This is a genomic window from Arthrobacter melezitosi (assembly GCF_054511055.1).
The window spans coordinates 1-105,062 of the sequence record NZ_JBTNDJ010000010.1; the positions used below are offsets into that span (position 1 = coordinate 1).

General features: G+C 71.2%; 82 protein-coding genes and 1 pseudogene. 26 read left to right on the top strand and 57 right to left on the bottom strand.

Translation table 11 applies throughout. The annotated features are described in order from the left end of the window. Positions 1-207: 207 nt before the first annotated feature. Positions 208-1,524, bottom strand: coding sequence for a class I SAM-dependent RNA methyltransferase (locus tag ACX80W_RS11470; protein WP_459283504.1), 1,317 nt, complete (start codon positions 1,522-1,524; stop codon positions 208-210). Between the two features lie 10 nt (positions 1,525-1,534). Then, positions 1,535-3,505: an APC family permease gene (locus ACX80W_RS11475; protein WP_459283356.1), complete on the bottom strand. Its 1,971-nt coding sequence runs from the start codon at positions 3,503-3,505 to the stop codon at positions 1,535-1,537. A 205-nt stretch (positions 3,506-3,710) separates the two neighbouring features. Here ACX80W_RS11475 and ACX80W_RS11480 point away from each other — a divergent pair, with 205 nt between their 5' ends. Next, on the top strand, positions 3,711-4,385 hold the full coding sequence (locus ACX80W_RS11480) for a potassium channel family protein (protein WP_459283358.1): 675 nt from the start codon (positions 3,711-3,713) through the stop codon (positions 4,383-4,385). Beyond that, positions 4,382-5,071, top strand: a complete 690-nt coding sequence (locus tag ACX80W_RS11485) for a potassium channel family protein (RefSeq protein ID WP_459283360.1) — start codon at positions 4,382-4,384, stop codon at positions 5,069-5,071. The genes ACX80W_RS11480 and ACX80W_RS11485 overlap by 4 nt, the downstream gene beginning before the upstream one ends. Here the strand turns inward: ACX80W_RS11485 and ACX80W_RS11490 are convergent. From ACX80W_RS11490 to dut, 4 genes are all read right to left on the bottom strand, one after another. Beyond that, positions 5,056-5,772, bottom strand: a complete 717-nt coding sequence (locus ACX80W_RS11490) for a DUF3159 domain-containing protein (RefSeq protein WP_459283362.1) — start codon at positions 5,770-5,772, stop codon at positions 5,056-5,058. The genes ACX80W_RS11485 and ACX80W_RS11490 overlap by 16 nt on opposite strands. Then, entirely contained in the window at positions 5,773-6,093 is a 321-nt protein-coding gene (locus tag ACX80W_RS11495; protein WP_459283364.1) for a hypothetical protein, read from the bottom strand. Then, the gene (locus ACX80W_RS11500; protein WP_459283366.1) at positions 6,086-6,838 is read right to left on the bottom strand and encodes a DUF3710 domain-containing protein; all 753 of its coding nucleotides are present in this window, start codon (positions 6,836-6,838) and stop codon (positions 6,086-6,088) included. Before ACX80W_RS11500 ends, ACX80W_RS11495 begins: the two co-directional genes overlap by 8 nt. Positions 6,839-6,917: 79 nt before the next feature. Next, a complete protein-coding gene (dut, locus tag ACX80W_RS11505; RefSeq protein WP_459283367.1) occupies positions 6,918-7,412 on the bottom strand; it encodes a dUTP diphosphatase in 495 nt (164 codons plus the stop codon). Between the two features lie 269 nt (positions 7,413-7,681). On the opposite strand from dut, the gene ACX80W_RS11510 reads away from it, so the two are divergent. Continuing rightward, complete coding sequence (locus ACX80W_RS11510; RefSeq protein WP_459283369.1) at positions 7,682-8,146, top strand: DUF3093 domain-containing protein; 465 nt, start codon at positions 7,682-7,684, stop codon at positions 8,144-8,146. A 6-nt stretch (positions 8,147-8,152) separates the two neighbouring features. Here the strand turns inward: ACX80W_RS11510 and ACX80W_RS11515 are convergent, their stop codons facing one another. Continuing rightward, complete coding sequence (locus ACX80W_RS11515) at positions 8,153-8,452, bottom strand: DUF4193 domain-containing protein (RefSeq protein ID WP_459283370.1); 300 nt, start codon at positions 8,450-8,452, stop codon at positions 8,153-8,155. A gap of 320 nt (positions 8,453-8,772) precedes the next feature. Here ACX80W_RS11515 and sepH point away from each other — a divergent pair, with 320 nt between their 5' ends. Continuing rightward, complete coding sequence (sepH, locus tag ACX80W_RS11520; RefSeq protein WP_459283372.1) at positions 8,773-10,047, top strand: septation protein SepH; 1,275 nt, start codon at positions 8,773-8,775, stop codon at positions 10,045-10,047. Between the two features lie 149 nt (positions 10,048-10,196). Here sepH and ACX80W_RS11525 read toward each other — a convergent pair whose 3' ends face one another. The 4 genes from ACX80W_RS11525 to ACX80W_RS11540 all read right to left on the bottom strand — a co-directional run bounded on the left by ACX80W_RS11525 (position 10,197) and on the right by ACX80W_RS11540 (position 15,612). Beyond that, on the bottom strand, positions 10,197-10,907 hold the full coding sequence (locus ACX80W_RS11525; protein ID WP_459283374.1) for a thymidine kinase: 711 nt from the start codon (positions 10,905-10,907) through the stop codon (positions 10,197-10,199). Next, positions 10,900-12,132 (bottom strand): alkaline phosphatase family protein, encoded by a 1,233-nt coding sequence (locus ACX80W_RS11530; RefSeq protein WP_459283376.1) that lies wholly within the window; start codon positions 12,130-12,132, stop codon positions 10,900-10,902. Before ACX80W_RS11530 ends, ACX80W_RS11525 begins: the two co-directional genes overlap by 8 nt. Before the next feature lie 6 nt (positions 12,133-12,138). Then, a complete protein-coding gene (locus ACX80W_RS11535; RefSeq protein ID WP_459283378.1) occupies positions 12,139-12,816 on the bottom strand; it encodes a DUF5998 family protein in 678 nt (225 codons plus the stop codon). A gap of 66 nt (positions 12,817-12,882) precedes the next feature. Next, positions 12,883-15,612, bottom strand: a complete 2,730-nt coding sequence (locus ACX80W_RS11540; RefSeq protein WP_459283380.1) for a bifunctional acetate--CoA ligase family protein/GNAT family N-acetyltransferase — start codon at positions 15,610-15,612, stop codon at positions 12,883-12,885. 97 nt (positions 15,613-15,709) lie between these two features. Between ACX80W_RS11540 and ACX80W_RS11545 the strand changes: the two genes are divergently transcribed. Further along, positions 15,710-18,250, top strand: a complete 2,541-nt coding sequence (locus tag ACX80W_RS11545; RefSeq protein WP_459283383.1) for a DNA gyrase/topoisomerase IV subunit A — start codon at positions 15,710-15,712, stop codon at positions 18,248-18,250. Positions 18,251-18,649: 399 nt separating this feature from the next. On the opposite strand, the gene ACX80W_RS11550 is transcribed toward ACX80W_RS11545, so the two are convergent. From ACX80W_RS11550 to ACX80W_RS11565, 4 genes are read right to left on the bottom strand one after another with little or no spacing between them, the layout of a single operon-like run. Further along, positions 18,650-19,633 carry a GNAT family N-acetyltransferase gene (locus tag ACX80W_RS11550; RefSeq protein WP_459283385.1) on the bottom strand — a complete coding sequence of 328 codons (984 nt, stop codon included), beginning with the start codon at positions 19,631-19,633 and terminating at the stop codon, positions 18,650-18,652. Further along, positions 19,620-23,180, bottom strand: coding sequence for a thiol reductant ABC exporter subunit CydC (gene cydC / locus ACX80W_RS11555; protein WP_459283387.1), 3,561 nt, complete (start codon positions 23,178-23,180; stop codon positions 19,620-19,622). The genes ACX80W_RS11550 and cydC overlap by 14 nt, the downstream gene beginning before the upstream one ends. Next, positions 23,177-24,199: a cytochrome d ubiquinol oxidase subunit II gene (gene cydB, locus ACX80W_RS11560; RefSeq protein ID WP_459283389.1), complete on the bottom strand. Its 1,023-nt coding sequence runs from the start codon at positions 24,197-24,199 to the stop codon at positions 23,177-23,179. The genes cydC and cydB overlap by 4 nt, the downstream gene beginning before the upstream one ends. Before the next feature lie 42 nt (positions 24,200-24,241). Next, positions 24,242-25,831 (bottom strand): cytochrome ubiquinol oxidase subunit I, encoded by a 1,590-nt coding sequence (locus ACX80W_RS11565; RefSeq protein WP_459283391.1) that lies wholly within the window; start codon positions 25,829-25,831, stop codon positions 24,242-24,244. A gap of 214 nt (positions 25,832-26,045) precedes the next feature. Here ACX80W_RS11565 and ACX80W_RS11570 point away from each other — a divergent pair, with 214 nt between their 5' ends. Together ACX80W_RS11570 and ACX80W_RS11575 are read left to right on the top strand one after the other, a co-directional pair. Beyond that, the gene (locus ACX80W_RS11570; RefSeq protein WP_459283393.1) at positions 26,046-26,414 is read left to right on the top strand and encodes a BlaI/MecI/CopY family transcriptional regulator; all 369 of its coding nucleotides are present in this window, start codon (positions 26,046-26,048) and stop codon (positions 26,412-26,414) included. Positions 26,415-26,420: 6 nt separating this feature from the next. Then, the gene (locus ACX80W_RS11575) at positions 26,421-27,398 is read left to right on the top strand and encodes a M56 family metallopeptidase (protein WP_459283395.1); all 978 of its coding nucleotides are present in this window, start codon (positions 26,421-26,423) and stop codon (positions 27,396-27,398) included. 160 nt (positions 27,399-27,558) lie between these two features. On the opposite strand, the gene ACX80W_RS11580 is transcribed toward ACX80W_RS11575, so the two are convergent. Further along, positions 27,559-29,667, bottom strand: coding sequence for a DNA gyrase/topoisomerase IV subunit B (locus ACX80W_RS11580; RefSeq protein WP_459283397.1), 2,109 nt, complete (start codon positions 29,665-29,667; stop codon positions 27,559-27,561). 259 nt (positions 29,668-29,926) lie between these two features. Between ACX80W_RS11580 and ACX80W_RS11585 the strand changes: the two genes are divergently transcribed. Next, positions 29,927-30,148 (top strand): DUF7455 domain-containing protein, encoded by a 222-nt coding sequence (locus ACX80W_RS11585; protein WP_459283398.1) that lies wholly within the window; start codon positions 29,927-29,929, stop codon positions 30,146-30,148. Between the two features lie 144 nt (positions 30,149-30,292). Here the strand turns inward: ACX80W_RS11585 and ACX80W_RS11590 are convergent, their stop codons facing one another. Beyond that, positions 30,293-31,516 (bottom strand): RNA polymerase sigma factor, encoded by a 1,224-nt coding sequence (locus tag ACX80W_RS11590; protein ID WP_459283400.1) that lies wholly within the window; start codon positions 31,514-31,516, stop codon positions 30,293-30,295. Between the two features lie 271 nt (positions 31,517-31,787). Then, positions 31,788-33,083, bottom strand: a complete 1,296-nt coding sequence (locus ACX80W_RS11595) for a DUF4192 domain-containing protein (RefSeq protein WP_459283402.1) — start codon at positions 33,081-33,083, stop codon at positions 31,788-31,790. A 227-nt stretch (positions 33,084-33,310) separates the two neighbouring features. Here ACX80W_RS11595 and ACX80W_RS11600 point away from each other — a divergent pair, with 227 nt between their 5' ends. Then, positions 33,311-34,618: an MFS transporter gene (locus ACX80W_RS11600; RefSeq protein WP_459283505.1), complete on the top strand. Its 1,308-nt coding sequence runs from the start codon at positions 33,311-33,313 to the stop codon at positions 34,616-34,618. A gap of 10 nt (positions 34,619-34,628) precedes the next feature. Here ACX80W_RS11600 and ACX80W_RS11605 read toward each other — a convergent pair whose 3' ends face one another. The 5 genes from ACX80W_RS11605 to ACX80W_RS11625 all read right to left on the bottom strand — a co-directional run bounded on the left by ACX80W_RS11605 (position 34,629) and on the right by ACX80W_RS11625 (position 39,792). After that, positions 34,629-35,744, bottom strand: coding sequence for a winged helix DNA-binding domain-containing protein (locus ACX80W_RS11605; RefSeq protein WP_459283404.1), 1,116 nt, complete (start codon positions 35,742-35,744; stop codon positions 34,629-34,631). An 8-nt stretch (positions 35,745-35,752) separates the two neighbouring features. Continuing rightward, positions 35,753-37,504: an ABC transporter ATP-binding protein gene (locus tag ACX80W_RS11610; protein ID WP_459283406.1), complete on the bottom strand. Its 1,752-nt coding sequence runs from the start codon at positions 37,502-37,504 to the stop codon at positions 35,753-35,755. Next, complete coding sequence (locus tag ACX80W_RS11615) at positions 37,501-37,722, bottom strand: RNA polymerase subunit sigma-70 (RefSeq protein WP_459283408.1); 222 nt, start codon at positions 37,720-37,722, stop codon at positions 37,501-37,503. Before ACX80W_RS11615 ends, ACX80W_RS11610 begins: the two co-directional genes overlap by 4 nt. A 110-nt stretch (positions 37,723-37,832) precedes the next feature. Further along, positions 37,833-38,615: an SDR family oxidoreductase gene (locus ACX80W_RS11620; protein WP_459283410.1), complete on the bottom strand. Its 783-nt coding sequence runs from the start codon at positions 38,613-38,615 to the stop codon at positions 37,833-37,835. 190 nt (positions 38,616-38,805) lie between these two features. Further along, positions 38,806-39,792 (bottom strand): proteasome assembly chaperone family protein, encoded by a 987-nt coding sequence (locus ACX80W_RS11625; RefSeq protein WP_459283412.1) that lies wholly within the window; start codon positions 39,790-39,792, stop codon positions 38,806-38,808. 333 nt (positions 39,793-40,125) lie between these two features. Between ACX80W_RS11625 and ACX80W_RS11630 the strand changes: the two genes are divergently transcribed. The 3 genes from ACX80W_RS11630 to sucB all read left to right on the top strand — a co-directional run bounded on the left by ACX80W_RS11630 (position 40,126) and on the right by sucB (position 45,203). Continuing rightward, positions 40,126-41,673 (top strand): leucyl aminopeptidase, encoded by a 1,548-nt coding sequence (locus tag ACX80W_RS11630; protein WP_459283413.1) that lies wholly within the window; start codon positions 40,126-40,128, stop codon positions 41,671-41,673. Positions 41,674-41,868: 195 nt separating this feature from the next. Next, the gene (gene lpdA / locus ACX80W_RS11635; protein ID WP_459283415.1) at positions 41,869-43,251 is read left to right on the top strand and encodes a dihydrolipoyl dehydrogenase; all 1,383 of its coding nucleotides are present in this window, start codon (positions 41,869-41,871) and stop codon (positions 43,249-43,251) included. A 149-nt stretch (positions 43,252-43,400) separates the two neighbouring features. After that, a complete protein-coding gene (sucB, locus tag ACX80W_RS11640) occupies positions 43,401-45,203 on the top strand; it encodes a 2-oxoglutarate dehydrogenase, E2 component, dihydrolipoamide succinyltransferase (protein ID WP_459283417.1) in 1,803 nt (600 codons plus the stop codon). A gap of 177 nt (positions 45,204-45,380) precedes the next feature. Here sucB and ACX80W_RS11645 read toward each other — a convergent pair whose 3' ends face one another. Then, entirely contained in the window at positions 45,381-48,848 is a 3,468-nt protein-coding gene (locus ACX80W_RS11645; RefSeq protein WP_459283419.1) for a S41 family peptidase, read from the bottom strand. An 84-nt stretch (positions 48,849-48,932) separates the two neighbouring features. On the opposite strand from ACX80W_RS11645, the gene ACX80W_RS11650 reads away from it, so the two are divergent. Next, positions 48,933-49,826 (top strand): TIGR01777 family oxidoreductase, encoded by an 894-nt coding sequence (locus ACX80W_RS11650; protein WP_459283421.1) that lies wholly within the window; start codon positions 48,933-48,935, stop codon positions 49,824-49,826. A gap of 1 nt (position 49,827) precedes the next feature. Here the strand turns inward: ACX80W_RS11650 and ACX80W_RS11655 are convergent, their stop codons facing one another. After that, a complete protein-coding gene (locus ACX80W_RS11655) occupies positions 49,828-51,978 on the bottom strand; it encodes a serine/threonine-protein kinase (protein ID WP_459283423.1) in 2,151 nt (716 codons plus the stop codon). 118 nt (positions 51,979-52,096) lie between these two features. Between ACX80W_RS11655 and lipB the strand changes: the two genes are divergently transcribed. The 3 genes from lipB to ACX80W_RS11670 all read left to right on the top strand — a co-directional run bounded on the left by lipB (position 52,097) and on the right by ACX80W_RS11670 (position 54,658). Next, the gene (gene lipB / locus ACX80W_RS11660) at positions 52,097-52,819 is read left to right on the top strand and encodes a lipoyl(octanoyl) transferase LipB (protein ID WP_459283425.1); all 723 of its coding nucleotides are present in this window, start codon (positions 52,097-52,099) and stop codon (positions 52,817-52,819) included. After that, a complete protein-coding gene (gene lipA / locus ACX80W_RS11665) occupies positions 52,816-53,817 on the top strand; it encodes a lipoyl synthase (RefSeq protein WP_459283427.1) in 1,002 nt (333 codons plus the stop codon). The genes lipB and lipA overlap by 4 nt, the downstream gene beginning before the upstream one ends. 88 nt (positions 53,818-53,905) lie before the next feature. Continuing rightward, entirely contained in the window at positions 53,906-54,658 is a 753-nt protein-coding gene (locus tag ACX80W_RS11670; protein ID WP_459283429.1) for a DUF4191 domain-containing protein, read from the top strand. Positions 54,659-54,836: 178 nt separating this feature from the next. Here the strand turns inward: ACX80W_RS11670 and ACX80W_RS11675 are convergent, their stop codons facing one another. Beyond that, entirely contained in the window at positions 54,837-55,274 is a 438-nt protein-coding gene (locus tag ACX80W_RS11675) for an RDD family protein (RefSeq protein ID WP_459283431.1), read from the bottom strand. A 294-nt stretch (positions 55,275-55,568) separates the two neighbouring features. On the opposite strand from ACX80W_RS11675, the gene glnA reads away from it, so the two are divergent. The 3 genes from glnA to ACX80W_RS11690 all read left to right on the top strand — a co-directional run bounded on the left by glnA (position 55,569) and on the right by ACX80W_RS11690 (position 60,117). Then, positions 55,569-56,993, top strand: coding sequence for a type I glutamate--ammonia ligase (gene glnA, locus ACX80W_RS11680; protein ID WP_459283433.1), 1,425 nt, complete (start codon positions 55,569-55,571; stop codon positions 56,991-56,993). 369 nt (positions 56,994-57,362) lie between these two features. After that, positions 57,363-57,575: a hypothetical protein gene (locus tag ACX80W_RS11685; RefSeq protein WP_459283435.1), complete on the top strand. Its 213-nt coding sequence runs from the start codon at positions 57,363-57,365 to the stop codon at positions 57,573-57,575. A gap of 394 nt (positions 57,576-57,969) precedes the next feature. After that, the gene (locus tag ACX80W_RS11690) at positions 57,970-60,117 is read left to right on the top strand and encodes an acyltransferase family protein (protein ID WP_459283437.1); all 2,148 of its coding nucleotides are present in this window, start codon (positions 57,970-57,972) and stop codon (positions 60,115-60,117) included. 111 nt (positions 60,118-60,228) lie between these two features. Here ACX80W_RS11690 and ACX80W_RS11695 read toward each other — a convergent pair whose 3' ends face one another. From ACX80W_RS11695 to ACX80W_RS11705, 3 genes are all read right to left on the bottom strand, one after another. Further along, positions 60,229-61,431, bottom strand: coding sequence for a hypothetical protein (locus ACX80W_RS11695; protein WP_459283439.1), 1,203 nt, complete (start codon positions 61,429-61,431; stop codon positions 60,229-60,231). Positions 61,432-61,808: 377 nt separating this feature from the next. Then, positions 61,809-64,817: a bifunctional [glutamine synthetase] adenylyltransferase/[glutamine synthetase]-adenylyl-L-tyrosine phosphorylase gene (locus ACX80W_RS11700; protein WP_459283441.1), complete on the bottom strand. Its 3,009-nt coding sequence runs from the start codon at positions 64,815-64,817 to the stop codon at positions 61,809-61,811. A 27-nt stretch (positions 64,818-64,844) separates the two neighbouring features. Next, on the bottom strand, positions 64,845-66,185 hold the full coding sequence (locus ACX80W_RS11705; protein WP_459283443.1) for a glutamine synthetase family protein: 1,341 nt from the start codon (positions 66,183-66,185) through the stop codon (positions 64,845-64,847). 220 nt (positions 66,186-66,405) lie between these two features. Between ACX80W_RS11705 and panB the strand changes: the two genes are divergently transcribed. Continuing rightward, entirely contained in the window at positions 66,406-67,278 is an 873-nt protein-coding gene (panB, locus tag ACX80W_RS11710) for a 3-methyl-2-oxobutanoate hydroxymethyltransferase (RefSeq protein WP_459283445.1), read from the top strand. Between the two features lie 15 nt (positions 67,279-67,293). On the opposite strand, the gene ACX80W_RS11715 is transcribed toward panB, so the two are convergent. Then, on the bottom strand, positions 67,294-67,458 hold the full coding sequence (locus ACX80W_RS11715) for an SPOR domain-containing protein (protein WP_459283447.1): 165 nt from the start codon (positions 67,456-67,458) through the stop codon (positions 67,294-67,296). Positions 67,459-67,588: 130 nt separating this feature from the next. On the opposite strand from ACX80W_RS11715, the gene map reads away from it, so the two are divergent. Further along, positions 67,589-68,467 carry a type I methionyl aminopeptidase gene (gene map / locus ACX80W_RS11720; protein WP_459283449.1) on the top strand — a complete coding sequence of 293 codons (879 nt, stop codon included), beginning with the start codon at positions 67,589-67,591 and terminating at the stop codon, positions 68,465-68,467. Positions 68,468-68,562: 95 nt separating this feature from the next. Then, positions 68,563-69,357 (top strand): annotated as a pseudogene (gene ppgK / locus ACX80W_RS11725) (polyphosphate--glucose phosphotransferase); the annotation flags it as partial. Between the two features lie 211 nt (positions 69,358-69,568). Here the strand turns inward: ppgK and nrdR are convergent. The 3 genes from nrdR to ACX80W_RS11740 form a co-directional block, all read right to left on the bottom strand. After that, positions 69,569-70,066, bottom strand: a complete 498-nt coding sequence (gene nrdR / locus ACX80W_RS11730; protein WP_459283451.1) for a transcriptional regulator NrdR — start codon at positions 70,064-70,066, stop codon at positions 69,569-69,571. 116 nt (positions 70,067-70,182) lie between these two features. Continuing rightward, positions 70,183-71,544 carry a histidinol dehydrogenase gene (hisD, locus tag ACX80W_RS11735; RefSeq protein WP_459283453.1) on the bottom strand — a complete coding sequence of 454 codons (1,362 nt, stop codon included), beginning with the start codon at positions 71,542-71,544 and terminating at the stop codon, positions 70,183-70,185. Between the two features lie 38 nt (positions 71,545-71,582). Continuing rightward, a complete protein-coding gene (locus ACX80W_RS11740) occupies positions 71,583-72,107 on the bottom strand; it encodes a hypothetical protein (protein ID WP_459283455.1) in 525 nt (174 codons plus the stop codon). A gap of 132 nt (positions 72,108-72,239) precedes the next feature. On the opposite strand from ACX80W_RS11740, the gene ACX80W_RS11745 reads away from it, so the two are divergent. After that, positions 72,240-72,758 (top strand): flavin reductase family protein, encoded by a 519-nt coding sequence (locus tag ACX80W_RS11745; RefSeq protein WP_459283457.1) that lies wholly within the window; start codon positions 72,240-72,242, stop codon positions 72,756-72,758. Positions 72,759-72,781: 23 nt separating this feature from the next. On the opposite strand, the gene dnaE is transcribed toward ACX80W_RS11745, so the two are convergent. The 23 genes from dnaE to dinB all read right to left on the bottom strand — a co-directional run bounded on the left by dnaE (position 72,782) and on the right by dinB (position 99,794). Continuing rightward, entirely contained in the window at positions 72,782-76,321 is a 3,540-nt protein-coding gene (dnaE, locus tag ACX80W_RS11750; protein ID WP_459283459.1) for a DNA polymerase III subunit alpha, read from the bottom strand. A gap of 60 nt (positions 76,322-76,381) precedes the next feature. Further along, positions 76,382-77,332 (bottom strand): RluA family pseudouridine synthase, encoded by a 951-nt coding sequence (locus ACX80W_RS11755; protein ID WP_459283461.1) that lies wholly within the window; start codon positions 77,330-77,332, stop codon positions 76,382-76,384. Beyond that, complete coding sequence (lspA, locus tag ACX80W_RS11760) at positions 77,329-77,970, bottom strand: signal peptidase II (RefSeq protein WP_459283463.1); 642 nt, start codon at positions 77,968-77,970, stop codon at positions 77,329-77,331. Before lspA ends, ACX80W_RS11755 begins: the two co-directional genes overlap by 4 nt. 179 nt (positions 77,971-78,149) lie before the next feature. Beyond that, the gene (locus tag ACX80W_RS11765; protein WP_459283465.1) at positions 78,150-78,785 is read right to left on the bottom strand and encodes a DivIVA domain-containing protein; all 636 of its coding nucleotides are present in this window, start codon (positions 78,783-78,785) and stop codon (positions 78,150-78,152) included. Between the two features lie 140 nt (positions 78,786-78,925). Beyond that, positions 78,926-79,219 carry a YggT family protein gene (locus ACX80W_RS11770; RefSeq protein ID WP_459283467.1) on the bottom strand — a complete coding sequence of 98 codons (294 nt, stop codon included), beginning with the start codon at positions 79,217-79,219 and terminating at the stop codon, positions 78,926-78,928. 58 nt (positions 79,220-79,277) lie between these two features. Next, positions 79,278-79,793 (bottom strand): cell division protein SepF, encoded by a 516-nt coding sequence (locus ACX80W_RS11775; protein WP_459283469.1) that lies wholly within the window; start codon positions 79,791-79,793, stop codon positions 79,278-79,280. A gap of 92 nt (positions 79,794-79,885) precedes the next feature. Next, entirely contained in the window at positions 79,886-80,644 is a 759-nt protein-coding gene (locus ACX80W_RS11780; protein ID WP_459283470.1) for a YggS family pyridoxal phosphate-dependent enzyme, read from the bottom strand. Beyond that, positions 80,641-81,369, bottom strand: a complete 729-nt coding sequence (locus tag ACX80W_RS11785) for a purine nucleoside phosphorylase YfiH/LACC1 family protein (RefSeq protein WP_459283472.1) — start codon at positions 81,367-81,369, stop codon at positions 80,641-80,643. The genes ACX80W_RS11780 and ACX80W_RS11785 overlap by 4 nt, the downstream gene beginning before the upstream one ends. Positions 81,370-81,385: 16 nt before the next feature. Then, complete coding sequence (gene ftsZ, locus ACX80W_RS11790; protein WP_459283474.1) at positions 81,386-82,576, bottom strand: cell division protein FtsZ; 1,191 nt, start codon at positions 82,574-82,576, stop codon at positions 81,386-81,388. 206 nt (positions 82,577-82,782) lie between these two features. Beyond that, entirely contained in the window at positions 82,783-83,622 is an 840-nt protein-coding gene (locus tag ACX80W_RS11795) for a cell division protein FtsQ/DivIB (RefSeq protein ID WP_459283476.1), read from the bottom strand. Continuing rightward, positions 83,612-84,970, bottom strand: a complete 1,359-nt coding sequence (gene murC / locus ACX80W_RS11800) for a UDP-N-acetylmuramate--L-alanine ligase (protein ID WP_459283508.1) — start codon at positions 84,968-84,970, stop codon at positions 83,612-83,614. Before murC ends, ACX80W_RS11795 begins: the two co-directional genes overlap by 11 nt. Positions 84,971-85,059: 89 nt before the next feature. Next, entirely contained in the window at positions 85,060-86,169 is a 1,110-nt protein-coding gene (murG, locus tag ACX80W_RS11805) for an undecaprenyldiphospho-muramoylpentapeptide beta-N-acetylglucosaminyltransferase (RefSeq protein ID WP_459283478.1), read from the bottom strand. Continuing rightward, positions 86,166-87,485 (bottom strand): putative lipid II flippase FtsW, encoded by a 1,320-nt coding sequence (gene ftsW / locus ACX80W_RS11810; protein WP_459283480.1) that lies wholly within the window; start codon positions 87,483-87,485, stop codon positions 86,166-86,168. Before ftsW ends, murG begins: the two co-directional genes overlap by 4 nt. Continuing rightward, positions 87,486-89,039, bottom strand: coding sequence for a UDP-N-acetylmuramoyl-L-alanine--D-glutamate ligase (murD, locus tag ACX80W_RS11815; RefSeq protein ID WP_459283482.1), 1,554 nt, complete (start codon positions 89,037-89,039; stop codon positions 87,486-87,488). 5 nt (positions 89,040-89,044) lie between these two features. Further along, positions 89,045-90,145 carry a phospho-N-acetylmuramoyl-pentapeptide-transferase gene (mraY, locus tag ACX80W_RS11820; protein WP_459283484.1) on the bottom strand — a complete coding sequence of 367 codons (1,101 nt, stop codon included), beginning with the start codon at positions 90,143-90,145 and terminating at the stop codon, positions 89,045-89,047. After that, complete coding sequence (locus ACX80W_RS11825) at positions 90,142-91,686, bottom strand: UDP-N-acetylmuramoyl-tripeptide--D-alanyl-D-alanine ligase (protein WP_459283486.1); 1,545 nt, start codon at positions 91,684-91,686, stop codon at positions 90,142-90,144. Before ACX80W_RS11825 ends, mraY begins: the two co-directional genes overlap by 4 nt. A 6-nt stretch (positions 91,687-91,692) precedes the next feature. After that, entirely contained in the window at positions 91,693-93,315 is a 1,623-nt protein-coding gene (locus ACX80W_RS11830) for a UDP-N-acetylmuramoyl-L-alanyl-D-glutamate--2,6-diaminopimelate ligase (RefSeq protein WP_459283510.1), read from the bottom strand. Between the two features lie 57 nt (positions 93,316-93,372). Beyond that, positions 93,373-95,163, bottom strand: a complete 1,791-nt coding sequence (locus ACX80W_RS11835) for a peptidoglycan D,D-transpeptidase FtsI family protein (RefSeq protein WP_459283488.1) — start codon at positions 95,161-95,163, stop codon at positions 93,373-93,375. An 81-nt stretch (positions 95,164-95,244) separates the two neighbouring features. Then, positions 95,245-95,988, bottom strand: a complete 744-nt coding sequence (gene ftsL, locus ACX80W_RS11840; RefSeq protein ID WP_459283490.1) for a cell division protein FtsL — start codon at positions 95,986-95,988, stop codon at positions 95,245-95,247. Beyond that, positions 95,985-96,986, bottom strand: coding sequence for a 16S rRNA (cytosine(1402)-N(4))-methyltransferase RsmH (rsmH, locus tag ACX80W_RS11845; RefSeq protein WP_459283492.1), 1,002 nt, complete (start codon positions 96,984-96,986; stop codon positions 95,985-95,987). Before rsmH ends, ftsL begins: the two co-directional genes overlap by 4 nt. 282 nt (positions 96,987-97,268) lie before the next feature. Then, a complete protein-coding gene (gene mraZ, locus ACX80W_RS11850) occupies positions 97,269-97,700 on the bottom strand; it encodes a division/cell wall cluster transcriptional repressor MraZ (RefSeq protein ID WP_133404868.1) in 432 nt (143 codons plus the stop codon). A gap of 349 nt (positions 97,701-98,049) precedes the next feature. Further along, entirely contained in the window at positions 98,050-98,427 is a 378-nt protein-coding gene (locus ACX80W_RS11855; RefSeq protein WP_459283494.1) for an SCO2097 family morphological protein, read from the bottom strand. Between the two features lie 182 nt (positions 98,428-98,609). Then, positions 98,610-99,794, bottom strand: a complete 1,185-nt coding sequence (gene dinB / locus ACX80W_RS11860) for a DNA polymerase IV (RefSeq protein WP_459283511.1) — start codon at positions 99,792-99,794, stop codon at positions 98,610-98,612. A 184-nt stretch (positions 99,795-99,978) separates the two neighbouring features. Here dinB and ACX80W_RS11865 point away from each other — a divergent pair, with 184 nt between their 5' ends. After that, positions 99,979-101,103 (top strand): polyprenyl synthetase family protein, encoded by a 1,125-nt coding sequence (locus ACX80W_RS11865; protein WP_459283496.1) that lies wholly within the window; start codon positions 99,979-99,981, stop codon positions 101,101-101,103. Positions 101,104-101,155: 52 nt separating this feature from the next. On the opposite strand, the gene ACX80W_RS11870 is transcribed toward ACX80W_RS11865, so the two are convergent. Next, positions 101,156-101,509 (bottom strand): Rv2175c family DNA-binding protein, encoded by a 354-nt coding sequence (locus ACX80W_RS11870; protein WP_459283498.1) that lies wholly within the window; start codon positions 101,507-101,509, stop codon positions 101,156-101,158. A gap of 264 nt (positions 101,510-101,773) precedes the next feature. Here ACX80W_RS11870 and ACX80W_RS11875 point away from each other — a divergent pair, with 264 nt between their 5' ends. Together ACX80W_RS11875 and ACX80W_RS11880 are read left to right on the top strand one after the other, a co-directional pair. Beyond that, positions 101,774-103,330 carry a LysM peptidoglycan-binding domain-containing protein gene (locus ACX80W_RS11875; RefSeq protein ID WP_459283500.1) on the top strand — a complete coding sequence of 519 codons (1,557 nt, stop codon included), beginning with the start codon at positions 101,774-101,776 and terminating at the stop codon, positions 103,328-103,330. A gap of 67 nt (positions 103,331-103,397) precedes the next feature. Continuing rightward, on the top strand, positions 103,398-105,062 hold a 1,665-nt coding region (locus ACX80W_RS11880; protein WP_459283502.1), incomplete at its 3' end, for a protein kinase domain-containing protein.

Here is a 105,062-nt window from a genome sequence, read left to right on the forward strand (position 1 = left end):
CTCCAACAACACCTTCAGGCTGAACGGCAGCCGCTCAGACCCCTGAACCGCCCCCAACCGGAAAATCTCATACGAGGTCCCGGAAACCTCCAGGACGCCCCTCGAGCCAAAGCTGTTGGCAGTGCCCATGGCCGAGTCCTTCCACCGATGGAGTCCGGGGCGGGGTCCGCGCCCGGAACCGATGCCTCAGAGTCTAGCCGCGGCTCCTCAGGACGCACCCGCCGGCGGGGAAAGCAGCGCGAAGGATTCCATGTGGTGCGTGTTCGGGTACAGGTCGAAGACCCGCAGCGCATCGAGGGTCCAGCCCCGGGCCTGGAAGAGGCCGAGGTCGCGGGCGAAGGAGGCCGGGTCGCAGGAGACGTAGCCGACCCGCCGGGGGGCGGCGTCAATGATCTGGCCCACGACCTTCTTCCCGGCACCGGCCCGCGGCGGGTCGAGGAGGACCACGTCGAGCCGGCGGTCGTGGCCGTGCAGCACCCTGTCCACGCGGCCCTGCACGATGTTCACCTGGTCCTGGCCGTGGAGGTTCCGGCGGGCGTCCCGGCTCGTGCCGGCCGAGCCTTCGACCGAGAGCACCGAGCCGGTGGCGCCCACGGCGGCGGCGAGCGGCACGGTGAACAGCCCGGCGCCGGCGTAGAGGTCCGCGACGTGCTCGCCCTCGGCGACCTGCAGCCCCTCCAGCACCGCACCGGTCAGCACGCCGGGCCCCGAGCGGTGGATCTGCCAGAACCCCGCACCGGTGACCCGGTAGGGGTGCGGGCCCACCTGCTCCTGCAGCCAGGTCCGGCCCTTGATCCGGTGCAGGGCGCCCGTGTCGGGGTCCAGGACCGCCACGGAGGCCCCGGAGACCTGCGCCGCGATGGCCCCGGCCCGGCGGGCCGGCGTGCCCGGTGACGGGACCAGCAGCACGAGGGGGTCCCCGCCGCCGGAGCCGACGGCGACGTCGACGCGCTGCATGCCGCTGAAGTCAAGGCTCCACAACTGCAGGGCGGTCACGGCGTCGACCGCCAGCGGCATGGCCGAGACCGGGACGAGCGTGTCCGAGCGGTGCACGTGCATCGCGAGGCGCCCGTTCTGCGTCACGGCGAAGGCCACGCGGGTGCGCCAGCCGAGCCCGTCGGGGGCTTCCCCGGGGGCGGCCTCAACCTCCACCTCCCGCTCGGTGCGGGCGATCCGGGTGAGCTGCTCGGCGAAGATCTGCGCCTTGACGCGGCGCTGTTCCTCGAGCCGGATGTGGCCGAATTCCGCGCCGCCAACCGGCGCGGTGCCGTGCGCGGCGGCCGCGAGCGCGTCCGCCTGCGGCCATGGGTGGGCGACGCGGTGGGGTGAGGCCTCGAGGACCTCCACGGTGTCGCCGCGCCAGAAACTGGCGTCAGGGTCCTGCTCGGTGAGCCGGACCCGGACCCTCTCCCCCTGCAGGGCGTGGCGCACGAACACGACCCGCCCCTCGTGCCGGGCCACGGTGTGCCCGCCGTGGGCGGGGCGGTCGATGGTCAGGTCGACCGTCCGGGTTTCCATGGTCATTTCGTTCACTTCAGATCTTCGATTCCTGGTCGGTCCGGGCGGATGCCAGCTGCCACGGGACGCTGGCCACCATGACGCCGGGGACGAAGTGGAGGCGGGCCTTGATCCGCAGGGCTGTCTGGTTGTGCACGAGCTGCTCCCACCACCTGCCCACCACATACTCCGGGATGTACACCACGACCAGGTCGCGCGGGGAGTCCCTGCGGATGCTGGAGATGTAGTCGAGGATCGGGGTGATGGTGTCCCGGTACGGGGCGGCGAGGACGGTGATCGGGGCGGGCAGCTCAAGGCGTTCCCAGTCCTCCAGCGTACGCCGGGTCTGCTCCGGGTCCACATCCACGATGACGGCCTCAAGCCTCGAGGGCCGGGAGGCGCGGGCAAAGGCCAGCGCGCGGAGCACCGGCTTGCGCACGTGCGAGACCAGCAGGACAGCGTGGACCCGCGCCGGCAGGGCGCGCAGGTTGTCGGCGTCGTCGATCGCCAGCTCGGACGCGACGCCGTCGTAGTGGCTCTTGATGCTGCGCATGACCGCGAACAGCACCGCCATGGCGAGCACGGCGATCCACGCGCCGAATTCGAACTTGGTGACGAGGATCACGGCGAGGACGGCGGCGGTCAGCAGGAATCCGGCGGTGTTGATCGCGCGGGACTTGCGCATCCGCCACCGCTCCTGCCGGTCCACGGTGCTGCGCAGGTCGCGCGACCAGTGCCGGATCAGCCCGAGCTGGCTGGCGGTGAAGGAGACGAACACCCCGACGATGTAGAGCTGCACCAGCTGGGTGACGTCGGCGCGGAAGAGCATGATCAGGGCGGCCGCCCCCAGACCGAGGGCGAGGATGCCGTTGCTGAAGGTCAGCCGGTCCCCGCGGGTCCTGAGCTGGCGCGGCAGGTACCCGTCGCCGGCGAGCCGCGAGGCGAGGAGGGGGAAGCCGTTGAACGCGGCGTGGCCGGCCAGGAGGAGCACGAGGACCGTGGCGGCCACGACCAGGAAGAACGGAAGCGTCGCATCGTTGAAGACCACCGCGGCCAGCTGGCTGAGCACCGGGCTTTGGACGTAGTCCTCCCCGGCCGGCCGGCCGTCGATGAGCAGCTGGTTGGCGGGGTCGAGCACCACGTGGACCTTCGCGGCGTTGGCCAGGTAGATCACCCCGGCCATCATCAGCGACGCCACGGCCGCCAGGACCACCAGGGTGGTGGCCGCATTGCGTGCCCGGGGCGCCTCGAAGCTTGGCACATTGGCGGCCGGGGCCTCGATGCCGGTCAGGGCCGCCGCGCCGGCGGAGAACGCGCGCAGGATCAGCAGGGCGCCGCCCAGCCCCACCAGCCCGGCGTCGAACGCGGCGTCGGGCACGATGTCGAAGCCCGCGCTCGGGGCCTCGCGGAGGGTTCCGGAGGCGCTCTGGATCACGCCCACGGCGCACATGCCGAGGACCAGCGCGGTGAACAGGTAGGTGGGGATGCCGGTGAGGCGGGGCCCGCGCGTGACCCCGCGGAGGTTCAGCAGCACGAGTCCGGCCACCGCGGCGATGGCGATCCCGGTGCGCATCGGCGCGGCGGCCGGGGCAAGCTCGACCGCGTACTGGGCGGCCGCCGAGACGGACACGGCGACGGTCAGCACGTAGTCGACCATCAGCGCCGAGGCGACGACGGCGCCGGCCTGCCCACCGAAGTTCCGGCGGGCGATCTCGTAGTCTCCTCCACCGGTCGGGTAGGCGCGCAGGGCCTGGCGGTAGGAGGCGATGACCACGAGCAGGACGGCGATCACGGCAAGGCCCACCCAGGGGGCGAGCACCACCGCGGCCACGCCGGCGAGGGCAAGCGTCAGGATGATCTCGTCGGGCGCGTAGGCCACCGAGGACAGCGCGTTCGCTGAGAAGGCGGGCAGGGCCCACCGCAGGGGCAGGGTCTGGCGCCTGCGCATGTCACTGCGGAAAGGCTTGCCCACCAGCACCCGCTTGGCGGCCCCGAGAAAAGTCAGCACGGCCCCCAGACTAGCGCGTTTGCGCCCCCCGGAAGCCATTAGGCTGGAGACCTACGGCAGCGGGTGCTGCGGTCCGCGGCTCCTTCGGCCGCCGCCTAAGCACCGGCCGCCGAGCGCCTCCGGACGAGAACCGGACAACGACCGGAGCGAGCCGGTAACCAGCCCGGAAACCACCCGGGCGCAGCAGGAGACAGGGGTGCCCTCGATGGCTCATTTTGTGATCATGGGATGCGGCAGGGTGGGCGTCAGCCTGGCCCACACCCTCGACGAGTCCGGCCACAGCGTGGCCATCATCGACCAGGACGACCGTGCGTTCCGCCGCCTGCGGTCCTCCTTCGGCGGCCGGAAGGTCACCGGGGTCGGATTCGACCGGGACACCCTCAAGCACGCCGACATCGAAAACGCCTATGCCTTCGCGGCGGTCTCCAGCGGGGACAACTCGAACATCCTGGCCACCCGGGTGGCCCGGGAGACCTTCCACGTCCGCCACGTGGTGGCGAGGATCTACGATCCGGGGCGCGCCGAGATCTACCAGCGCCTGGGCATCCCCACGGTGGCCGCCGTGCGCTGGAGCGCCGATCAGGTGCTGCGGCGGATCCTGCCCGAACAGAGCATCGACGGGGACTTCCGGGAGACCTCCGGGCGGCTGATCCTCGGCGAACTGTCCCTGAACGACGCCTGGCTCGGCCGTCCGCTCAAGGACATCGAGGCCGTCAGCGGAGTGCGCATCGCCTACCTGACCCGGTTCGGTGAGGGCATGCTCCCCACGGACGAGACAAGCTACCAGCAGGGCGACATCGTGCACGCCATGATGGAGACCACCGCCACGGACGAGATAGGGCGGATCCTCGCAAGTCCCCCCAAGGAGAATGCCGAATGAGAGTTGTCATTGCCGGGGCAGGAAGCGTCGGGTCCTCGATCGCCCGCGAACTGCTGTCGAACAACCATGAGATCCTCCTGATCGATGAGAAGCCCGAGGTGATCGGACGCAGCGGGCTCAAGGGCGCCAAATGGCTCATCGGTGACGCCTGCGAGCTCACGACGCTCAAGGATGCCCGGCTGGACGAGGCCGACGTCGTCGTTTCCGCCACGGGCGACGACAAGGTCAACCTCGTGGTGTCGCTGCTGGCCAAGAGTGAGTTCGGTGTGGGCCGCACCGTGGGCCGGGTGAACAATCCGAAGAATGACTGGATGTTCGACGACTCGTGGGGCGTCGACGTGGCGGTGAACACCCCGCGGCTGATGACCGCCCTCGTGGAGGAGGCGGTGGAGATCGGCGACCTCGTGCGCCTGCTCACGCTGCAGACCGGGGTGTCCTCCATCCTGGAGTTCACCGTTCCGCAGGGCTCACCGCTGATCGGGCAGCCCCTGAGCTCGGTGGTGCTCCCGATGGACTGCGTGGTGGTGGCGATCCTGCGCGACGACGCGCCGATCACCCCCAGCCCCGACGACACGGTGGAGGAAGGCGATGAACTGTTCTTCCTCGCCTCGGTCGCGGTCGAGAACGAACTGCGCAGCGCCCTCACGGCGCGCAGCCGGCCGGAGGCGGATCAGGCCTCGGCCTGATCGTCCTGGGGCGCCGCGGGCCGGGACACCAGCCAGGCCAGCCACAGCCCCAGGGCGTACAGCGGCAGCCCCATCGCGACGCGCAGCGTCCCCAGCGCCGCGACATTGCCCATCAGGTACAGCGGCAGCTGCACGGCCAGGCGCAGGGCGAGCACTGAGATGATGATCCACGTCGCCAGCGAGTAGGCCCGCACGCGCAGGGGGTCCTTCCGCCATTCGGTGCCCTCGGACCGGATGAAGCCGAACAGGACGCCCGCGATCGGCCAGCGCACGGCGATGGAGAGGGCCATGGCGGCGATGTACGCGGCGTTGATGTAGAAGCCGGGCAGGAAGAAGTCTTCGGCGTTGCCGGTCCGCAGGGCGACGATGGCGCAGAACGCCACCCCGATGAGTCCCGAGAGCGCCTGGGTGAGCGGCCGGCGGGAGACGAGCCGGACCACCGAGAAGGCCGCGGCGGCGGCGAGGGCGGCAATCAGGGACACCATCAGGTCGCGGGTGATCGTGAACAGCACGGTGAAGACGAGCCCCGGCACGATGCTCTCGGAGAGTCCCTGCACCCCGCCCACGGAGGAGAGGACGTCGATACCGCCGTGTGCCGTGCGCCTGACCCCCGCCCGCGCCGCGTACTGGGACGCCAGGTCCTCCGGCCGCGGCCGGTCCTGGGCGTCGCCGTGCTGGTCCTGCTTGGGGTTCGGGTTCATTCAGGGCTCCTCCGGCCGTCCGATGATTTCATAGCGCGGGTTGTAAACGGTCAGCATGCCTTCGACCTGGCTCGCCATGCCCTCGAAGGCCAGTTCGACGCCAGCCTCGATGCCGCGCACTTCGCGCTGGCCCATCCACACGAGGCGGACCCGAGTCCCGGGCAGGGGCCCGGCGTCGACCCGGACGATGGCGGCAAACCGGGGCGCCGCGTTTTTCGGCTGGTAGGTGACGGAGTCGATCAGCCCGCGGCCGTGCAGCCGGCCGCGCCGCCCGCCGGACGGCCCGCGGCCCGGGAACCCGGGCCGGCCGGTGTCAGCCAATCTCGGTGATCTCGGGGCCGCGCTGCGGCGCGGTGAGCCCGGGCCGGCCCGGCGCGGCGGGGTTGGGGGTGGGCGAGGCGTCCTTGGGCAGGCGCAGCGGCAGCAGCTCGCGCGGGGGAAGCGGGTGGTCCCCGCGCACCACGACGACATTGCGGAACAGGCGCTCCACCGGCGCCGCCGCCTCTCCATTGAGGGCCGCCGGTCCGCCGAAGACGCCGCGCAGGAACCAGCGCGGTCCGTCCACGCCCACGAAGCGGGCCACGCGGACGCCGGCCGTACCGTCGGGCAGCGGGGCGGGCAGCTGGGCGATCAGCTCGGTGCCGAAGGTGCCCTCGCGTTCCTGCACCGTGCCGCCCTGGGATCCCACCGAAAGGCCGATCTGCTGCCGGATCTCATCCCAGACGCCCTCAGAGCGGGGCGCGGCGAAGGCCTGGAGCTGCAGGGTCGACCCACCGAGGTCGAGGGTCACGGCGATGACGCGCTTGGTGCGTTCCTCGACCTCGAGGCGCAGCTGGAGACCTTCGGCCGCACCGATCTTCAGCGCTCCGAGGTCGATGTATCCCTCGGTCGAATCCTTCTCGGCCGAGTCGAAGGGTCCGAGTTCACGGCGCTGTGCCTCGGCCGTCGCCTCGGCGGGCGCCGCCTCCCCGGCCTCGGGCCCGCCGGACTCCCCGGCGGCCTCGGCGCCCGAGGGCTCCGCCCGGCCGTCGTCCTGCTTCTTCTTCTTCAGGCGCCCAAAAACCATTTGTGGGTTCCTCTCCTCGATCGATCGACGTGGTGTTCGGTTCCGGCCGGATACGCGGCCGGTCTGCATGGTGGGCGGCTCAGCCGCCGGTGGCGGGATTGTGCGCCTCGGGAACCGGCGCGAAGCCGCCGGTCGAGCCGAAGCCGCCGGCACCCCGCACCGAATCCGGAAGCGCCGAAACCTGGACGAAGGATGCCTGCTCGACCCGCTGGATCACCAGCTGCGCCACCCGGTCCCCGCGGGCCAGGTGCACCGTCTCGGAACGGTCCGTGTTCAGCAGGATGACCTGGATCTCGCCGCGGTAGCCGGCGTCGATGGTGCCGGGGGCGTTGACGACCGACAACCCGTGCTTGGCCGCCAGGCCGGAGCGGGGGTGGACAAAGCCTGCGAACCCGGCCGGCAGGGCGATCGCCACGCCGGTGGGCACCAGCCGGCGCTCCCCCGGTGCGAGCGAGACATCGATGCGGCAGCGCAGGTCCGCGCCGGCGTCGCCCGGCCGGGCATAGGCGGGCGGTTCGAGGGCGTCGTCGAGCATCACGATCTGCACCTGCAGGTCCTGCTGCGGTTCTGGCACGGGCTTCTCCAACCTCTGGTGTGCACCGGTGCCGGCGGGGCCGGCAGCGGTGGGACGTTCGGTAATTCTGAACTGGTACTGCCTGGTGATGGCGGTGGTCTCGGGTGCGGTCCCGCGGGCGGGCTCCGCGGTGGGCAGGGGCGGGCCGCCCCGGGTGTTGCTCCTCCGCCTCCACTGCTGCCCCAGCACACCACTTTAGCGCCTCCGACGGGAGCCGCGGCCGAGGCGCCGGGATGAAACCCTTCGGCAAAAGGTGTAAGTGTTAGAGCATGTCGAAAGCCGCAGAAGGGTCCGTGCAGGACACTGTCATCTATTCCGAGCGGCTGTGGCCCTCACCGTGGATCTGGCTGCTGGTGGTGGGCGCCGCCGGGGCGTCGATCGTGACCTTTGCCCCCATCGATGTGACCGTCGGATTCGCGGCGGCAGGGGTGGTCGCGGTGGTCCTGGCAACCCTGCTCATCCTCTCCACCCCCCGGATCGTGGTGACGCCCTCCACCCTGACCGTGGGAAGGGCGACGATCGAGCGCCGCTACCTGGGCGCCGTGTCCATCCACACCGGTGCGGAGGCCACCGACCAGCGCGGGCCCGCCCTGAACGGCCTTGCCTACCTGTGCATCCGGGGATGGATCTCCCCCGTGGTGCGGATCGAGATCACCGATCCTGAGGACCGCACCCCGTACTGGCTCACCTCGACCCGCAGGCCCACGCAGCTCGCCGCGGCCCTCGAGAGCTGAACCGGCTCAGCCTTCGCAGTCGGTGCAGAACCGCAGGCCGTCCTTCTCGCGCGCGACCTGGGAGCGGTGGCGGACCAGGAAGCACGAGGAACAGGTGAATTCGTCGGCCTGCGCCGGCAGGATCTGCACGGTCAGCTCCTCGGCCGAAAGGTCGGCGCCGGGAAGCTCGAAGGAATCCGCCGCCTCGGTCTCGTCCTCGTCGACCACCGGGGACTGCACGGCGGCGGTCTTGGTCCGAAGTTCCGCGAGGGGCCCGGCGGCGGTCTCTTCATCGGTGGTGCTCGACGCGTCGTAGTCGGTCGCCATAGTCGTTTCTTCACGCTCCGGTCGTAGGGCAGCAGCTGGACCCGCCGGTGGTACCGGGCCCGGCATGCGGGATATTTCCAAGTGCATTCTGCCTCATCGGGGCGGGCCGGCAGCCGCTTCGGCGGCCCGGCCGTGTCGGCCCGGGTGGCCCGCCGGGGCGCCGGTGCCCGCAGCCGCGGCGGGCTCCGGGTGCTCCGCGTCCTGCGCACCCGGTCCGCGGCCCTGCCCCAAAGAACGCGCCACACCCGAGGGTGTAGTAGGAATGAGGGTCATTCAATGGCAGAGTTTCGACTAGTAATTACTGTCGGCTGGAGGATTTAATGCAGGAGCTGCGCCTGGTTGGTGTGGATGGCGATCATCTGCTGTTAAGCGGCGACGGAGGAGCGACGTTTCGTCTGCCGATCGACGAAGCCCTGAGAGCGGCCGCCTCCCGGCAGTCGACGCGGGTCGCGCCTGCCGCTCCGCCCACCCCGCCCGGCCGGACCGGCCCCTCGATCCACCTGACCCCGCGGGACATCCAGGCGAGGATCCGCAGCGGCGCCACGGCGCAGGGAATCGCCGAGGAATCCGGACTCGACCTCGCCCACGTCCTGCGCTACGAGGGCCCGGTACGCGCCGAGCGCGACTACATGGCCTACCTGGCCCAGCGCGTCGAGGTGGCCGCGCCGCTGCCCTCCCACGACGGCTACCGCTCCGCCTTCGGCGAGAATGCGGCCCAGCTCGGGGAGATGGTCGCGTTCCGGCTCGAGGCGTACGGAGTCGACGCCGCGAACATCGAATGGGATTCCTGGCGGCGCACCGACGGCGCCTGGAACGTCGTCGCCCGGTTCACCCTCCCGGAGAGTTCGGCGGTGAACGTCGGTGAGGAACCTCCCGCACAGTGGACCTTCAACCCCTCCCGCAAGACCGTCGTGAACGCGAACCGGTGGGCGCAGCTGCTCAGCGAACTCGAACCGCTTGACGGTCCGCTCCCCAACCGCCGGCTCAGCGCCGTCGCGGACCGGGTGTTCGACTTCGAGGCCGAAAAGGCCGAGGAGCCCCCGGCCGAATCGAACGACGACTCCGACGGCCTGCTCGATGTGCTGCGCTCGCGTCGCGGACAGCGGCTCGGCGCCGACGAGGAGAGCGATGACTCCCTCGCCGAGCTGCTGGCCAAGGGCAGCATCCCCGCGGCCCACCCCCGCGACGGCTTCGAGCCTGAGGAGGGCTCGCTCCCACCGGGGCTGAGCCTGGCTCCCCCGCTGGCCGAGGACGGCGAGGACCATTCGGCCACCCATCACGCCGACGGCTCGCCCCGGCTCTACCACGGCGTGAGCACCGAGACCCGTGAGATCAGCATCTTCGCGGTGCCGGTCCGTTCCGACAACGAGCGCAGCGCCCCCGATGCCGCCGCACGCGGCCGGGAGTCCGGCGACGGCGCAGGGGCCCGGGAGACAGGCTCCGAGCAGCACCGCGGGCAGTCCGGCGACCGCGGCAGGGACGCCGGCGGCGAGGCTCCGGCCAAGGCGGAGGAACCGGCGGACCGGCGGATCAAGCCCAAGCGCTCCAGCGTCCCAAGCTGGGACCAGATCGTCTTCGGCACCAAGGGCGACTGACCCGCGGGCGCAGCCCGCCCGAGCCTCCCCACAGTCTTCCCCGCGGCGCTGCCTGCCCATACCGGCGCCTGAATCCGCCCGGTGTCCCGGAGGGCATCCGCGGTGCCCGGACGGCGGCGCGGCCGGAACGCGGGGCCCGGCGCGGCCGGCTAGAGCCGTGCCGGTTCCGACTCCGGGGCCGGTTCGAAGGGCAGCGGCAGCTCGTTGCCGACCAGCGCGTTCGAGGCCCGCGACGTCTGCCGGCGCATGTGGTGCCTGCGGCACAGGGTCTCATACTCGGTGACCGGCTCGGACCGGGGAGGTGTCCCGGCGTCGCCGGGGTCCGCCGGCGCTTCGACATCCCCGACGACCATCTGGTCCCCCTCGACCGCCATCACGCCGTTGACGATGCGGGCGTTGTGGGTGGCGCGCCTGCCGCACCAGCACAGGGCCTCGACCTGCAGCACCTGGATGCGGTCCGCCAGCTCCACGAGGCGCTGGGAGCCCGGGAACAGCCGGGTGCGGAAATCGGAGGTGATGCCAAAGGCGAAGACGTCGATGTCCATGTCGTCGGCGATGCGCGCCAGCTGGTCGATCTGCCCGGCGGTGTAGAACTGCGCTTCGTCGCAGATGAGGTAGTCCACCCGCGCCCCCTGCGTCAGCCGGCCGGTCACCTCGCTCCAGAAATCCGTTTCGGGGTGCACCTCGACCGCGCGGGTCCGAAGCCCCAGGCGGCTCGAGATCATCGACTCACCGGCCCGGTCATGGCAGCTGAACAGCACGCCCTTCCGGCCGCGGGCGCGGTGGTTGTGCTCCATCTGCAGGGCAAGGGTCGACTTGCCGGAGTCCATCGTTCCGCAGAAAAACAGAAGTTCAGCCATGGTTCGGCCTTTCGGGGGTGGTCTTCGTCCCGCGCCCGGCGGGACCCTTTCGTGCGGTTTCCGGCCGGCGCAGCGTCAGCAGCGGCACCTCGCGCTCGGCCCGCGTCATCGACCCGTGCTGGCCGATGACCTCGAGGGCGGAGGCTGGGGTCCGCCGGGTGTCGAAGAGGGCGATCGGACCGCGGGCGGCCACCAGCAGGTCACCGATCCGCGGCAGCACCGAGGGGTCGACGGCGGCGCCGAACAGGCCCGCCTCCACCGCCTCCCGGCGGGTCAGGATCCAGGCCTGCCGCCCGAAGGCCTCCTGCCAGGCCGCCCGCAGCCGCTCTCCGCCGGCGGCGTCGAGCCCCGGCTCGAAGTACAGGTGGACCATCCGCGGCTCGCCGGCGGTGTGCGCCACGCCGTCCACCAGGGCCGGCTGCGCCGAGTAGTCGAAGCGCTGGCCCTCGGCGACGTCGACCATCCCGTGGTCGGCGGTCAGCAACAGCAGCGTGTCCGCCGGCACCCTGCGGGCCAGGGATTTCATCGCCGAGTCGAGGTCCTCCAGCCGGTCCGTCCAGTCGGTGGAGGCGCTGCCGTGGCGGTGGCCGGCCTTGTCCAGGTCGTTGAGGTAGAAGTACATGAGCATCGCCTCGGCTCCGGAGAGCTGCTCGGAGGCGGTGCGGACCCGTGCCTGCAGCGTGCCCGCCCCGGCGAAACTTCCCCCGCGCAGCGCCGCGCGCGTCATGGGCGAGTCGGCGAAGCGGGGCTGGCTGACGGTGACCACCGGGAGTTCGCGGGCCGCCCGTTCGAACACCGTGGGATGGGGCTGCCAGGCGAGCGGGTCGACGCCGCCGTCCCAGTTGCCGAGCATGTTCACCACCTTGCCCTGCGCCGGGTCGAGCACGTCGTACCCGACCATGCCGTGCCTCCCCGGTGGCAGGCCGGTTCCCAGGCTGGCCAGGGACGCCGCCGTGGTGGAGGGGAACGCCGACCCCAGGGTGCGGGCCCTGTCGAGGTGGGTGCGCAGGAACGGGGCGTGGCCGCCGCGCTGCTTCAGCAGGGACAGACCCAGCCCGTCGACCATCACCACGCAGACGCGCCGTGCCGCGGGGAGGCCGAGGGCGTTGCCGAATCCGTCGAGTCCAAGGGCCGCGGCGGCACTCGTCAGGACCTCCCCGACGGTGCCGGTGCCGTAGGCGGGGGGCGCCGGGAGGGGCTCGAGATGGGTGGAAAGGTCCGTCACGGCCCGCTACCGCCCGTGGGGGGCCCGGGTGAACCGTCCGGCGAAGCCGGGCTGGCGGCGTCCGGGCCGGTCGGAGGTCAGGACGGCGCCGCCTCCGACGGGGCTGGCCGTGTTCACCTTGCGCAGGGCGCGCGCGAAGGACTTGGCGTTCTGGACCGCCTGCACGCCATCGGCCTCGGCGCTGACGCGCAGCACGATGTCCTCCTGGGCGATGGTGCCGGTGTAGCCGTGGTCGGCGTCGCACTGCGGATCGCCGCAGGAGGCCGGGCCCATGTCGAGGCGCTGCCCGCCGGACCAGGCGATGGCCAGGGTCATCTCGCGTGCGGGGTCGGAGGGCTTGTAGTCCTGGGGCTGGGCGTAGAGGTAGCTCAGGACCACGGAGCGGATCTGACTGACGGGAACGGACTCGGTGGAGATCTGGGCGGTGACCTGCTCGCCGGCGTCGTCAAGCTGCTGGTCGTCGACGTGGGTGATGACCAGCATGTCCTCGGTGAGGACCAGGACGGTGATGTGGCGGTGCACCTCGGTGCGCTCGAAGTGGGTCTCCAGGTGCACAACGTGGGAGAGCGGCTCGCGGCCGTCGAGCGCATCGTGGACCACATCGGCGACCAGCCGTGGATAGAATCCTGCGCGCTCAAGGGAGGAATCGAGGTCACGACGCTGCGGGGAGAGCGAAAGGGTCATGCTCCCAGTTTCCCCTACCCGCGTCCGCTCTGCCTAACCGCCTCGGGGAGGCGCGGACGGGGCGGGTCAGTCGCGCATGGCCCGGCGGGCGCTGTCCGTGCGCTGCCGCGGGTTGCCGACATCGATCGTCGCGCTGAGGATCGCCAGGCCCGAGGTGGCCACCAGGACGGGGTTGAATTCAAGCAGGGCGATCTCGGGGTGGCGGTCCTTCAGGAGGGCCACCCGCGCCACGAGGTCCTCGACGGCGGCGATGTCGGCCGGCGGCAGGCCCTGATAGCCGAACAGCTTCCGCGAGGCCCGCGGCGCACGCACCAGGTCGGCGACATCGACGCTGGTCAGGGGTGGAACGCTGTGGCCCCAGTCGTCGAGCAGGTTGACGGCGTCGCCGGCGAGGCCGAAGGACAGCACCGGGCCCAGGAGGGGGTCCTCGATGGCCCGCAGGACGCAGGCCTGCCCGGCCGGCGCCATCGGCTGCACCTCCATGCCGAAGCTGCCGAACGGTGCGAGGGCCTTCTCCATTGAGAGGATATTGGCCCGCAGCGCCTTAGCGTCCGCGATGTCGAGGCGCACCCCGCCGAGGTCCAGCCGGTGCCGCAGGTGTTCCTCGGTGGTCTTCAGCGCCACCGGCCAGCCGAGCCGGTCGGCGGCCTTCACCGCGTCGTCGGCGGAGTCGAACCCGGCCGAGGGCAGCACGCCGATCCCGTAGTGGCCCAGGATGGCGGCGGTCTCCTCGGCGCTCAGGCGCGTCAGGCCGACGCCGCTGACCCGGCCGAGGATCTCCTCGAGCTGCGCGGCGGCCGCGTCGTCGTCCGTGCCGGGGATGTCCGTGAACTCCCCGTGGTCCCGTGCGCGCCAGCGGGTGTAGGCGACGACGGCGCCCAGGGCCGCCACCGCCGCTCCGGGGCTCGCGAAGGCCGGCAGCGCGCGCTGCAGTCCGGCCCCCGGCCTGGCCCCGTCCGCCGCGGGAGCCCCACCCGGCGCCGGGGCGGCCTCCACCAGGCCGTCGAGCTGCCGGCGCGGGTCGAGCACGCCCGTGAAGGAGGCCACCACGGGCTTGCCGGCGGCCTCCCCGCACGCCTGCAGCGTGTTGGCGAGGGTTTCGGCGGGCAGGCCCTGGGCCGGGAGGGTGGTGACGATCGCCGCATGCACGTCCTCCCGCGCGAGGGCCCCGGCCACCGCGGCCTCGAGGGCCGGCAGGGCGACCGACTGGCCCGCGTCGAGGTCGAGGTCGGCCACGACGGCGGCCACCGTCATCCCCTGGGCGGCCACGGCGTCGGCGAGCACCTTCCCCAGGGCGGCGGAGTTGGAGAAGACGGCGACGCCGGGCCCGGCCGGCAGCGGCTGGGATGCGACGATCGAGGCCACGTCCATGAGCTGCTCGGTGGTCTCCACCCGGATGACCCCGGACTGGCGCAGCATCGCGTCGAGGGCGGCCGGCGGGGCCTGGCTGGTGCGCACGGCGTGCCCCGGCGGCAGCTGCAGGCCCGTTCCGGGCGACTTGGCGACGATCACCGGCTTGGTCTTCGCCAGGCGCCGGGCGATGCGGGAGAACTTGCGCGGATTGCCGATCGTCTCGAGGTAGAGCGCCACCGCCGACGTGTCGGCGTCGTCCTCCCAGTACTGCATGGCGTCGTTGCCTGAGACGTCGGCCCGGTTTCCGGCGGAGATGACCGAGGACACCCCGAGCCCGCGGCGGGCGGCGGCCGAGTACAGCAGGACCCCGAGCCCGGCGGACTGGCTGAACAGGGCAAGGCTCCCCCGCCGCGGCAGGTCCGGCGCCATCGAGGCGTTCAGGCGGACCGCCGGGTCGGTGTTGACGATGCCCAGCGAGGCCGGGCCCACCACCCGCATGCCCTGCGCCCGCGCCCGCGCCACCAGGGCGCGCTGCCGGGCGAGGCCCTCCGCGCCGTCCTCGGCGTAGCCCGAGGTGGCCACCAGCAGGCCGCGCACTCCGGCGGCGGCGCACTCGTCGACCACCGCATCCACCGTCCCGTACGGCACGGCGATGACGGCGAGTTCGACCGGGCCGGGGACCTCACGCACCGAGGCGTAGGAGATCCTGCCGCCCAGTTCGAAGGCCTCCGGGTTCACCGCGTACACGGTGCCGGTGAAGCCGCCCTCGGTGATGTGCTCGAGCAGGGCGTAGCCGATGGAGCCCCAGCGGCGGCTCGCGCCGATCACGGCGACCGAGGAGGGGGTCATCAGCCCCGCCACGCTGCGCGCCTCGGCCCGGTGCTCCCGGGCCTCCATGACCGCCCGCGACTTCCGGGTGGCGTCGATGTCGAAGCGGAGCATGACGACGCCGTCGTCGAAGTGGCGCTCGACCTCGTAGCCAGCCTCCGCGAAGACGGTGATCATCTTGCGGTTCTCCGGAAGGACCTCGGCGGAGAAGCGCCGGATGCCGTTCTCCCGGGCGGCGGCGGCGAGGTGTTCGAGCAGGATCGAGCCCACGCCGCGGCCCTGGTAGGAGTCCGAGACGTTGAAGGCGACCTCCGCCTCCGTGGGGTCGTCCATCCGGTCGTAGCGGCCGATCCCGATGATGTCGGCGCCGCGGGTGATGACGAAGGCCACCCGGTCGTGGTGATCGACCTCCGTGAAGCGCTTGAGCTCCTTGGCGCTGAGCGTGGCCTTGTAGGTGAAGAACCTCAGGTAGATCGAGTTCTGCGACTGGCGCCCGTGGAAGGCCGCGACGGCGTCCGCATCCGAGGGCGCGATGGGCCTCAGGTGCCCGGTCCCGCCGTCGCGCAGCACGACATCGGCCTCCCAATATTCGGGGTAATGTCCGTCGGCCACCATAGACTCAGCGTAGTGGGCAACGTCCGCGCGCGTCAGCAGCGTGTCCGGGCCCGCGTCCGAACCGCCCCCAGATCCAAGTTGAGGAACCCCCACCGCTATGGCCAGGCGCCAAAAAACAGCTCCGCCCGACGACTTCACCGAGAACATCATCGACATCGACGTCGAGTCCGAGATGCAGGACTCGTTCCTCGAGTACGCCTATTCGGTGATCTACTCGCGCGCGCTCCCCGACGCCCGCGACGGGCTGAAGCCGGTGCAGCGGCGCATCCTGTACATGATGACCGACATGGGCCTGCGCCCGGACCGCGGCCACGTGAAGTCCGCGCGCGTCGTCGGCGAGGTCATGGGCAAGCTCCACCCGCACGGCGACGCCGCGATCTACGACGCGATGGTCCGGATGGCCCAGGACTTCTCGCTGCGCCTTCCCCTGATCGACGGCCACGGCAACTTCGGCTCCCTCGACGACGGCCCCGCCGCCCCCCGGTACACCGAGGCCCGGCTGGCCGCACCGGCACTGAGCCTGACGGACCACCTCGACGAGGACGTCGTCGACTTCGTGCCGAACTACGACAACCAGCTGATGCAGCCGGAGGTCCTTCCCGCGGCGTTCCCGAACCTGCTCGTCAACGGCGCCAGCGGCATCGCCGTCGGCATGGCCACCAACATGGCCCCGCACAACCTGGGCGAGGTCATCGCCGCCGCCCGCCACCTCATCGCCCACCCCGACGCCGGGCTCGAGGACCTCATGCGCTTCATCCCCGGGCCCGACCTGCCCAGCGGCGGCAAGATCGTGGGCCTCTCGGGGGTCCGCGACGCGTACGCCACCGGGCGCGGGTCGTTCAAGACCCGGGCGAAGGTGGAGATCGAACAGCTCTCGGCCCGCCGCACCGGCCTCGTGGTCACCGAACTCCCCTACACCGTGGGCCCGGAAAAGGTCATCGAGCGGATCAAGGACGCCGTGACGTCCAAGAAGCTCCAGGGCATCTCCGACATCGTCGACCTGACCGACCGGATGCACGGGCTGCGCCTCGTGATCGAGCTGAAGAACGGCTTCAACCCCAACGCCGTCCTGGCCCAGCTCTACCGGCACACCCCGATGGAGGATTCGTTCGGGATCAACAATGTGGCCCTCGTCGACGGCCAGCCCCGCACCCTGGGGCTGCTCGAACTGCTCTCCGTGTACGTCGACCACCGGATCCTCGTCGTCCGCCGGCGCACCGCCTACCGGCTGGCCCGGAAGAAGGACCGCCTGCACCTGGTGGAGGGCCTGCTGATCGCCATCGTCGACATCGACGAGGTCATCCAGATCATCCGGTCCTCCGACGAGGCCGCCGCCGCCCGCGAGCGCCTGATGTCGATCTACGACCTCTCGGAGGTCCAGGCGAACCACATCCTCGAGCTGCGGCTGCGCCAGCTCACCAAGTACTCCCGCATCGAACTCGAGAAGGAACAGGACCAGCTGCGCCGCGACATCGAGGAGCTCGAGCGGATCCTGGGCTCCGAGGAGGTGCTGCGCACCCTCGTCTCGGACGAGCTCGGCGCGATCTCGGAGAAGTTCGCCACGCCCCGCCGCACCGTGCTGCTGGAGTCGGAGGCGGCCGCCCCCCTGAAGGGCTCGGTCCTGCCGGACACCGCAGGCAAGGGTGCCAAGGCGGTGCTGCCGCTGGAGATTTCCGATGACCCGTGCTGGGCGGTGCTGTCCGCCTCCGGCCAGATCGCCCGGACCGCCGACCGGGAGCCGCTGGCGGACGGCCAGCGGATCAAGCACGATGCCTTCCGCTCCATCGTGCCCACCACGGCGCGGGCCGAGATCGCGGCGGTGACCTCCAGCGGACGCATGATCCGCCTGCAGGTCATGGACATGCCTGCCCTTCCCCCCAGCGCCGGCGTGCCCAACCTTACCGGCGGCGTGCCCGCGAAGGAGTTCATCACCCTGGAGCGCGGGGAGACCCTCGTCGGACTGGCGCCGCTGAACACCGTGCTGGCCCTTGGCACGGCGCAGGGTGTCGTGAAGCGGGTGACCCCGGAGTACCCGCTGAACCGGGACGACTGGGAGATCATCGCCCTGAAGCCGAAGGACTCGGTGGTGGGCGTAGCCCCCGCCGGCGACGACGACTCCCTTGTCTTCATCACCCGGCAGGCCCAGCTGCTGCGCTTCGCGGGCTCCGCGGTGCGCCCGCAGGGCAGGACCGCCGGAGGGATGAGCGGCATCAAGCTCGCCGCGGGTGACTCGGTGCTGTCCTTCAGCGTGGTCGCCGCAGGGGACCCGGCCGCCGTCGTCGTCACCGTGGCGACCTCCAGCGGCGCCCTCCCCGGCACTTCCCCCGGCTCGGTCAAGGTGACCGACTTCGCCGAGTACCCAGCCAAGGGCCGGGCCACCGGCGGGGTGCGGGCCCACCGCTTCCTCAGCGGGGAGGACGGCCTGGCGCTGGCGTGGGCCGGGCACGGACCGGCGAAGGCGGCCTCCTCCACGGGTGTTGCGCGGGCGCTGCCGACCGAGCACGGCCGCCGTGATGGGTCGGGGATCGCCCTGACCCAGCAGATCGACGTCGTCGGTCCGGCCCTGTCCTGGCCGGCGGCGGAGGACGGCGGGCCGGCGGAGGACGCGGCCGCTCCGGCGGAGCCCGGCGTCCCCTAGCAGTGCGGACGCACCGCAAAGCGACCGACGTGCCTGAACGCGCCCAGCGGGCCCGAAAGCGACGAGCGCACCCGGATTATCGGGTGCGTTCGTCGTTTCCGGGTGCCCCTGTCGCTTTTGGGTGCGCGGACCGCTTCCGTTTCCGGGCGGCCCTGTCGTTTCCGGGTGCGCGGACCGCGTCCGGGTGCTGTGCCCCCACCGGCCTCTCGGTGCCACGGAGAATGCACCTGCCTACGGCGGGCGGACCAAAATGCGACGAGGACCCCCGAATGCGACGAGCGAACCGGAAATATCGGGTCCGCCCGTCGTTTCCGGGTGCGCTCGTCGTTTTCAGGTGGGCCCGTCGTTTTCGGGCGGGGCGCTAACGGGCGCGGCCCCTGTCACGCCGGCCGACGCCGGTCAGGTCACCGGAAGGTCGAACACCAGTGAACGCTGCGTGGGACGGTATCCCATCCGCTCGTACAGGCCGAGGGCGCCCGTGGGATTCTCGGTGTCGACGCCCAGGCCCGCGCTGTCCATGCCTCCCGCACGGAAGCGCCGCATGGCCTCCGCGAGCAGCGCCGGCGCCAGGCCGCGGCCCCGCCACGCGCGGCGCACGCCCAGCAGGTCCGTGTACCCTTCGGCGCGGCCGAGCAGTTCGATGGACCCGGGGTCGTAGCTGGCCATCTGGTAGGCGGCCACCGCCCCGGTCTCCCTGTCCACGAGGGCCAGGCTCCAGTCCGCCCGGAACTCGGGATGGGCGGTGACGAAGCCCCACGACTCGTCGTCGCGCGGTTCGCTCCCCCAGTGGTCCGCGAAGGCGTCGTTGTGCGCGAGCCGCACGCCGTCGGAGATTGCGTCATGAAAGGTCACGAGGTCAAGCTCCGCCGGGATGGCGAGCTCGGGGATCGGGTCCGCGAGCGGGCGGGTCATCTCGGTGAAGTACCGCACGACGGTGCTCCCGGTCAGTTCGAGCAGCGCCACATGGGAGGGGTTCCGCTCCTCGACGTACGTCCGCAGCACCCCGCCCTCCACACCGGCACGGGCGAGGCGGGCACGCGCCCGGTGCTTCTGCCAGGCGAACACGGCCCGGCCGATACCGCGCCGCCGCCACGCCGGGTCGACTCCCCCGGCGCTGTGCACCTTGACGGAGTCCGGGTTCATCGAGACCCGGCCGAACGCGCGGACCGTGCCCTCGGCGTCGAGGCCGAGGATGGTGTCCTCGCGCGGGTCGTTTTTCGAGGACCCCAGGGCCTGCTCGAGGTCGGCGCGCTCCTCAATCCAGTCCGGCTTGTCCTCCGCCGCCATCCGCAGGATCAGCTCATGCCACGGCCCGATGTCCTGCGCATCGATCGGGCGCCAGGTGAGGGAGTCGGGCAGGGCGGGACAGTCAGGCTGGCTCATACGCCCAGCGTAGGTCACCCCTGCCGGGGTGAACATCCCCGCCGTCCTGCCGCCCGATCCGCACCTCCTGCTCGCACAACGCCGCCTCGCGGGCGTCGTGGGTGACCAGCAGCACGGCCTTGTCGGCGAGTCCCCGGCGCAGGTCGTCCAGGAGGGCGCGGGCTCCGGCCGCGTCAAGGTGTGCGGTGGGCTCATCGAGCAGCAGGACATCGGCATCCGTCAGCAGGGCCCGGGCGACGGCCAGGCGCTGCCGCTGCCCGCCGCTGAGCCGGGCGCCGCCGGCTCCCACCCGAGCGTCGAGCCCCTCCTCGAGCTGGTCGAGGAAGGGGCCGAGGCCGACGGCGTGCAGGACCCGGACCAGCTCCGCCTCCGGGATGGGGGCGCCGCCGTTGCGTGCCAGCTGCAGGTTGGCCCGGAGGGTCGAGTTGAAGAGGTGGCTTTCCTGGGGGCACCAGGCGATCCGGCGCAGCACCGGTTCCCCGGGGGCCGCCGCCGTCCCGTTCACCAAGAGGCTGCCGGAGCTCAGCGGCAGAAATCCGAGCATCGCCCCGAGCAGGGTCGACTTGCCGCTGCCCGACGGACCGGTGAGGGCGGTCCAGCGGCCGGGTTCGAGGGTGAACGAGACACCGGAGACGACCGGGGCGTTCGACCCGTAGCCGACCGCCGCATCCCGCAGTGCCAGGGACCGGATGGGTCCGGCGCCGGGGCGGCCAGCGGTGGCGCCACCGGGCGCGGGCCGACCGGCGTTCCCCCGGCCTCCGCCGGCCGTCCGCCCGGCGCTCCGCGGACGGCGCCCGGCGGGCTCCTCCTGCCCGCCCGGGGGCGGCGCGAGGAGGGGGTGGATCCTCGCCGCGACGGCGCGCAGCGGCCCCCAGTGCTGCACGGCGGCGGCCCCGGCGCCGAACGGCTCGATCAGCGCCAGCTGCATCAGGGCGATGACGGCCGTGGTGTCCGCCGGGGCGCCGGCGGACACCGTCAGCACCCCGAGGGCCCCGGCGGTGCAGGCGAGCACGACGAGCCCCTGGCCGGTGCCGGCCGCCCAGGCCACCCGGCGCAGGCCCCGGGCGGCGGCGTGGTCGAGCGCCTTCCAGCGCCGCAGGGCCCTGCCGGCGGCATCGTTCGCCGCGAGATCCGGGGCGGCGCGCAGCAGCCGCGCCGTGTGCTGGAGCGATTCGGCCCTGCGTACCACGTTGGCGGTGCCGGCGGCCCGGTCGGCCAGGACCGCCGCGGCCGGAGCCGCGAGGAGCGCCACGGCGGCGGTCGCCAGCTGCCAGCCCAACGCGTCGGGCAGCAGCAGCGCCGTCGTCAGGACCGCCGCGGCCCCGGTCAGGACCGCCGTCAGCGGTGGAAGGACGGCCCGGGGGGTCAGGTCGCGCAGTTCGTCGACGTCCCCGATCAGGCTTTCGATGCCGCCGGAGCCGCGCGAGAGCGTCCGCCAGGACTCGGGGCGGCCCAGGAGGCCCTCCCACACGCGGAGGCGCACCCGGTCCGCCCGGGCGAAGACGGCGCGGTGAAGGGCGAGCCGCTCGCAGTACCGCAGCAGGGAGCGGCCGATGCCGAAGAACCTCACCCCCACGATGGCCGTCAGCAGGTACAGGATGGGCGGCTGCTCGGACGCCCTCACGATCAGCCAGCCCGACAGGGCCGTCAGGGCGACGGCGAACAGTGAGGCACCGAGGCCCAGGCCGGCGGCGCCGAGGAACCGCGGCTCCCACGGGCGGACCAGGGCCAGCACCGCCCTCAGCCGGCCCGCGGTGCCGGTGGCTCCCGCGTGGACCTGCACGTCACCGGGGGTCGAACCCGCGTCCGCGGAGGCAGCCCGGAGCTTCGAGGCCACCCGGGTGGAGGCCGTGGCGGCCGGTGCGGCGGCGGGCTCCAGGGCGCCGGGCGCGCCCGTTCCGGCGGCCGGGCCGCCCAGGACGACGGCGGCATCCGCGAGCGCCGCCGTCCGCCCGTCGTGGGCGATCAGCAGCACCGTGAGGCGGCCGCGGAGCGCGCGCAGGGCGGCGTGGATGGCTTCGGTCGACGCCGCGTCGACGTGGGCGGTCGGCTCATCGAGCAGCAGCAGGCGCACCCCGGGCCGGTGCCGGGCGCGCAGCAGGGCCCGGGCCACGGCGGCCCTCCGGGCCTCACCCGGGCTCAGCTCGCCGGTCCGCCGGCCGAGGAGGTCCCGTCCCCCCACGGCGGCGAGCCCCTCGGCGAGCGCCGGATCGTCCGCGGGCAGCCCCGCGTACAGGGCCAGTTCCTCCCCGACGGTGTCCTCGAGGAACTCCGGGTGCTGCGGAACCCACGCCACCGAGCCCGGGGCGGCGCCGGCGAGAGTGCCGGTGAGCTCCAACCCGGGCGGCGGGGCGGTGCCGGCGAGCAGTGCCATCAGGGTTGACTTGCCGCTGCCGCTTGGACCGGTCAGGGCCGTGACGGTGCCCTCCGGGAGGGTGAGGCTGAGCCCGGAGAACAGCGGCCGGGCGGTTCCCTCGAACCGCGCGGTGAGGTCCCGCACGGCGACGGGCCCCCCGGACCGCGCGGGCACGGGCCGGGGCGCATCGAGGATGGCGCGGACGCGCCCGCCCGCCTCCTTGCCGTCCTCGCTGGCGTGGTGGGCGGCCCCGACCTCGCGCAGCGGCGTGTAGCACTCCGGGGCGAGCATCAGGGCCAGGAGGGCGGTCTCCAGCCCGAGGTCGCCGTGGATCAGGCGCACCCCGGCGAAGACCGCGACGACGGCCACCGAGATGGTGCTGATGAGCTCGAGGGCCAGGGAGGAGAGGAACGCCGTGCGCAGGGTGGCCATGGTGCGCGCCGAGGAATGCCCGGCGATGTCCCCCAGGGCGCGGGTCTGCTGGGCCGCCCGCCCCAGGCCCACCAGCACGGGCAGACCCCGGGCCAGTTCGAGCAGGTGGTCCGACAGCCGGGCCAGGGCGGCCGCGGCGTCCCGCGTGCGCTCCTGCGTGTGCAGCCCGATCAGGACCATGAACACCGGGACCAGCGGGACGGTCAGGAGGATCACGAGGGCGCTGATCCAGTCCGCGGCGAGGATCCGTGCGCCGACCAGCAGCGGCACGACGGCGCATGTCACGAGCGCGGGAAGGTACTGGGTGTAGTACTTGTCGAGCCCGTCCAGGCCCCGGGTGAGCAGCACGCTCAACGCGCCGGTGCCGGCCGGGGCGCCGGGCGCGGTGGTCCCGCCGGGACCGGCCGCGGGGGCCGCGCCGCCGTCGCCGACGACACGCTCCAGGGCGGCGGAGCGCAGCCGTTCCTTCACCCCGACGACCAGGCGCGCGGCGGTGACGTCCTGGCCCCAGGCGGCTCCGGTGCGCAGCACGACGCCGGCGATCCCCTGGACCAGCAGGGAACCGGCCTCGAACTGTCCCGCGGCCAGGGAGGCAATCCCCGAGGCGAGGGCCGAGGCCACGAGTACGAGTCCTGCGGCCTTGGCCGCGGCGAGGACCCCGAGCAGGTACACCGCCGGCGTCGAGCCGACCGGGCCCGCCGGGGACCCGGGCCCCCTCCGGCGGCGCCTGCGCGCCGCCGCCTGGGCCGGAGCACTCACAGCGGTGTCACTGCGTGGGCCGCGGGGATGCTCCGTTCGGAGATCCGGCGCCGGAACACCCAGTAGGTCCAGCCCTGGTAGGCCAGGATCAGCGGCAGCCCGAAGGCCGCCACGACGCTCATCAGGCCCAGCGTGTACGGGGAGGACGCCGCGGACTCCACGGTCAGGTCGAACAGAGGGTCCAGCGTCGAGGGAAGCACCACGGGGAAGGCCGCGGCGAAGATCGAACCCACCGTCAGCACCAGGGCGCCCCCCAGCGCCGCGAAGGCCCGGCCGTCGCGGTCCCGGCGCGCCGCACCCCAGGAGGCGGCCGCGCAGCAGGCGGCGAGGACCAGGGCGGCGGCGGTCAGCGCCGTCCCGCCGCGGACCTGCACCACGAGGGCCCAGGCGAGCATCGGCAGCAGCGCGAAGGGCAGCAGCCGCCGCACCACCCGCAGCGCCGTGTGCCGCACGCCGCCCTCGGTCTTGAGCGCCAGGAACGCCGCGGCGTGCACCAGGCAGAAGAGCACGACGGCGGCCGCACCCAGCAGCGCGTAGCCGGTGAACCAGGCGAAGGGGCCACCCTCGCGGTCGCCGTTGGCGTTGATCGGCAGCCCGGTGGTGGTCAGGGCCAGCGCCGCCCCGATGCCGGCGGCGGCGGTCAGGGACCCCAGGGCGATCGCCCAGTCCCAGCGGTTCCGCCAGGCGGCGCTGTCGACCTTGCCGCGCCATTCGAAGGCGACGGCCCGGAAGATCAGTCCGAGCAGGACGGCGGTAAAGGGCAGGTAGAGCGTCGACAGCAGCGAGGCGTACCAGGCGGGGAACGCCGCGAACGTGGCCCCGATGGCGGTGATCAGCCACACCTCGTTGCCGTCCCAGACCGGTCCCACGGTGTTCAGCAGCACCCTGCGCTGGGAGTCGGTGCGGTAGGTCAGCTTCATCAGCATGCCCACGCCCAGGTCGAACCCCTCAAGGAAGAGGTAGCCGGCCCACAGGACGGCGATGAGGACGAACCAGAGGGTGGGAAGAGCCTCGGACATGCGTGAATACCTTTTTCTGTCTCGGCCGCGGAAGGGCGGCCGTTAGTACGCGAAGGAGAGGACGTCGGCGTCGTCGGCGCGGTGCGGCGTGCCGCCGTCGTCCTCGGATGCCGGTGGGTGCGCGAGTTCGGGCATGGCCGAGGCCACCCCGCCCCGGACGTAGGTGAAGAGCAGCCGCACCTCGATGACCAGCAGCACCGCGTACACCGAGGCCAGGGCCACGAGGGAGGTGAGCAGTTCGGCGGCCGTGACCCCGGGCGACACAGCGGCGGCGGTGAACATGAACACGCTGTCGATGCCGGCGAAGTCGGGGTTGGGCGCGACGACGAAGGGCTGGCGGCCCATCTCGGTGAAGATCCAGCCGGCGGCGTTGGCGCCGAAGGGGGCGAGGATGCCGAAGACGGCCAGGCGCATCAGCCACCGCGACTGCGGGACGGTGCCCCTGCGCAGCACCCAGAGGGCCGCGGCGGCCGCCATGGCGGCGATGGCGCCGAAGCCGATCATGATCCTGAAGCCCCAATAGGTGACCTCGAGGACGGGCAGGTAGTCGATCTCGGTGCCGGCGCGCTCGCCGTAGATGGGGTTGTCGGGCAGGTGGGTTCCGTACTTTTCCTGGTACTCCGGCAGCAGCGTGTTCACGCCCTTGACCTCGGTGGTGAAGTCGCCGTTGGCCAGGAAGGACAACACCCCGGGGACCTCGATGACGGCCACAATGTCCTCGCAGCTCTGGGCGCCGAGGTCGCCGACCGAGAGCACGGAGAAGCCGGTGCCGTCGTGGCAGGCGGCCTCCGCGGCGGCCATCTTGATGGGCTGCTGCTCAAACATCAGCTTGCCCTGCACGTCACCGGAGACGGCGGTGCCCGCGAAGGCGATCATGGCGACGACGGCGCCGAGCCGTGCCGAACGCAGCCAGACCCGGTGGTCGGTGGTGTCCCGCGACGCGGCGGCCGGGGTGCCGGTGCCGACCACCACCCGGCCGGCGGCGTCGACGGTGTCGATCCCGTCCCGGCGGCGCTTCCAGAGGTGGTACCAGCTGATGCCGAGCAGGAACGCCCCGGCCACGGCCAGCGCGCCGAACACCGTGTGGGGGAAGGCCACCAGCGCGGTGTTGTTGGTCAGCACCGCCCAGATGTCGTTGAGGACGGGGCGGCCGTCCACCACCTCGTACCCGACCGGGTGCTGCATCCAGGAGTTGGCCACGAGGATGAAGTAGGCGGAGAGGACCGAGGCCAGCACCGCGGCCCACAGGGTCAGGAGGTGGACCAGCCGGGGCAGGCGCTGCCAGCCGAAGATCCAGAGGCCGAGGAAGGTGGACTCCACGAAGAAGGCCAGGAGGGCCTCCAGGGCCAGGGGCGCGCCGAAGATGTCCCCGACGAAGCGGCTGTACTCGCTCCAGGCCAGGCCGAACTGGAACTCCTGGACGAGCCCGGTGGCCACGCCCATGATGAAGTTGATGAGGAAGAGCTTGCCCCAGAAGCGCGTCATCCGCAGGTAGGACGCCTCCCCGGTGCGGTACCAGAGGGTCTGCATCACCGCCACGAGCAGGCCCAGGCCGATGGTCAGCGGAACCATCAGGAAGTGGTAGACGGTGGTGATGCCAAACTGCCACCGGGCAATTTCCAAGGCTTCCATGAAACCCTTTCGCGTACACCGCGCACTGCGCGGCAGTTGTTCTACGTTGCGTAGAAATCTTCTTCTACATAGCGTAGAACAATTTTCGGGAGGGTTCTACATGGCGTAGAAATGCGCGGCGAAAAGCGGTATCCTATAGTACGTAGAGCCATATCCTGTCCCCGGGCAGGGGCGGCACCCACGGACACATTCGGATTTCGCATAAAGGAACAAGATGGCAACCCTCGGAGACCTCGAACGCACAGTGATGGACCTGCTGTGGTCAACTTCCGGGGCACTCACGGCCAACGAACTGCGTGACTCCATCGCCGTCGTCCCGGCCGGCGCCGCCACCGGGCGCGAGCTTGCCGTGACCACCGTGCTGACCGTCCTGTCCCGGCTGGAAAAGAAGGGCCTTGTGCAGCGTGAGCGCAACAGCCGGCCCCACCGCTACAAGGCGGTCACCAGCCGCGCCGACCACACCGCCGAACTGATGCACGAGGTGTTCGCCAAGGCACCCGACCGGGAGGCGGTGCTGGCGCGCTTCATCGGCAGCGTCTCGGAGTCCGAGGCGCAGACGTTGCGCAGGCTGCTCGGCACCTAGGCTCAAGTGGTCTGGGCGTCATACTTCCTGGCGGCCCTCGCGGTGTTCCTCGCGTGGCCGGCGCCCATCGCGTTGTCCCGCGCCCGCTGGCCCGCGCGCTCCCCCTTCACCGCCATGGTGCTGTGGCAGTCGATTGCCCTCGCCGGCGGGCTGTCGATGATCGGCGCCATGATGGTGTGGGGCCTGGCCCCGCTGGGCGACAACCTCGTGGCGGCCTCCCTCGGGCTGGTGGACGTGCTGAGGGAGCAGCGGTCCGCCGAGACGCTCGGCGTCGTGCACGTGTTCGCCCTGAGCGCCGCCACCCTGCTCGGGGTCCACCTGGTCTTTACGCTCATGCTGACCTTCATCCGTATCCAGCGCCAGCGGCGGCGCCACCGCAGCATGCTGCGGCTGCTGAGTTCGCCGGTGAAGGACTCCCCGGCGACCCTGGTGATCAACCACCCTACGCCGGTTGCCTACTGCCTGCCCGGCGGGGCGCGCTCGGTGACCGTCCTGTCCGACGGGCTCCTCGAGATGCTCAGCCGGGAGGAACTCGACGCCGTCCTGACCCACGAGAACGCCCACCTCCAGCAGCGCCACCACCTGCTCCTGTGGGCGTTCGCCGCGTGGCGCTCCGCCCTGCCCTGGCTTCCCACCTCGCAGCTGGCGCAGGTCGCGGTCACGGAGCTGATCGAAATGCTGGCCGACGACCAGGCCCTCAAGCACGTCGACGAATCCACCCTGGTGCGCGCCATCGCCATTGTCGCCGCCGGATCACCGGCCGTGGCCGACACCGCGCCGTCGGCCAACAGCCGGCTCGAGCTGCCCGCGCCGGACGCCGGGACCGTGGCCGAGGACTGGAACACCTCGGTGCACCGGCTGCGCCGGCTGCTGAGCCCCGTGCGCCCCCTGACGGCGGTCCAGCGCGTGACGGCGCTGGGCTCGGCCGGACTGCTGCTGGTGGCCCCTCCCCTGCTGCTGATCGCGCCCGCCCTACCGGGGTGAGGCGCCCTGCCCGGGTGAGGCGCCCGCCGGGGACCGCTCCGGGCGTCGTACCGGGCCCGATCGCGACACCCGCACCCGGAAGCGACGTCCGCGCCGCCTTTATCCGGCGCGGACGTCGCATTCGGGCCCGGCGGACGCGTCGGGGTGCGTCGGCCGGGCGCTAGGCGTCGATGCGGTCCCGGTCCAGGGTTGCGGCCCCGGCCACGATGAAGTCCTTGCGCGGGGCGACGTCGCTGCCCATCAGCAGGTCGAAGACCCGCTCGGCGGACTCCGCCTCGGAGATCCGCACCCGGCGCAGCGTCCGGTGGCGCGGATCCATCGTGGTTTCGGCCAGCTGGGCGGCATCCATCTCCCCCAGGCCCTTGTAGCGCTGGATTGGCTCCTTGAAGCGCTTGCCCGCCTTCTCCATGGCGGCCAGGAGCCGGTGCAGCTCGTTCTCGGAGTAGGTGTAGACCATCTCGTTCGGCTTGGAGCCGGGGTTGATGACCTCCACCCGGTGCAGGGGCGGCACCGCGGCGTAGACCCGTCCGGCCTCCACGAGCGGGCGCATGTAGCGGAAGAAGAGGGTCAGCAGGAGGGTGCGGATGTGCGCGCCGTCGACGTCGGCGTCCGTCATGAGGATCACCTTGCCGTAGCGCCGGGCGTCGAGCTGGAAGCTGCGCCCCGAGCCGGCCCCGACCACCTGGATCAGCGCCGCGCACTCGGCATTGGAGAGCATGTCCCCCACCGAGGCCTTCTGAACGTTGAGGATCTTGCCCCGGATCGGCAGCAGGGCCTGGTAGTCCGAGGACCGGGCGAGCTTGGCCGTGCCGAGGGCGCTGTCGCCCTCGACGATGAACAGCTCGGACCGCTCCGGGTCGTCGATCCGGCAGTCGGCGAGCTTACTGGGCATGGAGGAGGTCTCCAGGGCGTTCTTCCGGCGCTGGGTCTCCTTGTGCACGCGGGCCGAGATGCGCGACTTCATCTCCGCGACGACCTTCTCCAGCAGCAGCGCCGACTGGGCCTTGTCCGCGCGGGCCGTCGAGTTCAGCCGGGCCGTGATCTCCTTCTCCACCACCTTGGCCACGATGGCCTTCACCGCGGAGGTGCCCAGGATCTCCTTGGTCTGGCCCTCGAACTGCGGTTCGGCGAGGCGCACGGTGAGGACGGCGGTGAGGCCGGCGAACACGTCGTCCTTCTCGATCTTGTCGTTGCCCGCCTTGAGCTTGCGGGCGTTGGCCTCGATCACCTTGCGGAAGGTCTTCAGCAGGGCCTGCTCGAACCCGCTCTGATGCGTGCCGCCCTTGGGGGTGGCGATAATGTTCACGTAGCTGCGCATCGTGGTCTCGTAGCCGATGCCCCAGCGCAGGGCGATGTCGACCTCGCAGTCCCGCTCCACCTCGGCCATCTGGCTGTGGCCGCGCTCATCGAGCACCGGGACCGATTCCTTGAACCGGCCCGAGCCGTGGATGCGCCACACGTCGGTGACGGCCGCGTCGACGGCGAGGAACTCGGCGAACTCGGAGATGCCGCCGTCGTGCTGGAAGACCTGCTCGACCGGCCCGGCTTCGCCGGGGGTGCCGGGGATGCGCCGCTCGTCGCGCAGGGTGATCCTCAGGCCGGGCACCAGGAACGAGGTCTGCCGGGCGCGCGTCTCGAGCTCCTCGTAGGAGAACTTCGCGTCAGGGGTGAAGATCTGCCGGTCGGCCCAGTAGCGGATGCGGGTGCCGGTGACGCCGCGCTTGGTGGTGCCGACGACGTCGAGCCGTGAACTGTCGAGGAACGGCTCGAAGGACGCCGTGGGCGAGATGGTCTTCCCGTCGATGAACCGGCCGGGCTCGCCGCGGCGGAAGGACATCTTGTAGGTCTTCCCGCCGCGGTCGACGTAGGCGTCGAGGCGGGCCGAGAGCGCGTTGACCACGCTGGCGCCGACCCCGTGGAGGCCGCCGGAGGCGGTGTAGGAGCCGCCGCCGAACTTGCCGCCGGCGTGCAGCTTCGTGAAGACGACCTCGACGCCGCTGAGCCCGGTCTTGGGTTCGGCGTCGACCGGGATGCCGCGGCCGTCGTCGTGGATCTCGACCGAGCCGTCGGCGTGCAGGATCACGGTGATGCTCTGGCCGAACCCGGCGAGGGCTTCGTCGACGGAGTTGTCGATGATCTCCCACAGGCAGTGCATCAGGCCGCGGGAGTCCGTCGAGCCGATGTACATCCCGGGCCGCTTGCGGACGGCCTCAAGGCCCTCGAGGACCGAAAGATGGCGTGCGGTGTAGTCGGAACTGAGTGGGGTCACGTTGGGGTGATCTCCTTGACGCGTGGCTGTGGTGAGGGACCCAGCGCCCGGGAACGGCCGCTCGACACCAAGGTCCAGCTTATTACCCGGCACCGACATCACCGCGCAGGCCCGGCCGCGGCGGCGGGTAGCCCGGGTCAGGTCCGGCGGTGTCAAGGCGGGGCCCGCCGTACGCCGGGAGCGAAAGAAAACCCACCCTGCGAAGAAACGGCAACGAATAATGGTTATATGAATACACGATCCACATGAGGAGGCATTCATGAGTACTGCAGTAGCAACCCGAGAACTTACCGCCCAGCACCGCTGCGACCGCTGCGGAGCCCAGGCCTACGTGCGCGCAGTCCTTTCAACCTCCGGTGGAGAGCTTCTGTTTTGCGGCCACCATGCACGGTCCGTTGAAGCGAACCTGAGGCCGCTCACTTCCGAGTGGCAGGACGAGACCGAGCGGCTCCGCGAGAAGCCGGTCGCCAGCGAGGACTGAGCCGCCCGCGGCCCGTCCGCCGCGCGCAGCGGAACCGGTACGCCGGGCACCCGTTTCGACCAGATACAGGAAAGGCCCCCTCCGCGGAGGGGGCCTTTCCTGTATCTGGGGTGCGGTGGACCAGGACGGCCCGCCGCCCCGGTGTCAGTCGAGGTAGTCCCGCAGCACCTGCGAGCGTGACGGGTGGCGCAGCTTGGACATCGTCTTCGATTCGATCTGGCGGATCCGCTCGCGGGTGACGCCGTAGACCTTGCCGATTTCGTCTAACGTCTTCGGCTGGCCGTCGGTGAGCCCGAAGCGCATGGCGACGACGCCGGCCTCGCGCTCCGAGAGCGTGTCGAGCACCGAGTGGAGCTGTTCCTGCAGCAGCGTGAAGCTGACCGCGTCGGCCGGCACGACGGCCTCGGAGTCCTCGATGAGGTCACCGAACTCCGAGTCGCCGTCCTCGCCCAGCGGCGTGTGCAGCGAGATGGGCTCGCGCCCGTACTTCTGCACCTCGACGACCTTCTCGGGGGTCATGTCGAGCTCGAGGGCCAGCTCTTCGGGGGTGGGCTCGCGGCCCAGGTCCTGGAGCATCTGGCGCTGCACGCGGGCGAGCTTGTTGATGACCTCGACCATGTGGACCGGGATGCGGATGGTGCGGGCCTGGTCGGCCATGGCCCGGGTGATGGCCTGGCGGATCCACCAGGTGGCGTAGGTCGAGAACTTGAAGCCCTTGGTGTAGTCGAACTTCTCGACGGCACGGATCAGGCCCAGGTTGCCTTCCTGGATGAGGTCGAGGAAGAGCATCCCGCGGCCCGTGTAGCGCTTGGCCAGGGAGACGACGAGCCGGAGGTTCGCCTCGAGCAGGTGGTTCTTGGCGCGCTTTCCGTCGTGGATGACGAATTCGAGTTCGCGGCGCAGCTTCGGGTCCATGTCCGGGTCCGCGGCGATCTTCTCCTCGGCGAACAGTCCGGCCTCGATGCGCAGCGCGAGGTCGACTTCCTGCTCGGCGTTGAGCAGTGCGACCTTGCCGATCTGCTTGAGGTAGTCCTTGACCGGGTCGGCGGTCGCGCCGGCGGACACCACCTGCTGGGCGGGGGCATCGTCGTCGTCGGCGTCGGAGTAGACGAATCCGGTGGCCGTTCCGACCTCCGCCTCGGCGGGGTCGGGCTTGATCTCGTCGGCGTCCGGCTCGACCGCGGCGTCCACGATGGACTCGACAGGCTCGTCGATCGGGTCGACGGCCACTGCGGCATCGGTTGAAGCTTTCGCCGGCGTCTTGGCTGCTGCAGCCTTGGAGGCAGCCTTCTTCGGTGCGGCTCTGCGCTTGGTGGTGGTGGTTCCGGCTTCCACTGAAACCGGGGCTGCTGTCTTCTTGACCGACACAGAGAACCTTTCATACGCGGCTTGCGGTGCCATCAAGGGGACAACACCACTATGACCCTGTCAAGTCCGCGCCTTGGGCCAGACGGAGACCGAGGACCTGTTCTCTACAGAACTTCCTCCAGGTGCCGGACTATTCCGGGCCTGCCCTGTTCGGGCGGGCACCGGAGCCCCGCAGGCCTCCATGTGATGCGCGGACCCCACCGGGTCTCGTCGTACATTGTCTCACGCTTTGGGCTGGGCGCGCATTTCCCGGGCCGCCGCGGGAGGCAGGTTACCCCGGCTGCCGGCGCCGGGCGCCCCAGGACGTGTCCGGGCGGCGGGCCCAGGCCGGGAGGACTCCGCGGAGGGTCAGTTCCTTCAGGAGCCGGGCCAGCCGGTAGCCGGGGCAGGCGCCGTCCGCGCGCTCCAGGTACACCCAGGCCAGGGACCCGCGGCCACGGGCGAACTCGATCCATCCGAGCATCGTCAGCACCGCCGCCTGGGATTCGCCCGAGGACACCGCGGCGAGGCGGAGGAGGAGGTCGTAGGCGCCGTCCAGGCTCTCCCACCGCGGCGCGCCGGCCGACCGTCCGGCCAGGAAGTCGACGTAGCGCCCGCACGCCCCGGCGGACTCCGTGCCACCGTACGGGCCGCAGCCCGGCGGCGGATCCTCCCCCACCCCGCCTCCGGGCGGACCGCCCCCACGTCCGTCAACGGGCGCCTCGGGCAGGCGGCGGTTCGGAGCATGGAAGGCGGCGGGCAGCACCGGCGCCTCCGCCGCGGAGCCCCCGCGCAGCACTCCGCAGGCATGGGCGCCCTGCTCGGCCGCTTCACGGCCCAACCCCGCCAGCACCAGGACCGAATCCCGGACTGCCCTGCAGGAGAGGCCGGCCAGCAGGAAGGCCGCCGTATCCGCATCCCCCGGGCCCGCCGGCGGCCGCGGGCCCGCGATCACCCGGTCCCAGACGTCCAGGGTCGCCCGGAACTGCACGGTGGTGGTCCAGGTCCGGGCGCACCGGCGCCGGTAGGCCGCCGCGAGCTCCTCGACCGGAGGTTCCGCCGGAGCCGCCGGAGGCATTGCCGCGGCCGTCTCCGCCGACGGCGAGAAGGAGCTGCCGCGCAGGACCAGTTCGGCGCTGGCGGTGCTGTCGGCGATCTCCTCCAGCGGCCGCCCCGGCCAGGGGCAGCAGCCGTCGTCGCCGCAGAAGTACTCCCGCCACCCCGTCGGGGAGATCAGCCAGCCGTCCCGGAGCGGGGTGCCCGCCGCCCGCATCGACCGGTCCAGCTCCCGGACCTCCCGGCGGTAGGGCGGCCGTCCGGGGGCGGACCACCGCGCCCCGGTGTAGAGGGCCATCACGGCGCCGTCGGCCTCCGTGTCGGAGGCCAGGATCGCCGCCACCGATTCGGCATAGCTGCCGGCATCGGCGCCGGGGACGGGAAGGTCGACCCGCAGCGTCGCGCCCACCCGGCCGCCCGAGAGGGTCAGCACCACGAGGCTCTCCTCCGGGAGGAATCCGAGCGCGTGCGGAATGTAGGCGAGCAGATCGGCCGCCGAGTCCAGGTGCAGCCGTGCGGGGTCCGGAGTCATGGTCCAAGCCTGCGCCGCGGGCTCCCCGCCGGCCGGGGCCGGAACCCCTAAGTGGACAACCCCTGGTGTCCACCCGCCCCGGTGCGGCCCCGGTGGACCGGGTGGCCCGACCGCCGGGACGGACCCGCTTCCGCGGTCCGTCGGGCAAAGGCGTGGCCGGAGCGCGGTCCGGTGGTATTACTGGGTGGGTGAACACGAGACTCCCCCGGCAGGGGGACACACGTTCGATGTCCGGCGGCGACGCCGCGGAGCAGGCGTCCGACCCCGGGGACCGCGCCCAGCGCCGGGTGGTCCGGGTCCTGGCGGCCGCCCAGATCCTCGGGGGTATCGGGATGGGCGCCACGCTGTCCCTCGGTGCGCTGCTGGCCGCCGACCTCTCCGGCTCCAGCGCCTGGTCCGGGATGGCAGCGACGATGAGCACGCTCGGCGCAGCGGTCCTCGCCGTTCCCCTGGCCCGGCTGGCCCAGCGGTCCGGCCGCAGCATCTCCCTGTCCACCGGCGCCCTGGTGGCGGGGGCCGGCGCCGTGCTGGCCATTGCCGCGGCCGCGGTGTCGCAGTTCCCCCTCCTGCTGCTGGCCCTGCTGCTGCTCGGCGCCGGTTCGGCGACCAACCTCCAGGCACGCTTCGCCGCGACGGACCTCGCCTCCGAAAGCACCCGCGGACGCGACCTGTCCCTGGTGGTGTGGTTCACCACCATCGGGGCGGTGCTGGGGCCCAACCTGTTCGAGCCCGGGGAAGCCCTCGGGGCGCTCCTCGGCCTGCCCCCGCTCTCCGGGGCCTTCGTGTTTTCCGCGGTGGCGCAGGCGGCAGCCGCCGCTGTCTATGCGGTGTGCCTGCGCCCCGACCCCCTGCTGACCGCCCTCGCCCGGCGCGGCACGACGCCGGGTCCGGTGCGCCGCCGGGGCGGCCTGGCGGCCCTGCGCACGAACCCGGTGGCCCGCTATGCGGTGATCGCCATCGCCTGCAGCCACGCCGCGATGGTGGCCCTGATGTCAATGACCCCGGTGCACCTGCGCGACCATGGGGCGAGCCTCGCCGTCGTCGGGCTGACCATCAGCCTCCATGTCGCCGGCATGTTCGCCTTCTCCCCCGTCTTCGGCTGGCTGGCCGACCGCGCCGGACGGATCGCCGGGATCCTCACGGGCCAGGCGCTGCTGCTCGGCGCGCTGGTGCTCGCCTGGGCCGGCGCCGAGTCGACGGCGGCCGTGACCGCCAGCCTCATCCTGCTCGGGCTGGGTTGGTCGGCCTCCGTGGTGGCGGGATCCGCCCTGGTCGCCGAGTCGGTGGTGCTCCCGGAGCGGGCCGCCGTGCAGGGCGTGTCGGATCTGTCGATGAATGCCGCCGGGGCACTCGGCGGGGCGCTCGCCGGTCCCCTGCTGACCCTCCTGGGGTACTCGGGCCTCGGGTTGACGGTGACGGGCCTGGTGGGCCTGGTGATCCTGTGGACCGCGGTGCGGGCCGCCTCCGCGCCGCGCCCGGCGGACACCGCGCCGGACGCCCCCGGTGCACCGCGCGCCGGCGAAGCCCGACGCTGAGGAGGGGCCCTCACCCCCGCTCCCCGACCTCAACCGGCAGTCCGAGGAACTGCGCGTAACGCGCCGCGGCGGCCCTCACCGCTGCCTCCTCCGCCCCGGCGGCGCCGGTGAACCGTGCTTCGGGGAACGTGGCGACGGTGAGCGGGACCGCGCCCCGGCGCGCCTCCTGCGACCAGGTGCCCACGATCCTGCCCGAAGCTGCCAGCGCCGGACGGAACAGCCCGTTCACCGCCGGGCCGACGGCGCCGCGGTACCGGTCGTCGAGGACGAGGCTCCGGTCCGCGTAGCCGATGGTGTATTCGTCGAAACCCGGCAGCAGGTGCACCGTGAGCGGCGCCGGTCCCCCGGAGTAGTTGCCGAGGACCCCGGGGTCCAGGTAGGAGGGCTCCCCGTCGCCGGGCAGCACGGCAAGGTCCGGTGCGGCGAGGCCGGCGGCGAGCCGGGAGTCGGCAAGGGTGAGCCCGCTCCACCAGGCGAGGTCGCGGGCCGTGGCGGGTCCGTGGCCGGCGAAGTAGCGCAGCGCGAGCCGTCCGAGCGCCTCATCCCGCTCCGGCAGGTCGACCGCCGGGATGCGGTCCCGGAAGCGCGCGAAGGTCTGGGTCCGGCCCTGCGCCGGGCCGATGACGACCACCTGCGTCTCGGCGAGGAAGCGCAGGAGGTGGGAACCGCGCTGGCCCCCGGTCGGGATGCCGGCGTCCTCCAGTAGGCGCAGGACGGCGCTGCGCGGCAGCGCGGTTCCCTCCAGTGCCGCCTCCAGGACCTCCGCGGCCTTCGCGAACACCGCCGTGCTGAGGCCGGTGTCCCGCCACAGCTTCCCCCTGCCGCTCCAGGCCCGCGGGCCGAGCAGCGAGAGCAGCCACGGCGCATCCGCCGGTGTGGCCAGGTGGAGGGTGCCGCGCATCGTCCAGGTCTGCACGAGCGAGCCGTCGTGCAGGGCTCCGGCGAGCGCCGCGTCGGTGAGCCCCGGGGTGCGCAGGCCGACGCTCCAACGGGCCCCCGGGAGGTTCTGCGCCTGCACGGCGAGCAGCCGGCGCACGGTCTCCACTGCTCCGCCGGAGGGGCTCCCGGTGAGCCGGTGCGAGCGCAGGCGGAGCCGGCGCAGGTCCTCGGGGGTCAGGGCTGCCACGGCGCCCCTCAGGCGTGCTGGACGAGCCGCTGGCGCACCGCCATCTCCCGGTACAGCGCGCTGGAGTCCACGAGGGACGCGTGCGTGCCCGAGGCGACGAGCCGCCCGCGGTCCAGAACCAGGATCCGGTCGAAGTCGGCGACAGTGGAGAGGCGGTGGGCGACGACGACGACGGTGCGGCTGCGGGCGGCCTCGCCGAGGGTCCGCTGCAGCAGCTGTTCGGTGCGCGAGTCCACGGCCGAGGTGGGTTCGTCCATCAGGAGCACCGGCCGGTCCGCCAGGAGCACCCGGGCCCAGGCGAGGCGCTGGCGCTGCCCGCCGGAGAGCCGGACGCCGTCCTCGCCGAGGTTCAGTTCGAGGCCCGCGCCGGACCGCTCGGCCAGGTCGGCCAGGCCCACGGACTCCAGCACCGCCGCCATCCGCGCCTCGGTGGCGTCGGGCGCGCTGATGCGCAGGTTGTCGGCGAGGGTCCCGCTGAGCACCGGCGCCTCCTGCTCGACGAGGCCGAGGCGGGAGCGCAGTTCACTGCGCCGGATGGTGCGCAGTGGGACGCCGTCGAAGCTGATGGTGCCGCCGGAGGGCTCGTAGAACCGCTCGAGGAGGCCCAGCACCGTCGACTTTCCGGCGCCGGAGGGCCCGACGATCGCCGTGCGGCTGCCGGCGGGGACCGAGAAGCTGAGGTCGGTGAGGACCGGCTCGCCGTCGTCGTACCCGAAGGAGACCCCGTCGAAGCGGACCTCCGGTGCGGCGGATCCGGTGCGCCCCGGGGCGAGGCCGTCCTCGTCCCGGGCCTCGGGCTCGAGCCGGGCGACCTCCTGGATCCGGTCGAGCGCCGCCAGCCCGGCCTGGATCTGGACGAAGGCACCCAGCGCCGACCCGATGGGCAGCACCAGGAGGAACAGGTAGAGGATGAACGCCATGAGGTCCCCCAGCGGAAGGGACCCGTTGGCCACCCGGACGCCGCCCACGGTCAGCACGACGATGAAGGCGCCCTGGATGCAGATCGACATGATCGGCTCGACGACGGCCTGCAGCTTGGCCGTGGCGATCCCGGCGCGGTAGGCGCCGACGGCCTCCCGGTCGATGAGGGCGGCCTCGCGGTCCTCGGCGACCGCGGCCTTGATGGTGCGGATGCCGGAGAGGCCGCGCTCCACCGCGGCCGCCATGGCGCCGACCGCCTCCTGCACCTGCCGGCTGCGCCTGCGGATCAGCGATCCCAGCAGCACGACGCCGGCCGCACCGCCCAGCACGGCGGTGAGGGTGATGCCGAAGAGCAGGGGGTCGAGCAGGACCATCAGGACGACGGCGGCGGTGAACATGAGCACGGAGGAGACGATCTCGAACAGCCCGGAGGTGATGACGCTGCGCAGCAGCGTGGTGTCGGACCCGACCCGGGACATCAGGTCGCCCACGCGCCGGGCGTCGAACTCGCGCACCGGCAGGCGCAGCAGCTGGCCCACGAGGGAGCGGCGCACGCCGAGCACGACGGACTCGGCGGTGCGCTGCAGGAGGTAGGACTGACCGGCGCTGAAGACCGCCTGACCGAGGGTGATCGCCACGAGCAGCCAGAGGAAGGCCGTCCAGGCGGTGCCGGCCCCGACGGCGTTGATGAGCCGCTGGACCATGAGCGGCTGCAGCAGCGCGAGGACCGTGGCGGCGAGGGAGACCGCGCCGGCGGCCACGAGCAGCCGGACGTGCCCGCGCAGGTAGGGCAGGAACTCGGCGAAGGAGGCCCGCCGCACCGGCGCCTCGGCGCTCACTGCCGGCGTCCGAGCAGGCCCCGCCCGCCGTACTTGCGGTGCACGGCCTGCCGGGTCACCCCCAAGGGGCCGGCGATCTGCTCCCAGGTGAGACCCCGGGCCCGGGCGCGCCGGACCTGTACGGCCTCGACCCGTTCGAGCTCCTGCCGGAGCCTCGCCGCCGCCGCGAGCCCGGACTGCGGGTCGTCGTCCGCGGCCGCCATGCGTACAAGATCCATCATGTCCTCCACTCTCATGGTGTCAACTTAGATTGACTTCCCGAGGCGTGTCAAGGACTGTTGACACAGGTGGTGACGGGCCCGGCGGCGGACGCGGGGTGCTTCCCGGCTCAGTCCCGGGCGGCCGCGCCCGTCCACGAGGCGTAGGTGGAGCCGAGGACGAGCGGGTCGGCGGGGAGGTTCGATCCCCGGCGGAAGGCCTTCCCCGCGGCCCCGGGCAGGGGAACAGGGAGCGGCAGGCCCCTGCGCCCGGGCACCCGCAGGTAGTCGGCGGCGTACTGGCGTGCGGTGCGGACCTCCGGTCCGGCCACCTCGCGCGCGTGCCCGCGCGTCCCCGCCGGCACGAGCTCAACCAGGCGGTCGGCGACGGCGGCCGGATCGATGGTCTGGAAGCGGGCGCCGGAGAGGTATGGGCAGAGCCCGACCCGGCGCAGGGAGGAGTGCATCGCCTCGACGAAGCTGTGGAACTGGGTGGCGCGCAGGATGCAGGTCTCAAGGCCCGCCCCGAGGTAGGCCTGTTCCTGGGCCAGCTTCGCCTGGTAGTAGGGCAGCGGGGACTTTTCGATCCCGACGATCGACAGCAGTACCGCACGATTCACGCCCTCCGCCGCGGCCGCCTCCAGGAGCCGGGCGGGCCCTTCGACGAAGGTGCCCCGCTGGGCCGCCCGGAGCTTCGCGTTCGTCACGTCGATCAGCGCCTCACACCCGCGCAGCGCCTCCCGCAGGCCCTCCCCCGTCGACACGTCGGCCCGTCGGTACCGGGCGCCGTCCGGCGACTCCGGCAGCCCGCCCCGGCGGGAGAGCACCGCGACGTCGTGCCCGTCCTTCAGCAGCGCCCGGGTCACCAGCGACCCGACCGCTCCGGTTCCACCCACCACTGCAACCCTGCGCACCGCGCCCCCTGCCGCTCCACGTCCCGGCACGCTCCTGGCCGGATGACGCCACTCTAGAGGGCGGGCCGCCCGGAGGGCGTGAGCGCCGCGCAAGAGGCCGGCGGAGACGGGGCGGGGCCCGGGGGTTAACGCAACCAACACCCACCCCCACCCCCCCCCCCCCCCGTCCGCGTGGCGTGATGCGGCCCGCTCAGCGCTGCCCGAAGGGATCGGCCGGATCCTCACGGTCGTCGTCATTGTCCGGCGCGCCGCCGAGCAGCAGGCTCGACTCCTCCTCGGCCTGGGGGCTGGCGAGGTAGGCCTCGACCTCGGCGCCGAGCTCGTCCGCGCTCGCCAGTTCGTTGTCCTTCACCAGCAGCGAGCGCCGCTCCATGCTTGCGGTGCGTTCGTCGTAGTTCTCCTCGAGGGAGCTCACCACCGACTGCACCTCGGCCGAGCCGCTCACCTGGCGGGCGATCTGCCGCTCGACGACGCGCCCGGTCTCCCGCAGGCGGTCGGTGGGCAGCATGAGTTCCGCCGTGGCGCCGAGGTGTTCGAGGGCGGCGACGGCCGCCGGCGGGTACTCCGCCTCGGCCAGGTAGTGGGGCACGTGCACGACGAGCCCTACGACGTCCACCCCGGCCTGCATCAGCCGCAGCTCCATCAGGGAGCCCACCGAGGACTCGACCTGCACCGTGGGGCGCCAGGCGTTCATGCCGGCCGTCAGGTCCGGACGGTTGCCGTGGGCGGTCACGCCGATGGGCCGGGTGTGGGGAACCGCCATGGGGGCGGAGTGCACCCAGGCCACGAGGGTGACCTCGAAGTCCTCGATCAGGACGTGCACGGCGCGGACGAAGCGTTCCCACTGCAGGTCCGGCTCGAGGCCCGCCAGCAGGAGGAACGGCGCACCGAGGCCGTCGTGGAGCAGGTGAAGCTCAAGGCGCGGCGCCTGGTAGTCCGTGAAGTGGTCCTCCTCGAACAGGATCCGGGGCCGCCTGCTGCGGTAGTCGATGAGCTGGTCGGTGTCGAACACCGCGACGACCTCCGAATCGAGGGTCTCCAGCAGTTCCTCGCTCACCTGGGAGATGACCTGTCCGGCGTCGAGGAAGCCACTCAGGCCGGCGAGCAGGGGCAGTCCGCGCAGCCGCTCGGGGTCGACCGTCGGACTAAGACTGAACAGTGTGCGTGGATCAAGCATCATTTCCTCCTGCATATCCCGAGGCAGCCGGCGCGGCCGCGCCTTCGGGTTTCCAACTACTCTGCTGATTCTCTCAACACCGCGCGGGCGCCCGGCATTCCGCACCGCCGACACACCGGAGTCCGGCGGGATCCGGCGGGCTCCCGCACCCCGGAGTGGTCCCGGCCGGGGGTGCTTCCGGGCGGGCGGGGCCGGTCGAGTGCCGGGCACGCCGGGCGATACGATCGAAGGACGGACACCGGCCCGCCCGCGGCCCGGCGCCGGACGCCGGCCCACACACTGTACCGGCGGCCCGGAGCCCGATTCCCCATCCCGGAAAGAGGAAACACCTTAGTGATGAAGCCAAGCGAGCCCACCCTGGCAGCGGTTGCCAAAGACCTCAAGAAACTTCCAAGTGATGCCCTGGTCATCGGAGTGGGCAAGGGCCCGGACGGCCCGGCGCTGCTCGACAGCCCCCTGCCCGCGAAGGCCGCCCGCGCCCTGGGCGATTCGCTCCAGGTGCTGGGCGTGACGGGCGCGGCCGACGAGGTCCGCCGGCTGGCCGCGCTCCCCGACACCGGCTCGGAGTCCCTCGTGCTCGTGGGCGTGGGTGCGCACACCCCCGGAACCGCCCTGCCGGCCGAAACCCTCCGGCGCGCCGCCGGAGCCGCCCTGCGCCAGCTCAAGGGCCTCGACACCGTCGTCCTCGCCCTGCCGGTGCCGGACGTGGCGGACGCTGTTGCGGTCGCCGAGGGCGCGGCCCTGGGCGCCTACGCCTACGACGGGTACCGCTCGGGCCTGGGCGCCGACGGCAAGCCGGCCCCCCGCAAGGACGACCAGCCGGTGCGCAGCATCCTGATCCACACCGCCTCCGCGCAGGAGCCGGCGCTGACGGCGGGGCTGGCGCGCGCCGCCGTCCTGGCGAAGAGCGTCAACGCGACCCGCACCCTGGTAAACCAGCCGCCGAGCCACCTCTACCCGGAGACCTTCGCCCAGGCCGCCCGCGACCTGTCGAAGGGCCTGCCCGTGAAGGTGACGGTGATGGATGAGAAGAGGCTCGAACGCGACGGCTACGGCGGAATCCTCGGCGTCGGCAAGGGCTCCTCCCGGCCGCCGCGCCTGGTGAAGGTCGAATACGCGCCCGCCCGCTCCAAGGTGCACCTTGCCCTGGTCGGCAAGGGCATCACCTTTGACTCCGGTGGATTGTCCCTGAAGCCGGCCGCGGGCATGCAGACCATGAAGCTCGACATGGCCGGCGCCGCCGTCGTCCTCAACACCGTCCTGGCCGTTGCCGAGATGGGCCTGTCCGCCAGGGTGACCGCCTGGCTGTGCCTCGCCGAGAACATGCCCTCGGGCACCGCCCAGCGTCCCGAGGACGTGCTCACCACCTACGGCGGCCGTACCGTCGAGGTCCTCAACACCGATGCCGAGGGCCGCCTGGTGCTCGCCGACGGCCTCGCCGCCGCCAGCGAGGAGCACCCCGACGCCATCATCGACATCGCCACCCTCACCGGCGCCCAGATGATCGCCCTCGGCACCCGCACCTCCGGCATCATGGGCGACGACGGCGTGCGTGACGCGGTCAAGGCCGCGGCCGACCGCGCAGGCGAATCGTTCTGGCCCATGCCCCTGCCCGAGGAGCTGCGCCCGAGCCTGGACTCCCAGGTCGCCGACATCGCCAATATCGGCGAGCGGTTCGGCGGCATGATGACGGCGGCCGTGTTCCTGCGCGAATTCGTGGGGCAGAACGACGGGGAGAAGATCCCGTGGGCCCACCTGGACATCGCCGGGCCGGCCTTCAACGAGGGCTCCGCCTACGGGTACACCCCCAAGGCGGGCACCGGCGTCGGCGTCCGCACGCTCCTCGCCTATGTCGAGGACGTCCTGGAGCGGGCCTCCTAATTCCCTCCGGGAGCCGCCAGGCAGACCCTGCCCGGCGGCTCCCGTGAGACTGCCCACACGTGCCCCGAATGGGCGGTTCCCATGTGGCCGCGCGCAGCATGGAGCGATAGGGTAAAGCCTGATCACCAAGCAATTTGGCACAATCAATCACCGACGCGCCCCGGCGCGTCAATGCTTACGCGAGGGAGCGTCAAAGTGGCCGATACGGCAGCTGCGCAAGAATTCGACATCCTGATCCTCGGCGCGGGAAGTGGTGGCTATGCCGCCGCACTCCGGGCGGTTCAGCTGGGCTTCACGGTGGGTCTCGTGGAGAAGGGCAAGCTGGGTGGCACCTGCCTCCACAATGGCTGCATCCCCACCAAGGCACTCCTGCACACCGCGGAGGTCGCCGACAGCGCCCGCTCGGCGGGCAAGTACGGCGTCAACGCCACCTTCGAGTCGATCGACATGGGTGCGGTCAACGCGTACAAGGAAGGCATCATCGCCAGTAAGTTCAAGGGACTCTCGGGCCTGATCAAGTCCCGCGGAATCACCGTGATCGAGGGCGCCGGCCGCCTGACCTCGCAGAACACCGTCGAGGTCAACGGGACCTCCTACACGGGCAAGAACATCATCCTCGCCACCGGCTCGTACTCCCGGACCCTGCCCGGCCTCGAGATCGGCGGACGCGTCCTGACCTCCGACCAGGCCCTGCAGATGGACAGCGTGCCCAAGAGCGCCATCATCCTCGGCGGCGGCGTCATCGGCTGCGAGTTCGCCTCCGTCTGGGAGTCCTTCGGCGTCGACGTCACCATCATCGAAGCCCTCCCCTCCCTCGTGCCCAACGAGGACGCCACCATCGTCAAGGCCTTCGAGCGCGCCTTCAAGAAGCGCGGCATCAAGTTCAACACCGGCACCCGCTTCCAGGGCGTTGAGCAGCACGACGACGGCGTCACCGTGACCCTCGAGGACGGCAAGACCTTCCAGGCCGACCTCATGCTCGTCGCCGTGGGCCGCGGACCGGTCACCGCCGACCTCGGCTTCGAGGAAGCGAGCCTGACCCTGGACCGCGGCTTCGTCATCACCAACGAGCGCCTGCACACCGGCGTCGGCAACATCTACGCCGTCGGCGACATCGTTCCGGGCCTGCAGCTCGCGCACCGCGGCTTCCAGCAGGGCATCTTCGTCGCCGAAGAGATCGCCGGCCTCAAGCCGGTCATCGTCGAGGACCTCAACATCCCCAAGGTGACCTACAGCGAGCCCGAAATCGCCTCGGTCGGTTACACCGAGAAGGCCGCCAAGGAGAAGCTGGGCGAGGACCGGGTCCTCACCCAGGAGTACAACCTGGCCGGCAACGGCAAGAGCTCGATCATCGGAACCGGCGGGCTGGTCAAGCTCGTCCGGGAGAAGGACGGCCCCATCATCGGCGTCCACATGCTCGGAAGCCGCATGGGCGAGCAGATCGGCGAAGCGCAGCTGATCGTCAACTGGGAGGCCTACCCGGAGGACGTCGCCCAGCTGGTGCACGCGCACCCGACGCAGAACGAGGCACTCGGCGAGGCCGCCCTGGCCTTCGCCGGCAAGCCGCTGCACAGCTGAGCCCCGCACCGGACCAGCAGGACGGGCCGGGTGCACCCCTCACGGGGTGCACTAAGCTCGCAATAAGCTCCACCCGCATTTTCAGCTGACCCGGCACCGCCGGCGGCCCAGCTGCCAGGAACGAACCAACAAGGAGAAACGGGGACACTATGTCTGAATCCGTGAACTTACCCGCTCTCGGTGAAAGCGTCACCGAGGGCACCGTCACCCGCTGGCTGAAGCAGGTAGGCGACCGTGTCGAAGTTGACGAGCCGCTCCTTGAGGTCTCGACCGACAAGGTCGACACCGAGATCCCCTCGCCGATCGCCGGCGTGATCGAGGAAATCCTCGTCGCCGAGGACGAGACGGCCGAGGTCGGCGCCCCGCTGGTGCGCATCGGCGACGGCTCCGGCAGCGGCTCGGCCGACTCCAACGGCAGCGCCGCGGCGCCCGCCGCCGAAGCCGCTCCCGCACCCGCCCAGGAGGAGGCACCGGCCGCCGAGCCCGCACCCGAGCCCGCCCAGGAGGAGGCTGCCGCACCGGCCGCCTCCGGCGGCTCCGACGGAGAATCGGGCGGGGGCACCGAAGTCACCCTCCCGGCGCTTGGCGAGAGCGTCACCGAAGGCACGATCACCCGCTGGCTGAAGGCCGTCGGCGACGAGGTCGCCGTCGACGAGCCGCTGCTCGAGGTCTCCACCGACAAGGTCGACACCGAAATCCCCTCCCCCGTGGCCGGAACCCTTCAGGAGATCCGCGTCAACGAGGACGAGACGGCCGAGGTCGGCTCCGTCCTCGCGGTCATCGGCACCGGCGCGGGAGCACCCGCCAAGGCCGAGGCACCCCAGGGCGAGCCCCTGGCCGCCGCCGAGGCCGAGACCCGGGAGACACCGGTCGCGGCACCGCGCGCCGAGGACAAGCCGAAGCCCGCCGAGGCGACGTCCGAGCCGGAGCAGGAAACGGCTCCCGAGCCCGCGCCCGCTCCGCAGGCGGCCCCCGCCGCCAAGCAGGAAGCCCCCGCCGAAGCCCAGTCCGCCGGGGACGCCTACGTGACCCCGCTGGTGCGCCGCCTGGCGAACCAGAACGGCGTCGACCTCGCCTCCGTCACCGGCACCGGCGTCGGTGGACGGATCCGCAAGCAGGACGTCCTCGAGGCCGCCGAGGCGGCCAAGGCCGCCGCCCCGGCGCCGGCCGCTGCGGCACCGGCTGCCGCTCCGGCACGCGCCGCCGCTCCCGCGGCGGAGCCCTCCAAGCTCCGCGGCACCGTCGTCAAGGCTCCGCGCATCCGGCAGACCATCGCCAAGCGCATGCGGGAGTCCCTGGAGGTGTCGGCGCAGCTGACGCAGGTCATCGAGGTGGACATGACCCGGGTGGCCCGGCTGCGCACCGCGGCGAAGGACAGCTTCCTGGCCCAGAACGGCGCGAAGCTGACCTTCCTTCCGTTCATCTCGAAGGCGGTCACCGAGGCGCTGAAGCAGCACGCGAAGCTCAACGCCTCCTTCGACGAAGAGAAGAAGGAAATCACCTACCACGACGCCGAGCACCTGGCGATCGCCGTGGACACCGACAAGGGCCTCCTGGTTCCGGTGATCCGCGACGCGGGCAACCTGAACCTGGGCGGCCTGGCCAAGAAGATCGCCGATGTCGGGGCGCGGACCCGCAACAACCAGATCGGCCCGGATGAGCTGTCCGGTGGAACCTTCACGATCACCAACATCGGGTCGGTCGGGGCCCTGTTCGACACCCCGATCATCAACCAGCCGCAGGTCGGAATCCTCGGCACCGGTGCGATCGTCAAGCGCCCCGTCGTGATGACCGACGCCGACGGCGAGGACACCATCGCGATCCGCTCGATGATGTACCTGAGCCTGACCTACGACCACCGCCTGGTGGACGGCGCGGACGCGGGCCGGTTCCTGCAGGCCCTCAAGGCGCGCCTTGAGGAAGGCGCCTTCGAGGCCGAGCTCGGCCTCTAGGCTCCCGCCTCCAACGCCAAAGGGCGGCGTTCCCTCCGGGGAACGCCGCCCTTTGGCGTTGGCCGCCTTTTTTGCCGTGGACCCGTGCGGCCGGCCCTGGGGATCGGTCCGGGTCCATCCCCGCCGCGGCACCTCCCCTGCCCGGCGGCCGGGAGGCACCGGGCAGGGGTGGTGCGGTCAGCGGCCGGGCCGGGCCGGCAGCGGCGCCGGACGCAGGGACGGGTAGCCCTCCCGCGCCGGGGGGACGTCCGTGGGCAGCTCCGCCAGCATCTCCTTGAGCGTGGCGACCCCGTGCTCGAGCTGTGGGTCCTCCCCCGCGGCATGGGCGTGCGGCGGGAAGGGCACGTGGATGTCGGGGTCGACGCCGTAATTCTCCACGCCCCAGCCCGCTCCGCCGGTCATCCAGAAGGAGTACCGCGGCTGGGTGACGGAGGTGCCGTCGGCGAGCCGGAACCGCCCGTCGATGCCCACCACCCCGCCCCAGGTCCGCGTGCCGATGACCGGGCCGATCCCGCGCAGCTTGGCGACCTGCGTGATGATGTCGCCGTCCGAACCGGCAAACTCGTCGGCGAGGAGGACGACCGGCCCGCGCGGGGCGTGCGCGGGGTAGGTGGCGGGCTGCTCACCGCGGGGGAAGGCCCACGCGGTGACCTTGCGCCCGATCAGCTCCGCCACGAGCTGTGAGGTGTGCCCGCCGCGGTTGCGCCGCACGTCGACGATGAGGGCGTCGCGGGCGGTCTCACGGTCGAGGTCGCGGTGCAGCTGCGCCCACCCGTTGGCCACCATGTCCGGGATGTGGAGGTAGCCGAACCGCCCGCCCGAGGCCGTGTGCACGATTGCGCGGTTGCCGCTGACCCAGTTCTGGTAGCGCAGCCGCTCCTCGCTGCGCAGGGGCACGACGGCCACGCGCCGGGTGGTGGCCGCGCCGCCGCCGTCGTGCCGGGTTACGGTCAGTTCCACCGTGCGGCCCGCCGACCCGGTGAGCAGGACCGACGGCCCGAACCCGGCGGGGACGGGCACGCCGTCCACGGCGTCGATGATGTCCCCCTCGGCGACGGCGACGCCGGGAGCGCTCAGCGGGGAGGAGGCCTGCGGGTCGGAGGACTCGCCCGCGAAGATCCGACGCACGGTCCAGCCGGCCTCCGACGGCGCCAGGTCGGCGCCGAGGAAGCCCTGGGCACCGCCGGGTTCGGCGTTCAGGGCAGGGCTGACGTAGGCGTGGGAGGTTCCCAGTTCGCCGTGGAGCTCCCAGAGGAGGTCCACGAGGTCATCGTGCGACCCGATCCGCTCCAGCAGCGGACGGTATTTCGCGCCGACCGCCTCCCAGTCGAGCCCGCCCAGGTCGGAGGTCCAGAAGAACTCGCGCTGGAGCCGCCAGGTCTCCTGGTAGGCCTGCTTCCAGACGCCCACCGGGTCGAGCAGCACCCGGATGCGCTCCAGCCCGACCTCCACCCGGTCGGGCGAGTCGGGCTCGACCCTGCCCGAGGTGGGCACCGCGGTCACGCTGCCCTGGCGGATCACCACGGCCGTCGACCCGTCCCCACTGACGCGGTAGGAGTCCGCCTCGGCGGCGAGGACCTCGACGGTGCGCCGCTTGAGGTCGAACCGTTCGAGCCGGCGCGCCGGCTCCTCGTCGGTGGTGGTGGCGCGGCCGTCACCGGTCACTCCTCCGGCCTCCCCGGACGTCCACAGCAGGGCGCCCTCAACCGCGGCGAGGGATTCGTAGCGGCCCTGGGCCACCGGCACGGCGATGATGCGTTCCCCGATGCGGTCGGCATCGACGCGCACCTCGGCGGGAACTCCTGCCGGGGTGTCCCCGTCCTGCTCCGCGGGGGCCGGTTGCGGGGAATGCGCGGCCGGGCCGAAGGGCGAGGGGGTGTCGGCGGCGAGCGCCACCAGGAAGGGCTTGGTCGAGGCGGGGAAACTGAGGTCGAACCGGTGGGTGTCGTACACCGGGTCGAAGCTGCGGGCGGACAGGAACGCGAGGTACCGGCCGTCGCGGGTGAACACCGGGGCGGAGTCGCGGAACCGCCCGTCGGTGAGGTCGTGGACCTCGGCGCCCTTTTCGACCCGCGCGAGCCGGATGCGGGTCCGCGCCCCCTCGGTCGTCACGGGTTCGGCCCAGGCGACCCAGCGGGAATCCCCGGAGAAGGAGACGTCGTCGATGGCGCCGTGTTCGGACGAGGCCAGCGGGAAGAACGCGCCCGATGCGACGTCGAGCACCAGCAGTCCGCCGAGTTCCCCGGCGACGGCGACGCTCGCCCCGTCGGGGCTCACCGCCAGCTCGCTCGCGCGGAACGGGCCGTCGAAGGCGAACGAGCGCAGCAGCCGGGCCTCCGGGGCGTCCTGGGCGGCCAGAACGGTTGCCCCGGGGTCTCCGGACCCCTGCCCGGGCTCTCCGTCGTCCCCGGCGGCCCGCACCGCGGGGCTCCCCTGGGCGCCGGAGGCGGGCACCGGCGCGGGCAGGGCGGTGCCGCCGTCGGGGCCGCGCTCCGGCCCGGAGGACACCGGTGGCTGCGGGGCGGTGCCGGTGGCGCCCCCGGGCCGGGCGGCGTCGAAGGCGCTGCGGATGTAGAGGGACTCCTCGCCGCCGTGGTCGGCGACATAGACCACGCTGTCCCCACCCAGCGGCCGACCCAGGCGCGCCCGCACGCCGGGGGCGCCCTCGATGACCCGGGAGGGCCCGTCCCGGTGGGTCAGCCAGTGGAGCGTGCCGTGGGTCTCGACGACGCTCGCGTCGCCCGTCGGGACCGGGACGGCCGCGGCGAGGTGCCGGGCGGCGTCGAGCATCACCGGCCGGCGCGCGGTGGAGGCCGATCCGAGCTGGATGTCGAGCCGCACCGGCTCCGCGCCCTCCTCGAGGGAACCGAGCAGCCACAGCTGCCCGGCCGATTCGTACACGATCCGCTGACCGTCGGCCGCGGCGTGGCGCACGTAGAACTCCTCATGGTCGGTGTGCCGGCGCAGGTCCCCGCCCTGCCGGTCCACCGAGTACAGGTTGCCGTACCCCTCGTGGTCCGACAGGAACGCGACGCGCCCGCCGATCCACATGGGGTCGGTGAGGTTCCCGTCGAGTTCGGGCACGAACCGGGAGAAGTTTCCGCCGCCGTCCGGGTCGATCCACAGCTTCCCGGCCGTCCCGCCCCGGTACCGCTTCCACCAGGCCTGCTCGCGGGTCATCACGCTGCCGATGATCACCGGGCGCTCATCGCCGAGGGCCTCACCGTGCACAACGGTGTCGACCGGCCCGTACGGCAGCACTGTCTGGGCGGAGCCGTCAAGGGGAACCCGGTAGGCCCAGGACAGGCGGGGGTCCTCATGCCGGTACGCGCTCGTGGCGAGGACCTCGCCCTGCGCGGTGAAGCCCTTCACCCGGGTGCTCTGGTGCCCCCAGAAGGTCAGGCGCCGGTAGCCACCGCCATCGGTGTCCGCGGCCACCACCTCGGGGGCCCCGGCCTGCACCACGGTCCAGGCGATCACCGTGCCATCCGGGGAGAACCGGGGGTTGCGGGCAGGCAGCTGCATCGCCGAAATACGCCACGCCCTCCCGCCCGAGAGCGGTGCCACCCAGACGTCGTTTTCGGCGACGAAAGTGACGAGATTTCCGGACAGATGCGGAAAGCGCAGGTAGTTTGAGGATCCCATTGACCGATTGTAGCCACAGGCCACCAACACGGCCGTTGACGCCGCCATGTTCCGCCCGGGCGCCCCGGATGGTTCCATGGGGGCATGCGTATTCTTCTCGCCGGGGCGTCCGGACTGATCGGCAAGGCCCTCCTCGGGCGGCTGCGGGACAACCATTCGGTCACCCGCCTCGTCCGGCGCGCTCCGGCGGGCCCCGGCGAGGCGGCCTGGGATCCCGCCCGGGGCGAGCTCGACCCGTCGCTGATGGAGGAGGCCGACGCCGTCATCAACCTGTCGGGCACGCCCATCGCCGGCGGCCTGTGGACGCGCAGCCATAAGGAGTCCCTGTACTCCTCACGCATCCGGTCGACCCGCACCCTCGTGGAGGCGATGCGCAGGGCGGCCAACCCGCCGGCCGTGTTCCTCAGCCAGTCCGCTTCCGGATACTACGGGAACCGCGGCGACGAGGTGCTCACCGAGGCCTCGGGCTCCGGCGATGCCTTCCTCTCCGACGTCTGCCGCCGGTGGGAGGCCGAGGCGGTCCGGACCCCCGACGGGGTGCGCACCGTCGTGACCCGCACCGGCATCGTCATGAGCCGGAGGGGCGGTGCGCTGCCGAAGCTTCTCCTGCCGATGCGGCTCTACGCCGGAGGCTCCCTGGGCGGCGGGCGGCAGTGGTGGCCGTGGATCACCCTTTCCGATGAGGTGCGAGCCTTCGAACACCTGCTCACCGCCGCCGTGGAAGGGCCGGTGAACCTGTGTGCCCCGCAGCCGGCGAGGCTGGAGACGATCCTCCAGGAACTCGGCCGGGCGCTGCACCGCCCGGCGCGCCTCCGGGTCCCGCAGAAGGTCCTCACCGTGGCGATGGGCCAGCTCGCCGAGGAACTGCTGTTGGCGAGCGCGCGGATGGACCCGAAGGTCCTGATGGCCTCGGGCTTCCAGTTCGAGGCCACGACAGCCGGCGACCTCGCCGAGCAGGTCGGGACCGGGCGGGTCTGACTCACCGGGCGGGCACGCCCTCATAGACCGAGGAAATCTTCCAGCCGCCCTCGTCCTGCAGGACGAAGACCAGCTCCTGCCGGTGCGGGGGAACCTCCGCCGAGACCGCGGCACCGGAGCTGTCGAGCTCGGTGTAGGCGGAGACCTCCACGGTGGCGGCCACCGCCGCCGTCCGGGGTGCGCCGCCCGGGGCGTCCGCGCCCCCGGCACCGCCGGCACCGCCCGCGGCGTCCGGCCCGTCCGGAGCTCCCGCGCCGCCCGGGGCGTCGGTTCCGCCGGCCCCTCCACCGCCGGCCTCCGCGCTGTGTGGGTCTCTGCCGGCACCGCCGCGCTCATCCGTCCCGCCGGGATCGCCGACCGGCGACTCGAGGGGTTTCGCCGCGAGCACCGTCAGCCGCAGCCCGGCCAGCCGGCGGCCGGAGTCGGCGAGCGTGGTGACCCGGCCGACGTCCTCGGCCATGGCCGGTGATCCGGCAACGTTCACCGCCTCCAGCAACGTGGGATCGGCCGCGGCGAAGGCTGCGGCGCGCTGCTGCGCCAACTGCGGCAGCGCCGAAACCGGGTCGGTTGCGGTTTCCGACCCCCGGGCCGCGGATCCCTGCGGTTCGGCTGCGTCCAGAGCACGGGGCGCGTCCGGCGGGGTTCGGCCACCGGGTGGCTCCGGGAGGTCCGATGGCCCCACCGTGCCGGGCCGCTTCGGGTTCGCCCGGGCTTCCGCGGCCTCCCGCGGAACCGGCCCCTCCCGGGGGTTGGGCTCGGTGCCCGGCCCCGGCCGCTCGCCGGCTCCATCACCGGACCCGGGGGCGTCCAGGTGCCCCTGCGTCACCGCGTCCTCCGGGTGCCCAACCACCGGGCCGGGCTGCCCCGCGGCCCCACCCCAGACAGCGGCGGCGGCCAGCACCGCGAGCCCGGCAGCCAACACCCACCGCGGGCCGCGCCGAGCGGTGGACCTCCGATCGGCCCTCCGGCCGGATCGGATCGGAGTCGCCGGCAGGTCCTTTCCCTTCCCCGGCCGCCGTTGAGTCCGCAGACCCGGCCCCTTCCCTTTCGGCCGCCCTGCCTGCCGGCCGGCGGGAGGCCGCCTGCCCTTCCCCGCAGCGATTCCCGCGCCGATCTTCCCCAGGAGCCCTGTCCCGGCCGGCGGCGACGCGTCGCGCCGGGTGACCAGCCGGGGGCGCACGTCCTCTTCCACTGCGTCGACGAGCTCGACCGGAACCGCCGTACCGGCCCGCAGGGTCACCCGCGCGAAGGTGTCGGCATCAGGGCGCTGCGCGGGATCCTCGGACAGGGCCTCCTCGATGAGGTCCACGAAGCCGGGTGGGACCTCCGGCACCAGCACGGACAGGGGCGGGCGCTGTGTGGAGGGCCCGGGGACCCGCCCGGTCAGGGCGAACCACGCGACCGCCCCCAGGGAAAAAATGTCGGCCTCGGTGTTCAGGTGCTCCGGATCCGGGAGGCAGGGATCGGTGAAGCCCGGCGTTCCGCCCGACGGCCGGCGTCCTTCACCGAGCCGCCACCCCAGCCCGAAGTCGCTCAGCAGCGGCTTGCCTTCCTCCGTGAACAGGATGTTGGAGGGGGTGACGTCCCCGTGGAGCACCCCATGGCGGTGCAGGTGGGCCAGCGCCTGCGCGACGGGGACCAGCACCGTGACCGCCTCGCCGACCGGCAGCGGCCCCCGGACGCCCACGAGGTTCGAGAGGGATCCGCCCGGGGCGTAGTCCATCAACACCCCGGCGCCCCGGCTCGTCGGCACGATCCCATGCACCGCGACGAGGTGTTCGTGACGGAGCCCGCCCGCCACCAGCACCTCCCGCAGCGCCGTCCCCTCCGGTGCGGCCCCGGGATCCCCTCCCTCCGGGAGGGGGCCGGCACCTTCCCCGGAGCCGACCTTCAGCGCAAAGATCGCGCCGTCCGCTGCGGTGACCAGCCAGACGGCGGAGCTGCCGCCGGTTCCGAGCAGGCGTCCGGTCCGGAAGCCCTCGACCGAGGGCGGGAATCCCGCAGCGGCGCTCCCCGTCCCCGTCCCGCCGGTATCGCCGCCGTGATCGGTGTCCCGGTCGCTGTCGCCGTCCGCGACATCGCCGTTTTGGGCGGCGTCGCCGTCGGCATCGCCGGGGTGGAAACCGTGCCCGCCGGTGGAGGAAGCGTCCATGGATTAAGTGTGGGTCCCCGGGGCCCTGCCCGGGCGGTTATCCACAGGACAGGCGGACAAGTTTCCGTTGCGGATTTTTCCGGCGCACTTTGCGGGAGGCGGGCCTTACCCTTAACGCATGACTCTCGAGTTCGCCAGGATCGGCCTCCACCCCGACTACGTCGACTACACGAGGGCATGGGAGCTTCAGCGCACCCTCCACGACGCCGTCGTCGAAGGCCGCTCCCCCAGCACCGTCCTCCTGCTGGAACACGATCCCGTGTACACGGCCGGAAAGCGGACGGAGGACCACGAGCGGCCCTTCGACGGCACCCCGGTGGTGGCGGTGGACCGCGGTGGGAAGCTGACCTGGCACGGCCCCGGACAGCTCGTCGGCTACCCGATCCTCGCCCTGCCCGAACCCACCCGGGTGTCCGACTATGTCGCGATCCTCGAGGACGTCATCATCGCCGTGCTGAAGGACTACGACCTTGAGGGCATCCGCATCGACGGCCGGTCGGGTGTGTGGATCGCCGCCGGAAAAGGACTGCCGGACCGGAAGATCGCGGCGATCGGCATCCGCATCAACCGGCGCGTCACGATGCACGGCTTCGCGGTCAACTGCAGCAACAGCCTGGCACCCTTCGAGCAGATCGTTCCCTGCGGCATCACCGACGCCGGGGTCACCACCATTTCGGCCGAGACCGGCCGGACCGTCACCCCGTCGGACATCGTGTCGCGCATCGAAGAGGAACTGCGCAAGAATGAGTCAGCATTGGTACTCGCCGACGAGGCCGGCACGCATCCGGACGCACCGATCGACAACGCTGGCGCCGGCCAGCCCAAAGGAGCTTTACTGTGAGCCTGGCCCCCGAAGGACGCCGCCTGCTGCGCATCGAAGCGCGCAACGCGGAGACGCCCGTCGAACGTAAGCCCGACTGGATCAAGGCGAAGGTCAATATCGGACCCGAATTCGTCGCCATGAAGAACCTCGTGAAGAAGGAAGGCCTGCACACGGTGTGCGAGGAGGCCGGCTGCCCCAACATCTTCGAATGCTGGGAGGACCGGGAAGCGACCTTCCTCATCGGAGGCTCCGAATGCACCCGCCGCTGCGACTTCTGCCAGATCGACACCGGCAAGCCGCAGCCGCTGGACCGCAGCGAGCCCTTCAAGGTGGCCCAGTCGGTGAAGTCGATGAACCTCCGCTACGCCACCGTGACCGGCGTGGCGCGCGATGACCTGCCCGACGAGGGGGTCTGGCTGTACGCCGAGACGATCCGCCAGATCCACAGCATGAACCCCGGCACCGGCGTCGAAATCCTCATCCCGGACTTCTCCGGGCGGCCCGAACACATCGCCGCCATCTGCGACGCCGCGCCCGAGGTGTTCGCCCACAACGTCGAAACGGTTCCGCGGATCTTCAAGCGCATCCGCCCCGCCTTCCGGTATGAGAGGTCCCTTGACGTGATCTCCCAGGGACGGGCGCACGGGATGGTGACCAAATCCAACCTGATCCTCGGCATGGGCGAGACGCACGCGGAGATCTCCGAGGCGCTGCGCGACCTGCACGCCGCAGGATGCGACCTGATCACCATCACGCAGTACCTGCGGCCGAGCGAACGGCACCTCCCGGTGGACCGGTGGGTCAAGCCGGGCGAGTTCGTCGAACTCCGCGAGGAGGCCGAGGAGATCGGCTTCCTCGGCGTCATGAGCGGCCCGCTGGTGCGCTCGTCCTACCGGGCCGGCCGCCTGTGGGCGCGTGCCATGCGGCGGAAGGGGCTCGAGCTCCCGCCGGAGCTCGCGCACATCGAAGACTCCGGCACCACCCTGCAGGAAGCCTCCGACCTCAAGGCAGGCTGACTGCCCGCAGGTTCAGCAGTAATCCCGGGTTTTCCCACCGCTTCGGCGCGGCCTGAGCGCGCCCGCTATCACGTAGAATTGAGCCACTATGTCGCACAGCATCAATCCCGAGGGATCCCCCGCGCCCAAACGGCGCCTTTTCTCCCGCAAGCCCAAGGCTGCAAAGCCGGCGAAGAAGGCCGGCAGGACCAAGCAGATCCTCGAAGTCTTCAAGATGACGAGGCGCAACGACCCGAACGTGGTCTGGCTGATGCTCCTTGCCTTCCTGGGCATCATCGCTGTCGGTCTGCTGATCGGCCTGCTCATCCAGAACGTCGTGACGTTGATGCTGATCGCGGTGCCGCTGGCCTTCCTGGCGGCGGTGTTCATCCTCTCCCGCCGCGCCGAGCGGGCCGCCTTCTCCCAGATCGAAGGCAAACCCGGCGCGGCCGGCGCCGCGCTGAGCGTGCTGCGCAGGGGCTGGATCCTGGAGGAACAGCCGGTCGCCATGAACCCGCGGTCCCAGGACGCCGTCTTCCGTGCCATCGGACGCCCGGGGATCGTGCTCGTCACCGAGGGACCCTCAGGACGCGTCAAGCGCCTGGTGGACGATGAGCGGCGCAAGATGGCGCGCATCGTCCCGAACGTGCCCGTCCACGTGATCCAGGCCGGCCGCGGCGAGGGCCAGGTGCCGCTGGCCAAGGTTGCCAAGACCGCCCAGAAGCTCAAGAAGTCCCTGACGAAGCAGGAAGTGTACGCGGTCGACAAGCGCCTGCGCGCCCTCGGTACCCGCCTGCCGATCCCCAAGGGTGTCGATCCATTCAAGGCCCGCCCGGACCGCAGGGCGATGAGGGGCCGCTAGGCTCCACACCTTGCCTGTGGCAGGAAGCTCCCGGATGTCCGGGGTTTCCTGCCACAGTGCTTTAAGGCCGGTGTTACGGGAGGCGGTGCCCGTTGCTGCGGCGCCGCGGGCTTCAGGTGCGGATCAGGCGCCCCGGGCGGATCCGATCCAGGTCCGGCGCTGCAGAGAGTGGGGCGGACTAGAACCGCACGAGGACGGTGCCGCGGGCGCGGTCGTGCAGGCCGCGCTGGTCCGCGTCGGCGATCAGTGTGGGAATCACGAGGCAGATCAGCACCGAGCGGATTGCGGCGGTCAGGAAGCCGGCGGGGCGGCCGTCGAGGGTCTGCACCTGCATCCTCAGCACCCGGTGTCCGATGCTGTAGCCGAAGAAGCCGACGAGGAGGATCTGCTCCAGGAGGAACAGGTATGTCGTGGCGAAACCGTCCCAGCCGAAGAAGGCCCCGGAGATGAGCGAACACAGCGCCCAGTCGATGAACAGGGCAAGCACGCGGGGGCCCACCCGCGCGATCGAACCCGGACCCGCCTGGGGACGCCCAAGCCGCTGCCCGGGCCAGTCCTGGGCTCCGGAGGAAGGAGGTCCGTTGAGCCAGGATCCGAGGTCGTTTCGATTCACCACAGGCCCAGTTTACCGGCGCGGTGCGCCCCGCAGGTGCCGCGGGCACCGGGCGGCGTCCCGGGCCGGGCGGTGCGGGCGCGGCCCCGGGGATTCCGGGCGGGCAGGCTAGGCTGAAAGGACTGCCTATTAAGTAACGTGCCGGAAACAACAGTGACACCAGAGGGAAACTGCGCGCTTCTACAGTTGTAACTTGTCGGCTGCAGCAAGGCACTGCCCGTGTGTCCGCTTCCTGTTGACGCGGACACCCGACGACGCCGGGCCGTTACCCAAGCTATGCGTAAGGAGCATCAATCCATGTTCAAGAATGCGGACGAAGTCCTCAAGTACATCGCTGACGAAGAGGTGAAGTTCGTCGACGTCCGGTTCACCGACCTGCCCGGGGTGCAGCAGCACTTCAATGTGCCGGCGAAATCGGTCGACGCCGACTTCTTCATCCACGGCCAGCTGTTCGACGGCTCGTCCATCCGCGGCTTCCAGGGCATCGCGGAATCGGACATGCAGTTGATCCCCGACGTCACCACGGCCTTCATCGACCCGTTCCGGGTGGAGAAGACCCTGGCGCTGAACTTCTCGATCGTGAACCCCCGCACCGGTGACCCGTACCACCGCGACCCGCGCGGCGTCGCCGAGCGCGCGGAGGCGTACCTGGCCTCCACCGGCATCGCCGACACGGCCTTCTTCGCCCCCGAGGCCGAGTTCTTTATCTTCGACAACGTCCAGTACGAGTCCTCCCCGCAGGGAAGCTTCTACAAGGTCGACTCCATCGAGGCCCCGTGGAACAGCGGCCGCGAGGAGGTCGGCGGGAACCTGGGCAACAAGACCCCGTTCAAGGGCGGCTACTTCCCCGTCTCCCCGGTCGACAAGCAGGCCGACCTCCGCGACGCCATCTGCGTCGAGCTGGACCGGGCCGGCCTCGAGGTCGAGCGGTCCCACCATGAGGTCGGCGGCGCGGGCCAGGCCGAGATCAACTACAAGTTCACGACGATGACCCACGCTGCGGACGACCTGCAGAAGTTCAAGTACATCGTGAAGAATGTCGCGAACGCCTGGGGCAAGTCGGCGACCTTCATGCCCAAGCCGGTCTTCAACGACAACGGCTCGGGCATGCACTGCCACCAGTCCCTCTGGACCGGCGGGCAGCCGCTGTTCTACGACGAGCGCGGCTACGCCGGCCTGTCGGACACCGCCCGCTGGTACATCGGCGGCCTGCTCAAGCACGCCTCCGCCGTCCTGGCCTTCACCAACCCGACGGTGAACTCCTACCGCCGCCTCGTGAAGGGCTTCGAGGCCCCGGTCAACATGGTGTACTCGCAGGGCAACCGCTCGGCCGGCATCCGGATCCCCATCACGGGCTCCAACCCCAAGGCCAAGCGCATCGAGTTCCGGGCTCCGGACCCCTCGTCCAACCCCTACCTGGCGTTCGCGGCCCAGCTGATGGCCGGCCTCGACGGGATCAAGAACCGGATCGAACCGGCCGACCCCATCGACAAGGACCTCTACGAGCTGCCTGCGGAGGAAGCCAAGGACATCCAGAAGGCTCCCGGGTCGCTGGAGGAGGCACTGCTCGCCCTCGAGGCGGACAACGAGTTCCTGCAGGCAGGCGGGGTCTTCACCCAGGACCTCATCGAGACCTGGATCGCGTACAAGCGTGAGGTGGAGATCTTCCCGCTGTCGCTGCGCCCGAACCCCTACGAGTTCGAGCTGTACTACGGCGTCTAGCCGGAATCTCGGGGCCTAGCGGGTAAGTGCCCGCCGTCGGCCTCGAAGTCCCCACGGAGCGCCCCGAAGGCCCCTCCGCTCGCCTGAGCGGAGGGGCCTTCGGCAATTCCCCGCCGAGTCCGCAGCTCACCACGCTTCGTCCCCGGCAAAGGGTGGTGAGCTGCATTCTCGACGGAGGCTGGCGGCCGCGCGCGGGCGGCACCCACCGCCACTTTTGGTTCTCCCCCACCGAATCAGCAGGTCACCACGCTTTGGACCAGGCAAAGGGTGGTGAACTGCAGTCTCGGCGGCTATGGCGGACGGAGCCGACCGGGCGATTGAAGGTAGGGCGAACCTGTTCAAACCGGCGGTTCGGCGCAACAATCGACCATGGAGAAAACATACGAGGTCGAAGTCGAGCTGGATGCGGGTGCAGAGGTGGAGGACAGCAAGGTCCTCGCGGTGGGGGCGGCGCAGATCCAGACCCTTGCCGCTGCCGACGGCCACTCGCTGACCGACCAGGAGGTCCTGCAGGGCCTCCACGCGGAGCGGGTCGCCCCCGGCAGCAATAAATGCCGGGTCTCCAAGACCATCCGGTTCTGACCCCGTAATCCCGCCCCGCGCGGATTGCACACCGGGTGCGCCCTGACGGCGCGGCGGGCCGGGCGCCCCGGATTACCAGGCGCATGCCCCAGCACCGGGCACAGATGCGCAATCGCGCAGTGTCAGAGGAGTCGCTCCGGGTGCGCGGACGGGCCGGGACCCCAGCCAAACCGTGATGCGGAACCCCCGCACTGCCGCGGCGCCCTGACACAGCACAGCCGGGATTTCCACCGAAATCTGCTGCGCCGCCGCGCGGGCCGTCGATGAAAGGATAGGCACACGCCAGGGGCCGGACGTCGGTGGATCCAGCGACCCCGAATTGGCTTGAAAGCACAGCACCCTTAGAATTTTCCGAGCGCCGCAAAAACCGTTCGACGGATGGAGGGGTCGGTTAATGAGCAACGCCGTGCGCACGATGGCGCCCCCGGCCAGCCGCACGACGCGCGCCAAGGAGGTCCGCAGGGACGTCCAGGGCCTCCGGGCGGTCGCCGTGCTGCTCGTGGTGGTCGCCCACCTCTGGCCCGCGTGGCTTCCCGGCGGCTACGTCGGGGTGGACGTGTTCTTCGTCATCTCGGGTTTCCTGATGACGAAGCACCTGCTCTCCGAGCTGGGGCGCACGGGCGGCGTCCGGCTCGGAGCGTTCTACCTCCGCCGCATCAAGCGGCTCCTGCCCGCCGCGTTCACGGTGGCCCTGGTGTCCCTGGCCGCGGCCTGGATCTTCCTGCCCTTTCCGCGGTGGGCCTCCCTCGCCTGGGAGACCATCGCCGCCACCGCCTATGTCGAAAACTGGGTCCTCGCGGACAAGTCCCTCAACTACTCCGCCGACAACGCCGCGCCGTCCACGGTGCAGCACTACTGGTCCCTGTCGGTCGAGGAACAGTTCTACCTCGTCTGGCCCCTGGTCCTGCTCGGCCTTTTCCTCCTCGCCGCCCGGTGGAGGCTCCCTTCGGTACCGGTGGTCCGGGCCGGCCTGGCGGTCCTCGGCGGACTTTCCCTGCTCGTCTGCATCCACCTGACGCACACCAGCCCCAGCGAAGCCTACTTCGTCACGCAGACGAGGGTCTGGGAGTTCGCCGCCGGCGGGCTCGTGGCGACGGCCGCCCCGTTCCGGCTCTTCGCCCGCGGACGGCCGGGAGGGCTGGGTCTGGGCCTGAGCGGCGCCGCGCAGGTGCTGGGGCTCGGGCTGATCCTCTTCGCGGCGGTGAACTTCACCGAGGACACGGCCTTCCCTGGTGCCGCCGCGCTTCTGCCGGTGACCGGGACCATGCTCGTCCTGGCCTCCGGACCGCATCATCCGCGGTGGTCCCCGAACACCGCGCTGGCGGCTCCGCCGGTCCAGTTCCTCGGGGATATTTCCTACTCCCTCTACCTGTGGCACTGGCCGCTGATCGTCCTGGCCCCCAGCGTCCTGGACCGGGACCCCACCCTCGCCGATGAGGTGCTGCTGCTCGTCGTTGCGGTGGCCCTGGCCGCGCTGACCAAGTCCCTGGTCGAGGATCCCGGCCGCACCTCGCTGCTTGCCGGTGCGCCCCTCGGCCGCGTGCTCGCCCTGACCGCCGCGTCGATGGCGGCCGTCTCCGTGGTGGCCGCGGCCATGATCGTGAGCGTCGAGCGGGCCGAACGCGACCACAGCGCGGTCCTCAAGGACGCCTCACGGAGCTCCTGTTTCGGCGCCGGCAGCCTCCAGCCCGACCGGCTCTGCCCGGATCCGCTGGGGCTGCCCGCCACGGAGGTGGTGACCGCCGCCGAATCCTATGAGAGGCCCGCCCCGGAATGCGGGCGGGCTGCCGACCCCCTGTGGATCAAGAAGGCGAACCGGCTGATCGAATGCGACTTCGCCGGCGGTGCCGAGCCGGCCGCCACTGTATGGCTGGTGGGAGATTCCCACGCCGAGCAGTGGCAGGCGGCGATCTTCGAACTTGCCCGGCAGAACCGCTGGGTCGTCAAGAAGAGCGTCGTGGACGGCTGTCCGGTTGTCGATGTGCCCCGGGTGGCGTTCAAGGGAAAGCCGACCACCAGCGAGGCGTATCGGAAGAAGTGCCTGAAGTGGAGCGGGGAGGTCTCCGAGCGGATCACCGCCGAAAAGCCGGAACTCGTTTTCGTTTCGTCCTTCGGTGTGGTGGAGGAGATCGGTGACGGGACCGGCCGCCCGCAGTTCGAGCAGTACCGTGACGGCTTCGCCCGCCGGGCCCTGCCGTGGGCGGAGGCGGGCAGCGAGGTGTTCGTCCTGCGGGATACGCCGCTGACCCTGAACCGCACCACGTCCGAGTGCCTGGCGCACAACTCCACCGACCCCCGTGCCTGCTCCAACGACGGCGCCGACGCGCTTCCCGCCGACCCCCTTGCCGAAGCAGCGAAGGCGGCCGATGCGGACCGGATCAAGGTCCTCGACCTGTCGGACCAGTTCTGCCCCGACGGGCGGTGCTACGCCTCCATCGGTGGAGCGCACGTCTACTACGACGACAACCATGTGACCTCCACCTATATGCGCTCCCTCGCCCCGGCCCTGGCCGCGGATCTGGAGGCAAGCCGGGCCGGCTGAGGCCTTCACGCCGGGTCCGGAGGACGGGGCCCACCGGGCACCGCGTGCCCGGCACGAAAAACCGCCGCCCACCGAACTGGTGGACGGCAGCCTTCAAGGGTCCAAACCTGCTCAGCAGCGGTTGCGCCGCTGTTCCGCCGTCGCGGGGTTCTTGTGGCAGGTCTGGCCGGTGGTGCGGGTATCGGTGGTGACGATCGGTGCTCCCGGGGCCTCGGTCTCCACCACGAGGGGATCGATGTCCTCACGGGTCACCGTGACGGTCGGCTCGGCGGGGACCGTCGCCGTCGTCACGTCCTGCCTCGTTTCACCGTCGGTGGCCGTGATCACCGGAGCGATCGGGGTGCAGACGACGTCCGATTCCGGCTCGCCGGGCCGGGTCCCCGTGGTCAGGACCGGAGTACCCGGAACCTCAGCCATTGTGATCACCGGATCTCCCGGGGCGGTCGACGTCGACGCGGCCGGCGTGCCCGGCTGCGCCAGCCCGTTGGACTTGTCGAAGGTGAACGTCGTTCTCGTCGTGGTGGTTGTCCGCGTTGTCTGCTGGGTGGTCGTCGCCGTTCGTTCCGTCTGCTGCGTCGTCGCCGTCGCGATCTGCGTCTGGTAGGTCGTGGTGGTGCACGATTCACGCGGCTGCGAACTGGTGGACACCGCGGTGACCGGCGTGGTCGTCGTGATGAGCGTCTCCCGCGGCTGGGTGGTGGTGGTGACCCGCTCCCGGGGCGTGGTTGTCGTGGTGACAACCGTGGTGGGTGTCGTCCTGGTGGTCAGGACGGCCCGGTCGCACTTCTCGACGGGCTTGGCCGACCGGTCATTGTTGACCCGGCGGCAGTTGGTAGTGATCGGCTGCTCGGTGGCCGTGGTCGTGCCGTGCTCCGTGCGGGTGGTGGAGGTCGGGGCCCCGGCGACGACGATGTCCTCGCCGGTGGCCTCACCCGCGTCGCGGTCCTCCTCGGTGACGACGGGGGTGCCGGTCCGCTCGGTTTCGACGACGGTCGCGTCGCCGGCATCGCGCTCCTCGATTGACACGTCGGGGTTGGGCTGGCGAACCGGCTGCGATGTGTCCACGGTGACCGGATCGCCGGCAGGGCGGTCCCCGCCGAACGTGGTCGTCGGACCGCCATCGGGAACGGCGGGGCCGACGACCACCGTGGTGACCGTGCAGGTCTGATTGTTGCCCCTGCCGCTGAATTCACCGTTCACTGCGGCGCAGGCGGCCCGGCGGTCGTCCTCCGGCGCGGCGAAAACGGGTCCGGCTGGTGCCAATGCGACGACGAGTCCGAGCGCCGTCGTGGCTACCACTGATGAGAAACGCATAATGAGCCCTTTGCTTCGGGGAGAGCCCGCGCGCGCGGGATGCCCCGACCGTAGGGTTGCTGATCAATCGGCGGCAATCGAATCGAAGCCCGTTTGAGGAGTTCGGGTAGTGCAATGACCGTTAACGGGTAGTTACCTCAAGCATCCAATGTTCGGGCGGGGGCACTACTCAGGTCCCCGGAGGCGGCCGATGGAAGCGGCGTCTACGTACTCCGTGACACCCCGCTTCGCGCATGGCCGCACCACCCCCGGCTGCCTGTCGAAGAACCTGGACACCCCGCGCGAGTGCTCGGTCGAGCGGAGGGAAGCGCTCCCTGCCGGCCCGCCGGCCGCGGCGGCGCCGGCCGCGGCTGATGCCCGGGCCGCCCGGTCCGGAATCAGGTTCCGTAGAAGTTGCGCTCGAAGATGGCCCGGCTCCGGCGGGTCAGCCGCAGGTAGTCCTCCTCGAGTCCGGCGCCCCTGCCGGGCCCGTAACCGCACCAGCGCGCCACCGCCTCGAGGTCGCGGCGGGAGGACGGCAGCACGTCCGAGGTGCGCCCGCTCCAGATGACGTTGGCCGCGCGCAGCCTGCTCGCCAGCAGCCAGCTGCGCCGCAGGGTCTCCACCTCGGCGGCCGGCAGCAGCCCGGCCGCCTCCACGGCGTCCATGGCCTCCAGCGTCGAGGCGGTCCGCAGGGCGGGAACCGCGGCGGCGTGCCGCAGCTGCAGGAGCTGGATCAGCCATTCGACGTCGCTGAGGGCGCCCCGGCCCAGCTTCAGGTGGCGTGAGGGGTCCGCCCCGCGCGGGAGGCGTTCGCCCTCCATCCGCGCCTTGATCCTGCGGATTTCGCGCTCGTCGGCCTCGGATAGCGACGCCGGGTACCGGATCGGGTCGATGAGCGCCAGGAAGTCGGCCGCCAGCTCGTCGCTGCCCGCCATCGGCCGCGCCCGCAGCAGGGCCTGCGCCTCCCAGATCAACGACCACCTCTTGTAGTACTCGCGGAAGGAGTCGAGGGAGCGCACCATCGGTCCCTGCCGGCCCTCGGGGCGCAGGGCCGCGTCGATCTCCAGGACCCGCTCGGCCAGCACGGGCGGCCTGCCGGGCTGGGTGAGGTTGGCGGCGAGCTGGGCCACCACCTTTTCGGCCTGGCGCTGCGCCGCGGCCGGGTCGGCACCCGGCAGCGGCCGGTGCACGTACAGCACGTCGGCGTCGGAGCCGTAGGTGATTTCCCGCCCGCCCTGGCGGCCCATGGCGATGACGACGACGTCGGTGAGCCGGGACTCGGAGGCGTGCACGGCGTTCTCGGCGACGTGGAGGGACCCGAGCACGGCGGCCCGGTCGGCGTCCGAGAGCGCGGTGCCCACCTCGGCCTGGGTCAGCAGTCCGGCACTGTCGGCAATGGCGATGCGGAGCAGTTCCCGCCGGCGGATGAGGCGGGTCAGCCGCATCGCATCCGGCGGCTCGGGGTGGCGCGACATCTTGGACCGGATTTCCTGCCACTGGGAGTCGAAGGAATCCGGCACCAGCTCGCGGTCCGATCCGAGCCACTTCGTGGACTCCGGGGAGACCTCAAGCAGGTCGGTGATGAACCGGCTCGAGGACAGCACGTTGCACAGCCGCTCGGCGGCGGCCTTGGAGTCCCGCAGCATCCCGAGGTACCAGTGGCTCTCCCCCAGCGACTCGCTGAGGCGGCGGAAGCCCAGCAGGCCGGCGTCGGGGTCCACGCCGTCGGCAAACCATGCCAGGAGGATCGGCAGGAGCTGGCGCTGGAGCACAGCGCGGCGCCGGATGCCGCCGGTGAGTGCCTCGATGTGGCGCATGGCGCCCCTGGGGTCCAAATATCCCAGGGCGGCCAACCGCGCCTGGGCGGCCTCGGGGGTGAGCTGGACGTCCTCGACGCTGAGGTTCGCCGCGGTATTGAGCAGGGGCCGGTAGAAGATCGTCTCGTGCAGCCGCTCCACCAGCCGGCGGGTCTGCTGCCACTTCTCGACCATGCTCCGCGCGGTGGGGCGCACGCCGGCCTCCGCCCCCTCGGTCGAGCGGGCCAGCGCGTGGCGGGCCGCGTCGCCGTCGGGCATCAGGTGGGTGCGGCGCATCTGCGTCAGCTGGATGCGGTGCTCAAGGAGCCGCAGGTAGCGGTAGGCGTTGTCGAGGTCGAGCGCGTCAGCCCGGCCGATGTAGCCGGCGGCGCTGAGGGCCTTGATCGCCGTGACGGTGTCACGGACCCGCAGGCTCTCGTCAACGCGGCCGTGCACGAGCTGCAGCAGCTGCACGGTGAATTCGACGTCCCGCAGGCCGCCGCTGCCGAGCTTGAGCTGTTTGGGTTCCTCGTGCCGCGGAATGTTCTCGGTGACCCGCCGCCGCATCGCCCGGACCGATTCGACGAAGCCCTCCCGCTCCGAGGAGGTCCACACCAGCGGGGCCACCGCCTCCTCGTAGCGGCGCCCCAGGTCGGGGTCTCCCGCCACGGCGCGCGCCTTGAGCAGCGCCTGGAACTCCCAGGTGGAGGCCCACCGGGAGTAGTAGTTGAGGTGCGAATCCAGCGTGCGCACGAGCGGCCCGTCGCGCCCCTCCGGCCGGAGGTTGGCGTCCACCTCCCACAGGGCCGGTTCGGGCCCCGGCAAGTAGACCCCGCGCGAGATGCCGGTGGCCAGGGCCGTGCCGATCCGGCTGGCGAGGGCCTCGTCGAGGGACGGGGCCTCGATCACGTAGATCACGTCGACGTCGGAGATGTAGTTGAGCTCCCCAGCCCCGCACTTGCCCATGCCGATGACGGCGAGCCGGACGGCGGCGATGTCGGCGGCGTCGTAGGTTCCGGCCAGCTCGGCGCGGGCCACGGCGAGGGAGGCCTCGAGGGCGGCCGCGGCCAGGTCGGCCAGTTCGCGGGCCGCGGTGGGCAGGTAGTCGACGGGTGAGGGGTGGGACAGGTCCCGCACCGCCAGTTCGGTCAGGTGCCGGCGGTAGGCCGTGCGCAGGCGCTGGTGGGCGCCGGTGCCGGTCTCCCCGGCGACCGGGTTCTCCGCCTCCGGGTCGGCCCCGACGGAGGCCAGCAGGGAGGCCCGGAGCTCCTCCGGTGCCACGGCGGGGCCCCCCGGTGCCGGGGGGCGCACCGCATCGAGGTGCCCGGGGTGGCGCATCAGGAACTCCCCCAGCGCCTCCGAGGCGCCCAGCAGCCGGAAGAGCGCCGTGGCACGCGCCGGTTCCCGGGTCAGGAGGTCCGCCGCCGCCGGTTCGGCGGCCAGCAGGCGCACGCACGACTGGAGGGCCAGGTCGGGGCTGGCGGCGTGGCCCAGCGCGGCGAAGAGCACCTCCCCGTCGATGCCCGCCAGTTCGGGCGCCTCGAGGAAACGCGTGCTTTTTTCAAGGTCGGTGAAGCCGGCGCTGATGAGCCTTCCCGTCAGGCTCATCGGGCACCACCGGCCCGGCGGGTTCCTTTAGAGGATGCCCAGGTTGCGGCGCAGCTCATAGGGGGTGACCTCGATACGGTAGTCGTGCCATTCGGCGCGCTTGTTGCGCAGGAAGTTCTCGAAGACCTGCTCGCCGAGGATCCCGGCGACGAGTTCGGATTCCTCCATCGCGCGCACCGCGTCGTGGAGGCTCGCCGGCAGTGGGTCGTGGCCCATGGCGCGCCGCTCGGCGGGAGTGAGGCTCCAGATGTCGTCCTCCGCGCCCTGGGGCAGCTCGTAGCCCTCCTCGATGCCCTTGAGCCCCGCACCGAGCAGGACGGAGTAGGCGAGGTAGGGGTTCGCCGCGGAGTCGATGCCGCGGTACTCGATCCGGGCGGACTGCCCCTTGTTCGGTTTGTACAACGGGATGCGCACCAGCGCGGAACGGTTGTTGTGGCCCCAGGAGATGTAGCTGGGCGCCTCGCCCCCGCCCCAGAGCCGCTTGTACGAGTTGACGAACTGGTTCGTCACCGCGGTGAACTCCGGCGCATGGCGCAGGATGCCGGCGATGAACTGGCGGGCGGTCTTGGAGAGCTGGAACTCGGCGCCGGCTTCGAAGAAGGCGTTCGAGTCGCCCTCGAAGAGCGAGAAGTGGGTGTGCATGCCCGAACCCGGGTGTTCGGAGAAGGGCTTGGGCATGAAGGTGGCGTAGCTGTCCTGGGTCAGCGCGACCTCCTTCACCACGGTGCGGAAGGTCATGATGTTGTCGGCGGTCTGCAGCGCGTCGGCGTACCGCAGGTCGATCTCGTTCTGCCCCGGCCCGCCCTCGTGGTGGCTGAACTCGACGCTGATGCCCACCGATTCGAGCATGGCGACGGCGGTCCTGCGGAAGTCCTGGGCGACGCCGCCGGGCACGTGGTCGAAGTAGCCGGCCTGGTCCACCGGGACGGGGCGGCCGTCCGCGCCGAGCTCGGCGGACTTCAGCAGGTAGAACTCGATCTCGGGGTGCGTGTAGCAGGTGAAGCCCATGTCCGCGGCCTTCGCGAGGGTCCGTTTCAGCACGCTGCGCGGATCGGCGGCGGAGGGCTGGCCGTCGGGGGTGAGGATGTCGCAGAACATCCTCGAGGTCTGCTCCTTGTCGCCGCGCCAGGGCAGGATCTGGAACGTCGAGGGGTCGGGCTGGGCGAGCATGTCGGATTCGAAGACGCGGGCCAGGCCCTCGATGGATGAGCCGTCGAAGCCGAGGCCCTCCTCGAACGCCCCTTCGACCTCGGCCGGCGCCAGGGCGACCGACTTGAGCGATCCCACGACGTCGGTGAACCACAGCCGGACGAAACGGACATCCCGTTCCTCGATCGTCCGCAGTACGAATTCCTGCTGCCGGTTCATCCCTACCCTCTTTCCTGCCGCGTCTGCGCTGCGCCGAGCTGTTTCCTGCCGGCACCTGGTGGCCGGCCGAGCCGGAATCTCTCCATACTCTACTGATCCGGACGACCCACGTGCGTCCGCCGGTGCCCGCCCAGTATGGCGGGGCGATGTTACAGGGCGGTTACCGGAGGCGGCGGGCCCGGCTCCGGGATGCGCCAGGGGGTGAAGTAGGCTCGGATTCATGACTTCCGCCGAAATGCCCGCTCCCTACGGCACGGGGGCTTCCACCCCCGCGGATCCGGCCGCCCAGGCTCCGCGCCCCGCGAAGATCCGGACCCACCACCTCCAGCAGGCCAAGGCGGAGGGCCGGCGTTTCGCCATGCTGACGGCCTACGACCAGTACGCAGCGCAGATCTTCGACGAGGCGGGCATCGAGGTGCTCCTCGTCGGCGATTCCGCCGCCAACAACGTGCTTGGACACTCAACGACCCTGCCGATCACGCTCGACGAGATGGTGCTGTTCACCCGCGCGGTGAGCTCCGCGGCCCGCCGCCCCCTCATCGTGGCCGACCTGCCGTTCGGCAGCTACGAGGTCTCCCCCGCCCAGGCCGTCGGCTCGTCGGTGCGGCTGCTGAAGGAGGGCGGGGCGCACGCCGTGAAGATGGAGGGCGGCGCCCAGTACGCCGACACCGTGCGGGCCCTGGTCCGGGCCGGCATCCCGGTCATGGCGCACATCGGCTTCACTCCCCAGAGCGAACACGCCCTCGGCGGCTACCGGGTGCAAGGCCGCGGGGACACCGGCCGGGCGGTCCTCGACGACGCCCTGGCCCTTGAGGAGGCCGGCACCTTCTGCATCCTCATGGAGATGGTCCCGGCGGACGTCGCGGCCGACGTCGACGCCGCAGTGCGCGTACCCACCATCGGCATCGGCGCCGGCGCCTCGACGACGGGGCAGGTGCTGGTCTGGCAGGACATGGCCGGACTGCGGGGCGGCAGGCAGGCGAGGTTCGTCAAGCAGTTCGCCGATGTCCGCGGTGTGCTGGCCGACGCGGCCGCGCGCTACGCCGACGAGGTCCGCAGCGGTTCCTTCCCCGGGCCGGAGCACTCCTTCTAGCGGACGCGCCGGCGCTCAGTCCTCGTCGTCGGCGTCCCAGGCGCGGTTGCGCTGCTGGACCTTCTCGAGAGCGCGCTCGGCCTCCGCCCGCGTCTCATACGGGCCGATGAGCTGCTTCCAGTCGGACTGCGCGTCGACCTCGACCTCGTGGGTGCGCACATTGAACCAGTACTGGGGCATCGTTGTCTCCTCCTGCGTCGTGGACTTCCCGTCGGAAGCGGCCGGCTCCGGTGCCGGCCCTCCGGTGGCTGCGCCAGCCGGCGGGGAACCGCTTTCAGCTCTGAACCCCGCCACCTATAAGATCAAGGGTATGCCCCACAATCCTGGCACCGCACCCGTTGGCACGCTCCAGCGCGGCATGGTCAGTCCCCGGCGTCCCGTTCCCTCCGGCATCACCCGCCCCGAATACGTCGGCCGCAAGGCCCCGGCGCCCTTCACGGGCTCGGAGGTGAAGAGCCCCGAGACGATCGAGAAGATCCGCAAGGCCGGCCGGCTCGCCGCCCAGGCCGTCGAGGAGGTGGGCCGCCACGCCCTGCCCGGCGTCACGACCGACGCCCTTGACCGGGTCGGCCATGAATTCCTGCTCGACCACGGCGCCTACCCGTCGACGCTCGGCTACCGCGGATTCCCCAAGTCGATCTGCTCCTCACTCAATGAGGTGATCTGCCACGGGATCCCGGACGACACGGTGATCCGCGACGGCGACATCCTCAACATCGACATCACCGCCTACCTCGACGGCGTGCACGGCGATACGAACTCCACCTTCCTGATCGGCGAGGTGGACGAGGAATCCCGCCTGCTCGTGGAGCGGACGAAGGAGGCGCTGAACCGCGCGATCCGGGCCGTCGCCCCGGGGCGGGAGATCAATGTGATCGGCCGAGCCATCGAATCCTACGCCCGCCGCTTCGGCTACGGCGTGGTGCGCGACTTCACCGGCCACGGCGTCGGCGAGGCATTCCACACCGGCCTGATCATCCCGCACTACGACGCCGCCCCGGCCTACAACCGCGTGATCGAAACCGGGATGGTCTTCACCATCGAACCGATGCTGACCCTCGGCACCATCGAGTGGGACATGTGGCCCGATGACTGGACGGTCGTCACCCGGGACCGCAGGCGCACCGCCCAGTTCGAACACACCCTGGTGGTCACCGACACCGGAGCCGAGATCCTCACCCTTCCCTGACCCGCCATCCGGCGGCCAGTGCACACCGACCAACCCCCGAAACCGTGCGGGCGGGGCGAGAAGCCCGGCCGGCCACGAATTCCACCAGGAGAAACATGCCCAAGGACATCGACAAGAAGAAGCCCGGCCGGAAACTGCCTGCCACCGTCATCGGTGTCGACATCGGCGGCACCGGAATCAAGGGCGGCATTGTCGACCTGGCCAAGGGCGAAATCGTCGGCGAGCGCTACCGGATCCCCACCCCGCAGCCGGCGACCCCGGAGGCGGTGGCCGCCGTGGTCGCCGAGATCGTGGCCGAGCTCTCCTCCCGCCCCGGCGGCCCGGCGGCCGATGTGCCGGTGGGTGTCACGTTCCCCGCCATCATCCAGCACGGCGTGGCCCGCTCGGCGGCGAATGTCGACAAGAGCTGGGTCGACACGGACGTCGACGCCCTGTTCACCCGGGTGCTGGGCCGCAGCGTCCATGTCATCAACGACGCCGACGCCGCCGGCCTGGCCGAGGTGCGCTACGGCGCCGGCAAGGGCGTGGCCGGCACCGTGCTGGTGATCACCCTGGGCACCGGCATCGGCTCGGCGTTCATCTTCAACGGGCAGCTCGTGCCCAACGTCGAGCTGGGGCACCTTGAGGTCGACGGGCACGACGCCGAGTCGAAGGCCTCGGCGGTGGCACGCGAACGGGACGGGATCGGCTGGGACGAGTACGCCGTGCGGCTCCAGCGGTACTTCTCCCACGTGGAGTTCCTCTTCTCCCCCGAGCTGTTCATCATCGGTGGCGGAATCTCCAAGCGCAGCGCCGAGTACCTTCCCGCCCTGGACCTGCGCACCCCCATCATCCCGGCCCAGCTGAAGAACCAGGCCGGCATTGTCGGCGGCGCCCTGCAGGCGGCGCTCCTGCTGTCCCCCTCCAGGAAGAGGGAGAAACAGAAAAAACCGTCCCCCCCCCCCCCCGGGCGCGGGCCTGTTCCATGCCGGTGTCTTTTGGGCCCGTGTCTTTTGGGCCGGTGTATTCGGGCCGGTGTCTTCCGGGCGGGGGCCGCCGAAGTGGTGCCGGTGGTGGCGCCGGCTTCCCCTCCGCCGCCACCACCGGGGTCTCAAGGCGCAGCTAGTGCGCGGTCAGCGGCCGTTGCGCCCCTGAAGGTACCTTGGCGCTCTCCTGCGACTGGAGCCGCAGGGTGGCGATCGCGTCCTCGAAGTCCTCGAGCGACTCGAAGCCCTGGTAGACGCTGGCAAAGCGCAGGTAGGCGATCTGGTCGAGCTTCCGCAGGGGGCCGAGGATCGCCAGCCCCACCTCGTGGGCGTCGATCTCCGCGACGCCGCTGGCCCGCACCGACTCTTCGACCTCCTGGGCCAGGAGGGCCAGGTCGTCCTCGGTGACCGGCCTGCCCTGGCAGGCCTTCCGGACGCCGTTGATCACCTTGCCGCGGCTGAAGGGCTCACCGGCACCGGAACGCTTGATGACGCTGAGGCTTGTCGTTTCGACGGTGGTGAACCGGCGCCCGCACTGGTGGCACTGCCGGCGCCGCCGGATTGCCGAGCCGTCGTCGGCCAGCCGGCTGTCAACGACCCGGGAGTCGGAGTTGCGGCAGTAGGGGCAGTGCACTGCGTACTCCTGTCTCCGCGCGGGCCGGATGGGGCGGGTGCCGGGCCGCGGGGCGGTCCGGATGGTTCAAGTGTAGAACCAGATGTGGGGAAACTACAAGCGTGCAATTACCACATCTAGTGGTTTTCCCGCGGAAAGCGCGCCCGAACGGCGTCGCCGTGGGCGGGCAGGTCCTCGGCCGCGGAGAGCGCTCCGATCGGTGCGCTGACCTCCTCCAGCGCGCTGCGGGAGTACTCCACGACCTGCAGCGCCCGCAGGAAGGTCGTCGTGTTGAGCCCGGAGGCGAAGGAGGCCGTTCCCCCGGTGGGAAGGACGTGGTTGGAGCCGGCGCAGTAGTCGCCGAGGCTGACGGGGCTGTACTTGCCGACGAAGACGGCGCCCGCGTTGCGGACCCGCGCCGCGGTGGCCGCGGCGTCGGCGGTGTGGATCTCGAGGTGTTCGGCGGCATAGGCGTTGCAGACCTCCAGCCCCTGCTCGAGGTCGTCCACGAGGATCACCCCGGACTGCGGGCCGGACAGGGCCGTGAGCACCCGCTCGCTGTGCCGGGTTGCCGCCGCCTGCCGGCCCAGTTCCACCCGCACTGCGTCGGCCAGGGCCGGCGCGTCGGTGATAAGGACCGACGCCGCCTGCGGGTCGTGTTCGGCCTGGCTGACGAGGTCCGCCGCGACGAGGACGGGGTCGGCCCCGGCGTCGGCGAGCACCGCGATCTCGGTGGTGCCGGCCTCCGAATCGATGCCCACGACGCCGCGCACGAGGCGCTTGGCCGTTGCCACGAAGACATTGCCCGGCCCGGTGACGACGTTGACCGGTTCGAGGGGAGGGTGCCCGTCCGCCTCCTCGAGGCCGTAGGCGAAGGCGGCCACCGCCTGGGCGCCGCCGATCGCATACACCTCGGTGATGCCGAGCATGGCCGCCGCCGCGAGGATGACCGGGTGGGGCCACCCTCCCCACTCCTTCTGCGGCGGGGAGGCCAGGGCGATCGAGGGGACACCGGCGGCCTGCGCGGGAACGACGTTCATCACCACCGACGAGGGGTAGACCGCCAGCCCACCGGGCACGTAGAGGCCCACCCGGTCCACGGGGACCCATCGGGAGACCAGCCGTGCCCCCGCCGCCGGGCGGACTTCGACGTCGGCCGGCACCTGCGCCTCGGCGAACAGGCGGGCGCGGGTGATCGCCTCGTCCAGAGCCGCGCGGACCTGCGGGTCGAGGTTTTCCAGTGCACTGCGCAGGACTGCCTCGGGCACGCGCGGGTGGTCCTGCTCAACGCCGTCGAACCGCCGGGCGAGGTCCCGGAGGGCCTGCAGGCCCCGGCTCCGCACGTCCGCGAGGATGCGGGCGACCGCTTCCTCGGGCGGGTGCTCCCCCACCTCGGGGCGGGGCAGCGCCCGCGTCAGCTCGCGCCGGCTGAGGGAGAGCCCCCGGAGGTCGATGGTTCTAAAGCCCTCACGGGCCGACACGGCAGCAGGATTTTCCACTTGATCAGTCTACCGGCGCCCGGACCGGCGCCCGGGAATCAGGGCCGGCCGCGCTGCAGCCAGTCGAAGAGTCCGGCGGCGAAGACGATGGCGGCGGCGGCCGCGGGCCAGATCGCCGCGGCGCTCGGTGAGTGGAGCCCGAAGGCCGAGCCGGGGATCCCACTGCCGGCGTGCGGGCCGATCCATGCCCCGAGCGCGGTGCCGACGAGGACGGCGAGCAGCGAACCGAGGACCGAACCTCCCACGGCGGCGAGGATGCGCGTCACCTGGCCGGGCCGGCCGAGGCGCCGGGCCAGCACGGTTCCCACCGCGACGCCGGCCACCAGCTCAAGTCCCGCCAGGGTGAGGTCGCGCAGCAGCCACGTTCCGGGAAGGTCGTTGTCGCCGTAGAGGATGCCGCCCGGAGCGCCGAGCCACCAGAATCCGCCCAGGACAACCCCGAGCACCGCCGTCGAAGCGGCCCACCAGAGCAGGCCCACGGGAGGGGCCGCCGTGCGGTTCGGGGCCGGAGCGTAGACCGGGGGTGGGTAGGAGCCGGCGCCGGGCGGGTCGGAGGGGTGCATGGGCTCTACATTAACAAAAGCGGGACCGCCCCGCCCGGCTCGCCTACTGTTGAGGGATTGCCGGACCCGCCGGCGGCCGCCGCACGCCGGCGGCCCGAACCCGGCCGCAGGCCCGAACAGGAAGGAGCAGCCATGGAGGGGAACCTCGTGAAGGACGGTCCCGCCGCCGATCCGGGACCGGGGTCCGCGTTCCGCGGGGTCTTCCGCCGCCACGCGGCGGGCGTCGCCATCATCACGGCGGCCTACCAGGGCAGGCCCTTCGGGTTCACCGCCACCTCCGTGGCCTCCCTGTCGGCCGACCCGGCCCGTTTCACCTTCAATATGTACCGGGGGTCCTCCTCCTGGCCGGCCGTCGCCAATACGAACTACGTGGCGGTGCACATGCTGGGCCTGGACAACCGGGCCCTGGCCGACCGGTTCGCCCGCCATCCGGACCGCTTCGCCGGGGACCACTGGAGCCCCGGACCGCACGGGGTGCCGCTGCTCCACGGGGTGGCCGGCTGGCTGATCGGGCGGATCACTCTGCGGCTGTCCTTCGAGAACAACGCGGTCGTCGTCGCCGAGGTGACCGAGGGCGGGACCGGGCCCGACGGCGCGCCGCTGCTGTACCACGGCGGGGGCTACGCCGCCCCGACCGACTACGTCATCTGACGCTTCAGGCCGGGGCGGCCGGCTCAGGCGTCCAGGCAGGCCGGTCCGAGGAGCACCTTCAGGTCCCCGAACAGCGACGGGGTGGGGTTCACCCGGAGATCGACCCCGAGCTTCATCACCTCGACCTTGCGGTTGCCGTTGAGCCGGATCTGCACCTCGCTGGTGCCCGGGTGGGTGCGCAGCACCTCCCCCAGGGCCGTCACCGCCGCCTCCGTGGCCTTGTGCTGGGCCATGGAGATGACGACGGGGCCGGAGTGGCCCTCGCTGAGGTCGGGCACGCTGAGTTCCTGCGCGTTGAGCATCACCGCGCCGTCGTCGCGCCGCTGCAGCCGCCCGCGGACCACGACGATGAGGTCCTCGGCGAGCACCCCCGAGATCGGCCCGTACACCTGGCCGAAGAACATGACCTCCATCGACCCGGCGAGGTCCTCGATCTCCGCGCGGGCGTAGGCGTTGCCGCTGTTCTTGGCGATCCGCCGCTGCAGCGAGGTGATCATGCCCGCGATGGTGACGATGGCGCCGTCGGCCGGGCCCTCGTCGCTGATCACCGAGGGAATCGTCAGGTCGGCGTGCTGGCTGAGGATCCCCTCAAGGCCCTGCAGCGGGTGGTCCGAGACGTAGAGGCCGAGCATGTCGCGTTCGAAGGAGAGCTTGTCCTTCTTCTCCCATTCGGGCAGGTCGGGCACCTCGACCGAGAGGCTGCTGCCGGCGCCGGGGTCGTCGAAGGCGCTGAACAGGTCGAACTGGTTGGCGGCCTCGTTGCGCTTGAGCACGATGACCGAGTCCACGGCCTCCTCGTGGATCATCGCCAGCGCCCGGCGGGGGTGCTTGAGCGAGTCGAAGGCCCCGGCCTTGATCAGCGATTCGATGGTGCGCTTGTTGCAGACGACGGCGGGGACCTTCTGCAGGAAGTCGCTGAAGGAGGTGAAGTCGCCCTTCTCCTCCCGCGCGGTGACCATGGCGCCCACGACGTTCGCCCCGACATTGCGGATCGCGCCCATGCCGAAGCGGATGTCGCTGCCGACGGGGGTGAAGTTCACGCTCGACTCGTTGACGTCCGGGGGCAGCACGGTGATGCCCATCCTGCGGCACTCGTTGAGGTAGATGGCCAGCTTGTCCTTGTCGTCGCCGACGCTGGTGAGCAGGGCCGCCATGTACTCGGCCGGGTAGTGGGCCTTGAGGTAGGCCGTCCAGTAGGAGATCAGCCCGTAGGCGGCGGTGTGGGCCTTGTTGAACGCGTAGTCCGAGAAGGATTCGAGGACGGTCCACAGCTTGTCCATGGCGGCCTGGGAGTAGCCGTTCTCCTTCATGCCGGCAAAGAAGTCGGCCTGCTGCTTGTCCAGCTCGGACTTCTTCTTCTTGCCCATGGCGCGCCGGAGCATGTCGGCCTGGCCGAGGGTGAAGTTCGCCAGCTTCTGGGCGGCGGACATCACCTGCTCCTGGTAGACGATCAGGCCGTAGGTGCCGCCGAGGATCTCCTCGAGCGGACCCTCCAGCTCGGGGTGGATCGGTTCGATCTCCTGCAGCCCGTTCTTGCGCAGGGCGTAGTTGGTGTGGGAGTTCACGCCCATGGGCCCGGGGCGGTAGAGCGCCAGCACCGCGGAGATGTCCTCGAAGTTGTCGGGGCGCATGAGCTTGAGCAGGGAGCGCATGGGCCCGCCGTCGAGCTGGAACACGCCCAGGGTGTCGCCGCGGGCCAGCAGTTCGTAGGAGGCCTTGTCGTCGAGGTCGAGGTCCTCGAGCACCAGGTCGATGCCCTGGTTCGCCTGGATGTTCTCTACGGCGTCGGTGATGATCGTCAGGTTCCGCAGCCCGAGGAAGTCCATCTTGATCAGTCCGAGCCCCTCGCAGGTGGGGTAGTCGAACTGGGTGATGATCTGCCCGTCCTGGTCCCGGCGCATGATCGGGATGATGTCGATCAGCGGGTCCGAGGACATGATGACGCCGGCGGCGTGCACGCCCCACTGGCGCTTCAGGCCCTCGAGGCCCAGCGCCGTCTCGAACACCTTGGCCGAGTCGGGGTCGGTCTTGAGCAGTTCACGCAGCTCGTCGGCCTCGGAGTAGCGCTTGGCGTCCTTGTTGTGCACGTCCGCCAGGGCCAGGCCCTTGCCCATGACGTCCGGCGGCATGGCCTTGGTGAGCCGCTCCCCTGTGGAGAACGGGTAGCCCATCACCCGGGAGGAGTCCTTCAGGGCCTGCTTGGCCTTGATGGTGCCGTAGGTGACGATCATGGCGACGCGCTCGTCGCCGTACTTCTCGGTGACGTAGCGGATCACCTCGGAGCGGCGCCGGTCATCGAAGTCGACGTCGAAGTCGGGCATGGAGACGCGTTCGGGGTTCAGGAAGCGCTCGAAGATCAGCCCGTGCTTCAGCGGATCCAGGTCGGTGATGCGCATGGCGTAGGCGACCATTGAGCCGGCGCCGGAGCCGCGGCCGGGGCCGACCCGGATGCCGTTGTTCTTGGCCCAGTTGATGAAGTCGGCCACCACCAGGAAGTAACCGGGGAAGCCCATCTGGGTGATGACGCCGACCTCGAACTCGGCCTGCTTGCGCACCTCGTCGGGCACGCCGTCCGGGTAGCGGTAGGCAAGGCCGGTCTCGACCTCCTTGACGAACCAGGACTGCTCGTTCTCCCCCTCCGGCACGGGGAACCGGGGCATGTAGTTGGCCTTGGTGTTGAACTCCACGTCGCAGCGCTCGGCGATGAGCAGCGTGTTGTCGCAGGCCTCGGGGTAGTCGCGGAAGATGGCCCGCATCTCGGCGGGCGACTTGAGGTAGAACTCGTCGGCGTCGAACTTGAAGCGCTTCGGGTCGGCGAGGGTGGAGCCGGACTGCACGCACAGCAGCGCCGCGTGGGCCTTGGAGTCCTCGGCGTGGGTGTAGTGGAGGTCGTTGGTGGCCACCAGGGGCAGCCCGAGTTCGCGGGCCAGCTTGATCAGGTCGGCCTGGACGTTGCGCTCGATGTCGAGCCCGTGGTCCATCAGCTCGCAGAAGTAGTTTTCGGCCCCGAAGATGTCCCGGAAGTCCGAGGCCGCCTGCTTGGCCTCCTGGTAGAGCCCCAGCCGCAGCTTGGTCTGCACCTCGCCGGAGGGGCAGCCGGTGCTGGCGATCAGGCCCTTGCCGTAGGTCTGCAGCAGGTCCTTGTCCATCCGGGGCTTGTACAGGTAGCCCTCGAGGGAGGCCAGCGAGGACATCCGGAACAGGTTGTGCATCCCCTCGGTCGACTCCGACCAGAGGGTCATGTGGGTGTAGGCGCCGGCTCCGGAGACGTCGTCGCGCCCTCCCCCGCCCCACTGCACGCGGGTGCGGTCGGTGCGGGCGGTGCCGGGGGTCAGGTACGCCTCGACGCCGATGATCGGCTTGATCCCGGCGCTGCGGGCCTTGCTCCAGAAGTCGAAGGCCCCGAACACGAACCCGTGGTCGGTGGTGGCCAGCGCGTTCATGCCCAGCTCTTCGGCGTGGCTGAACAGGTCGGTCAGCTTCGCCGCCCCGTCAAGCATCGAGTACTCGGTGTGATTGTGAAGGTGGACGAAGGACTCACGGGACGCTGCTGTTGAAACCACTCGACCATTCTAGGCCCGGCCCCGGGTGCTCCGGCCCCCACCCGGCGGCCCCAGGCGTGTTTACGGGCGGTCCCCCGACAGGGCGCCCAGGGCGTACTCGAGATCGAGCGGGTACGGGCTCACCGCTCGAACCGGCTCGCCGGTGCGCGGGTTCTCGAAGCCCAGGCGGTGCGCGTGCAGCCACTGGCGGGTCAGGCCCAGTTCCGCCGCGAGGCGCGGGTCGGCGCCGTAGGTGAGATCGCCCACGCACGGGTGGCGCAGCGCCGAGAAGTGGACGCGGATCTGGTGGGTCCGGCCGGTCTCGAGGTGCACTTCGACGAGGCTGGCCCGGCCGAAGGCCTCAAGGACCTCGTAGTGGGTGACCGAGGGCCGGCCGTCCTCGAGGACGGCGAACCGCCAGTCGTGGGCAGGGTGGCGCCCGATGGGCGCATCGATCGTGCCCTCGAGGGGATCGGGCAGGCCCTGCACGACGGCGTGGTACACCTTTTCGACAGTGCGTTCCTTGAAGGCCCGCTTGAGCACCGTGTAGGCGTGTTCGGTCTTGGCGACCACCATGGCCCCGGAGGTGCCGACGTCGAGCCGGTGCACGATCCCGGCGCGCTCCGGGGCGCCGGAGGTGGAGATCCGGTAGCCGGCCGCGGCGAGGGCGCCCACCACGGTGGGCCCGACCCAGCCCGGGGACGGGTGGGCGGCGACGCCGACGGGCTTGTCGATCACCACGAAGTCCTCGTCATCGACGAGGATGCCCATGCCCTCGACGGCCTCGGGGATCACGCGCAGCGGGTCGGCGGCGTCGGGGACCACCACGAGCAGTTCGGTGCCGGCGGAGACCCGGTCGGCCTTGGCCAGGACCGTCCCGCCGCGGCTGACCCGGCCGTCGGCGCACCAGGCGGCGGCCACCGAGCGGGAGACCCCGGCCAGCTGCGCCAGCGCGGCGTCGGCGCGCGAGCCGGCGAGTTCCTCGGGAACCTGGAAGGCGGTCGGGGTGCCCACGTGGGAGGTGCCGTTCACGGGGTCCTGCCCTCCGGGCCGGGGGTCTCCGCCCCGGGCGTCTCCGGGCCGGATCCGCCGGCGTCCTCCGCGGCGGTGCCGGTGCTGCGCCGTCCGTCCATGCCGATGCCGCGCAGGGTCAGCAGGCAGACGAGGATGACGCCGCTGACGACGGCGGAGTCGGCGATGTTGAAGATCGCGAAGTTGGGCAGCGCGATGAAGTCCACGACGTGGCCCTGCCCGAAGGACGGTTCACGGAACAGGCGGTCGGTGAGGTTTCCCAGGGCGCCGCCGAGCACGAGCCCGAGGGCAACCGCCCAGCCCCAGGAGGCGACCTTGCGGACCTGGGTCAGGATGGCCAGCGAGACGAGGGCCTGGACGATGGTGAAGATCCAGGTGACGTTGGTGCCGATCGAGAAGGCCGCCCCCGGGTTGCGGATGAAGTGCCAGTTCAGCAGCGGCGGCAGGACCGGGGTGACCTGGCCCTCGGTCATCGTCGAGACGACCCAGGCCTTGGTCGTCTGGTCGAAGACGTAGGCGGCGGCGGTGCAGGCCAGGAGCAGGACGGCGTACCGGAGCCCGACCCGCTTGCTGTGGCCCGGGCTGTCGGTCCGCTTGGTTCCCGGTGGGGTTTGCTCTGCCGGTGGATTCTCGCTCATAACGCTTTCGTGCCGGGTGCATACGCTTCCGCGCGGCGGCAGAGGGTATGGAACGGGTGGATTGGGTGACTCCTCAAGGGTACGGCAAAGGCCGGCCCCCGTTCCGGGGGCCGGCCTCAATCCGGTACAGCGCTGCGGTGCCCTCACCGGGCACCGCGGGCGCGGCGCGGCCTGCCGGCCTAGGCGTCGGCCGTCTCCGAGGCGACCGAGCCGCGGGAGTCGAGGTCGCGCAGCTGACCCTCGATGTAGGCCTTCAGGCGTGAACGGTAGTCACGCTCGAAGCTGCGCAGCTGTTCGACCTTGCGCTCCAGGACGCTCTTCTGCTGCTCGAGGGCGCCGAGGACCTTGCGGCTCTTGTCCTGGGCGTCGTTGACGAGGCTGCTGGCTTCGATCTGGGCCTCGGCGATGATCTTGTCGCGCTGCTCAACGCCCGCGTTGACGTATTCGTCGTGGAGCTTCTGGGCCATGGCCAGGACGCCGGCGGCGGACTCGGCGCTGGCTGCCGCGGGGACCGCGGCGGGCGAGGCGGCCTCGACCCGGGGCTCGGGCTTGACGGGCTCGGGCTTCTTCTCTTCCTCGCGGACCTCTTCGGTCTTGGTGCTCGCGGCGACCGGGGCGGGGACCGTTCCGGTGGAAGGCGTGCCGGCGGGGGCGTCCGAGAGCCGGCGGCGCAGCTCCTCGTTCTCCTGGTTCAGGCGCCGCAGCTCGACGACGATCTCGTCGAGGAAGTCATCGACCTCGTCCTGGTCGTAGCCCTCGCGGAACTTCGTCGGCTGAAACCTTTTATTGACAACATCTTCTGGCGTCAGGGCCATCTGGTCACCTCGTAGTGTTAAAGACACGCCTGCCCAGGGGCAGACCTGCCTGCGGTACCGAATTGTGGACGTGAAGAACTGGATTCACATCAGAATGTGATTCAGCTTATATCTATTGGGACTCGAAAACTAAACCGGGGCTATGGCGTGGCGAATCCGCGGGACACACCCATCAGGATCACCACGGCGAAAAACAGCACAAGGAAAGCGAGATCAAGGGAAACTCCCCCAATTCGCAGCGGCGGAATGACCCGCCGCAGGGCGCGGATCGGCGGATCGGTCACCGCATAAATACCGGAGGCAACGACCAGCGCGATTTTCTGGGGACGCCAGCTTCGGGCGAAAATCTGGACGGCGTCATAAATAATCCTGATGATCAGCGCAAGCTGGAACAACATCAGAACGAGATAAATCAGGGCAAATACCAAACTCACGGAGCGGTTCCAGTCCTTAGGGCCTTAGCGGGCGTCAGGCGCGGACAGCCGGCCGGCTTCAGCTCTGGTTGAAGAAGCTGGTCTGAGCTTCGCTGGCCTTCTGGTCCTCACCAAGAACTTCAATATACGACGGCGACAGCAGGAACACCTTATTGGTGACCCTTTCGATACTTCCGTGCAGCCCGAAGACCAGGCCCGCGGAGAAGTCGACGAGGCGTTTGGCATCGGATTCGCCCATGTCGGTGACGTTCATGATGACCGGGATGCCGTCGCGGAAGCTCTCCCCGATCAGCTTCGCGTCGTTGTAGGACCGCGGGTGCACCGTGGTGATCTGCCGCAGGGCCGAATCGTCGCGGGTGGACTGGACGCGCTTGATCGGTGTCACCGGGGCCCGGTACTCCTCGCTGGGGACGCTCCGCGGGGCGGGTGCGGGCTCGGAACGGCGTTCGTCACGGTCATAATCCACTTCGTAATCCTCGTTCCTGCTGTGGGCGCTCTTCGGCTCGGGCTCGTAGTGCTCGTCACCATCGGCGAGCCCAAGGTAAATCATTGTCTTGCGCAGTGCGCCAGCCATGGTAACTCCTGTCATTGAGAGAGTGGATACTTCGGTTCGTCCCGGTGCCGAAACTCCGCCCTGCGGGTCTCACTGCCGTCCCGGTGCAGACGCTACCGCAACGGCGGGCGCGGACCGAGTACATCTGAGCCAATCCGCAGGTGTGTCGCGCCCGCCTGGATGGCGGCTTCCAGGTCTCCGCTCATGCCGGCCGAGATGGCCGACGCGCCCGGGTGCCCGGCCCGCAGGTCCGAGGCAATGCGCGCCAGGCGGTGGAAGGCGGCCAGCGGGTCGGCCCCGAGCGGGGCCACCGCCATGACGCCCGCAAGGTGCAGCCCCGGCGCAACGGCGAGGCGGTCGGCGATGTCGGGCACCTCCGACGGTGCTGCCCCTCCACGCCCACCGGTGCGGGCATCGGGATCCAGGCTCACCTGGATGAAGCACCGCAGCGCCTGCCGGGGCGGAAGCTGCGCCTCGGAGCGCCGCTCCGCGTCGGCGGCCGCGGCCCTGGCCAGGGCGTCCGCCACCGAGGGCCGGTCGACGGAGTGGACCGCCGTGGCGTAGCGGAGGACCGAGCGGGCCTTGTTGCTTTGCAGCTGGCCGATGAAGTGCCAGCGCAGGCCGAGGTCGGCGGTCTCGGCGGCCTTCGCGGAGGCCTCCTGGTCACGGTTCTCCCCGACGTCCCGCACCCCGAGTTCGACGAGCAGCCGCACGTCGGCGGCGGGGAAGAACTTGGTGACGACGATCAGCTCCGGCGCGTCGGTCCGGCCCGCGGCGGCGCAGGCGCCCGCGATGCGTTCCCGCACCGCCCCAAGCCGCCCGGCCAGTTCCTGCCGGCGCCCGTCCTCCGCCGGCCCGCTGCCGCCGTTCACGCGCGCCAGACCAGGCCGGCGATCCGGCCCGCGCCGGGTTCCCGGCGGTGGGAGAACAGCGCGGTGTTCTCAAGGGTGCACGGGGTCGATCCGGACGGCACCGCCGCCAGCGCGACTCCCGCCTCGGCCAGCTGGTGCCGGACGGCCGCCGGCAGGTCGAGGGCAGGGGTGCCCTGCCGGGTCACCGCATAGGCGGCCGGCACCGCGGCGGCCACCTCGTCCCTCAGCCCGGCCGGCACCTCGTAGCAGCGCCCGCACACCGACGGACCGATCCACGCGGTGAGATCCCCGGCGCCGGAGGCCCGAAGGGCCGCCACCGCATTGGGCACGATGCCCTTCAGGACGCCGTTGCGTCCGGCATGGACGACCGCGGTTGCCGGGCCTGAGGAGTCGGCCAGGACGATGGGCACGCAGTCGGCGACGAGCACGGCCAGCGCCTGGCTGCCGTCGGGGCTGACCAGCGCGTCGGCCTCCGGCGGGTTCCAGCCCCGGGCGTCGGCCGCCGCGTCCGCCCGGTTCCCGGCCGGAACCTCGGCCACGGTGCCGGAGTGCACCTGGGTCATGAACCGCAGGGAACCGGCCGCCACCCCCATCGATGCCTCGAGGCGCGCCCGGTTGCCGGCCGCCGTCTCCGGGGCCCCGAGGTTCAGGGCCAGGTTGCCGGCGGAGGAATCGGTGAAGGCGACGTGCAGCCCGGGCCGCACGCCGCCCCTCCAGAAGAACATCCGCAGGAGGTCCCGGTTACTTGAGGAAGTCGGGAACGTCGAGGTCGTCCGAGCGGCCCGAGGAGAGGTCGGGCTCCACCACGGCGGGCAGGTCGACGTCGAACCCGGAATCCGCCGGGACCGCGTTGGACTGGGCGAAGCGCTGCTGGGACCACGCGCCGAGGCCGGCGGAGGCCGGAGCGGCGGCGCGGGCGGAGTCCCCGCCGACCGTCGGAGCCGCGGCGGGCTTCACCGCGGGAACGGCCGGCTGCGAGGTCGCATCGACCTGGTCGAAGCCTGCGGCGATGACGGTGACACGCGCCTCGTCGCCGAGGGCGTCGTCGATCACCGCGCCGAAGATGATGTTGGCCTCCGGGTGGGCGACTTCCTGGACCAGCCTCGCCGCCTCGTTGATCTCGAAGAGCCCGAGGTCGGAACCGCCCTGGATGGACAGCAGGACGCCGTGCGCGCCGTCGATCGACGCCTCAAGCAGCGGCGAGGCGATGGCGAGTTCCGCGGCCTTGACGGCCCGATCCTCTCCGCGCGCCGAACCGATGCCCATCAGCGCCGACCCGGCGCCCTGCATCACCGACTTCACGTCGGCGAAGTCGAGGTTGATCAGGCCGGGGGTGGTGATCAGGTCGGTGATGCCCTGCACACCGGAGAGCAGCACCTGGTCCGCCGAACGGAACGCGTCGAGCATCGACACGTTGCGGTCGCTGATCGAGAGCAGGCGGTCGTTCGGGATGACGATGAGGGTGTCGACCTCGTCGCGCAGCGTGTCGATGCCCGACTCGGCCTGGTTGGACCGGCGCCGGCCCTCGAAGGTGAACGGCCGGGTGACCACGCCGATGGTCAGGGCGCCCAGGGAGCGGGCGATGCGCGCCACGACGGGCGCGCCGCCGGTGCCCGTGCCGCCGCCCTCACCGGCGGTGACGAAGACCATGTCGGCTCCGCGCAGCACCTCTTCGATCTCCTCGGAGTGGTCCTCGGCGGCCCTGCGCCCAACCTCCGGATCCGCGCCGGCGCCGAGCCCGCGCGTGAGTTCGCGTCCGACGTCGAGCTTCACGTCGGCGTCGCTCATCAGCAGTGCCTGCGCGTCGGTGTTGATGGCGATGAACTCCACCCCGCGGAGTCCCACCTCGATCATCCGGTTGATGGCGTTTACGCCGCCCCCGCCGATGCCGACGACCTTGATGACGGCCAAGTAATTCTGCGGTGCTGCCACGTCCTGTGTCCCTTGTTCGAATCTGTGCGCTGTTGTCTGGGGTTACACCCGGCCGGAACCGGCTTCAACCTTCACCCGGCATAACGTTAACCCTCAGGTTGAGAGTTAATGTTATGTCAAGTAACTTCTACTTGAGACGCTATGGGCACCGGAAGCCTTCCGCAATGACCGGTGCCGCGTGTCGCCTTGTTTCTTTGAGATCCCGCTCACCGGGTGACCGGACGGTCGGGTGTGCTGACGTCGTATTCCTTCACCGGCGGATCCGATGCCGGTACCTTCAGCAGTGCCTGCAGGACCTTCGACTTCGCCGTGTTGCGCTCCGCGTTCCCCCAGAAGATTTTCTGGTTTCCGGTCAGCGAAAGCGAAACCGAGTCCACGCTTCGGGCGGAGGCGTGGTTGAGCCGCGAGAGGATGTCCGGGGGCAGGTCGGCCAGCACCGCGGTGATCGAGGCGAAGACCTCGGAATTCACCGCCTCGGTGCCGCCGTCGATCAGCGGAAGCTTCACCGCGGCCCGGTCGGCCACCGTCTTCAGCTGCCGGCCCTCGGAGTCGATCAGGATGAACTGCCTGTCCTGCTGCACGATGGCCACCGGAACCCGTTCCCGGATGGTGACAACGAGCGTCGACGGCGGCTCGGCCGCCACCCGCACCGCCTCGATGGGCGCCTTGTCCCGCAGCAGCCCCTCCACCTTCTCATCCGGGAGCCGGGTGAGCGAGGTGCCCATCAGCGGGTCGAGCGCGGCCGTGACCTCCTCGGTGGAGACCAGGGTGTTGCCTTCGACCCGCAGCTGCTTCAGCGCCAGGGCCGGGGAAAAGATCAGGTAGGCGAGCAGGCCGCCCACGGCCAGGACCAGCGCGAGGAGGATCCACAGGAGCACCCGCCGCCGGCGCCGGGCCGGCGGCTCCGGGAATTCCAGGACCGTGGCTCCGGCGGGCACCTCGTCCTGCCGGGGCAGCACGGAGACCTTGCCCGAGTTGGCCCGGACCCCGCCGGCGGCACCGGTTCCGGTTCCGCCGGCCGGCCGGGGCGGTTTCCTAGCTGGCATCGTCCACCGTCCCGGTCCCCCCGCGGGCCCGGAGGGCCTCCACCAGCGAAGCGGCAAGGTGGGTGACGTCCCCGGCACCGACGGTCAGGATGATGTCGCCGGCGGCGGCGCGGGCGGCCACGGCGGCGACCGCGGCCTGGGGGTCCTGCACGTACCCCCCGGGCCGGGTGAGCCGCGCGGCGATCAGGTCGCTGGTGACGCCCGGGATCGGGTCCTCACGCGCGGGGTAGATCGGCAGCAGGGTCGCCGAGTCCGCCGCGTCGAGCGCCGCGGCGAACCCTTCGGCGAACTCGCGGGTCCGGGAGAACAGGTGGGGCTGGAACAGGACGTGGACCGCGTGCCCGGCGGCGACCGTGCGCGCCGCAGCCAGGGCGGCCTCGACTTCGGTCGGGTGGTGGGCGTAGTCGTCGAAGACGCGCACCCCGGCGCCTCCGCCGCGGGCCTCGAAGCGGCGGGCCGCTCCGGAGAAGGAGGCGAGGCCCTCGGCGGCAACCGCCGGGTCCACCCCCAGTTCGAGTCCGACGGCGAAGGCGGCCGCGGCATTGAGGATGTTGTGCCTGCCCGGCACGCTCAGCTGCAGTTCCTGCTGCGCGTCGAGGCCGTCGACGGCGAAGGACAGCACGCTGTTGGAGGTGCTGCCGAGGGTCCGGGTGGCGCCCAGCTGGATGTCGGCCGTCGGTGAGTACCCGTAGGTGCGCACCCGCCGGGTGGCCGAGGCCTTCGCGGCCAGCGCGGCCGCTCCGGGGTCGTCGGCGCAGGCGATGAGCACCCCGTCCTCGGGCAGGAGCCCGGTGAACTGCTCGAAGACCGCCGTGACGGCGTCCGCCGTGCCGTAGTGGTCGAGGTGGTCAGCCTCGACGTTGGTGACCACCGCGATCTGCGGGCTGTAGTTCAGGAACGAGCCGTCCGATTCGTCGGCTTCGGCAACGAACACTCCCCCGCCGGCCCAGCGCGCGTTGACGCCCAGGGCCGCCACGTCCCCGCCGATGGCGAAGGAGGGGTCCCGTCCGGCCGCCTGCAGCAGGACGGTGATCATCGCCGTCGTCGTCGTCTTTCCGTGGGTTCCGGCGACGGCGATGACCCTCTGGCCGGCCATGGCCGCTGCGAGGGCCTCGGAACGGTGCTGGATGGGGATGCCGAGGCGGCGCGCCTCCAGCAGTTCCGGGTTGTCCGGCCGGATCGCGGAGGAGACGACAACCTGGCCGGCGCCGGTGATGTTCCCGGCCCGGTGGCCGACGTGGACGTCGGCGCCGAGCGCGGCCAGGGACTTCAGCGCCTTGGAATCCGCGGCGTCCGAGCCGGACACGGGGATGCCCTGGCCGAGCAGGACGCGGGCGACGGCGGACATGCCGGCGCCGCCGAGGCCGATGAAGTGGACCCGCCCGGCCTCCTGAACCTCCGGCTGCCCGCCCGTGCCGGACCCTGCCGTGCCGCCGCTCACGCGGGGACTCCCGCCGCGTCGAGCACGAGCCGGGCCATGATCCTGTCGGCGTCGCGGATGCCCTGCTCCGCCGCGGCCCGGCCCATCCGTTCGAGTGCCGCCGGGTCGTTCAGCAGGGCCAGGGCCTCGCTGCGCAGCCGCGCCGGGGTGAGGTCGGAGTCGGAGATGAGCACCGCGCCCTTCGCGGCGACGAGGGCGGCGGCGTTGAGGCGCTGCTCGCCGTTGCCGTGGGCAAGGGGCACCAGGATCGAGGGCAGCCCGACGGCGCTGATCTCGCAGACGGTGGCGGCGCCGGCGCGGGCCACGAGGAGGTCGGCCGCGGCGTACACGGACTCCATGTCATCGACGTACTCGAGCTGGTGGTAGCCGGGAAGCGTGAGCGGGGAGCCGTCCGCCGCGGCGATGGTCTTGCCCCGGCCGGTGATGTGCAGCACCTGGATCCCCTCGGCGCACAGCTCCGGGGCCGCGGCGGCGGCGGCGCGGTTGATGCTGAGGGCACCGGAGGAGCCGCCGGTGACGATGAGGGTCGGGCGTGCCGGGTCGAGCCCGAGGGCGCGCCGGGCGGATTCGCGCCGGGCCGCCCGGTCGAGCCCGGCGATGGCGCGGCGCATCGGCATGCCCACCCACTGGGCGCGCGGCAGCCGGGTGTCCCGGAAGGCTACGGCGACGGTCCCGGCGATGCGGGCTCCGAGCCGGTTCGCGACGCCGGGGCGGGCGTTGGCTTCGTGGATGACCAGCGGCACCCGCCGGAGGAACGCCGCGAGGTAGAGCGGTGCGGCGACGTAGCCGCCAACCCCCACCACCACGGAGGGGCGGGCCGCGTCGAGGATGCGCAGCGCCTGCCGGACGGCGGCGGCCAGGCGGAAGGGCAGCTTCACGAGGTCGGTGGAGGGACGGCGCGGCAGCGGCACCCGGTCGATGGTCTCGAGGTCGTAGCCGGCGGCCGGCACGAGCCGGGTCTCCATCCCGGCCTCGGTGCCGACGGCCGTAATGCGCGCCCCGGGGGCGAGGTCGGCGATCGCGTCGGCGATGGCCAGCAGGGGGCTGATGTGGCCGGCGGTGCCGCCGCCGGCGAGGACGACGGAGATCGGTGGGTGCGGGTTCATGGAGCTCGGGTTTCGCTTTCGGTCTGTATGAAGGTCGCGGGCATCCGGCGGGCGAAGGACAGCAGGACGCCCACCGCGGCGAGGGTGAAGGTCAGCGCCGAACCGCCGTAGGAGATGAAGGGCAGGGGTACCCCGATCACCGGGAGCAGGCCGGTCACCATGCCGACGTTGACGAAGGCCTGGCCGATCAGCCAGACCAGGATGGACCCCATCAGGATCCGCACGAAGGGGTCGCTGTAGCGCATGGCGACCTGGATGGTGGCAACGGCGAGGATGCCGAACAGGGCGACCACGACGATGGCGCCGACGAGGCCGAACTCCTCGCCGATGATGGCGAAGATGAAGTCGTTGTGCGCCTCGGGGATCCAGTTCCACTTCTGCCGGCTCTGGCCGATGCCCACGCCGAACCAGCCCCCGGAGGCCATGGCGAAGAGCCCGTTGTCGGACTGCAGGCACAGGTCGGCGCCGTCGTCGCAGTTCAGCCGCAGCCAGGCGCTGATCCGCCCGCCGCGGTTGGCGCTGGTGAGCACCATCAGGGTGGCCACGACGGCTCCACCGGCGCCGGCGAGGAGGAACATCTTCAGCGGTGCCCCGGCGAAGAAGAGGGCCGCCGCAAGGATCATCACCAGGATCATGCCGGTGCCCAGGTCGCCCCCGAGCAGCACCAGGAGGATGGGAAGCCCGCCCAGCGGCAGCGCCGGCACCAGGGCGTGCTTCCAGTCGCGGATCAGGCCCTTCTTGCGTTCAAGGACCGTGGCGAACCACAGGGCCAGCGCCAGTTTCGCGGGTTCGGAGGGCTGGAATGACTGGTTGCCGATCAGAATCCAGTTCTTGTTGCCGTTGATGCTCACGCCGATGACGAGCACGAGGATCAGCAGCACGACGGCCACGCCGAGCCCGGGCCAGGCCAGCGCCTTGTAGAGCCGGGGCCCGAACCGGGAGAGGAGGAACATCAGCACCAGGCCGCCGCCGGCCCAGACGGCCTGCTTCAGGAAGAGGTCGAACTCCTCCTTGCCCTCGGAGATCGCCTCGACGGAGGACGCCGAGAGCACCATGAGCAGGCCGATGGCCGTCAGGGCGAGGGCTGCGCCGAGGATCAGGTAGTAGCTGGAGCCGCTGGGGCTGCGGCCGGTTCCCTCGAGGTAGCGCCAGCCGGTCACCGCGGCCGCCCGGAGCCCGCCGCGCGCCGGCGGCTGCGGCGTGCCGGCGCTGCCGCCGCGCTGCGGCGTCGTCCCTGCGGTGCGCGCTGTCCGTGCCGCAGAGGAGCGGGCCGGCGCGGGCTTCCGCCCGCCGGGCCGGGTGGGGGTGGTAACCATCTAGAGCTCCTTCGCGGTTGGTGCCTGCCCCTCCACCAGCGCTCGAACCGCCGTGGCAAAGGCATCACCCCGGTGGGCGTACGAGGAGAACTGGTCCATGGAGGCGGCGGCCGGCGCAAGCAGCACCGTGTCGCCCTCCCCCGCGAGGCGGGCCGCCTCGGCAGCCGCCCATTCCATCACCTGCGCACCGCCCGGCTCTCCCCCACCCTCGGGGTTTTCGTTACCAGTGTGACTGGTGTGCCAGCTGATGACGGGCACATCGGGAGCGTGTCGGTGCAGGGCCTCCCGCAGGGCCGTGCTTTCGGCGCCGATGAGCACCACGGCCTTCAGCCGGGCGGCGTGGGTGCGGACGAGGTCGTCGTAGGCGACGCCCTTGGAAAGGCCTCCGGCGATCCAGACCACCGAGGTGAACGCCGAAAGGGAGGCCGAGGCGGCGTGCGGGTTGGTGGCCTTGGAGTCGTTGATCCAGAGCACTCCACCGGCGGAGGCGATGGCCTCGATGCGGTGGGCACCCGGTGAGTAGGTGCGGATCCCCTCCCGGACGGCGGCCGCGGGTATGCCGGCCGCGCGCACGAGCGCGGCGGCGGCCAGGGCGTTGGCCACGAGGTGGCGCGGCACGACGTCCCCGAGTTCGCGGACCGACGCCAGCTCGGCGGCGGAGTCCCTGCGCTGTTCGATGAAGGCCCGGTCGACGAGGAGGTCCTCCACGACGCCCATCATGCTCACCGCGGGCGTGCCCGTGGTGAATCCGACGGCCCGGCAGCCCTCGACCACGTCGGCCTCCTCGACCATCACCTCGGTCTCGTGCTGTTCGACGTTGTAGATGCAGGCGATCCGGGTGCCGTCGTAGATCTTGGCCTTCGCCGCGGCGTAGGCCTCGTAGCTGCCGTGCCAGTCGACGTGGTCCTCGGCGATGTTGAGGCAGACGCTGGCCAGCGCCGAAACCGACTCGCTCCAGTGGAGCTGGAAGCTCGAGAGTTCCACGGCGAGGAAGTCGAAGCCCTGCGGGTCGCGGATCACGTCGAGGATGGGCGTGCCGACGTTCCCGGCGGCCACGGCGCGCTTGCCGGCGGCCAGCAGCATCGACTCGGTCAGCCCGACGGTTGTCGTCTTGCCGTTCGTGCCGGTGATGGTGAGCCATTCGGCGGTGGGCCGGCCCTCGCGGATGCGCACCCGCCAGGCCAGTTCCACATCGCCCCAGATGGGGATCCCCGCTGCGGCGGCGGCCGCCAGGAGGGGCTGGGACGGGCTCCAGCCGGGCGAGGCGATGATCAGCTCCGGCGCCTGCCCGTCGACCGCCGGGACCTCCGCGGTGTGCCCGGCGCCGAGCAGCACCTCGCGGGCGCCGACGATCCGCAGCGTGTCAGCCTTGGCCCGGTTGGCCTCCGAATCGGAGCCGTCGACGACGACGACGGCCGCGCCGAGCTCCACCAGGGTGTCGGCGGCGGAGAAGCCCGAGGCCCCGATGCCGGCGACGACGACGCGCAGGCCGCGCCAGTCGGCGTCCCAGGTGGTCAGGCCCGCCAGCCGTCCGGCCGATTCCGGTTTCTCCATGTCCGTCAACCCACTACCCAATCCGCATAGAAAATACCGAGTGCCACGGCGACGAAAAGCCCGCCCAGGATCCAGAAGCGCACCACCACGGTGACCTCCTGCCAGCCCTTGAGCTCGAAGTGGTGCTGCAGCGGCGCCATCTTGAAGACGCGTTTTCCGCCGGTCGCCTTGAAGTAGCCGACCTGGATGATCACCGAGAGGGTGATCATCACGAACAGCCCGGCCATCACGACCAGCAGGAGCTGGGTGCGCGAGAGGATCGCGAATCCGGCGATCGCGCCGCCGATGGCCAGCGACCCGGTGTCGCCCATGAAGATCTTCGCCGGCGAGGTGTTCCACCACAGGAAGCCCACGAGCGCCCCGGCCATGGACCCGGCGATGAGCGCGAGGTCCAGCGGGTCGCGTACCTCGTAGCAGACGTTCACCGGAACCTGCAGCGACCCGCAGCTCTGGTTGGACTGCCAGATGCCCATCAGCATGTAGGCGGCGAAGACCAGGATGGAGGCGCCCGCCGCCAGCCCGTCGAGCCCGTCGGCGAGGTTCACCCCGTTGGTCGCCGCCGTCATGATCAGGTTCGACCACAGGACGAATAGGATGGCGCCCACGAGGGTGCCGGCGAAGGCGAGGTCGATCGAGGTGTCGCGCAGGAAGGAGATGGCCGTCGAGGCCGGCGTCCGGCCCTGCTCGTCGGGGAAGTGCAGTGCGAGCACCGCGAACAGGATGCCCACGAAACTCTGGCCGGCGATCTTCGCCCCGGCGCTGAGCCCGAGGCTGCGCTGCTTGGAGATCTTGATGTAGTCGTCGAAGAAGCCGACGGCGCCCATCCCTGCGGTCACCAGCAGCAGCAGCAGCCCCGAGGCACTCGGCCCGGTCGAGCCGCCGAGCAGCGCCATCACCGCGTGGGTGAGGAAGTAGGCGAGCAGCACCGATCCGACGATCACCGCACCGCCCATGGTGGGGGTGCCGCGCTTGGTGTGGTGCGCCGTCGGGCCGTCGTCGCGGATGAACTGGCCGTAGCTCTTGCGGACCAGGAGCTTGATGAACAGCGGGGTGCCGACAAGTGCGAAGAAGAGCGCCGACGCCGAACCGATCAGGAGGGCGATCACGGCTGCTGGCTCCTTCGTGGGGGAATGCCGTCCGGGCTGGTGGCCGGCGGCTCGATCTCGTCTGCGGGCTGCGGGGGCGCCGGGTCCGGCGAGCCCGCAGCATCAGGGAGCAATGCTATCCGATCCCCCAGGAACCTCAGGCCCGCCCCGTTGGAGGACTTGAACAGCACGATGTCGCCGGGGCGCAGTTCCGCGCGCAGCAGCCGCTCGGCGGCCTCCGCGTCGGGCACCTGCTGGATTTCGTCGCCCCAGGAGCCTTCGAGCAGTGCGCCGTTGTACAGGGCCCGGACGTTGTCGCCGCCGACGACGACGAGCTTGGAGATGTTCAGCCGCACGACGACCCGCCCGAGCAGGTCGTGCTCCTCGATGGAGGACTCCCCCAGTTCGAGCATTTCGCCCAGCACGGCCCAGGTGCGGCGCCGGCCGGCGCCCAGTTCCGCGAGCGTGCGCAGGGCCGCGCGCATCGATTCAGGGTTGGCGTTGTAGGCGTCGTTGATGACGGTGACCCCGTCGGGCCGTTCGGTGAGTTCCATCCGCCAGCGGCTCGCCGCGGCCTGGGTGCGCAGCGCCTTGGCGATGCGCTCCCCGGGCACGCCGAGCACCCAGCCGACGGAGGCGGCCGCGAGCAGGTTGGCCGTGTGGTGCAGGCCAAGCAGCGGGGACACCACGGGGTGGCTCGTGCCGTCCGGGAGCACGAGGTCGAAGGCGGGGTGGCCCTCGGGCGTCGTGGTGCTGCCGGACGCGGTGAGGATGTCGCCGTCGGCGGCCGCGAAGTCGCCGGAGGAGGTGAAGTAGACCCGCCGGGCGGCGGTGCGGTCGCGCATGGGCAGCACGCGTTCGTCGTCGGCGTTGAGGACGGCGGTGCCCTGAGGACCGAGGGCGGCGAACAGTTCGCCCTTCGTCCGGGCGATGGCCTCCACCCCGCCGAACTCCCCCACGTGGGCGGAGCCGACGCCGAGCACGACGCCGATGTCCGGCTTCACCATGTCCGCGAGGTAGGTGATGTTGCCGGGCTTCGTGGCGCCCATTTCGATGATGAGGTAGCGGGTTCCGTAGTCGGCCCGGAAGACCGTGAGCGGGACGCCCACCTCGCCGTTGTAGGACCCGGTGGGGGCGACGGTGGGACCCTCGCCGGCGAGCAGCCCGGCCAGGAGGTCCTTGGTCGTCGTCTTGCCGGCCGAGCCGGTGATTCCGATGACGGTCAGCGGCGCCGAGGCCCGCAGGCGGCGCACGGACTCCGCGGCGAGGACGCCCATGGCGAGCACGGCGTCGGGCACGATCACGGCGGGCAGGTCGGCTCCGCCCGCCCCGCTGAGAGGGCGCTCGGCGAGGGCGAGCACGGCGCCGGCAGCGAACGCCTGCGGCGCGAAGTCGTGGCCGTCGGTCACCTCGCCGGGTTTGGCGATGAACAGGCCGCCCGGGGTGCACTCGCGCGAGTCGGTGGCTGCGGAGGTGACGGTGAGGGTGGGGTTGCGGCTGGCGCCCTGCGAGAGGTGGCCACCGGTGAGTGCCGCGATGTCGGCTGCGCTGAATTCAATCATGACGGTCTAGGACTCTATCGCCACAGGCGTGCGCACAGAGAATCCGTGCCTTGTCAAAGAGGCCGCGAGCTCCACCCGGTCGTCGAGGGGGTGGTTCACACCCTTGATCTCCTGCCAGACCTCATGCCCGCGGCCCGCGACCAGCACGGTGTCCTGGGCGCGGGCCATCGCCACGGCCGCCTCGATGGCCTCCGCCCGCGGGAAGACCTCGAGGACCTCGCAGGCGAGGCCTTCGGCGCGCACCGCCCCGAGCGCACCCTCGAGCACGCCGCGCCGGATCTGCGCCTCGTCCTCGTCGTGCGGGTCGTCGTCGGTCACGATGACCACGTCGGCGAGGCGGGCGGCAACGGCGCCCATGATGGGGCGTTTGGTCTCATCGCGCTGCCCGGTCGCCCCGAAGACGATGAGAACGCGCGAAGCCGGGTCGGGGCGGCGCACCGACTCGAGGGTGCGCACGAGCGCATCGGGGTTGTGCGCGAAATCGACGATCGCGGTCGGGGCGTCGCTGATGAGCTGCATCCTGCCGGGCACCTGCACGGTGAACGGGTCGTGGTCGGCGGCGGCCCGCTGCAGGTCCGCCGGGTCCACCCCGGAGGCGAGCACCATGACGGCGGCAAGGGCGGCGTTCGAGACGTTGAACGTCCCCGGAAGTCCCGTGGACAGGGCCAGGGCCGTCCCGCCCGGGCCGCGCAGGGTGAACCGGTGGCCCAGGCCGGCCGGTTCGATGTCCCCGACGGTCCAGTCCGCCGGCGGCGCGCCGGCCGGCGGCCGGGGATCGGTGCGCAGGGTCAGGACGGTCCCGGTGGCGGCCCCGGCCATGCGGGCGCCCCATTCGTCGTCGACGGTGACCACGGCGGCGCGCGAGCGGGCGCCGAACAGGGAGGCCTTGACGGCGAAGTAGGCCTCCATGTCCCCGTGGAGGTCGAGGTGGTCCTGGGTGAGGTTGGTGAAGCCGGCGACGTCGAACACGACCCCGTCCACCCGGCCGAATTCGAGCGCGTGGGAGGAGACCTCCATTGCGGCGGCGCCGAGCCCGCGTTCGCGCATGAGGGCCAGGAGGGAATGGACCTGCGGCGATTCGGGGGTGGTGAGCGTGCTCGGGATCGCCTCGGCGCCGGCGAGGATCTCGATGGTGCCGATCAGCCCCGTGGTGCGTCCGAGCGCCCGCAGGAGGGCGTTGATGAAGTAGGTGGTGGTCGTCTTGCCGTTGGTTCCGGTCACGCCGAAGAGCGCCGGCCGGGGGGCGGGGCCGGACTGGCTGGCGAAGGCGGCGGCCGCCAGCGGGCCGACCAGCAGCCGCGGCCGCTCCGCGACCAGGACGGGGAGCCCGAGCGGATCCGGGCCGGCACCGATCAGGGCCGCGCCCGCGGCGTCCGTCAGGACGGCGGCGGCACCGCCGGCGGCGGCCTGGGCGGCGTACGCGGCCCCGTGGCGCTGGGCGCCGGGCACGGCGATGTAGAGGTCCCCGGGAGCGACGGCGCGGGAGTCAACGGCCACCCCGGTCACCTGCAGGGCGGCCAGCGCCGAGTCCCGCACCGGCGCCCCTTCAACGGTCACGGGGGGCAGGGCGGCGTCGAGCCGGCCCAGGAGTGCTGCGAGGGACACCGGCTGGACATGCCGGGGCCTCATCCCAAGGCCCGCGGCGCTTGAGGGGGTGCGAATTGACACGGAGCTTTTACTTTCGGATCAGTACTCGACGGGGTAAGCCTCGGGCTTGCCCGCCGAGGGTGGAACGTTCGATGCGTTGAGGACCTGCTTCATCACCTTCTGGAAGGATTCGCCCGGCACCAGGTAGTAGAGGTCGCCCTGCGGCCGCTGCAGCGTCACCACCACAACGTATTCAGGGTCCTCGATCGGGGCGATCCCGGCATAGGACAGAGTGTAGCCATCGTATCCGCCGTTGGGCCCGGGGGCCTCGGCGGTGCCGGTCTTCGAGCCGACCCGGTACTGTTCGAGGGCGCCGGACTTGCCGGAGCCTTCGACGGTGACGGTTTCGAGCAGCTTCTGCAGCTTCTTGGCGGTCGGTTCCGAGACGACCTCGGTCCCCTCCCCCTGGGGCACCTCGTGCTCGGTGCCGTCCGGGTCGATGTACGCATCGATCAGCCGCGGCGGGAGCCGGACGCCGTCGTTGGCGACCGTCTGGAACACCATGGCGGTGTGCAGGGCGGTCTGGGCCAGCCCCTGCCCGAAGAGGACGGTGTACTGCTGGCGGTCGTCCCAGGTCTCGGGCTTGGGCAGCAGGCCCCGGGTCTCGCCGTTGAGCCCCGTGTTCAGTTCCTCGCCGATGCCGAACTTCTTCAGCCAGTCGTAGCGCTGCTGCTTGGTGAGCTGCTCGCCGATCTTGACGGTGCCGGTGTTGAGCGACTTGGCGAAGATGCCGGCCACCGTGCGGCGCTCCTCGCCGTGGGCGTAGGCATCCTTGAAGGTCTGGTTCCCCACGGTGTAGAGCGGCGGGATCTCGAACCGGGTGGTGGGTTCGATGATCCCCTCCTCCAGGCCGGCGGCAAGGGTGATCAGCTTGGTGGTGGAGCCGGGTTCGAAGGCGGCGGTCACCGACAGCGGGCTGCGGAACTCCGGCGGTGTCGCCCCGGGATTGTTGGGGTCCGGCGTGGTGGATTCGGCAAGCGCCCGAATGGCCCCGGTCTTCGCCTCGACGACCACGATGTTGCCCCAGTCCGCGTTGTAGTCCTTCACCTGCGAGGCGATGGTCTGCTGGGCGAACCACTGGAGGTCCTGGTCGATCGTCAGCCGGACGGACTGGCCGTCCTTGGCCGGCACGTCCTCGTTGGTGGCGTAGGGGATGCGGATCCCGTCCCCGCCGATCTCGTAGGTCTTGCTGCCGGCCTTGCCCGTGAGCTTGTCCGTCAGCGAGAGCTCAAGTCCCTCGCGGGGCTCGCCGTCCGGGCCGACGTAGCCGACGATGGAGCCGGCCACCGAACCGGCCGGGTAGGTGCGCACACTGGTCTTGTCCGCGTAGACCCCCGGGAGGCCGACGGCGAGGGCACGGTTCTTGACCTCCGGTGTGACGGTGCGGGCCACGTAGTTGAAGCTCTTGTCGCCCTGGATGGAGCTGCGCAGGGTTTCGGCGTCGATGCCGAGGACCGCGGAGAGTTCGTCGAAGCCCTGCTGCATGGGCAGGTCGAGCTCCCGCTCGCCGAGTTCCTCGTTGTACCGGTCGAAGGTCTCGCCGCCGCTGAGCCGCTGGTCGACGACGATGTCGAAACGCTCGACGCTGCGTGCGAAGTACTTCCCGTTCGTGTCGAGGATCGACCCGCGGACCGGCTGCACGGCCGTTGTCGTGAGCCGCTTGGACAGTCCGGCCTGGGCCAGCCCGTCCAGGTCGAGCGCCTGCAGCTGGAACAAGCGGACCCCGAGCACCAGCAGCAGGACCAGGACGAAGGCAAGCCCGACGCGCAGGCGCCTGGATCCGAGGGCTACGCGGAGGGCGTCCTGGCTGCCGGCTTTGGGGTGTGCCACGTGGTGTCCTTGGTGGTCGCGGGGAGTGCAGGGGCGGAGGCGTGCGGGGCCCCGGCAGGGCCGGTGCCTCCAGCGGGGGCTCTAGCGGGAGCCGGGGAGCTGGGCCGGGCCGGGGATGGTTCCGCCGGCGTGGGCACCGGCGGCGGCCCCGGGGGCGCCACCCTGTCCCGGCGCGGCACCGCGGGCCTGCTCGGGCAGCTCCACCGGTACCTGCGGCACGGGAACGTCGGCGGCCTCGCCGGGGGCGGCCTCCGCGGGTACGGGATCCGGCTCCGCCGGCTGGGGTTCTGCGGCGGCCTCGGGTGCCGGCGCCGGAGCGGGGGCGTCCTGCGCCGTGACCACCTCGGGGGCGGCGATCAGGGCTTCGGGGGCGCTACCTTCCTTGGCGGGCTCCGGGTTCCCGGTGACCTTCACTGTCTCGAGGTCGATTGAGCCGAACGTCGGGGAGGACACCATGCCGAGCTTCGTGGCCGCCGCCGCCAGGTTCTGGGGCGCGCCGCGGTCCTCGAGCCGCTGGACCAGGGCCTCGTTCTCCTGGCTCAGCGCCACCTGCTGGCCGCGGAGCTGGACGAGCTCGTACTGGGTGCTCGAAACGGAGATGTTAAGGATCAGCACGGCCACCAGCGCGGCCACCAGCAGGGCGCAGCTGAAGACGGCGAAGGGCACCCTGCGGCGCGAGGGGCGCGCCGGAACCACCGAGAGCGGAGTCCGCGGGCGTTGGGGCGAACCGGTCGAGGGTTGCCCGCGGCGGATGGGATGGGTGGCAAAGGCGCTGCTGCCGGAGGTCGCTGGTGGCCGGGTGTCCGCACTCAATGCCTGGCTCATGGTGTTTTCCTGTCCTTCGGACCTCGTGTGATTTTTTCGACAGCCCTGAGCTTCGCCGACGCCGCCCTGGGGTTTTCCTGTATCTCCTGCTCGGTCGGGGCCTCGGTGCCCCGGGTGAGGAGTCGGAGATATGGCTTGTGCTCCTCAAGCTCCACGGGGAACCCGACCGGAGCCGAAGATTTGCTGCCTGCGGCGAACGCGCTCTTCACGATGCGGTCCTCGAGGGAGTGGTAGGACAGCGCCACGATCCGGCCGCCGACGTTCAGCGCGTCGATGGCTGCGGGGACGGCCCGTTCGAGGACTGTAAGTTCCTCGTTGACCTCGATCCGCAGGGCCTGGAAGGTGCGCTTCGCGGGATGACCGCCGGTGCGGGCGGCCGAGGCGGGCACCACGGAGCGGATGACTTCGACGAGCCGGCCGGTCGTGGTGATCGGGGCGGCGGCGCGGGCCTCGACGATGGCCGACGAGATCCGGCCGGCGAACTTCTCCTCGCCCCAGGTGCGGATGATGCGCAGCAGGTCCTCGCGCGGGTAGGTGTTGACGACCGTGGCCGCGGTGGCGCCCCTGCTGGTGTCCATCCGCATGTCGAGCGGTGCGTCGTAGGAGTAGGCGAATCCCCGCTCGCGCTCATCGAGCTGCAGCGAGGAGACCCCAAGGTCGAAGAGGACGGCGTCGACGCCGTCGATGCCGAGGTCGGCAAGGGCCTCACCGATTTCGTCGTAGACGGCATGGACGAGGTCGAGCCGCTCGTCGAACCGGCTGAGGCGGGCCCCGGCGAGGCGCAGCGCCTGCGGGTCGCGGTCGATGCCCACGAGGTGCGCCGAGGGGAAGGCCTCGAGCATTGTTTCGGAGTGTCCGCCCATGCCGAGGGTCGCATCGACGATGACGGGCCGTCGGCCGGCGTCGGCAGCGGCGTGGACGGCGGGAGCCAGGAGTGCAACGGAGCGTTCGCGCAGAACCGGGATGTGCCTATCGCCGGTCGGGCGCTCATCGCTCATGCACTGACTCCTTCCTGAGTGTGTGGCTGTCCACCCGCACCACCTAAGCGGTGTTGGTGCGGTCGATTGGTACGAATGGTCCACGCGTCGGGAGGTGTCCTTGAATCAGATCCCCATCCGGCCGGTCGTCCGCCCGCCTGGCTCCGGGGAAGTGAAGCCAGGTGGATCGAAGCGTCCGGCGGCTGGAGATCTCATCCAAGAAATTCGCGCCGCGCTGTGTTGTGCAGTTGTGCCGGACCGAATGGTCAGTCTTCGGGCGGTTCCAGCCGGAGCCGGAGCCGCCTAGAAGATTCCCGGCAGTCCCTCATCATCCGTTTCGGAGAAGGCGGTTTCCTTCTCCTCCAGGTAGCTGTTCCAGGCTTCCGCGTCCCAGATTTCGGCGCGGCTTCCCGCCCCAATCACTGCGAGTTCACGGTCCAATCCGGCATAGGAGCGAAGCGCGGGCGGAATGGTAATCCGACCCTGCTTATCCGGGACTTCATCGGAAGCCCCGGAGAGGAAAACCCGAATGTAATCCCGTGCTTGACGGGAGGAAATCGGAGCCGACCTCATTTGCTCGTGAACCTTTTCGAATTCGCTCTGGCTAAAAACGTAAATGCAACGTTCCTGCCCCCTGGTCAGCACCAAACCGGACGAAAGTTCCTCCCGGAACTTCGCCGGCAGGATCAACCTGCCCTTCTCATCGAGACGGGGGGTATGGGTCCCGAGGAACATCCCCCACCGCCTGTTCTGACTCGGGCGAAGGTCGGTTCGTTACCGATTCGCTCTTATATTCCCCACTTTACTCCACAACGCTCCACAGTCAATCCACCGACACCACCGGTCCCTCCACTTTTATTTCGGGCGCGCCTGAAGCCGTTTTGGGACGCATGTGAAAGCGGCGCGGAGCCCTGGAGGACGGGGCGGACGGGCGGCGCGGCCCTCCGCGGAGCGGGGATTCCCCCGGCGCGGAAGCCCGTTAAATGCCGAAAGACCCGCCGGTGCGGGTCTTTCGGGAAGTTTGGTGGGAGCCCGGCGCCGGGCCGCTCACGGGAGCCGGGCCTTCAGCGGACGGCCGGCGGGATCAGGGTTGGTCCCGCTTCCGTTCCTCCCATTTGTCTTCGAGGCTGCTCATGAAGCCGGACTTGCCGGCGGAGGCGGGTTTTGAGGGAAGCCCTGCGGTGTTCCCGACCTCGACGGTCTTCGCCTTCGTCGTCGCAAAGTAGACTCCCGCGCCCATGACGATGAACCCTGCGACGCCGACCACGATGAGCTGGGAACCGATGCCTGCGAGGAGGATCAGGATCCCGGCGATGGTGACGAGCGAGCCGATGACGAGCCTTCGGGTCGACATCGAGCGCCTTGTACTCGACGCCATCGAATGGGCGAATTTCGGATCGTCGGCGTGAAGCTGCTGCTCAAGCTGATCGAGCAACCTCTGCTCGTGTTCCGAGAGTGCCATTACGGCCTCCTTGATGTAAGTGCCAACGTTCCTTCATCCAACCAACGAGTCCGGCCCCGGGATTGTTCCCGGGTTGGGCCCGCCGCTCCGGAATCCGCTGCGTGCCCGGGGGCTGTGCGGCGGAGGTGCCGGAGATCGATTGACCTACACCAAGAGTAGTTCTCACCACGGTATCTTGAAAGTCACAATGTAGCGTTACCGGGCGGATCACCGCGCCGGGCCGCCCGGGGCGCCGGAGGCCCCAGCAGACCGGCCGGCCGGACCCCGGCGGCACCGAATTTCTGGTTCACCGCGTCCAGCGCAGCCTCCGCCGTCCGCCAATTGTCGTCCCGCCTGTCGATCGTCAGCTGGTGGGCACCGGCTCCCCCGGCGCCGAGGTGTTCGGCCCGCAGCCCGATCAGCCGCACGGCCATGGGCCGGTCGCCCAGCGCCGCCAGGAGCGCCGTCGCCGCGCCGTAGATCGCATGGGCGCTGTCGACGGGTTCGGCCAGCTTCTTCGAACGGGTCAGGGTGGAGAAGTCGGCGTAGCGCAGCTTAAGGGATACGCCCTGCGCCGACGCCCCCGCGGCGCGGAGCCTGGTGGCCGTGCGGTGTGCGAGCCGCAGCAGCTCCCGGTGGAGGACGGCGGTGTCGGTGACGTCCTGCGCGAAGGTCTCCTCCGCTCCAATGCTCTTTTCCACCCGGGAGACGACGACCTTCCGGGGGTCCCTGCCCCAGGCCAGTTCGTGGACATGCCGGCCCGCACTGCCAAGGAGCCTGGCGAGCGCGGAGACCGGGGTGGCGGCGAGGTCCTCAACGGTCCGGATTCCCAGCCGTGCCAGGGTCTCCTGGGTCTTGGCGCCCACCCCCCACAGCGCCGAGACCGGCTGCGCATGGAGGAAGGCGATCGTGTCGCTGCCGGGCACCAGCAGGAGCCCGTCGGGCTTGGCCTGGGTGGAGGCGATCTTCGCCACGAACTTCGTGGTGGCGGCCCCCACGCTCGCCGTGATGCCCAGGCTGCCGCTGATCTCGGCGCGGATCTGCTCCCCGATCGCCCGGGGGTGGCCGAGCCTGCGCCGAGCCCCGGCGACGTCGAGGAAGGCCTCGTCGACGCTGAGCTGCTCCACCAGTGGGGTGACCGAACGGAAAATCTCCATCACCGCCGCCGAAACCTCCGCGTAGCGGCCGTGGTGGGGCTCGAGGATCACGGCGGCCGGGCAGCGCCGCATCGCGACGGCCATCGGCATGGCGGAGCGGACCCCGAAGCGGCGGGCCTCGTAGGAGGCCGAGAGGACCACCGAGCGCCCGGACGGGCTGCCGACGATCACGGGCGCACCCCGGAGTTCGGGCCGGCTCATCAGTTCCACCGACACGTAGAAGGCGTCCATGTCGATATGCAGGATGGTGCACTCCGCGCCGACCGGCTGCTGGCCTTCCGTCCCGTTCACCACCGGTTCATCGTATCCGAGCGCTACGACACCGGCGGAGGGCCCCGGCACTTCCGGAACGGCCGCGGCCCGCGGGGGTTTAGAGTTGAATCCGTTCACGCCTGCCTAGCCGTATGGGGAATTCATGCAGTCCGCCACCCGAGCCGCCGACCCGGACAACCGCCTGACGGACACGGTCCGCCGCGACCAGGCCGCCTTCCTGTCGGCCATGTCCACGGAAACCGGCCTCTTCCTTGCGGAACAGGAAGAGATCCTCGCCGGCATCGCCCCCGAAAGCCTGTCGCTGCTGTCCGCCGTCCGCCAGCTGACCGGCGGCGGCAAGCGGATCCGTGCCCTTCTGTGCTTCTGGGGCTGGCGCGCGGCGGGCGGCTCCGGTGACCTGCAGCCGGTGGCCCGGGCCGGGGCGGCACTGGAATTCTTCCAGGCCGCGGCCCTGATGCACGACGACGTCATCGACCGCTCCGAAACCCGCAGGGGCGCCCCCAGCATCCACCGGCAGTTCCGGCAGCAGCACCTCGATGCGGAGTGGCACCTCGATGCCGACCGCTTCGGGACGTCGTCCGCGATCCTCGCCGGGGACCTGTGCCTCGCCTTCAGCGAGGAACTCTTCACCGGGGCATGCGAGGGTTCCCGGGGATCGTCCGCGCGGGCCATCTTCAACCGGATGCGCACCGAGGTGATGGCCGGGCAGTACCTCGACCTCCTCGAGGAGGCGGTCGGGCCCGACCTGCACCCCGAGGCCGCGGCAGGGCGCGCCCTCAATATCCTCCGGTACAAGTCGGCTCGGTATTCGATCGAGCGCCCCGTGATGCTCGGCGGCGCGCTGGCCGGGGCCGAGCCGGCCACCCTCGCCGCGTTCTCGGCGTTCGCCCTGCCCCTCGGTGAGGCCTTCCAACTGCGCGACGACGTCCTCGGGGTCTTCGGCGATCCGGAGGTGACGGGCAAGCCCGCCGGGGACGACCTCCGGGAGGGCAAGCGGACCTACCTCGTGGCGCGCGCGCTGGCCGGCAGCGGACTGCGGGACCAGGGCGTCATCAATTCGCTGCTGGGCGACCCGGCCCTGGACGACGACGGCGTCTCCCGGCTGCGGGACCTCATCACCGCCAGCGGAGCCCTGCAGGACACCGAACAGCTCATCCAGGACCGTTCGGCCGAGGCCTTCGCCGCCCTTGGCGCACTCGAGACCGACGAGGTGCCGGCCGCGGCGCTGAGGCTGCTGGCCGAAGCGGCCGTGACGCGCACCTTCTAGGCTCCCGCCCCGGCCCGCATGCCGGGCCGGAGGGTGCGCTGCGGACGGGCGGCTACCAGGCGGCGGCCTGGGCCCGGCGCCGGATCTCGGTCTTGCGGCCCTCGCGCAGGGCATCGATGGGGCGGCCCGGCAGCGAGTCGTCCTCCGTGTAGAGCCAGCGGATGATCTCCTCGTCCTCGAATCCGGAGTCGGACAGGACAATGATGGTGCCCTTCAGGCTGTCAAGGACCGCGCCGTCCACGACGAAGTCCGCCGGGATACTCCGAATCTTCCGGTCGGTGATGCGGAGGGCGACGAGGGCGCGCTCGTCGAGCAGGGCGTGGACCTTCGTGATGGCGACGCCGAGCAGTTCGGCGACCTCCGGGAGGTTCCTCCAGTGGGGCACAAGTTCTTCGATTTCAGTCACCTTCTAAGGGTGCCATGAGCGGCCGCGCGCGCTCTACCTGCCGCCGGACACCGCCGACACGCCGGATGGGCACCTGACTTGGAGTTCCCGCCTGTTGTGATAGCCCCGGCATCGTGTAGATTCACTACAGTCACATCTGTAACTGGAGTCACAGAAGACCCATTGTCCAACACACTTGCACCATGGATTGCCGGGACAGGAGATCGATCAATCCCGGCACCCGACGACCGTGCGGCCCAGCCGCCTCTAGATGAGGAAATGCCCATGACTGCCCAGCCACCGTCAACATCCCCGAGCGGAGCCGCCCCGCGCGCCGCCGGCACTCCCTCTTCCCGACGGCGGACCCTGGCCGTGTCCACGGCCGCCATCCCGGCCGTCATCCTGTCCTCGGTGGCACTGGCGGAGTCCGCGGCAGCCCACCAGCCCGCTCCCGCAACGTCCGTCCGGACCCACGCCCCCGCCGTGAAGGCCTCCCCCGCCCGCACCATCATTCCCGCAGCCGACGTCGCCGCCCGCGTTCCCGCGCTGAAGGTCCCTGCTGTGACGACGCCGGCGGGCTACACGATCAAGGCCGGCGACACCATGGGCGCAATCGCCCGCAGGCACGGCGTCGAGCTCGATGCCCTGCTCAAGCTCAACCGGATGAGCCCCACGACCGTCATCCACCCGGGCCAGAAGATCCGCCTGAGGGCCGAGGCGGCCCCGGCGCCCGCCGCGGTCCGCACCCAGGCCACCGGCGGCAGCTACGTCGTCAAGCCCGGCGACACCCTCGGCGCCATCGCCTCACGCCACGGCGTCAGCCTCGACAGCGTGCTCAAGGCCAACGGCCTCTCGATGAACTCGATCATCCGCCCCGGGCAGAAGATCATCGTTGGCGGAGCACCCGCGGGCCGCCCGGCCCCGGCCCCGGCCCCCGCACCGGTGAAGCCCGCGCCGGCTGCCCCGGCCGGCAGCTACGTCGTCAAGCCCGGCGACACCCTCGGCGCCATCGCCTCACGCCACGGCGTCAGCCTCCAGAGCCTGCTCTCCGCCAACCGGCTCTCCATGAACTCGGTCATCCACCCGGGGCAGAAGCTTGTCCTCGGCGGGAACCCCGCCGCACCTGCCGGGCCGGCCGCTCCACCGGCCGCTCCCCCCTCCGCCCCGCCGGCCGCTCCCGCGGGCAGCTACACGATCAAGGCCGGTGACACCCTGGGTGCCATCGCCTCACGCCACGGCGTCAGCCTCGCTGCGCTCCTCCAGGCGAACAACCTGCAGGCGTCCACCATGATCTACCCCGGCAAGAAGCTGACGATCCCCACCGGCGCCACCCCCACCACCCCGCCGCCGAAGGACCTTGTGCCATCGACCTTCCTCGGGGTGACCTACCCGCAGGCCGTCGTCGCGGACGCAAACCGCAACAAGCAGATCCTCAACTCCCTGCCGGCCCCCAGCCCGGCCGAGATGCGCACGATGGTGGCGAACACCGCCCGGTCGATGGGCGTCGATCCCAGCCTCGCGATGGCCTTCGCCTACCAGGAATCGGGCTTCAACCAGCGCGCGGTCTCCCCCGCGAATGCCATCGGCACGATGCAGGTCATCCCGATGTCGGGCCAGTGGGCTTCCGACCTTGTGGGCCGCAAGCTCAACCTCCTCAACCCGCAGGACAATGTGACGGCCGGCGTGGCGATCATCCGCTCGCTGCTCGCCACGAGCCCCAACCAGGACATCGCGATCGCGTCCTACTACCAGGGCCAGTACTCGGTGAAGACCCACGGCATGTTCAGCGACACCAAGAACTACGTCGCCGCGATCAAGGCCCACCAGAAGAACTTCCGGTAGGAACGGTGGAGGGCGGCATCGGGTGTTGATCCTGCCCTCCACCCCGGCCAGCACTTAGGATCGGTAAGTGCACCAACGGCTGAACGACCCCCTGATCGGCGAGCTTATCGACGGGCGCTACCTCGTAGAGTCGCGCATCGCGCGCGGCGGAATGTCCACCGTCTACCTCGCCCTGGACCGCAGGCTGGACCGCAGGGTCGCGTTGAAGGTCCTCTTCTCTCACCTCGCCGAGGACCGCACCTTCCTGCACCGGTTCGAGCAGGAGGCCAAGTCGGCCGCGCGGCTCTCCCACCCCCACGTGGTCGGCGTCCTGGACCAGGGCATCGACGAAACCACCGAACGCCGCACCGCCTACCTTGTGATGGAGTACGTCCCCGGACGCACCCTGCGCGACCTGCTCCGCGAACGCGGCCGGCTCACCCCCCGGCAGGCGCTTGCCCTGATCGACCCCGTCATCGAAGGCCTCGCCGCAGCACACGAGGCAGGACTCGTGCACCGCGACGTCAAACCGGAAAACGTCCTCCTCGCCAGCAGCGGCCAGATCAAGATTGCCGACTTCGGCCTGGCGCGCGCCGTCACAGCCAACACCGGCACCGCAACGCTCGTCGGCACCGCGGCCTACCTGCCGCCAGAGCTCGTTCGAGGCTCCCCGGCGGACGCGCGCAGCGACGTCTACTCCGCCGGCATCATGCTCTTCGAACTCCTGACGGGGCGCCAGCCCTTCACCGGCGACGCGCCGGTCCAGATCGCCTTCCAGCACGCGTACGAGCGGGTGCCGGCGGCTTCGGTGTTCCTGCCGGGGCTGGCCGAGGACCTCGATGAACTGGTGCAGTGGTGCACCTCGCGCGATCCCGAGGACCGGCCGGTGGACGGCACGGCCCTGCTCGGCGAGCTCCGCCACATCCGCACCACGCTGACCGATGCCGACCTTGACTACACTCCCCCGCCTCCGGCCCGGCAGGACGGCGCTCCGGGTGCCGGGTTCGCCGGTGCGCCCGGTATGGATGAAGCGCCACGCCCGGGGCACTCCACCGAGGTGCCCGGGGTCCACCGCAGCCTCACCGAGGTCCTCGGCGGAGCGCATTCGGCCAACCCCACCGAGGCGATCGGCGGCGCCTCCGGCAACCCCACCGAGGTGATCGGCACAGCACATTCCGCCAACCCCACCGAGGTCATCGGCGGTGCCTCCGGCAACCCCACCGAGGTGATCGGCACAGCACATTCCGCCAACCCCACGGAGGTCATCGGCGGAGCCTCCGGCAACCCCACCGAGGTGATCAGCGGACTGGGGTCCGGAGCGGCTGCGGTTCCTCCCAGCCAGGCGGGCGGACCGACCGGAGTGCTGCCGCCGGGCCGGGGAGCCGACAGCCCCACCACGAGGATTTTCCCCCCGGAGCCGCGGGGCCGGCCGGCCGGGTCCGACGACGACACGGCCACCCGCGTCCTGGGCCGGGCGCTCCGCCCCCACCACGCACCGCCGCCTGCCGTCAGTCCGCAGCACCATCCCGCGCCGTTCCAGCCGGCGCAGGCTCCCGTGCCGGCAAGCCGGTCACAGCAGCGCAGGCAGGCGCGCGCCGCGCAGCGGCCGGTGAAGCCGCTGCGTACCCGGCGCGCGGCGCAGTGGCAGGGCGTGCTCGTCCTGCTGCTGATCCTGCTGGCCTTCCTGGCTACTGCCACAGGGCATCTGCCTCTAAGCGACCCACCAAAATGCCGGCGTCCCCCCAACCACGAA

Coding starts and splice junctions, on each gene's coding strand:
- ACX80W_RS11470 (WP_459283504.1), bottom strand. CDS start 1,524: ATGACCATGGAAACCCGGACGGTCGACCTGACCATCGACCGCCCCGCC.
- ACX80W_RS11480 (WP_459283358.1), top strand. CDS start 3,711: ATGGCTCATTTTGTGATCATGGGATGCGGCAGGGTGGGCGTCAGCCTG.
- ACX80W_RS11485 (WP_459283360.1), top strand. CDS start 4,382: ATGAGAGTTGTCATTGCCGGGGCAGGAAGCGTCGGGTCCTCGATCGCC.
- ACX80W_RS11490 (WP_459283362.1), bottom strand. CDS start 5,772: ATGAACCCGAACCCCAAGCAGGACCAGCACGGCGACGCCCAGGACCGG.
- ACX80W_RS11500 (WP_459283366.1), bottom strand. CDS start 6,838: ATGGTTTTTGGGCGCCTGAAGAAGAAGAAGCAGGACGACGGCCGGGCG.
- ACX80W_RS11510 (WP_459283369.1), top strand. CDS start 7,682: ATGTCGAAAGCCGCAGAAGGGTCCGTGCAGGACACTGTCATCTATTCC.
- ACX80W_RS11515 (WP_459283370.1), bottom strand. CDS start 8,452: ATGGCGACCGACTACGACGCGTCGAGCACCACCGATGAAGAGACCGCC.
- sepH (WP_459283372.1), top strand. CDS start 8,773: ATGCAGGAGCTGCGCCTGGTTGGTGTGGATGGCGATCATCTGCTGTTA.
- ACX80W_RS11525 (WP_459283374.1), bottom strand. CDS start 10,907: ATGGCTGAACTTCTGTTTTTCTGCGGAACGATGGACTCCGGCAAGTCG.
- ACX80W_RS11535 (WP_459283378.1), bottom strand. CDS start 12,816: ATGACCCTTTCGCTCTCCCCGCAGCGTCGTGACCTCGATTCCTCCCTT.
- ACX80W_RS11540 (WP_459283380.1), bottom strand. CDS start 15,612: ATGGTGGCCGACGGACATTACCCCGAATATTGGGAGGCCGATGTCGTG.
- ACX80W_RS11545 (WP_459283383.1), top strand. CDS start 15,710: ATGGCCAGGCGCCAAAAAACAGCTCCGCCCGACGACTTCACCGAGAAC.
- ACX80W_RS11550 (WP_459283385.1), bottom strand. CDS start 19,633: ATGAGCCAGCCTGACTGTCCCGCCCTGCCCGACTCCCTCACCTGGCGC.
- cydB (WP_459283389.1), bottom strand. CDS start 24,199: ATGTCCGAGGCTCTTCCCACCCTCTGGTTCGTCCTCATCGCCGTCCTG.
- ACX80W_RS11565 (WP_459283391.1), bottom strand. CDS start 25,831: ATGGAAGCCTTGGAAATTGCCCGGTGGCAGTTTGGCATCACCACCGTC.
- ACX80W_RS11570 (WP_459283393.1), top strand. CDS start 26,046: ATGGCAACCCTCGGAGACCTCGAACGCACAGTGATGGACCTGCTGTGG.
- ACX80W_RS11585 (WP_459283398.1), top strand. CDS start 29,927: ATGAGTACTGCAGTAGCAACCCGAGAACTTACCGCCCAGCACCGCTGC.
- ACX80W_RS11595 (WP_459283402.1), bottom strand. CDS start 33,083: ATGACTCCGGACCCCGCACGGCTGCACCTGGACTCGGCGGCCGATCTG.
- ACX80W_RS11600 (WP_459283505.1), top strand. CDS start 33,311: ATGTCCGGCGGCGACGCCGCGGAGCAGGCGTCCGACCCCGGGGACCGC.
- ACX80W_RS11615 (WP_459283408.1), bottom strand. CDS start 37,722: ATGGATCTTGTACGCATGGCGGCCGCGGACGACGACCCGCAGTCCGGG.
- ACX80W_RS11625 (WP_459283412.1), bottom strand. CDS start 39,792: ATGCTTGATCCACGCACACTGTTCAGTCTTAGTCCGACGGTCGACCCC.
- sucB (WP_459283417.1), top strand. CDS start 43,401: ATGTCTGAATCCGTGAACTTACCCGCTCTCGGTGAAAGCGTCACCGAG.
- ACX80W_RS11645 (WP_459283419.1), bottom strand. CDS start 48,848: ATGGGATCCTCAAACTACCTGCGCTTTCCGCATCTGTCCGGAAATCTC.
- ACX80W_RS11650 (WP_459283421.1), top strand. CDS start 48,933: ATGCGTATTCTTCTCGCCGGGGCGTCCGGACTGATCGGCAAGGCCCTC.
- ACX80W_RS11655 (WP_459283423.1), bottom strand. CDS start 51,978: ATGGACGCTTCCTCCACCGGCGGGCACGGTTTCCACCCCGGCGATGCC.
- lipB (WP_459283425.1), top strand. CDS start 52,097: ATGACTCTCGAGTTCGCCAGGATCGGCCTCCACCCCGACTACGTCGAC.
- ACX80W_RS11670 (WP_459283429.1), top strand. CDS start 53,906: ATGTCGCACAGCATCAATCCCGAGGGATCCCCCGCGCCCAAACGGCGC.
- glnA (WP_459283433.1), top strand. CDS start 55,569: ATGTTCAAGAATGCGGACGAAGTCCTCAAGTACATCGCTGACGAAGAG.
- ACX80W_RS11685 (WP_459283435.1), top strand. CDS start 57,363: ATGGAGAAAACATACGAGGTCGAAGTCGAGCTGGATGCGGGTGCAGAG.
- ACX80W_RS11690 (WP_459283437.1), top strand. CDS start 57,970: ATGAGCAACGCCGTGCGCACGATGGCGCCCCCGGCCAGCCGCACGACG.
- ACX80W_RS11695 (WP_459283439.1), bottom strand. CDS start 61,431: ATGCGTTTCTCATCAGTGGTAGCCACGACGGCGCTCGGACTCGTCGTC.
- ACX80W_RS11700 (WP_459283441.1), bottom strand. CDS start 64,817: ATGAGCCTGACGGGAAGGCTCATCAGCGCCGGCTTCACCGACCTTGAA.
- ACX80W_RS11705 (WP_459283443.1), bottom strand. CDS start 66,185: ATGAACCGGCAGCAGGAATTCGTACTGCGGACGATCGAGGAACGGGAT.
- panB (WP_459283445.1), top strand. CDS start 66,406: ATGACTTCCGCCGAAATGCCCGCTCCCTACGGCACGGGGGCTTCCACC.
- ACX80W_RS11715 (WP_459283447.1), bottom strand. CDS start 67,458: ATGCCCCAGTACTGGTTCAATGTGCGCACCCACGAGGTCGAGGTCGAC.
- map (WP_459283449.1), top strand. CDS start 67,589: ATGCCCCACAATCCTGGCACCGCACCCGTTGGCACGCTCCAGCGCGGC.
- ACX80W_RS11740 (WP_459283455.1), bottom strand. CDS start 72,107: ATGCACCCCTCCGACCCGCCCGGCGCCGGCTCCTACCCACCCCCGGTC.
- ACX80W_RS11745 (WP_459283457.1), top strand. CDS start 72,240: ATGGAGGGGAACCTCGTGAAGGACGGTCCCGCCGCCGATCCGGGACCG.
- lspA (WP_459283463.1), bottom strand. CDS start 77,970: ATGAGCGAGAATCCACCGGCAGAGCAAACCCCACCGGGAACCAAGCGG.
- ACX80W_RS11765 (WP_459283465.1), bottom strand. CDS start 78,785: ATGGCCCTGACGCCAGAAGATGTTGTCAATAAAAGGTTTCAGCCGACG.
- ACX80W_RS11775 (WP_459283469.1), bottom strand. CDS start 79,793: ATGGCTGGCGCACTGCGCAAGACAATGATTTACCTTGGGCTCGCCGAT.
- ACX80W_RS11785 (WP_459283472.1), bottom strand. CDS start 81,369: ATGTTCTTCTGGAGGGGCGGCGTGCGGCCCGGGCTGCACGTCGCCTTC.
- ACX80W_RS11795 (WP_459283476.1), bottom strand. CDS start 83,622: ATGCCAGCTAGGAAACCGCCCCGGCCGGCCGGCGGAACCGGAACCGGT.
- murC (WP_459283508.1), bottom strand. CDS start 84,970: ATGTCCGCCGTCGCCCGCGTCCTGCTCGGCCAGGGCATCCCCGTGTCC.
- murG (WP_459283478.1), bottom strand. CDS start 86,169: ATGAACCCGCACCCACCGATCTCCGTCGTCCTCGCCGGCGGCGGCACC.
- ftsW (WP_459283480.1), bottom strand. CDS start 87,485: ATGGTTACCACCCCCACCCGGCCCGGCGGGCGGAAGCCCGCGCCGGCC.
- murD (WP_459283482.1), bottom strand. CDS start 89,039: ATGGAGAAACCGGAATCGGCCGGACGGCTGGCGGGCCTGACCACCTGG.
- ACX80W_RS11825 (WP_459283486.1), bottom strand. CDS start 91,686: ATGATTGAATTCAGCGCAGCCGACATCGCGGCACTCACCGGTGGCCAC.
- ACX80W_RS11830 (WP_459283510.1), bottom strand. CDS start 93,315: ATGAGGCCCCGGCATGTCCAGCCGGTGTCCCTCGCAGCACTCCTGGGC.
- ftsL (WP_459283490.1), bottom strand. CDS start 95,988: ATGAGCCAGGCATTGAGTGCGGACACCCGGCCACCAGCGACCTCCGGC.
- rsmH (WP_459283492.1), bottom strand. CDS start 96,986: ATGAGCGATGAGCGCCCGACCGGCGATAGGCACATCCCGGTTCTGCGC.
- mraZ (WP_133404868.1), bottom strand. CDS start 97,700: ATGTTCCTCGGGACCCATACCCCCCGTCTCGATGAGAAGGGCAGGTTG.
- ACX80W_RS11855 (WP_459283494.1), bottom strand. CDS start 98,427: ATGGCACTCTCGGAACACGAGCAGAGGTTGCTCGATCAGCTTGAGCAG.
- dinB (WP_459283511.1), bottom strand. CDS start 99,794: ATGGACGCCTTCTACGTGTCGGTGGAACTGATGAGCCGGCCCGAACTC.
- ACX80W_RS11865 (WP_459283496.1), top strand. CDS start 99,979: ATGCAGTCCGCCACCCGAGCCGCCGACCCGGACAACCGCCTGACGGAC.
- ACX80W_RS11875 (WP_459283500.1), top strand. CDS start 101,774: ATGACTGCCCAGCCACCGTCAACATCCCCGAGCGGAGCCGCCCCGCGC.